A 115,343-nucleotide genomic window follows, 5' to 3' on the forward strand; every position below is an offset into this window, starting at 1 on the left:
CGGCCTGGCACACGGCGGCCTCTTCGGCGGTCTCGTGGGCTAGCCGATGCGGCATACGGGGCCCGAGCCCGTATGGCCCAGACGGGGCGCTCCACGGTCACAGTAGGCTTCGGCGCGAGAGCCGGAGCCCCGACCATGGGGACACACCTGCCCGAGGAGCGCCCCGCATGAGCCTGACCCTGAGGACCATCAGTCGAGAGCAGCATCTGGCATATATCCAGAGCCTGCCCGCGGCGAGCCACATGCAGGTTCCTGCCTGGGCAGACGTGAAGGCGGAATGGCGCGCGGAGAGCCTCGGCTGGTTCGACCCGAGCGGCGAGATGGTCGGCGCCGGCCTGGTCCTCTACCGCCAGGTGCCCAAGGTCAAGCGCTACCTCGCGTACCTGCCCGAGGGCCCGGTCATCAACTGGTACGCGCCGAATCTGGAGGACTGGCTCCAGCCGATGCTCGCGCATCTCAAGCAGCAGGGCGCCTTCACCGTGAAGATGGGCCCGCCGGTCATCATCCGCCGCTGGGACGCCCCGGCGATCAAGGCCGGCATCCAGAACCCGGACGTCAAGCGGCTGCGGGACGTCGAGGCGACCCATATCGAGCCGCGCGCCTTCGAGGTGGCCGACAAGCTGCGCCGCATGGGCTGGCAGCAGGGCGAGGACGGCGGCGCCGGCTTCGCCGACGTACAGCCCCGCTATGTCTTCCAGGTGCCGCTGGCCGACCGTTCACTGGAAGAGGTCCACAAGAACTTCAACCAGCTGTGGCGCCGCAACATCAAGAAGGCCGAGAAGGCCGGTGTCGAGGTGGTCCAGGGCGGCTACGACGACCTCGCCGAGTGGCAGCGTCTCTACGAGATCACCGCGGTGCGTGACCAGTTCCGGCCGCGTCCGCTGGGCTACTTCCAGCGCATGTGGACGGCGCTCAACACCGAGGACCCCGGCCGCATGCGGCTGTACTTCGCCCGTCATGACGGCGTGAACCTGTCGGCCGCGACGATGCTCGTCGTCGGCGGACACGTCTGGTACTCCTACGGCGCCTCGGACAACATCGGCCGTGAGGTCCGGCCCTCCAACGCGATGCAGTGGAAGATGCTTCAGGACTCCTACGCGCTCGGCGCCTCGGTCTACGACCTCCGCGGCATCAGCGACTCGCTCGACGAGAACGACCACCTCTTCGGCCTGATCCAGTTCAAGGTCGGCACGGGTGGGCAGGCAGCGGAGTACCTCGGTGAGTGGGACTTCCCGCTCAACAAGCTTCTCCACAAGGCGTTCGACCTCTACATGGCGCGCCGCTGACGCTCCACCGCACCGTTCGTCCCCCTGAGACACCCCCCACGAGAAAGGTTCCGGGCCCGGCCATGGCGCTCACTCTCTACGTCGACACCGCGCGCTGGCGGGCGCATCAGCAGAGCGTTCTCCAGCAGTTCCCCGGGTTGGTCCCGGTCTGCAAAGGCAACGGCTACGGCTTCGGCCATGAGCGCCTCGCCGACGAGGCGACCCGCCTCGGTGCCGACATCCTCGCGGTCGGAACGACCTACGAAGCGGCCCGCATCAAGGACTTCTTCAGCGGCGATCTGCTCGTCCTGACCCCGTTCCGCCACGGTGAGGAGCCGGTGCCGCTGCCCGACCGGGCGATCCGCTCGGTGTCGTCGGTCGAGGGTGTGGGCGGCCTGGTCGGGGCCCGGGTCGTCATCGAGGTCATGAGCAGCATGAAGCGCCATGGCGTCAAGCCGGAGGACCTGCCGAAGCTGGCCACGGCCATCGAGGACGTCCGGCTCGAAGGCTTCGCGATCCACCTGCCGCTGGACCGCACCGACGGGTCGGACGCGGTCGAAGAGGTCATCGGCTGGATGGACCAGCTCCGCGCCGCCCGCCTCCCGCTGCACACCATGTTCGTCAGCCACCTCAAGGCCGATGAACTCGCCCGTCTCCAGCAGCAGTTCCCCCAGACGCGCTTTCGCGCGCGGATCGGTACCCGGCTGTGGCTCGGCGACCACGAGGCCACCGAGTACCGCGGTGCGGTGCTCGATGTCACCCGGGTCGCCAAGGGCGAGCGCTTCGGCTACCGCCAGCAGAAGGCGGCCTCCGACGGCTACCTGGTCGTGGTGGCGGGCGGTACCTCGCACGGTGTCGGGCTGGAGTCGCCCAAGGCGCTGCACGGTGTGATGCCGCGTGCCAAGGGCGTGGCCCGGGCCGGGCTGGCGACCGTGAACCGCAATCTCGCGCCCTATGTGTGGGCCGGGAAGCAGCGCTGGTTCGCGGAGCCCCCGCACATGCAGGTGTCGATCCTGTTCGTGCCGGGGGATGCCCCGCAGCCGCAGGTCGGCGAGGAGCTGGTGGCCCATCTGCGGCACACCACCACACAGTTCGACCGCCTCGTGGACCGCTGAGCCGGCCGCGCCACGACGCAGACACACCAAGGGCCCGGTGCCGCAGACCTTTTCTGCGGCACCGGGCCCGGTGCGTGGTCGGCGGGGGCCGCTCAGTCCCGTACGGCGCCCCAGCGCACCTGTGGCGTCGCCTGGAACTGCACCGCGTGCCGGGGCGGGTGGTAGGCCCGTCCGAGCACGAATACATCGGGGCTGCGGTCCAGGACACCGCCCGAGGGATCGTCGTCCCCGTCCCTGCGGACCACATCGCGCTCCGGCATCAGGATGTCCCGTACGACCAGTGCGCACAGGTAGAGAGTGCCCAAGAGGTGCAGGGCGATGGCCAGTTGGTAGCCCTCCGTCGGCAGCCCCTGGTGCTTGTCGCCGCTTCCGGTGTAGGCGAGGTAGGACCAGATCCCGAGGAAGTACGTGACCTCGCAGGCCTGCCAGATCAGGAAGTCCCGCCAGCGCGGCCGGGCCAGCGCGGCGAGCGGGGTCAGCCACAGGACGTACTGCGGCGAGTAGACCTTGTTGGTGAGGATGAACAGCGCGACGACGAGGAACGCGAGCTGCGCGAAGCGCGGCCGGCGCGGTGCGTAGAGAGCCAGCAGGCCGATGGCGGCACACCCCACGATCATCAGCAGCGTGGCGTAGGTATTGGCGTTCTCCAGGGGGTTCCCGGTGCGCTGCGAGATCAGCAGCCAGATCGAACCGAAGTCGATGGGCCGTTCCTGGCTGAAGGTGTAGAACTTCGCCCAGCCCTCCCGGATGTGGAAGCCCCCGGCATCATGCGTGATCATCACCGGCAGGTTCACCACCAGCCAGGACACGACGGCACCGACCAGCGCCTTCCGGAACGCACGCCAGGCGCCCGCGCGCCAGCACAGCACCAGCAGCGGGCCCAGCAGCAGCACCGGGTACAGCTTCGCCGCGGTGGCCAGCCCGATGAGGATGCCGGCCGCCAGCGGGCGGCTGCGTGACCACATCAGCATCCCGGCGGCCGTCAGGGCGATCGCCAGGAGATCCCAGTTGATGGTGGCGGTGAGGGCGGCGGCGGGCGCCAGGGCGACCAGGAGGCCGTCCCAGGGGCGCCGGCGGTGGGTGCGGGCCACGCACACCGCGACGACCGCGGCGCAGATCATCAGCATGCCGGCGTTGACCAGCCAGTAGATCTGTTCGCGGTGCTGGATTCCGCCACCGTGCGGCGTCATCCAGGAGGCGACCTCCATGAAGACACCGGTGAGCACCGGGTACTCGAGATACTCCATATCGCCGGGCAGCCGGTCGAAATACGGGATCAGGCCATCGGCGAAGCCCCGCCCCGCATAGAGATGGGGGATGTCGGAGTAGCAGGCGTGCGTGTACTGGCTCGTGGCGCCGAAGAACCAGCCGCCGTTGTAACAGGGCAGCTTCTGCACCATGCCGAGCGCGAACATGCCGATGGCGACGAGCGCGATGATCCGCACCGGCGTCAGCCAGTGCCTCCCGAGCAGTGCGTGTCGGCCGATCGGCCCCCCGATCAGCTCGCTGCCGGCCGCCGCCACCTCATCCTGCTTCGTCGGCCGTACCGGATCATCCCGTCGCACGCTCGTCATGGCCCCATCCTGCCGTACGGCCGTGGCCAGAAAACGGCGAAGCCCCCGCCCGGTCCATCCGGGCGAGGGCTTCGTTGCTTCACGTTTCACGTGAAACCTTCAGCGTGTTTCACGTGAAACGGTCAGCCGGTCGGGCCTCCGAGCCAGCCTCCGCTGTCCGTCGGCTCCGTCGGATCAGGCGTCGGGCTCGTGCCACCGGGGCCGCCACCGGAGCCACCCGAGCCATTTCCGTTACTGCCGCCGTTGCCGGCCCCACCGTTGTTCCGGCAGTTCAGATCCCAGGGGGAACAGCTGTCGGTCGGGGTCGGGCTCGGAGACTTCGTCGGGGGAGCGGACTCGCTGGGAGACTCCGACGGCGAGCTCGACGGCGTGTCCGACGGCGTGGGAGTCGGCGTCGGCGTCGGCACGCCTTCCTGGTCCAGCCGCTGCCCGATGGGCGTGGCCGGCGGGAAGGACTCCGGGGTGACGCCCTTCATCGCCTGGAGCATGTACTCGGTCCAGACCTCGGTGGGCAGCGCACCACCGTGGATCGAGTCAAAGCCGCCGACACCGTTCATGGACAGCTGGCGCGGATTCCCGGCGTCCTCACGGAACATCGTGATGGCCGTCGACAGCTGCTTGGTGTAGCCCACGAACCAGGCCGACTTGTTCTCGTCGGTGGTACCGGTCTTGCCGGCGGCCGGCATGCCCAGCCGCTTGGCTTCCGTCGCCGTGCCGTTGTCGATGACGTTTTCCAGCACCTTGGTCACGTTGTTGGCGATATTGGCGTCCATCGCCGTTTCGCTCCGGGGCTTGTCGAAGCCGTCGAGGTCCTCGCCCTTGTACGTCACCTTCGTCACCGAATAGGGCTCCACCTTCGTCCCGGACTGGGCGAACGTGGCATACGCATCGGCCATACGGATCGCGCTCGGTGTGGAGGTGCCCAGCGCGAAGGAGGGGTTCAGGTTCTTGTCGAAGCTGGCCTCCGAGATACCGGCGGCCTCCGCCATGTCCCGGACCTTGCTCATCCCGACATCCATACCGAGCTGCACGAACGGAGTGTTGACGGACTGCTCCATCGCCTTGGTCAGCGGGATATAGCCCCAGGGATGGTTGCTCTCGTTCTCCTGGAAGAAGAACGAGCCGTCCCTCCTCTTGACGTACCCCCCCTCGGCGTCCTTCACCTTGAGGTGGTCGTCGCCGTTGTACCGGCTGTCCTGCCTGACCGGCACCCCGTTGCTCTTGACCGTCCCGTACTTCATCGCCGCCGCGAGCACGAACGGCTTCCAGGTCGAGCCCACGGGCACACCGAAGGTGTCCGCGTTGTTGCTGAAGTGCCCCTTGTCGTAGCCCTCACCGCCGTACAGGGCGACGATCTTGCCGTCTCCGGGCACCACCGAGGCACCGCCGAACTGCACGAATTTGTCCTTGGCGCGCTTATCGGGGTTGATGTACCGCTTGTTGACCTTCCTGACCGCAGCCTCGAGATCGTTGGTCTTCTTCGAGCTGAAGGTCGTGCGGATCGTGTAACCACCCTTGTCGAACTGGGCTTCACTGAGACCCGAGTGCTTCAGGACGTACTTCTTCGCGGTGTCCATCATGTAGCCGATCTGACCGCTCTTGCCGGCGACCGGCCTCGGCAGCTTCGGCTTGGGGAAGTGCCCCCGGTACTTCTCCCGCTCCGCCTTGGACATGAGGTGGTTCTCGACCTCCCGGTCGAGAATCCAGGACCACCGCGCCTTGGCGCGCTTGGTGTTCGCCGCCTTCGTGGCCCCAGGGCTGGTACCACCCGCCGGGTCGTACAAATCCGCGCCCTTGAGCACGGTGGCCAGGAAGGCGCTCTGGTTCGCGTTCAGCTTGCCGGCGTCCACTCCGTAGTACGCCTGAGCCGCTGCCTGGATCCCGTACGCCCCGCGGCCGTAGTAGCTGGTGTTCAGATACCCCTGAAGGATCTGGTCCTTGCTCTTCGACCAGCCGACCTTGATCGCGATGAACAGCTCCTTGAACTTACGGTCAAGGGTCTGCTCCTGGCTCAGCATCGCGTTCTTCACGTACTGCTGAGTAATGGTCGATCCGCCCTGGGTCTCGCCGCCCTTGGCCATGTTGACCACCGCACGCGCGATGCCCATCGGGTCCACACCCGAGTCCGTCCGGAACGACGCGTTCTCCGCGGCGATCGCCGCCTTCTGCATCTCGAGCGGAATCTCGTTGATCGTGACGTTCTGCCGGTTCGTCTCACCGTCACGCGCCATGACCTTGCCGTCAGACCAGAGGTAGACGTTGTTCTGCGACTTGGCGGCGTCGCTCTCGCTGGGCACGTTCACCAAGGCCAGTGCGACGCCGGAGGCACCCACGATCAACCCTATGAATCCCACGCACAGGGTCGTGACCTGCTTCCACGACGGCACGAAGCGCCGCCAGCCCACGCGGTTGGCACGCGGGTAATCGATGAAACGCTTCTTGGCAGGCTTCCCGCCGCCGCGGCCGCGGCCGCGGCCGCCCTCGGGGCCACCACCGCCACCGCCTCGACGGCCACCGCCACCATGGCCCCCGGCGCCATCACCGGAGGCCATCGCGGCATCGGACGACCGCCGGCGGCCGCCGCGCTGGGCGGCTCTCCGGGCGTCGGCGCGCCCACCCTGCCGCGGCTCATAGCCGGACGACTCGGAGTGAGAGGCAGGGCCGGCAGCGGAGCCACGGGACGGGGCGGCACGGCGCCCTGGTGGCTGCTGTGCGGCGCGTCGGGCCGCGGCACGACCGCCACTCTGCGGCTGTGGCGGTTTGCGACGGTGCTCGCTCATGGAACGAATACTCCTCGGGCAGGCGCGCTTTCTCGTCGCCTGAAGGCGGCAGTTGTCTTCAGGTCCCCCCGATGCACGACCCGCTCCTGAGGCGCGAGCCGCACTACACCGAGGACGAGGACGCCAGATATCGGCCCACGGTTCCCGGCAGTCTGCATGCCGCACAGACTACGCACGGCCAAAACCTGCCCAGTGTTGAAATTCACTCCAAATCAGTCACGTTGATGAGAACGATTCGGTGATGTGATGCCGTTCACCGTGCCCCCTCTTGTTCCGCCCAGGTGGCCGTTCTATCGTCTGGATGTATCGAGTCGATACATCAGCACGACATAAAGAACGCACCGGACCAAGGAGGCGGAGGATGAGCAGACGTTCCGGCATCCTCGAGTTCGCCGTCCTCGGCCTGCTCCGCGAGTCCCCGATGCACGGCTATGAGCTGCGAAAACGGCTCAACACCTCGCTCGGGGTCTTCCGTGCGTTCAGCTATGGCACCCTCTACCCCTGCCTCAAGGCGCTGGTCGCGAGCGGCTGGCTGATCGAGGAGACGGACGGCGCCCCGGAGGGCGTACCCACCGCGGCTCTGACCGGGCGGCGGGCCAAAATCGTCTACCGATTGACCGCAGCGGGCAAAGAACACTTCGAGGAACTGCTCGCCCACTCCGGCCCGGATGCGTGGGAGGACGAGCACTTCGGTGTCCGCTTCGCGTTTTTCGGCCAGACCTCGCGGGACGTACGGATGCGCGTGCTGGAAGGCCGCCGCAGCCGGCTGGAGGAGCGTCTTGAGAGGATGCGTACCTCCCTGGCCCGGTCCCGCGAGCGCATGGACGACTACACCCTCGAACTTCAGCGCCACGGTATGGAATCCGTGGAGCGCGAAGTCCGTTGGCTGAACGAGCTCATCGAGAGTGAGCGCGCCGGGCGTGATCAGCGCCCCACGGGTTCCGCAGCGCAGGACAAGAAGAACCAGTCAGGAGATACGGGCGGCCTGCCCCGGCACCGGGGTGGATCCCGGCCGGATCCGTCCGATGACACCACCACATGAGGCTCTGCTGTGCAGGTCCTCATCGAGAACACAGGGAGCAACCGGAATGGGTTCGGTTCGCGTAGCCATCGTCGGCGTGGGCAACTGCGCCGCCTCGCTGGTACAGGGCGTCGAGTACTACAAGGACGCCGACCCGAAGAGCCGCGTGCCCGGCCTCATGCACGTGCAGTTCGGCGACTACCACGTGCGTGACATCGAGTTCGTGGCTGCCTTCGACGTCGACGCCAAGAAGGTCGGGCTCGACCTCGCGGATGCCATCGGCGCCAGCGAGAACAACACCATCAAGATCTGCGACGTGCCGAACGCCGGCGTGCAGGTCCAGCGCGGTCACACCCTCGACGGCCTGGGCAAGTACTACCGCCAGACGATCGAGGAGTCCCCCGAGGCCCCGGTCGACATCGTCCAGGTCCTCAAGGACACGCAGGCCGATGTGCTGGTCTGCTACCTCCCGGTGGGCTCCGAGGACGCCGCGAAGTACTACGCCCAGTGCGCCATCGACGCCAAGGTCGGCTTCGTCAACGCCCTCCCGGTCTTCATCGCCGGCACCAAGGAGTGGGCGGACAAGTTCACCGAGGCCGGTGTCCCGATCGTCGGTGACGACATCAAGTCGCAGGTCGGCGCCACGATCACGCACCGCGTGATGGCCAAGCTCTTCGAGGACCGGGGCGTCATCCTGGACCGCACGATGCAGCTGAACGTCGGCGGCAACATGGACTTCAAGAACATGCTCGAGCGCGAGCGCCTGGAGTCCAAGAAGATCTCCAAGACCCAGGCCGTCACCTCCCAGATCCGGGACCGGGAGATGGGCGAGGACAACGTCCACATCGGCCCCTCGGACTTCGTGGCCTGGCTGGACGACCGCAAGTGGGCCTACGTCCGCCTCGAGGGCCGCGCCTTCGGTGACGTCCCGCTGAACCTGGAGTACAAGCTCGAGGTCTGGGACTCCCCGAACTCCGCGGGTGTCATCATCGACGCCCTGCGCGCCGCGAAGATCGCCAAGGACCGCGGCGTCGGTGGCCCGGTGCTCTCCGCGTCCTCGTACTTCATGAAGTCGCCGCCGGTGCAGTACTTCGATGACGAGGCACGGGAGAACGTCGAGAAGTTCATCAACGGCGACGTCGAGCGCTGAGCCGCCCGACGCACGCTCCCTCCGCAGGCCCCCGGGCATTCCGCCCGGGGGCCTGCGGGCTGTGTGAGGCTGTGCCTCATGCATGCTGTGCGCGTCCTTCGCGTATTACTCCGGCTACGCGACTTCCGTTCGCTCCTTGCCGCACGGCTCCTGTCCCAGGCGGCCGACGGAGTGTTCCAGGTCGCGCTCGCCACCTACGTCGTCTTCTCGCCCGAGAAGCAGACGTCGCCCTCGGCCATCGCCTCCGCCATGGCGATCCTGCTGCTCCCCTACTCCCTCCTCGGGCCGTTCACCGGCGTGCTGCTCGACCGCTGGCGGCGCCGGCAGGTCCTGCTGTACGGCAATCTGCTGCGCACCCTGCTGGCGATGGCCACCGCGACACTGATCGCGTCCCAGGCCCCCGACTGGCTCTTCTATGCCTCGGCCCTCTCCGTGACCGCCGTGAACCGCTTCGTCCTGGCCGGGCTCTCGGCCGCGCTCCCGCGGGTGGTCGACGGCGAACAGCAGCTGGTCATGGCCAACTCCCTGACGCCCACGGCCGGCACGCTCGCCGCGACGGCGGGCGGGGGGCTCGCCTTCGCCGTCCGGCTGGCCGGCTCGGATGTGGACGCCTTCGTCGTGCTGCTCGCCGCGGCCCTCTACTTCTGTTCGGCCCTGACCGCGCTGCGGATGGGCCCACAGCTGCTCGGCCCCGACGCCGCACGCCTCCAACCCCACCTGCGGGAAGCCCTGTTGAGCACCGCGCGCGGGCTGTGGGAAGGGCTGCGCCATCTCGCCGAGCGGCGCACCCCGGCCCGCGCACTGATCGCGATGGCCCTGATGCGTTTCTGCTACGGGGCGCTGACGGTGATGGTGCTGATGCTGTGCCGGTACTCCTGGGCCGAGACCGAGTCCGAGGGCCTGGCGCTGCTCGGAATCACCCTCGGCGTCTCGGGGGCGGGCTTCTTCTCAGCCGCGATCGTCACGCCCTGGGCCGTCGAGCGGCTCACCGCGTTCGGCTGGATCGCCGGCTGTGCGGCACTGGGCGCGGTACTGCTGCCGGCTCTCGGGCTGTTCTTCACGCCGGGTCCGATGCTGGCCGCCGCGTTCGTCCTCGGTCTGAGCACCCAGGGAACCAAGATCTCCACGGACACGATCGTCCAGTCGACGGTCGATGACGCCTTCCGCGGGCGGTCCTTCGCCATTTACGACGTGCTCTTCAACGTCGCGTTCGTCGGTGCCGCCGCGGTCGCGGCCCTCATGCTGCCGCCGGACGGCCGGTCCGCCGCCCTGCTCGGCATGGTGACGGTGCTCTACGCGCTGATCGCCGTGGCCACGGTCCGCTCGGGGCGCGGTTAGGCGGCCGTCCCTCGCCGCTCATCCCCTGGGCCCTGCAACGGGGCGCGGCACGGACCCGGTACCTTACGGGCTTCCAGCACGAGTCTGTACACATCAATAACGGGGGAATCCCATGACCACGCCGCCTCAGGGCCCGAATCCGTACGGCCAGGCGCCGTACGGGCAACAGCCATACGGACAGCAGCCGTACGGCCAGAGCCCCTATCCGCAGGCACCGCAAGCACCGCAGGCCCCCTATGGCCAGCCCCAGGGCTACGCCTACCCCCCGCAGCCGCAGGCTCCGTACGGACAGCAGCCGCCGCCGGGCTACCCCATGGCGCCCCAGCCGCAGCAGCCCCACATGCAGGGCGGAGCTCCGGTGCCGCCGCCGCAGCCTGCCAAACGCCGGTCCCCCAAGGCGATCCTGCGGGCCATCGGCCTCGTCATCGCGGTGATCGCCTTCGCGTTCTTCTGGATCAACAGCATGGACGACGCGGAGAGCGCTGAGGCCGGCGACTGCGTGCAGAAGTCCAGCAGTTCACTCGACGACGGCCTCAAGGTGGTGGACTGCGGCAGCTCGGAAGCTCAGTACAAGGTGAGCACCGTGCACAACGACACCACGGACCCGTCGGTGTGCTCCGAGGGAGAGTCGGCCTACGTCAAGAGCGTGCACCGTCGCAGGAGCGGCGACACCCGCATGGTGCTCTGCCTGACCTCGGTGAAGTAGCGCACGCCGGACGCACCGGAAGACGAAGGAGCGGTGTTTCACGTGAAACACCGCTCCTCGTTTCACGTGAAACACCGCCCGTTTCACGCTCAGCTCTGAGCGGCCCACCACTCCTTCAGCGCAGCGACCGCCGCTTCCCGCTCCATGGGCCCGTGCTCCAGCCGCAGCTCCAGCATCTGCTTGTACGCCTTGCCGACCTCGGGACCCGGGCCGATGCCCAGAATCTGCATGATCTCGTTGCCGTCCAGGTCCGGGCGGATCGCTTCCAGCTCTTCCTGCTCCTGTAGCAGCGCGATGCGCTCCTCAAGCCCGTCATAGGCACGCGACAGGGCACCGGCCTTGCGCTTGTTGCGGGTCGTGCAGTCCGAGCGCGTCAGCTTGTGCAGCCGCTCCAGCTGCGGACCGGCGTCCCGCACATAGCGACGGACCGCGGAGTCCGTCCACTCTCCGGTCCCGTAGCCGTGGAAGCGCAGATGCAGCTCCACCAGCTGTGAGACGTCCTTCACCAGGTCGTTGGAGTACTTCAGAGCGGTCATCCGCTTCTTGGTCATCTTCGCGCCCACCACTTCGTGGTGATGGAAGGAGACCCGGCCGTCCTTCTCGAAGCGCCGCGTCCGGGGCTTGCCGATGTCGTGGAGGAGTGCCGCCAGCCGCAGCACGAGATCGGGCCCGTTCTCTTCCAGGTCGATCGCCTGCTCCAGCACCGTCAGCGAGTGCTCGTAGACGTCCTTGTGGCGGTGATGCTCGTCACTTTCCAGCCGCAGCGCGGGCAGCTCGGGCAGGACATGGCCGGCCAGGCCCGAATCGACGAGCAGCCGCAGCCCCTCGCGCGGACGCGGCGCCAGGAGCAGCTTGTTCAGCTCGTCCCGCACGCGCTCCGCGGAGACGATCTCGATACGGTCCGACATCGCCTTCATCGCGGCGAAGACCGCAGGGTCCACCTCGAAGTCCAGCTGAGCGGCGAAGCGCGCTGCGCGCATCATCCGCAGCGGATCATCGGAGAACGACTCCTCCGGCGTCCCCGGCGTCCGCAGCACCTGCGCCGCCAGGTCCTCGAGACCGTCGTGCGGGTCGACGAACTCCTTCTGCGGCAGCAGCACCGCCATGGCGTTCACCGTGAAGTCCCGGCGCACCAGATCCTGCTCGATGGAGTCGCCGTACGACACCTCGGGCTTGCGGGAGGTGCGGTCATACGCCTCGGACCGGTAGGTCGTGACCTCGATGTCGAAGGAGTCTTTCTTGCAGCCGACCGTGCCGAAGGCGATGCCGACCTCCCAGACCGCGTCCGCCCACGGCCGGACGATCTTCAGAACGTCCTCGGGGCGGGCATCGGTGGTGAAGTCCAGGTCGTTGCCGAGCCGCCCCAGCAGCGCATCCCGGACCGAGCCGCCGACCAGGGCAAGTGTGAACCCGGCCTCCTGGAATCGACGGGCCAGGTCATCCGCGACGGGGGACACCCGCAGCAGCTCGCTCACGGCGCGGCGCTGGACATGGTTCAGCGCGTTCGTCGACTGCGCGGTCCGCTCGGCGATCGGGGCGGGGAGGTCATTGTTGGCGTTCGGCACAACAAAACAGGGTACGTGGCCGCGCAGCACGAGGCGCCACGTAATAAAGGGGTCAGGCCGGACACCCGGGTCTCCGCGCCCCGATCATGTGGAGCAGTCCCTGGCACTCCGGCGCGGCGGGCCTCGTTACCATTCGTGGACGCACATTCCGACGACCACTGACGACGACGAGGGACGGACGAGCGCGTGGCCGAGGCGGCAGGGTTCCAGGGGACTGAACGGCCGCGTGGTCGATGGCTGCGAAGGACCGTGACACTGCTCACTGGGGTGCTCCTGCTCGTGGGACTGCTCCAGGTTCCGCACAGCCCCACCGCCCAGGCGGCCCCGACGGGCTCCCGCACGGTCGACGTCACCATCGACTCGATGTCCCCGTCAGCTCCCTCCAAGAGCGACTCGGTCACCGTCTCCGGGACGCTGACCAACGACGGCCGGAGCACGATCACCGACGCGCGCATCGGCATGCACCGCGGGGACGCGCTCGGCGGCCGCAGCTCCATCGACGATGTGTCCCGTCGCACCGGCTATCTGCCCGGCGCGGACGGCGCGGAGATCAAGAACAGCGCGAAGAAGATCGGCAAGCTGGAGCCCGGGGTCAGCCGGCCCTTCACGCTCAGCGTGCCGGTCAAGGATCTCCATCTCGATGAGAACGGTGTGTACCAGCTCGGTGTCTCCGTGTCAGGACACACGCAGGCCTCGGCCTACAGCCAGGTCCTCGGTTTCGACCGGACGCTGCTGCCCTGGCAGGAAGCCGATGCCGAGAAGAAGACGCAGCTCACGTACATGTGGCCGCTGATCTCCTCCACCCACCTCACCGCCGAGACCGACGCCGACGCCCAGCAGACGCCGGTCTTCCGCAACGACGACCTCGCCGCCGAGCTCGCACCGGGCGGCCGGCTACAGCAGATGGTCGCGCTCAGCAAGAACCTGCCGGTGACCTTCGTCATCGATCCCGATCTGCTCGCGACCGTCGACGCGATGACCAAGTCCTACCGGGTCAACGGCCCGGACGGGCCCATGGGCAAGAACCAGGCGGTCGCCAAGCAGTGGCTGCACGAGCTCGAAGAAGCGGCCAAGAGCCATGAGGTCGTCGCGCTGCCCTTCGCCGACCCCGACCTCGCCTCGCTCGCCCACCACGGCAAGCACGTGCCCAGTGCGCTCAGCCACCTCGGCCCGGCCACCGACCTCGCCGAGAAGACCGTGGACACCATCCTCGATGTGAAGCCGCGGACGGACTTCGCCTGGCCCGTCGACGGTGCGATCGACTCCTCCGTCGTGGACGTCGCGACCTCGGCCGGTGCGCACAATGTGATCACCCGCAGCGACAGCCTGCGGGAGGCCGGGGGGCTGTCCTACACCCCGACGGCGGCCCGCCCCATCGGCGGCGGCAACACCGCGGTCGTCGCGGACGCGCAGCTCTCGCGGGCCTTCGAAGGCGATATGTCGAAGGCCGGAAACTCCGCCCACGCGGTCCAGGACTTCCTCGCCCAGACCCAGATGATCAGCCTGGAGGACCCCGGCCGGCAGCGCAGCGTCGTCGTCGCACCGCAGCGCATGCCCTCGGTCAGCCAGGCCCACGCCATGGCCACCGCGCTGCGGACGCTGGACGACTCCGGGAGCTGGAGCCAGCCGCTGAGCCTCGGCAGGGCGGCCAAGGCCAAGCCCGACCGCTCAGCCACCCGCCGGGTGCCGAGCGGCGCCGCCTACCCGTCCTCGCTGCGCCGGCAGGAGCTCCCCACCTCTGCCTTCCGTCAGATCCGGGGCACTCAGTCCGCACTGGACGACTACCAGGTGATCCTGGCCCAGCCGCAGCGCGTGGTGACCCCGTTCGGCAGCGCCATAATGCGGGAGATGTCGACGGAGTGGCGCGGCGATGCCGCCGGTGCCGCGGGGTTCCGGCGCTCCGTACGCAGCTACCTCGACGGGCTGACCAAGAAGGTGCACCTGATCCAGAAGTCGGGGGCGACGCTCTCCGGGCGCAGCGCCACGATTCCGGTGACGGTCCAGAACAACCTGGTCCAGGGCGTCAAGGACATGACGCTGAAGCTGAGCTCGTCCCAGCCAAACCGGCTGGACGTGGGCAAGGCGCAGCAGATCACGGTGGACGGCGGCCACAGCCAGTCGTTCAAGTTCGCCACCACGGCGAACGCCAACGGCCGGGCCTGGGTGACCGCCCAGCTCTACACCGCGGACGGAAAGCCCTACGGTGACCGCATGACGTTCCAGGTGAACGTCACGGAGATCACCGCCACGGTGATGCTCGTCATCGCCGGCGGTGTGCTGCTGCTCGTCCTCGCCGGTGTGCGGATCTACCTCCAGCGCAAGCGGGCGGCCGCCCAGCGCGCCGAGGGCGGGTCCGACGGCGAGGGTCCCGATGGCGACACAGGTACGGACGGCGACAACGGCGGCACGGACGGCGACGAGCCCGAGCAGCCGAGTGACCCCAGCCCGGACACCGGATCGGAAAGCTCCGACCCGTCCGGCTCAGGTGAGAAAGTGGACCGTTGATAGTTGGCGGGGCCGGATGGCCGGCGACGGATGAGGTGGGGCAGCGATGAATGCGCCGTATGACGGTGACCGGGGCCGGGGCGCCAGTGGCGACCCCACGGGCCCGGTCCCTCCGACGCCCCCGTTGCCCGCGGACCAGGACCCCTACGTCCAGGACGCCTACCGCAACGATCCGTACCGCGCCCAGGACCCGACCGCTCAGGATCCGGTGGCCGAGGCGCGCTACGACCGCGCGGCGCACCCACCACCGTCTCCGGGGCAGCCCACGCCCCCGCTCTACCAGCAGCCTCCCGCGGGCCGTCACACGCCCGACCCGCAGCTGTGGGCCCCGTCCCCGCCGCCCGGGCAGCAGGGGCCGGCCGCCGACCTCCCGTACGGCGAGGCCGACAAGACGACACAGCCCCTGGGCCTTGAGGGCCTCAGGACCCAGGCCGCCGGCGAGCGTCCGGAGCCCGATGCCTTCGCGCATCTCTACCGGGACCAGCAGCACTACGAGCCCCAGCAGCCCGCTCCGGTGCCTCCGGGCCCCGCGACGGCCGGTGCGGCGCCCGGCCCGGAGGCCGTCCCCCAGCAGCCCGCGCCGACGCCGGAGCCCGCCCCCGTGGCCGCGGCCGGCAAGCCCTCCGGTGGCCGGACCGGCGGTCTGTTGAAGTCCAGCGCGGTGATGGCCGCCGGCACGATGGTGTCGCGTCTCACGGGCTTCGTCCGCTCGGCGCTGATCGTCGCGGCGCTCGGCGGTGCGGTGCTCGGTGACTCCTGGCAGGTCGCCTACCAACTTCCGACGATGATCTTCATCCTGACCATCGGCGGCGGTCTGAACTCCGTCTTCGTCCCGCAGCTGGTGCGCGCGATGAAGGAGGACGACGACGGCGGCGAGGCCTATGCCAACCGGCTGCTGACGCTGGTCATGGTGATCCTCGGCGTGCTCACGGTGCTGGCGGTCTTCGCCGCGCCCCTGCTGGTGAAGCTGGTCTCCTTCGACATCTCGCGCGACCCGGCGGCCAACGAGGTCGCGGTCGCCTTCACCCGTTACTGCGTGCCCACGATCTTCTTCATGGGTCTGCACGTCGTGATGGGCCAGATCCTCAACGCCCGCGGCCGCTTCGGCGCGATGATGTGGACCCCGGTCCTCAACAACATCGTCATGATCGCCACCTTCGGCCTGTTCATCTGGGTCTACGGCTCGGCGGAGACCTCGCACATCGGCGTCACCACGATCCCCGACGAGGGCATCCGGCTCCTGGGCATCGGCACCCTCCTCGGGCTCGTCGTCCAGTCGCTGGCGATGATCCCGTACCTGCGCGACGCCGACTTCAAGCTCCGGCTCCGCTTCGACTGGCGCGGCCACGGCCTGGGCAAGGCCGCCAAGCTCGCCAAGTGGACAGTGCTGTTCGTGCTCGCCAACCAGGCGGGCGTCCTCGTCGTCACCCAGCTCTCCACCTGGGCCGGCAACACCGCCAACGACCAGGGCCATCCGGGCACCGGCTTCATCTCGTACGCCAGCGCCCAGCTGATCTGGAACATGCCGCAGGCGATCATCACCGTCTCCGTGATGGCGGCGCTGCTGCCGCGGCTTGCCCGGTCCGCACACGACGGTGACACCGGAGCTGTCCGCGACGACATCTCGCAGGGCCTGCGCACCTCCGCCGTCGCCATCGTCCCGATCTCCTTCGGCTTCCTCTCCCTCGGCATCCCGCTGTGCACGCTGGTCTACGGCTCGTCCGGCGCCGGCGTCCCTATGGGCTACATGCTGATGGCCTTCGGTGTAGGCCTGATCCCGTTCTCGGTGCAGTACGTCGTCCTGCGCGCCTTCTACGCGTACGAGGACACCCGCACCCCCTTCTACAACACGGTGATCGTGGCCGCCGTCAACGCCGCCGCCTCCGGCCTCTGCTTCCTGGTCCTGCCCGCCCGCTGGGCCGTGGTCGGCATGGCGGCCTCCTACGGCTTGGCGTACATCATCGGCGTCGGTGTGGCCTGGCGCCGCCTGAGCAAGCGGATGGACGGCGACCTCGACACCGCCCATGTCGTGCGGACCTATGCACGGCTGGCCGGCGCCAGCATCCCGGCCACGATCATCTCGGGGGCCGTGGTGTACGGGATCATGCAGACACTCGGCAGCGGATTCCTCGGGTCGATCACCGCTCTGATCGCCGGTATCGGCGCACTTCTGGGTGTGTTCTACGTCGCTGCACGCAAAATGCGCATCCAGGAACTGAACGCCCTGGTCGGCATGGTCCGGTCGAAGCTTGGACGTTAGTTGAGCACAACCATCGACTGCCACCGTGTGTCGTGCATAGTGGCGGACTGTGGGCACAATTGTCTTGGCTCATTGAGCCTGCAACGGATGGGGAGGCAGGAACGACGGTGGCGGAACGGAGCACGGCTGCCGTCGACGTGGCTGACACGAGCGGTGAGGAACCGCTGACCGCCAAGGCGGGTAAGGCCACGGACGACGGTGCTAAGGCCGAGAAGGTATCCGGCAGGGAACAGGACGCCGCAGGCACCGACGAGGAGCGTGCCGAGGCGATCGAACCCCAGCCACCGGAGCTGCACAGCGGCCACAAGCTTGCCAGACGCTACCGCCTCGAAGAGTGCGTCACCCGTCTGGACGGATTCAGCAGCTGGCGTGCGGTCGACGAGAAGCTGCGCCGCGCCGTCGGCGTGCATATCCTGCCCGCCGACCATCCCAGAGCCCGGCCGGTGCTGTCCGCGGCCCGCTCATCGGCGCTGCTCGGCGACCCCCGGTTCGTCCAGGTCCTGGACGCCGTCGAGGAGAACGACGTCGTCTACGTCGTCCACGAGTGGCTGCCGGACGCCACCGAGCTCACCACGGTGCTCGCCAACGGCCCGCTGGAGCCGCACGACGCCTACCAGCTCGTCAGCCAGGTCTCCCAGGCCATGGCCGCCGCGCACCGCGAGGGCCTCGCCCATCTGCGGATCACCCCGGGCTCGGTGCTGCGTACGGAGTCCGGGCAGTACCGCATCCGTGGCCTGGCCGTCATGGCGGCGCTGCGCGGCATCACCTGTGAGTCCCCGCAGCGCGCGGACACCGAGGCGATCGGTGCGCTGCTGTACGCCGCGCTGACCCAGCGCTGGCCGTACGAGAACGACGCCCATGGCCTCACCGGCCTTCCCAAGGGCGTCGGACTGATCGCGCCCGACCAGGTGCGAGCCGGCGTTCATCGCGGGCTGTCCGAGCTGGCCATGCGCGCACTGATCAACGATGGCTCGACGGCCTCCCGCCAGGAGCCGCCGTGCACCACCCCGGAGGAGCTGGCCAAGGCCGTCGCGGCCATGCCCCGTATCCGGCCCCCGGAGACCGCGTTCTCCACACCTCCGCCGTACCAGCGCACGGGCTACCAGCAGGGCAGCTACCGGCAGTCGGCGGCACACACCGCACAGGCGAGCCGGGTGACGCAGCCGGTCGCCACTCCGCCGCCCCCGCTACAGAGCCGCACCGGGCGAGCCCTGAAGTGGTCCGTCTCCGCGCTGCTCATCGCGGCACTGGGGCTGGGCAGCTGGCAGCTGGCGGACACCCTGCTGAAGCGGGAGAAGGAGCAGGACTCCCCGGGGAACTCACAGTCGTCCGGCGGCCCGAAGAAGCACACCGGAAAGCCTCTCTCGATCAAGGGCGCCACAGAGTTCTCACCTCTGGCCGAGCCTTTCTCGGAGGATGACGCTCACAACGTCACGGACGGCGATCCGGGTACTGCCTGGGTGACCGGACGGTTCAAGGGCTGGCCCAACTTCGGGAACCTGCCGCCGCGTGCAGATGGCAGCGGAATCATCGTTGACCTCGGGAGCGCCAAGGACATCTCCGGGATACAGGTCACCATGTATCGGCCAGGCCAGACCGTAGAAGTCCGCGCAGCAGCACCCTCCGCAGCGGATCCGGCGGCGCTCGGTGATTTCTCGCAGAGCCTCTCCAAGCCGGAAATGGCCGGCGACAAGCTGGATGTGAAGCTCGACCGGTCGGTGAAGTCTCGCTATGTCCTGGTCCACATCACGAAACTTTCCTCTGATGGAGAGTCGGACTGGTTCCGCGGCGGCATTTCAGAAATCAAAGTCTTCAGCTGACTCGCCGGCATGAACTAAGGCACCGGAAACCCGTAGAAATACGAGATTGCGAACGCCCCGCCAACCTTCAGGTCGGCGGGGCGACATCGTGTGGCAGACGGGCCTGATCCTGTCCCCACCATGACGTCATCCCCCAAAAAAGCCTGGCGCGTGGCTAAAATGATCATGCTCACTCGCTCAACCGACGCACCGACCGACGTTCGCCCGACAGGGCATCAGGGGGAGATTTTGTTGAAGCACACCGGGTGGCGCCGGGCCGCAACGGCATCTGTGGCCACTTTGTTCCTCGTCGGCGGTATCGCCACCGCCACCCCTGCGTCCGCTGCGGGCGGCAATTACAGCTGCCGCAACTGGAAGCAGACGGTCGCCACGTGGAGCGCGAGCTGCACCGTCAAGAGCGGTCAGGCTCGGGCCGTTACCGACTGTAGCAATGGAAAGACGATTTACGGGGCATGGACCGGCCGCGGAACGTGGAGGTTCGGCGGCAACTGCGGCAAGTACTTCATCGTCGCCCAGGACACCCAGGGGCGCAGCTAGCCCCGAAGTCACGATGGCCTGCTGACGAATCAGCAGGCCATCGTGCCTCTTTCGGGCAACTCCCCTGAGAAGCAAAAGCAGCCACGCATCTTTTGGCGTTCTCGGGCAAGAAGGTCACTCGTCGACGAGTCGAAGCTCCCTAGTGGTTCTCCACACACCTGCCTACGATGAACAGTGTCGCTTGTTGCTGCACGTCAGGAGTCGGTTACGTCAGGTAGCAGCAGGTTGGCGATCTTTACGCCGAAGTCTTACAGGGGGCAAGATTTCCAGGAGTCGGCGCTAGGTGAGGGGGTATGGGTGGGTCAGCTAGAGGACTCTAGTGATCAAGACCTCATCGCTCGCCATGTCGCTGGTGATCCCGAGGCCTTCGGGGAGATAGTCCGGCGCCATCGCGACCGGCTCTGGGCAGTCGCACTGCGCACCCTCGGTGATCGCGAAGAGGCCGCCGACGCCGTGCAGGACGCCTTGGTCTCCGCCTATCGCGCGGCCCATGCCTTCCGCGGTCAGTCCGCCGTGACGACGTGGCTGCACCGCATCACGGTCAATGCCTGTCTGGACCGAGCCCGCAAGGCCGCCTCCCGGCGCACCTCGCCCGTCGCCGAGACCGAGCGGCTGGAGCAGATGCTGGAGCCCGAGGAATCCGCCGCGGCACCCGCCGAACGTCAGGATCTGTACCGGGAGCTGCTCAGCGCCCTGCGCACCCTTCCCGAGGAACAGCGGGCCGCGCTCGTCCTCGTCGATATGCAGGGCTACCCCGTCGCGGAGGCCGCGTCGATCCTCGATATCCCGACCGGAACGGTGAAAAGCCGCTGTGCACGAGGCCGGGCTCGGCTCCTGCCCTTGGTCACCCATCTGCGCGCTGACAACGGGGATAGCAAACCCGTGAGCGGGGGAAGGAACCGGGCGCAGGGGACATCCGTCCCACCGACGGCAGGGCCGAAGGACACAGGTGCCGTGAAGGGCGGAGGTGGGCGAGCGTGACGTCGACGACCGGCACGGGTGAGCACCCCACAGGTGAGCACCCGGAAGTCTCCGAGATCTCCGAGCTCACGGACGGGCTGCTTTCTCCCTCGCGCACCGCGGAGCTGCGCGACCATCTCGCTACGTGTCCCCTGTGCGACGACGTCTATGCGTCCCTGGAAGAAATCCGGTCACTGCTCGGCACGCTCCCCGGCCCGCTGCGGATGCCGGCCGATGTCGCCGGTCGCATCGATGCCGCCCTCGCCGCCGAGGCACTGCTGGACGCCACTACCCCGGTCGCCACGGCTCAAGTTTCACGTGAAACCGCCACCGTCCCTGTCGTGGTTTCACGTGAAACCGACGAAGAGGCGCCCCGCCGAGGGACACCGGCCGCCCGGCCCTCCGGGCGCCCTCGGGGCTCCTCGGGACCGGGGCGGCAGACGCCTGGCGGCCGCGCGTCCCGAGCGCGACGCTGGCCACGGATTCTGCTCGGTACTGCGGCGGCCGCGGCGGTGTTCAGCTTCGGCGGCCTCCTCATTCAGAACGCCGCCCTCGACGGCACTCAGGCGAGCCAACAGGACCGAGCCACCGCCACCCCCGAGAAGAAGAGTGGCGATGCGGGCACCCTCACCGCGGCGAGTCTCGAATCACATGTGGACGAACTGCTGACGTCGAAGGGCTCGCCCAAGTCCCCCGGCATCGGGACCCGGAGCTCCCCCGACACCCCGATGCGCGGCAGCACCGACACCATCCCGTCCTGCGTCCGCCATGGCATCGCCCGTCCGGAGACTCCGCTGGCGACCAGCCACACGCGCTACCAGGGCAAGGACGCCTACCTCGTGGTGCTGCCGGATCCGACCGATCCCCAGCGCGTCTCCGCGTATGTCATCGCTTCCTCTTGCGTCTCTGCCACGCCACCGGCTCCCGGAAAGGTTCTGCTGTCGCACTCGTTCCAGCGAGACTGAGCGACGAGAAGTGCGCTGTGACACTCCGGGAATGCTCGCCCCGTAGGATCCGTTGGGTGGGGTGAGAGAACCGAGAGCCCCAGCAAGCAGTCGGCAGAGACAAGGAAGACACCCGTGAGCGACGTCCGCAACGTGATCATCATCGGCTCCGGGCCCGCGGGCTACACCGCAGCGCTCTACACCGCCCGCGCGTCCCTGAAGCCGCTGGTCTTCGAAGGTGCCGTCACCGCCGGAGGCGCCCTGATGAACACCACCGACGTGGAGAACTTCCCCGGTTTCCGCGACGGCATCATGGGGCCGGACCTCATGGACAACATGCGTGCCCAGGCGGAGCGCTTCGGCGCCGAGCTGGTGCCGGACGACATTGTCGCGGTCGATCTCTCCGACGAGATCAAGACCGTCACCGACACTGCCGGCAATGTGCACCGGGCGAAGACCGTGATCGTCAGCACCGGCTCCCAGCACCGTAAGCTCGGCCTGCCCCGTGAGGACGAGCTGTCCGGTCGCGGCGTCTCGTGGTGCGCCACCTGCGACGGGTTCTTCTTCAAGGACCAGGACATCGCCGTCATCGGCGGCGGCGACACCGCGATGGAGGAAGCCACCTTCCTCTCCCGCTTCGCCAAGTCGGTCACCGTCGTCCACCGCCGTGACACCCTGCGGGCCAGCAAGGCGATGCAGGAGCGTGCGTTCGCCGACCCGAAGATCAAGTTCGTGTGGGACAGCGAGGTCGCCGAGATCCACGGTGAGAGCAAGCTCTCGGCTCTGACCCTGCGCAACCTCAAGACCGGCGAGACCTCCGAGCTCCCCGTCACCGGCCTCTTCATCGCGATTGGCCACGACCCGCGGACCGAGCTGTTCAAGGGCCAGCTGAACCTCGACGACGACGGCTACCTCAAGGTCGACGCCCCCAGCACGCGCACCAACCTGAGCGGCGTCTTCGCCGCGGGCGATGTTGTCGACCACACCTACCGTCAGGCGATCACCGCGGCCGGCACGGGCTGTTCCGCCGCCCTCGACGCCGAGCGGTTCCTGGCTGCGCTGTCGGACGGCGAGTCCGCGCCCGAGCCGGACAAGACCCCCGCCGCCTGACCCGCGCACCCAGCTTTCCCACCACCCACCCAGTAAGGAGAATCCCATGGCCGGCGCCACGGTGACCGTCACGGATGCCAACTTCGAAGAGGTCGTCCTCAAGAGCGACAAGCCCGTTCTCGTGGACTTCTGGGCCACCTGGTGCGGCCCGTGCCGCCAGATCGCCCCGTCCCTGGAGGCCATTGCCGCCGAGCACGACGGGATCGTCATCGCCAAGCTGAACACCGACGAGAACCCGGCCACCACCGCCAAGTACGGCGTCATGTCGATCCCGACCATGAACGTGTACCAGGGCGGCGAGGTCGTGAAGACCATCGTCGGTGCCAAGCCGAAGGCCGCGATCGAGCGCGACCTGGCGGACTTCCTCGGCTGAGTCGCGCCGCCACGTTTCACGGGAAACGGGCCCGTCCCCCGCGAGGGGGCGGGCCCGTTCTCTGTTTCACGGGAAACGTCGGCTCGGCTCTACAGCGGTCGCAGCGCGGGTTCCTTCTGGACGGCTCCCAGCAAGCGGTCGAGTGCCAGCTCCACATCTTCCTTCCACGAGATCGTGGTACGCAGCTCAAGCCGCAGTCGGGGAAAGCGGGGGTGCGGACGCACGGTCTTGAAGCCCACCGCGAGCAGATGGTCGGCGGGCAGCACACAGGCCGGCTCACTCCAGCGGGCATCTCCGAAAGCCTCGATGGCTTTGAAGCCGCGCTGGAGGAGGTCCTTGGCGACCGTCTGGACCATCACCCGCCCCAGCCCCTGGCCTTGGTAGCCGGGAGTCAGCCAGGCCGTCAGCAGCTGCACCGCATCCGGTGAGACCGGGCTGGTGGGGAAGGCCGTGGAGCGCGGCACATAAGCCGGCGGGGCGTACATCACGAACCCGACCGGCACCTCATCGACATAGACCACCCGCCCACAGGACCCCCACTCGAGCAGTACTGCCGAGATCCAGGCTTCCTTCTCGAGCTCAGGACGACCCGCTTTTACCGCGGCCTCGCCGCTGACGGGGTCGAGCTCCCAGAAGACACAGGAGCGGCAGCGCTTGGGGAGGTCCGGAAGGTTGTCCAGCGTGAGCGGTACGAGCCGACGGCCCATGAACCCAGGTCCTCGCTTTCCTCGCCTGCCACACCTCGCAGCGCCGTCAGCGCCACCTGCTCTCTGAGCAGACCACCAACGAACCCTCCGACGGCTGCGAGACCGAAGCCCGCTGCCAGCAGTCCGGTGCGGCTCACCGATCGCATGGCCCTCTCCTCGGTGTGAGTCTCCACATGGATGCGTGCCATACCCGAACGCATCGTATCCACCCTTTACGGGCGCGGGTACCGCAAGAGTGCAAAGGGCGGGCACGTGTTCCGGTATGGGCTCCGGAACACGGCCCGCCCGGGAGCCGAGAGCGTCAGCTCACTCCTCTTCGTCGCTCTCCTCGGCCAGCGACTGGCCCAGGACGCGCCCCTCACCCGGGGCGAGGGTGCCAAGGATGCGCTCCAGATCGTCTATCGAGGCAAACTCAACGACGATCTTTCCCTTCTTCTGTCCCAGGTCGACCTTCACCCGGGTCTCGAAGCGGTCGGACAGCCGGGAAGCGAGACCCGTGAGCGCGGGGGACACCCGGGTACCGGCACGCGGCCCCTTGGCCTTGCTCCCGCTCTGGGGGGGCGACCCCATGAGCGTCACGATCTCCTCGACGGAACGGACCGAGAGTCCCTCCGCGACGATGCGGCGTGCCAGGTGGTCCTGCTCCTCCGAGTCCTCCACGGAGAGCAGGGCACGGGCATGCCCTGCCGAGAGCACACCCGCGGCAAGCCGCTTCTGCACGGACGGCGAGAGCTTCAGCAGCCGCAGCGTGTTGGAGACCTGCGGGCGCGAACGCCCGATCCGGTCGGCCAGCTCGTCATGCGTGCACTGGAAGTCCTTCAGCAACTGGTCATAGGCGGCTGCCTCTTCCAGCGGGTTGAGCTGAGCCCGGTGGAGGTTCTCCAGAAGCGCATCGAGCAGCAGCTTCTCATCGTCCGTGGCCCGGACGATCGCGGGAATCTTCTCCAGTCCGGCCTCACGGCATGCCCGCCAGCGGCGCTCACCCATGATGAGCTCGTACCGCCCCGGCCCCGTCTGACGGACCACCACCGGCTGAAGCAGGCCCACCTCCTTGATGGAGGTGACCAGCTCGGCCAGAGCATCCTCGTCGAAGACCTCACGCGGCTGCCGCGGATTCGGCTTGATCGCATCCAGTGGCACCTCAGCGAAATGCGCGCCGGCCACTTCCGAGATACCCCCCGCGTCCGCCGCGGCCGGTGCTTCCGTTTCACGTGAAACACCGTGCGCCGGCAGCGACGCCACCTTGGCGGCCGCCACCCCGCGCTCCGGGGTCAGGACCGGTACGGACGACGGTGACGTCGCTCCCTGTCCTGCGGGTCCGGCATGATCCGTGCTCTGCGGTGCCGCGGGGATCAGCGCACCGAGCCCACGGCCCAGGCCTCTACGTCGTTCACTCACTGAGTCCCCTCCGAGATGCTGTGCTGTGATTCATAGTTGACGCTGAGGCCCTGGCCCCCGGTCTGCGGGGCCCCACGCAAGGCGATCTCCCGGGCCGCTTCGAGGTAGGACAGCGAGCCGCTGGATCCCGGGTCATAGGTGAGCACCGTCTGCCCATAGCTGGGTGCCTCGGAGATGCGCACCGAGCGGGGGATGCTCGTACGGAGCACCTCATGGCCGAAGTGGCTGCGCACCTCATCGGCAACCTGGGACGCCAGCCGGGTGCGCCCGTCGTACATGGTGAGCAGAATCGTCGAGACATGGAGCTTGGGGTTGAGATGGCCCCGCACCAGATCGACGTTCCGCAGCAGCTGACCCAGCCCCTCCAGTGCGTAGTACTCGCACTGAATCGGGATCAGCACCTCGGCACCGGCGACCAGAGCGTTGACCGTCAGCAGGCCGAGAGAGGGCGGGCAGTCGATGAAGATGTAGTCCAGTGGCTGTTCGTATGCCTTGATGGCGCGGTCCAGCCGGCTCTCCCGCGCCACCAGCGAGACCAGCTCGATCTCCGCACCGGCCAGATCGATCGTGGCGGGCGCACAGAACAGGCCCTCCACATCCGCGACCGGCTGCACCACATCGGAGAGCGGCTTGCTGTCCACCAGCACGTCATAGATGGAGGGCACTTCGGAATGATGGTCGATCCCCAGTGCCGTGGAGGCATTGCCCTGGGGGTCGAGGTCGATCACCAGGACCCGGGCACCGTGCAGGGCCAGTGAGGCCGCCAGGTTCACCGTGGTCGTGGTCTTACCGACCCCGCCCTTCTGGTTGGCAACCACCATGACCCGAGTCTGTTCAGGCCGGGGCAGCCCCTCACCCGCGCGGCCAAGTGCCTCCACCGCAAGCTGAGCTGCACGACCGATCGGGGTGTCGTCCATCGGGGGCGGCGTTTCACGTGAAACGTCGTCCCCGAACGACTCGCTACGGGGACCGGGGACCGGATCGGTCATCGGTCCCGCGATGTTGGCGTCGGACCGCAAGGATTCACTCTCCTCGACATCAGGCTCGCAATGTTCAGAGCCTGCCATGCTTTCGGTGTCGTGAACCAGTGAGGTCCGTTCTCCTGTGGACGAATCCACTTCTGTGGATACTCCACTGACCCTTGTGGATCTACGGTCGCGCGGCGCGGCGGCCGCACGACCACGGTCGATGATCCCTTGCAGCAGAGAACGACGTTTCACGTGAAACACGATGCCAGCGTCGCGCCTGAATGAGCCGCGACACTCCGTCTTGTGTCGTTTTGATGGCATTTACGGCATTCCCCCGCCCTGCTTCCGCGGAACGGAATGCCCTCATGCCACTGCCGGCTTCTCGAACGCCGGCAGCAGAGCATCAGCGCCGGCGTCCCCTCGACGCACGGCTCACGCGCGCCGCCTTCGCGCGCTTGGCCGCAAAGCGCACACCGCCAGGGCTCTCGCCCACCTCTACCCGCACCACGGTCGACGGCGGATCCACCACGCCCTCGCCCACATGCACCACCGAGGTCTCCACCACGCCGAGCTTGCTCAGCGCGGCCCGAGCCGCCTTGAGCTCCTCCTCGGCGGTATCGCCCTTGAGCGCCAGCATCTCGCCGTAGGGACGGAGCAGCGGCACGCCCCAGCCGGCCAGCCGGTCGAGCGGGGCAACGGCACGCGCCGTGACCACATGCACCTGAGGGAGCTTGCCCATCACCTCTTCGGCCCGCCCGCGCACGACCGTGACGTGGTCCAGCCCGAGCAGCTCTACGACCTCCTGGAGGAAGTTCGTACGCCGAAGCAGCGGCTCCAGCAGCGTGATCTTCAGATCCGGGCGCACCAGAGCCAGCGGGATACCGGGCAGCCCGGCACCCGAGCCCACGTCGCAGACCGAGACGCCCTCGGGCACCACCTCGGAGAGCACCGCGCAGTTCAACAGATGCCGCTCCCAAAGTCGCGGCACCTCGCGCGGGCCGATGAGCCCGCGCCTCACCCCGGCGTCGGCGAGCAGTTCGCCGTACCGCACGGCTTCCGCATAGCGCTCACCGAAAACCTCCTCCGCCGCCTTCGGCGCAGGAGGGAGCTCCGCTGCTGCCTCCGTCACGGGAACCGCCCTTCCTCTGGACTGCTACTTCTGCCGGGAACCCGGGTTACGCCCCGGGATAACACAGAACGCTGACAACTTTTGGCCCCGCCTGCGAGCAGACGGGGCCAAAGAAAAACGGGAGCGCTGAGCGGTCAGGCCGGGAGGACGACCACTCGACGCTGCGGCTCCTCGCCCTCGGACTCGCTCCGGAGCCCGGCCGCCGCCACGGCGTCATGGACGACCTTGCGCTCGAAGGGCGTCATCGGGTCGAGCTTCACCGGCTGCCCGGTGCCCTTGGCCTCCTCCGCCGCCTTCGCGCCGAGCTCCGAGAGCTCCTCACGCTTACGCGCCCGGAAGCCGCCGATGTCCAGCATCAGACGGCTGCGGTCACCGGTTTCACGGTGAACGGCCAGCCGGGTCAGCTCCTGAAGAGCCTCCAGCACCTCACCGTCGCGGCCCACCAGCTTCTGGAGATCACGGCTGGTGGAGTCGCTGATGATCGACACCGCGGCGCGGTCGGCCTCGACATCCATGTCGATGTCACCGTCGAGGTCGGCGATGTCCAGCAGACCCTCGAGGTAGTCGGCCGCGATCTCGCCTTCCTGCTCCAGGCGGGTCAGGGTGTCGGTGCCCTTGGTGGCAGGGGTCGTGTCCGTCACGAAAGGACTCCTTCTTACTTCTTGGTCGGGTGCTTGGGGCGCTGCTGGCCCTTGCGCTGTCCGGACTTGGCCGTGCGGGACCCGGAGTCGCCGCCCTTGCCCTTGCCTTCCTGCGCGTCCTTCTTCTCCAGCGACGGCTTCTTCGCCGCACCCTGACCGGAGCCCGAGCCGCCCGACGCCGATCCGGCACGCGTACGGCTCTGCGCACCGCCGGCCGGAGCGCCGCCGGTCTGCCGCTTGCTCTTCGTCTGACGCTTGGGCTGCTGCCGGTTGTGGCGCGCTTCCTCGGCGGCCTGCTTCGCAGCGACCTCGGCCGGGTCCTCGACGATCTTGCCCGCGGCCCGCAGCCGCTCCTGGCGCTCCTCGAAGGCCTTGCTGCCCGGGGTCGGGTTACGACGGATGACGAACATCTGCTGGCCCATGGTCCACACGTTGGTGGTCAGCCAGTAGACGAGAACACCGACGGGGAAGTTGATGCCGAAGACGGCGAACATGATGGGGAAGACGTACATCAGCATCTTCTGCTGCTGCATGAACGGCGTCTTCACCGTGAGGTCGACGTTCTTGGTCATCAGCTGGCGCTGCGTGTAGAACTGCGACGCCGACATCAGGACGATCATGACGATCGTGACCACGCGGACGTCGACCACAGAAGCACCCAGGCTCTGGATCTTCTCCGCGCTGTCCATGAACTTCGCCGCCAGCGGCGCACCGAAGATGTGGGCCTTCTGCGCGCTCTCCAGAAGCGGCTGGTCGATGACACCGACCACCTTGTTCTGGGCGATGTGGTTCAGGACCTGGTACAGCGAGATGAAGAACGGCGACTGGGCCAGAATCGGGAGACAGCTCGAGAGCGGGTTGGTGCCCGTCTCCTTGTAGAGCTTCATCATCTCTTCGGACTGGCGCTGCTTGTCGCTCTTGTAGCGCTCCTGGATCGCCTTCATCTTCGGCTGAAGCGCCTGCATGTTCCGCGTCGACTTGATCTGCTTCACAAAGAGCGGGATCAGGCAGATACGGATCAGCACCACCAGCGAGACGATGGACAGACCCCACGCCGCGCCACTGTCCTTGTCAAAGATGAGGCTGTAGAACGAGTGGAACTGGACGATGATCCAGGAAACAGCGATATAGAGGGGACTGAGGATCGTGTCCACGAATCAGGCTCCTTGGACGTTGGGCTGAGTCTCGGGCTGGGCGACAGGCTCAGGGACGGTGGGCCCGCCCAGGCGGCTCCTCAGCCGCTGATGCCAAACCGGACGCTTCCGGGGAGGGACGTGGTCGACGCCCCCGAGCGACCACGGATTGCACCGCAGGATGCGCCAGGCTGTCAGCGCAGTCCCTTTCACCGCGCCGTGCCGGTCGATGGCCGTATAGCCATAGTGCGAGCACGACGGGTAGTACTTGCAGACCGGTCCCAGCAGGGGGCTGATGGTCCACTGATAGATCTTGATCAAAAGCAGCAGCGGGTACTTCACTGTGCACTCCCTCCCGGGTCCCGTCCGGAGCTCCGGGGGCCCGCGGGGCAGCTGCTGTCGGTCGCAGCCCCCGGGGGATTGCAGCCTCTCGGCGCCCCTCCCAGCAGCCGCTCGAAGGCGGCGTCCAGGTCTCGGGCCAGCTGATCGTGATCCGCGTCACCCGCACCGGGCAGGGCCCGTACGACAACCAGGCTACCGGCGGGCAGCCGGTCCAGCCGATCGCGCACGAGATGACGGAGTCTGCGCTTGACCTTGCTGCGCACGACAGCGATGCCCACTGCCTTGCTCACGACGAAACCCGCACGTGCCGGGGGAACACTTTCCCCCGACCCGTGCGGGTCCGTTGCACCGCTGCGAAGATGAACGACAAGGAGCGGGCGCCCGGCCCTGCGTCCCCGGCGTACCGCGGTCGCAAAGTCCTCGCGCCGCCTCAGCCGATACTCGGTAGGCAGCACGTCATGGACCTAGGTTGCTGCTCAGGCCGACAGGCGGGCGCGACCCTTGCCACGGCGGGACGCGAGGATCGCGCGGCCGGCACGGGTCCGCATGCGCAGACGGAAACCGTGGGTCTTCGCGCGACGGCGGTTGTTCGGCTGGAAGGTGCGCTTGCTCACTCGGGGGCTCCAGGAATGCTTGTTGTCTCAGGAGAGACAGATGTGGGGCGTCGACTGGCTGTCACCGTGCGCCCACGAGTAGCTCGCAACGCCTAAGTGCACCGCTACACGATCACTTCGAGCGTGATCTTTGCCCATCGGAGGCAGGCGGCAGCAGCCATCGACAACTCGACCTGGTCACGGTACGCGCGGCTACGCCATCCGGTCAAACCGGCTCCTCGGCATCGCCTGCCGACCCCTTGTCAGGACACACTATGCACAGGCTGTGGACAACAACTTGAATCCCCAGGCCCGCCCTGACTACCGTGGCTGAACTTCGATTCCTTCCCGCCCGTCCTGAGAATCACACATTCGTGGGACTGTGAGAGAGCGTGCCCTGTGGCTGATGTACCTGCCGATCTTGCCGCAGTGTGGCCCCGCGTGCTCGACCATCTCCTTCGTGCGGAGGTCGACGGCCTCAAGCCCAAGGACGAGACCTGGCTCAAGCGCACCCAGCCGCTGGCACTGGTCGCCGATACGGCATTGCTCGCCGTCCCCAATGAATTCGCCAAGGGTGTGCTCGAAGGCCGGCTCGCGCCGCTGATCGGGGAGGCCCTCAGCCATGAGTGCGGCCGCCCGATCCGGATCGCGATCACCGTGGACGACTCCTCCGAGGAGCCCCCGGCGCAATCCACGCCGCCGGCGCCCCAGCACCAGCCGTCCCAGCAGCACCCCCCGCACCACCAGCAGACGCATCAGTCACAGCAGCAACACGATGCGTACGACGGCTACGAGACCCGGCACGAGTCCCGGCACGACAGCCGGCAGGGTTACGGACACCAGGGCGACGACCTGCCCGGCGTCCGGCCCGCCTACCCCGACTACCAGCAGCCCCGGCACGAGCCCGGCGGCTGGCCGCAGATGGGCGGCGGCCACGGTCCGCGCGACGACTACGGCTGGCAGCAGCAGCTCGGCGGCTTCCCCGAGCGTGACCCGTACGCCTCCCCGTCGTCCCATGTCGCGCAGCATCAGCAGCGGCAGAACGACTACCGTCCGCAGGCGCCCGACCGCAACGGGCCGCCGCAGCACTCCGACGGTCCGCGCTCCCCTTACGACCAGCCGCGCCGTGACCTCTCCGAGCACCAGCCCGGCGGGCACACCGGCCGCGCGGGCGCCCCCGGCTCCGGCCCCGGCGCCATGCTTCCCGCGCCCAGCGGTGCGCCCAGCCCGCTCGCCGCGCAGCCCGCGCCGGCGACCGGCCCCGGTGAGCCGACCGCGCGGCTGAACCCGAAGTACCTCTTCGACACCTTCGTCATCGGTGCCTCGAACCGCTTCGCGCACGCCGCCGCGGTGGCCGTCGCCGAGGCGCCGGCCAAGGCGTACAACCCGCTGTTCATCTACGGGGAATCGGGGCTGGGCAAGACCCACCTGCTGCATGCGATCGGGCACTACGCGCGGAGCCTGTATCCGGGCACCCGGGTGCGGTATGTGAGCTCGGAGGAGTTCACCAACGAGTTCATCAACTCCATCCGCGACGGCAAGGCGGACGCGTTCCGCAAGCGCTACCGCGACATGGACATCCTGCTGGTCGACGACATCCAGTTCCTGGCGAGCAAGGAGTCGACGCAGGAGGAGTTCTTCCACACCTTCAATACGTTGCACAACGCGAACAAGCAGATCGTGCTCTCCAGTGACCGGCCGCCCAAGCAGCTGGTCACCCTGGAGGACCGGCTGCGCAACCGCTTCGAGTGGGGTCTGATCACCGACGTCCAGCCGCCCGAGCTGGAGACCCGGATCGCGATTCTGCGGAAGAAGGCGGTGCAGGAGCAGCTGAACGCGCCGCCGGAGGTGCTGGAGTTCATCGCGTCCCGGATCTCGCGGAACATCCGTGAGCTGGAAGGCGCGCTGATCCGGGTCACGGCGTTCGCCTCGCTCAACCGGCAGCCGGTGGACCTGGGGCTGACCGAGATCGTGTTGAAGGACCTGATCCCCGGCGGCGAGGACGCCGCGCCGGAGATCACCGCGACCGCGATCATGGCCTCGACCGCGGACTACTTCGGGCTGACCATCGACGACCTGTGCGGCTCCTCGCGCAGCCGGGTCCTGGTGACCGCCCGCCAGATCGCCATGTATCTGTGCCGCGAGCTGACCGACCTCTCGCTGCCGAAGATCGGGGCGCAGTTCGGCGGCCGGGACCATACGACCGTGATGCACGCCGACCGCAAGATCCGCGCGCTGATGGCCGAGCGACGGTCGATCTACAACCAGGTCACCGAGCTGACCAACCGCATCAAGAACGGCTGAGGCCGGCCCACAGGACGCCCAGGGCGCTCCGGGATCCGCTCCCGGAGCGCCCTTCGCCGTACGGGGACCGCGGCCCGGCGAGCGGCCGGCCGCACCGTTCTTTCGACTGCTCCCCGCTCCCTTCCGCTTCTCTCAGCGGCGTCCTACGCGCTCCTGCCGCGCGCGTCCGACCGCGTAACGCACGTCTCCCGGACCCGCTTTGAGCCCGCCAACCCCCCACTCCGATACGCCCAGCCCTCGTCCCAAACCTGTGGAGCACGCCGACTGTGTTCGATTCCGCGGCGGGACACGGCTTCTCTCCACAGATTGGGCAAGAATCTTCCGTCCACATCCTGGGGAGGGGAAAGTTATCCCTGTGGGATCCACAGGCCGGTGTACTGACGGGGCATCGGGGGAGGTCAGCCGCATGTGGATTTGTGGCCAACCTTCCTCCACAGGTTGTGGACAGCGGATTCGTCCACAGGGCAGCCGGCGTCTTGTCCACCGCCCGCCCACAGGCAAGCCGCTGTTGTCCCCAGCAATCCCCAGCTTCTCCACACCGCTGTCCACTGTTCGGCAACACGACACCCGCTCTCACCGGGCCGAGTGAAAGCCGTCACACCAAGGTGGTCGGTTGGGCTGTGGGGAACGTGGGTAAAGCTGGGGACGGCACTGGGGAGAAGTACCTGTCTCCTGTGCATCGGGTGTGCAGAACTTCCGACGGTCCACAGAACCGCCCGCTTATCCACGGCCGCCACCCACAGGGGCGGTGGACAAAAAATCCGCGTTGACCTGCGCAAAAGCGGTTGTCCACGGTTTCCACAGCCCCTACTACTACGACCACGGATATCTACCGGGGAACTCGTTCGGAAACGGGGCCTGTGCACAAGTTGGCCGCCGGGTGTCCGCCCTCGGCCGAGTCGACTTGACCCCGAGCCGCACCGACTGTCGGTGGCGTGCGTCAGACTGGTCTCCGGCAACCCAGCCGACGACGAAGGCCAGCAGGGCGAAAAGCCAGCAACAGCAGGAGGCGGTTTCCGGTGAAGATCCGGGTGGAGCGCGATGTACTCGCGGAGGCAGTGGCCTGGGCGGCCAAGAGCCTCCCGGCCCGTCCGCCGGTGCCCGTCCTCGCGGGCCTGCTGCTGAAGACGGAGGACGGCACGCTGAGCCTCTCCGGCTTCGACTACGAGGTCTCCGCACGGGTCTCGGTGGACGCGGAGGTGGAAGAGGAGGGCACGGTCCTCGTCTCCGGCCGGCTGCTCGCCGACATCTGCCGTGCGCTCCCCAACCGCCCGGTGGAGATTTCCACCGACGGTGTACGGGTCACCGTCGTCTGCGGCTCCTCGCGGTTCACCCTCCACACCCTTCCTGTGGAGGAGTACCCGTCCCTGCCGACCATGCCCACCGCCACCGGCACCGTCCCCGGTGAGGTCTTCGCCGCGGCCGCCGCCCAGGTCGCCATCGCCGCCGGCCGTGACGACACCCTCCCGGTGCTCACCGGCGTACGCATCGAGATCGAGGGCGACACGGTCACCCTGGCCTCCACCGACCGCTACCGCTTCGCCGTGCGCGAGTTCCTGTGGAAGCCGGAGAGCCCCGACGCCTCCGCGGTCGCGCTGGTCCCCGCGAAGACGCTGCTGGACACCGCCAAGTCGCTGAGCAGCGGCGACACCGTCACGATCGCGCTGTCCGGCTCTGGCCAGGGCGAGGGCCTGATCGGTTTCGAGGGTGCCGGGCGCCGGACGACGACCCGTCTGCTGGAAGGCGACCTGCCGAAGTACCGCACGCTCTTCCCGACCGAGTTCAATTCGGTCGCCGTGATCGAGACCGCCCCGTTCGTCGAGGCCGTCAAGCGTGTGGCCCTGGTGGCCGAGCGGAACACCCCGGTTCGGCTGAGCTTCGAGCAGGGCGTGCTGATCCTGGAGGCCGGCTCCAGCGACGATGCACAGGCTGTGGAGAGGGTCGACGCCGATCTGGACGGTGACGACATCTCGATCGCCTTCAACCCCGGCTTCCTCCTGGAGGGCCTGTCGGCCATCGACTCCCCCGTGGCGCAGCTGTCCTTCACGACCTCGACCAAGCCCGCGCTGCTGAGCGGCCGGCCGGCCAAGGACGCCGAGGCGGACGACGCGTACAAGTACCTGATCATGCCGGTGCGGCTGTCGGGCTGACGGCCGGAGCGCGGGTCACGCGGGTGGCGGCATGCCGTCGCCCGCTGTCCCGTGGCCGCCGGATAGCGGCCCAGGCCACGGGCCTGCGGCGACCGGCTGACGGGCCCCTGATGAGCGGCTGAGCCCACAGGTGTGCGCGGACCTGCGGGCGTAGGCTCGGTCCCGGGTACACCAGCAACGTCTACGTGCAAAGAGGGTCTCTGATGGAGCTCGGTCTCGTCGGTCTCGGCAAGATGGGCGGCAATATGCGTGAGCGCATTCGCCGCGCCGGCCACACCGTCATCGGATACGACCGCAACCCGGACCTGGCGGATGTCAACAGCCTCCAGGGGCTTGTGGAGAAGCTCAAGGGTCCGCGGGTGGTCTGGGTCATGGTGCCGGCCGGTGCCGCCACCCAGTCCACGATCGACGAGCTGGCCGAGCTGCTCTCGCCGGGCGACATCGTCGTGGACGGCGGCAACTCCCGCTGGACCGACGACGAGAAGCACGCCGAGGAGCTGAAGGCCAAGGGCATCGGCTTCGTCGACTGCGGTGTCTCCGGCGGCGTCTGGGGCCTGGAGAACGGCTATGCGCTGATGTACGGCGGCGACAAGGACGATGTCGCCAAGGTGCAGCCGGTCTTCGACGCGCTCAAGCCCGAGGGCGACTTCGGTGCGGTGCACGCCGGCAAGGTCGGCGCCGGCCACTTCGCGAAGATGGTCCACAACGGCATCGAGTACGCGATGATGCAGGCCTTCGCCGAGGGCTGGGAGCTGCTGGAGAAGGTCGACTCCGTCACGGACGTCCGCGAGATCTTCCGCTCCTGGCAGGAGGGCACGGTCATCCGTTCCTGGCTGCTCGATCTGGCCGTCAACGCGCTCGACGACGACGAGCATCTGGAGAAGCTGCGCGGCTTCGCCGCCGACTCCGGTGAGGGCCGCTGGACGGTCGAGGCCGCCATCGACAACGCCGTGCCGCTGCCCGCGATCACGGCCTCGCTCTTCGCGCGGTTCGCGTCCCGTCAGGACGACTCCCCGCAGATGAAGATGATCGCCGCGCTGCGCAACCAGTTCGGTGGGCACGCGGTCGAGAGCAAGAAGTAGCGGACACCGCTCATACCGCAGCAACCAGAAGCAGCAGGCAGCAACCGTAGTAAGCAGCCGGGGGAGGTCGGCGCCCAGCCATGCACGTATCGCATCTGTCCCTCGCCGACTTCCGCTCGTACGCCCGGGTAGAGGTGCCGCTCGATCCGGGCGTCACGGCTTTCGTGGGCCCCAACGGGCAGGGCAAGACCAATCTGGTCGAGGCGGTCGGCTATCTCGCCACGCTCGGCAGTCACCGGGTCTCCTCGGATGCCCCGCTGGTGCGGATGGGCGCCGAACGGGCCATCGTCCGGGCCGCGGTCGTCCAGGGCGAGCGGCAGCAGCTGATCGAGCTGGAGCTCAACCCGGGCAAGGCGAACCGCGCCAGGATCAACAGGTCCTCGCAGGTCAGGCCGCGGGACGTACTGGGCATCGTCCGGACGGTGCTGTTCGCGCCGGAGGACCTGGCGCTGGTCAAGGGCGATCCGGGGGAGCGCCGGCGGTTCCTGGACGAGCTGATCACCGCGCGCTCGCCGCGGATGGCCGGGGTGCGCTCGGACTACGACCGGGTCCTCAAGCAGCGCAACACCCTGTTGAAAACGGCCGCGTTGGCGCGGCGGCACGGCGGCCGGCAGATGGATCTGTCCACCCTCGACGTGTGGGACCAGCATCTGGCCCGCGCGGGTGCCGAGCTGCTGGCGCAACGGCTCGACCTGATCGCCGCGCTGCGGCCGCTCGCGGACAAGGCCTATGACCAGCTGGCGCCGGGCGGCGGCCCGCTGGCGCTGGAGTACCGCGGTTCGGCGGGCGAGGCGATGGCCGACGCCACCACCCGCGAGGACCTGTACGGCGTGCTGCTGGCGGCGCTGGGCGAGGCCCGTAAGGGAGAGATCGAGCGCGGGGTGACGCTGGTCGGCCCGCACCGCGACGATCTGGTGCTCAAGCTGGGGCAGCTCCCGGCGAAGGGCTACGCCAGCCACGGCGAGTCCTGGTCGTACGCGCTGGCGCTGCGGCTGGCCTCGTACGACCTGCTGCGGGCGGAGGGCAATGAGCCGGTGCTCGTCCTGGACGATGTCTTCGCCGAGCTGGACGCGCGCCGTCGTGAGCGGCTGGCGGAGCTGGTGGCCCCGGGCGAGCAGGTGCTGGTGACGGCGGCGGTGGACGACGATGTGCCGGGCGTCCTGGCCGGTGCGCGCTACGCGGTGTCCGGCGGCGCCGTGGAGAAGGTGACCCCGTGAGCGAGGAGCAGCCCGAGCGGCCCAAGGCCCCGGAGCTGTCCGGGGTGGATCTGGCCCGTCAGGCACTGGTGGCCGCGAAGGAGCAGGCGCGGGCGCGGGGCGCGGCCGCGCAGCAGAAGAAGCAGGCCAGGCGCGGCGGCCTGCGCTCCGGGGCGCGCGCGGACGGCCGCGATCCGCTGCCGCTCGGTGCGGCGATCAACCGGCTGATCACGGAGCGCGGCTGGGAGACCCCGGCCGCGGTCGGCGGGGTGATGGGGCGCTGGCCGCAGCTGGTCGGGCCCGAGGTGGCGCAGCACTGCGAGCCGCAGAAGTACGACGAGGACGCCCGGGTGCTGACGGTGCAGTGCGATTCGACGGCCTGGGCGACGCAGCTGCGGCTGCTGGCCCCGACGCTGGTGGCCCGCCTCAACGAGGACCTGGGCCACGGCACCGTAAAGGTGATCAAGGTGCTGGGCCCCGGTGGTCCGGCGCGGCGCTACGGATCGTTGCGCGCACCGGGCAGCAAGGGCCCCGGCGACACCTACGGCTGAGCCCCCGGCCCCCTGGATGACCTGCGCAGGACGCCTGTATACGGGTGAGGCGGATGAGACTCCGCTCACGGTAGCCGCCGGTTGACAGTCCGAAGCGCTGAGTGCCCGTGTGAGCGTCCTGAGGCCCCGTCTCGGATATGGGGAGTCGGCGGACGCCAGTTCAGGGCGGCACATGACGACTCAGGTGCCTGCAAACCCCCATGAGTGTCGGCGCCACCGGTACACTGGTAGCAATCCCGCCCACTCGCGGAACATGTCGAACGACGCAGCCGCTCCCGCCTGTCCTTCTGGGGTGACCCGCACAGGCGCGGAAGGGCTTGTGCTGTGCCAGAAAGGGCGCTTCGTGGCCGACTCCGGCGACCTCAACGAGAACAACACGGCTTCTACTGAAGAGGGGGTTCCTGTCGGCCCGACGGGCGACTCCGCGGTGGAGAAGTCGTACGACGCCAGCGCGATCACCGTCCTCGAAGGCCTGGACGCGGTCCGTAAGCGTCCCGGCATGTACATCGGCTCCACCGGTGAGCGCGGTCTGCACCACCTCGTACAAGAGGTCGTCGACAACTCCGTCGACGAGGCGCTGGCCGGCCACGCCGACACCATCGACGTGACGATCCTGGCCGACGGCGGCGTGCGCGTCGTCGACAACGGCCGCGGTATCCCCGTCGGCATCGTGCCGTCCGAGAACAAGCCGGCCGTCGAGGTCGTGCTGACCGTGCTGCACGCCGGCGGCAAGTTCGGCGGCGGCGGGTACGCGGTCTCCGGTGGTCTGCACGGCGTGGGTGTGTCCGTCGTGAACGCCCTGTCGCAGCGGGTCGAGGTCGAGATCCGCACGGACGGCTTCCGCTGGACCCAGGAGTACAAGCAGGGCGTGCCGACCGCCCCGCTGGCCAAGCACGAGGCCACCGAGGAGTCCGGCACCTCGGTCACCTTCTGGGCCGACGGCGAGATCTTCGAGACCACCACGTACAGCTTCGAGACGCTGTCGCGGCGCTTCCAGGAGATGGCGTTCCTCAACAAGGGACTGACCATCTCGCTCAAGGACGAGCGCGCCGACCACGTGGACGAGGACGGCAAGCCGCTCTCGGTGCGGTACCACTACGAGGGCGGCATCGTCGACTTCGTGAAGTACCTCAACTCCCGCAAGGGCGAGCTGGTGCACCCGACGGTGGTCTCGGTGGAGGCCGAGGACAAGGAGCGCAGCCTCTCCGTCGACCTCGCGATGCAGTGGAACACCCAGTACAGCGAGGGTGTCTACAGCTTCGCGAACATCATCCACACCCATGAGGGCGGTACCCACGAAGAGGGCTTCCGCGCCGCGCTGACCGGCCTGATCAACCGCTATGCGCGCGACAAGAAGCTGCTGCGCGAGAAGGATGACAACCTCACGGGTGAGGACATCCGCGAGGGTCTGACGGCGATCATCTCGGTCAAGCTCGCCGAGCCGCAGTTCGAGGGCCAGACCAAGACCAAGCTGGGCAACACCGAGGTCAAGACCTTCGTCCAGAAGGTGGTCCACGAGCACCTCAACGACTGGCTGGACCGCAACCCCAACGAGGCCGCGGACATCATCCGCAAGGGCATCCAGGCGGCCACCGCGCGGGTGGCGGCCCGTAAGGCACGCGATCTGACCCGTCGCAAGGGTCTGCTGGAGACCGCGTCGCTGCCCGGCAAGCTGAGCGACTGCCAGTCCAACGACCCCACCAAGTGCGAGATCTTCATCGTCGAGGGTGACTCCGCCGGCGGCTCGGCCAAGTCCGGCCGCAACCCGGAGTACCAGGCGATCCTCCCGATCCGGGGCAAGATCCTCAACGTCGAGAAGGCCCGGGTCGACAAGATCCTCCAGAACAACGAGGTCCAGGCACTGATCTCGGCGTTCGGCACGGGTGTGCACGAGGACTTCGACATCGAGAAGCTCCGGTACCACAAGATCATCTTGATGGCGGACGCCGACGTCGACGGTCAGCACATCAACACCCTGCTGCTCACCTTCCTCTTCCGCTTCATGCGGCCGCTGGTCGAGGCCGGGCACGTCTACCTCTCCCGCCCGCCGCTGTACAAGATCAAGTGGGGTCGGGACGACTTCGAGTACGCCTACTCCGACCCGGAGCGGGACGCGCTGATCGAGCTCGGCAAGCAGAACGGCAAGCGGATCCGCGAGGACTCGATCCAGCGGTTCAAGGGTCTCGGTGAGATGAACGCCGAGGAGCTGCGCATCACGACCATGGACACCGACCACCGGGTCCTCGGTCAGGTCTCGCTGGACGACGCGGCCCGCGCGGACGACCTGTTCTCCGTGCTGATGGGCGAGGACGTCGAGGCACGCCGCTCGTTCATCCAGCGCAACGCCAAGGACGTCCGCTTCCTCGACATCTGAGCCCTGTCGGCCCGTACAACAGCCGCAGCTCGAAAGGACTTTGAACCACCATGGCCGACGAGAACCCCCCTGTGACCCCGGACGGCGTGACCGCCGAGGGCGCGCCCGCCGCCATCGAAGGCGTCGGGATGCGCGTCGAGCCCGTCGGGCTCGAAACGGAGATGCAGCGCTCCTACCTCGACTACGCGATGTCCGTCATCGTCTCGCGCGCGCTGCCGGACGTCCGGGACGGCCTCAAGCCCGTCCACCGCCGCGTCCTGTACGCGATGTACGACGGCGGCTACCGCCCGGAGAAGGGCTTCTACAAGTGCGCCCGCGTCGTCGGCGACGTCATGGGTACGTACCACCCGCACGGCGACTCCTCGATCTACGACGCCCTGGTGCGTCTGGCGCAGCCCTGGTCGATGCGGATGCCGCTGGTCGACTCCAACGGCAACTTCGGCTCTCCGGGCAACGACCCGGCCGCGGCCATGCGGTACACCGAGTGCAAGATGAAGTCGCTGTCCATGGAGATGCTCCGGGACATCGACGAGGAGACCGTCGACTTCCAGGACAACTACGACGGCCGTAACCAGGAGCCGACGGTCCTCCCGGCGCGCTTCCCGAACCTGCTGATCAACGGCTCGGCCGGTATCGCGGTCGGTATGGCGACGAATATCCCGCCGCACAACCTGCGCGAGGTCGCGGCCGGTGCCCAGTGGGCGCTGGAGCACCCCGAGGCCTCCAGCGAGGAGCTGCTGGACGCGCTGATCGAGCGCATCAAGGGCCCCGACTTCCCCACCGGCGCACTGGTCGTGGGCCGTAAGGGCATCGAGGAGGCCTACCGCACGGGCCGTGGTTCGATCACGATGCGCGCGGTGGTGGCGGTCGAGGAGATCCAGAACCGCCAGTGCCTGGTGGTCACCGAGCTGCCCTACCAGGTCAACCCGGACAACCTCGCGCAGAAGATCGCCGACCTGGTCAAGGACGGCAAGGTCGGCGGGATCGCGGACGTCCGCGACGAGACCTCCTCCCGTACGGGCCAGCGTCTGGTCATCGTCCTCAAGCGGGACGCGGTCGCCAAGGTCGTCCTCAACAACCTCTACAAGCACACCGATCTCCAGACCAACTTCGGCGCGAACATGCTCGCGCTGGTCGACGGGGTGCCGCGCACGCTCTCGCTGGACGCCTTCATCCGTAACTGGGTGACGCACCAGGTCGAGGTCATCGTCCGCCGGACGAAGTTCCGCCTGCGCAAGGCCGAGGAGCGGGCGCACATCCTGCGCGGTCTGCTCAAGGCGCTGGACGCCATCGACGAGGTCATCGCGCTGATCCGGCGCAGTGAGACGGTCGACGTCGCGCGCGAGGGCCTGATGGGCCTGCTGGAGATCGACGAGATCCAGGCGAACGCGATCCTGGAGATGCAGCTGCGCCGGCTGGCCGCCCTGGAGCGCCAGAAGATCACCGCCGAGCACGACGAGCTCCAGCGCAAGATCAACGAGTACAACGCGATCCTGGCCTCCCCGGAGCGGCAGCGCCAGATCATCAGCGAGGAACTCGCCGCGATCGTCGAGAAGTTCGGCGACGACCGGCGCTCCAAGCTGGTGCCCTTCGAGGGCGACATGTCCATCGAGGACCTGATCGCCGAGGAGGACATCGTCGTCACGATCACCCGTGGCGGCTATGTGAAGCGGACGAAGACCGACGACTACCGCTCGCAGAAGCGCGGCGGCAAGGGCGTCCGGGGCACCAAGCTCAAGGAAGACGACATCGTCGACCACTTCTTCGTCTCGACCACCCACCACTGGCTGCTGTTCTTCACGAACAAGGGCCGGGTCTACCGCGCCAAGGCCTACGAACTCCCCGACGCGGGACGGGACGCGCGGGGTCAGCATGTGGCCAACCTCCTCGCCTTCCAGCCGGACGAGCAGATCGCGCAGATCCTGGCGATCCGCGACTACGAGGCCATGCCGTATCTGGTGCTCGCCACCAAGGCCGGCCTGGTGAAGAAGACGCCGCTCAAGGACTACGACTCCCCGCGGTCCGGCGGTGTCATCGCGATCAACCTGCGCGAGCAGGAGGACGGCACGGACGACGAGCTGATCGGCGCCGAGCTGGTGTCGGAGACCGACGATCTGCTGCTGATCAGCAAGAAGGCCCAGTCGATCCGCTTCACGGCGACCGACGAGGCGCTGCGCCCGATGGGCCGGGCCACCTCCGGTGTGAAGGGCATGAGCTTCCGCGAGGGCGATGAGCTGCTCTCCATGAACGTGGTCCGCGCCAACACCTTCGTGTTCACCGCCACGGACGGCGGCTACGCCAAGCGCACCGCGGTCGACGAGTACCGCGTCCAGGGCCGCGGCGGTCTGGGCATCAAGGCCGCCAAGATCGTGGAGGACCGGGGTTCGCTGGTCGGCGCGCTGGTCGTCGAGGAGACGGATGAGATCCTCGCGGTGACGCTCGGGGGTGGCGTGATCCGTACGCGGGTCAACGAGGTGCGCGAAACGGGCCGTGACACCATGGGCGTCCAACTGATCAACCTGGGCAAGCGTGATGCCGTCGTAGGTATCGCATGGAACGCCGAGGCCAGCCGGGAAGCCGAAGAGGTCGACGGGGGCGACGAGCCCGACGAGACCGCGGCGGACGGGGCCGTGCCCGCGGAGACCGAGGGCGAGCAGCCCGCGGAGTAACACGAGGAGTAGATCGTGAGTGGAGCCACGGGCGCTGCGGCGGGTGGATCGGGAGCCGGAAAGGGCTCCTCGTCCGGACCCGCGACCGTGACGGAGGACAGCGCCCGTGGCTCCGCTGATTCCGACACCGGCCCCCGGGACGAGGGCTCACATCAAGGGGAAGCCGTGACCGATACCCGCCAGCCGCAGCCACAGCCCCAGGGAGAGTCCGGGAGCGGCGCACAACAGCCGTATCAGCCGCCTCAGGCGTATCCCACCGAGGGTGGCCAGAGTGACGGGCAGGCGGTGCGCCGGCCCCGTACGGGCGCCACCACGGCCCCGCGGACCCGCAAGGCCCGGCTGCGGGTGGCCCGCGCCGACCCGTGGTCGGTGATGAAGGTCAGCTTCCTGCTCTCGATCGCCCTGGGCATCTGCACGGTCGTGGCCGTCGCGGTGCTGTGGATGGTCATGAACGCGATGGGCGTCTTCTCCACGGTCGGCGCGACGATCAGCGAGGCCACCGGCTCCAGTGACGGCGGCGGCTTCGATCTCCAGTCGTTCCTGTCGCTGCCGCGGGCGCTGCTGTTCACGTCGATCATCGCGGTGATCGACGTGGTGCTGGCGACGGCCCTGGCCACGCTCGGTGCCTTCATCTACAACCTGTCGGCCGGGTTCGTCGGAGGCGTGGAACTCACCCTCGCCGAGGACGAGTGAGTCCCTCGTGGGAGGGCGTTCGGGAGGCTCCCTGAACCGATTTTGGGAACGCCTCTGAAGTGCGCTAATCTTCTGGTGCAGCGAGCGCGCGGCTATAGCTCAGACGGTTAGAGCGCTTCCCTGATAAGGAAGAGGCCCCAGGTTCAAGTCCTGGTAGCCGCACTGCACAATCGGCCCGGCCGGGGAACTCCCCGGCCGGGCCGATTCGTTGTATGGAGGCGGAAGTTGGCTCGCGGTGCGTGCCTCGGAAGAGGTGTTGCCGACCACGGGCTAGGTAACCGATCGGTATCGGTCGGTGTGTATCATCGGCCGACATAGGTCCCCTACGTCAACGAAAGACGAGGTCGCGCGGTGAAGAAGCTTCTCCTGGTCGCACTGGCCGCCATCGGCGGGCTCCTCGTGTACCGCCAGATCCAGGCGGATCGCGCCGAGCAGGATCTGTGGACGGAGGCGACCGACTCCGTGCCCGCAGGTTCGGGTGTCTGAGACCCCTCCCACGCACAGCAGGTTCGTACGGACCCCGATTGCCTCCGGGCGGTCGGGGTTTCGTGCGCCCGGGGGCGGGCGGGAGCGCTGGGGCCGGGGTGGCGGCGGTTCCGGAGTGGCTGATTGTCGTTGCGGTGCCGTGACGGCGATCCTCTCGTGTTTGCTTTAGCACACCATTTGCTTGCAATGGCAAAGATTCCGACTGTGGCGTGAGATGGAGCTGACGTTTCACGTGGAACATCCGCTGGGGCGATTCCGGCTCCTCGGCGGACGAAAAACCGGGTGGCGGTGGAGGATGGTCCACAGGGCGTGTGGCGGCGGTCGCCGTCGGCGGTGTGGGCGTACTGCTGCCGGCCGGTCTCGCGGTCGCCTACGGGTGGGCGCGCCGGCGGCCGCGTGCCGACGGCGGGAATTCGGATCCGATGAGGGGTGGCTCGTGGTGACGGGGCGCACGACGTACAGGGGCATAGCCGTGCTGGCGGCGCTCGCCGCGGTGCCGATCCTGCCGGGGGCGGTGGGCGTGGCCTCCGCCGAGAACGTGCCCCGCTATCGCACGGGGGAGGGCGCCACGAAGGTCGCGGGCAGCCCCAAGTCCTCGGACGCACCGTCGCTCAAGCCCGGTCTGCACACCGACGCCATCAAGCGCGGCGAGCAGAAGTGGTACGCCGTCAATCTGGACGCCAGGACCAATGCGTACTTCTCGGCCGTCGCGGCGCCCACACCCGGCACCAAGGTCGCGGACTACGGCGACAAGCTGACCCTCAGCGTCCAGGACAGCAACGGCACGAGCTGCGGCTCGGAGGCGCGGCCGTCCTTCAACGGCGGCGGTATGGCGTACCCGATCGCCGACTACGTCACCCGTCGCGTCGGCGCCGACCGTACGGAGTGCCAGAAGGCCGGCCCGTACTACCTCGTGATCACCCGCGAGGGATCGGAGAACTCCGGCCCCGACACCTGGCCGCTGGAAATCAACTTCCTCAACGAGCCCCGGCTGGAGGGCAGTACCCCCGCCAAGCCCGGCCACGGCACCTGGAGCACCGAGACCCCGGCACCGCGTACGGACGCCACCAAGCGCAATGCCAGGGGCGGTACCGGCTTCAATGACGCGGGCTCGGTCGCCTCGGGGGTCTGGAAGGACCGGATCAGGCCGGGCGAGACGCGCTTCTACCGCGTCCCGGTGGACTGGGGACAGCGGCTCAACCTCAGCGCCGAGCTGCCGAATTCGACGTCGTCCCGGGCCTCCGCTTTCCTCGCCAGGGTGCTCGGGCTGGCCGTCTACAACCCGGCGCGCGGTGCGGTCGGCGACCCCAGCTTTGTCTCGTACACCGGGAAGCCGGCCGCCGCCAAGGAGTTCACCGCGCCGGTCGACTACGGCAACCGCTTCGACTCCACCGGGTCGGTCAACGCGATGCGGTTCGCGGGCTGGTACTACCTCGCGGTGAGCCTGCACCCCGATGCCGCGCAGTACTTCCCCAAGGGCGCGGAGCTCACCCTCCGGGTGGATGTCCGGGGCACCGCCAAGGACGGGCCCGGCTATGCCGGGCCGGCCGGCGTCTTCTCCGTCACGCCCGAGGACCGGGAGTCGGCGCAGAAGGGCCGGACCGCACAGGAGGCGGCGAAGAGCGGCACCTTGATGACGGTGGCCTACACCGGGATCGGCACGGGCGTGGTGCTGCTGCTGGGACTGGGCGCCTGGACGCTGGTGGCGCGGCGGTCCGCGGCCGGTGCAGCGGGTCCACGGCCCGGGCCCGGCACGGCGGGTGGGCCGGGTGGACCGGCTGCCGCGGGCGGAGCGGCTGCCGCGGGTGGGCCGGGCGGCCGCCCCTCGCTGTCGGGACAGTCCACGGACCCGACCCAACAGGCGCCCCAGGACCCCCGGTTCGGGCCGCCACAGGGCTGGTAGCGGGTTCCCGAGGGGCCGGGTGTACCTCGGCCCCACCGGCCGCGTGGCGGCCCGTCAGGCGGCGAGCAGCGCCCAGACGCCGACCGCGATGCACAGCAGCGCCACGATCAGCACCGGCACCGCGACCTTCGTGGGCGGGCCCGGCTTTCTGTACGGGGCGTGGTGTGCCGGGGACGGCACGGTGACGGCGGTGCCCGCCGGGGGCTGCCCGGGGACCGGCAGCGGGCCCGCCGTGTAGGGGCGGGTCGCGGACCGTTCCGGGTGTCCGGGGGCCGTCGGCTCGTACGCGGGCGCCGGGGGCGGGGGCGACGCCGGTGTCGGGAGCGGCTGCATGCCGGACGCGGCGGACGGCCCGGCCGGCGTGCCGTAGCCGGTGGGGGCACCGCCGTGGCCGGTGGACGTACTGCCGTGGCCGGTGACGGCGTCGCCGTGGCCCGTGTAGGTGCCGCTATGACCCGTAGGGGGGTTGCCGTGACCCGTGGGGGTGTTGCCGTGACCCGTCGGGGTGTTGCCGTGACCGGTGGGCGGGCTGCCGTGGCCCGTGTACGTGCTGCCCGGCATCGCCCTCGGCATCGGCGTGTGCGTGGGTGTCGGCGGGGTGCTCGGCTCCGGCGGGGCGAGCTGGAAGCTGCCGGTGTCCGACATGGAGACCTGCCCGGTGGCCCCGGTGCCCGTGGTGGCGCCGGCCGTCGCGGGTCCCGCCGGGCCGCGGGGACGCAACGGCCCGTCCGGCCCGAAGCCGGCCGGCAGCGGCCCTATGTGGTCGAAGACCTCGACGATCTCGTCCTCGATCGTCGCGTCCGGCAGCAGCTCGACGGCCGACAGAATCGCCTTCCGCGCCCCGGTGGCCGTCTTGAACCGGGCATCCGGATCCGGGTGCACCAGGGAGGCCAGCACCTGCCACAGCGGCTCCGGGACGCCCTCGGGCGCGTTCGGGATGCCGTGCTGGGTGAAGTACTGGCTCATCGCCTCGGCGTCCGGCTTGGTGCCGGTGATCAGATAGAGCGCGACCAGGCCGACCGCGAACAGGTCCGCGGGGAAGTCCGGTTCGGCGCCCAGCAGTTGCTCGGGAGCGAAGTAGCCGGGCGTGCCCACCACGTAGTTGGCCTCGGTGAGCCGTGGCTCGCCCTTGCGCATCGCGATGCCGAAGTCGGACAGCCGCAGATGCGGCCGCCCGGTGCCGGTGGCCTCCAGCAGCACGTTCGCAGGCTTGATGTCCCGGTGCACCACTCCCTCCGCGTGCACCGCGGTCAGCCCGGCCAGCAGCTGATCCAGGAGCGTGCACACGAACCGTGGCGGCAACGGGCCGTAATCCCCGATCAGATGGGCCAGCGAGCCGCCGTTCACCAGGTCCATGGTGAACAGCACCTTGTCGTCGTCCGCGGCCCAGCTCGCCGGGGCCAGCACATGCGGATGGTCGATCCGCAGTGCCTGTTCGCGGACGAAGCGCAGCAGGGTGTGGGCGTCGCTCTGTTGCAGCACCTTGGCGGCAACGTAGCGGCGGCGCCGGGCGTCCCAGGCGCGCCAGACCGCGCCCACCCCACCCCGCCCGATCGGGTCGATCAGCTCATACCGACCGGCGAAGACCTCACCCATTGCGCCCCGTCCGCTTTCCGAATTCGCGACGTCCCCTGTGGCTAGCTCTGGTGCGCCTCGTAGTGGGCGACCGCGTCCGCGGTGCGACCGGCACCGTAGACCCGGAGGAACTCTGCCAGTTCGGGGTGAGCCGGGGCGAGAGTGTTCGCCGCATCGATGATGTCCCCGGCGTCGGCGACCGACCGCAGCAGCGACTGGATCTCCCGCACCACGCGCCGCACGGTGGTCGCCCCCGTCGACGAGGTCTGCTGCGCCGTGTTGTTCAGCACCGAACCGCCCGCCGTCTTCTTGATCTCGTCCATACGGTCGGTGGCCTCGGCGGCGCTGACGCTGCCGTCGGCGACCTGTCCGGCCAGGTCTTGCAGCGCCTGCACCCGCTGCACCACGGCCGGGTTGCCTATCTTGGCGCGCTGTCCGCTCATCAGCTGGGACAGCATCGGGGCGGACAGGCCGAGCACAGCGGCCAGCCGGGCCTGGTTCAGACCGAGATCGTCGATGAGACGGCGGAACAGCGCACCCAGAGGCTCCCCGTACCAACTGCGCTGGAGCTCCCGGGCCCGCGCGGTGGCTTCCTGCTGTGCTGCGTCCATACCGTCTCCCCTGTCTCCCCGATCGCTTCGCTGCCGCGAATCTCGCGAAGCATCCTACGGAGAGCAACGGTGTGCGGCGATACCCGGTCGGGAAAGCGGTCGGACACCGGGTACCCTGGTCCGCGAAGGGGCCTTAGCTCAGTTGGTAGAGCGCTGTCTTTGCATGGCAGATGTCAGGGGTTCGACTCCCCTAGGCTCCACTCCTCAAAGCCTTCCCGATCGGCGAAATTGCTGGTCAGGAGGGCTTTTCTGTTTCTGACGGGGAGTTGGCCGCGCTCGGTGCCGGTGCCGTCCGCCGTACGCGACGGGGCCGGGCCGCCGCCCTCGCTGGGGTGACGGGCCCGGCCCGGTGAGGTGTTCCGGTGCTCCGGTGTCAGGCCGTGCCGCCGCGGCGTTCATCGGCCTCGGCCTGCTTGGCCTGGACGTCGGGGTCCAGCGCGGCGCCCTCGCTGCCGTCGACCGCGCTCAGCCGGCCGCGGTCGCTGACCTCCGTGGGAGCCGGCGGCTCGACCAGCCAGTCCGGGTTGGCCTGCTTGTCCCACCACTTCCAGGCGGCGATCGCGGCGCCGGCCAGGATGCCCAGCACCGTGAGGCGCTTGGCGGCCTTGCCGCACTTGGCCCGCCGGCTGTGCTTCTTCTGGAGCTTGGCGATCTCGGCAGCCGTCACCTGGCCGCGGAGCGCGGCGAGCGCGGCGGCACCGCGGGCGACCGCCTCCTCGCGAACCGGCTCGGCCGCGGCACGGGCGTGGGTCACCGCGTGCTCCAGCCGCGGTGCCGTGTAGTCGGCAGCCTGGCGGGCCGCCTTACGGGTGCGGCAGGCGGCCCGGGTCGCCGCGGCGTCCACCTTGGGCGGCAGCGTGCCTCGGGCGTGCTCGATACGCGGGTGCAGATGCGCGTCGTACTGCGCCCGTGCCTGATGAGCGGCCTCGGCCACCTTGGGAGCCGCTCGTGTGCGGGCCTCGTGAGCGAAGTGCACGGCGGCTTCCTTGGCCGTACCGGCATACGGAGCCACCACCTCCGCGGCGTGCCGCACGCTGTCCTTGGCCGTATCGGTCGCGGCGCGCACGCTTTTCTTGCGGGTCACGGGATCCTCCTCCTCGGTGGCGTGTCCGGGGCTTGGGGGTTGGTCCCCCGTGTCTTCTCTGTCGCCTGTCCACCCGTTTGAAGATCATGCCCGCTCACGCGTCGTACGGCATGTGCGAGCGGGCATCCGGGTCATTGCGGACCTACCGGAGTCTTGTTGACGACAATGCCACGATTTGCCGCTCCGGGCGCTGGAAATCCGCACGAAAACCGGCAAGAGGTGCGGGCCGGACGGCGCGCACAGGCGGCGCGGAGGCCTTCCGCGGGCCGGTTCGTGCGAGGATCGGGAACCGTCAGCGAAGACTTATGGAAGGTAGAACGTGGCTGAGCAGCTCTACGCCACCCTGAAGACGAACCAGGGCGACATCGAGATTCGGCTCCTGCCGAACCATGCACCGAAGACGGTCAAGAACTTCGTCGAGCTCGCCAAGGGTGAGCGCGAGTGGACCCACCCGGCGACCGGCAAGAAGTCCACGGACCGGCTCTACGACGGCACCGTCTTCCACCGGGTGATCAGCGGCTTCATGATCCAGGGCGGCGACCCGCTGGGCAACGGCACCGGCGGCCCCGGCTACGAGTTCGGGGACGAGTTCCACCCCGACCTGGCCTTCAACAAGCCCTACCTGCTGGCCATGGCCAACGCCGGCCCGGGCACCAACGGCTCGCAGTTCTTCATCACCGTCGGGGCCACCGCGTGGCTGACCGGCAAGCACACCATCTTCGGTGAGGTCAGCAACGAGGCGAGCAAGAAGGTCGTCGACGCCATCGCCGCCACCCAGACCAACCCGCGCACCGACCGTCCGCTCCAGGACGTCGTGATCGAGTCGGTGGCCGTCGAGACCCGCTGACCCGCGTCGCCCGCCCCGGACGGATCCGGGGAACCATTGCGCCCCGCCCGGTCGTACATCAGGCGGGGCGCGACGCTCGTCCACGGGGCGGAGGCCGGGCGGAGAGGCGAAGCGCTGACGCGCCCGGACGAGAAGAGGACGAGGGGACGGATGGACCAGGTGCCAGGCAGCCCGAAGGAGCCGCAGGACGCGCGGGATGACGATGGCCTGCCGGGCTGCCACCGTCACCCGGATCGCCCCACCGGCATCCGCTGCACCCGCTGTGACCGGCCCATATGCCCCGAGTGCATGGTCAGTGCCTCGGTCGGCTTCCAGTGCCCGGAGTGTGTGCGCAGCGGTGGCGGCACCGGTCACGCACCACAGGCCGCCGCGCCGCGCACGATCGCGGGCGGCACGGTCGCGGCCGATCCGCGGCTGATCACCAAGATCCTGCTGGGCCTCAACGCCGCCGTGTTCGTCGCCGTGCTGGCGACGGGCGGTGACCTGAGCCAGCTGGTCAGCCGGCTCGATCTGCTCGGGCTCGCCGCCGACCCGAGCCGGTATCAGCTCATCGGTGTCGCCGAGGGCGAGTGGTACCGCCTGCTGACCGCGATGTTCCTGCACCAGCAGATCGCGCACTTCGCGTTCAACATGCTCTCGCTGTGGTGGCTGGGGCCGCCGCTGGAGGCGGCGCTCGGCCGGCTGCGGTACATCGCGCTCTATCTGCTCGCCGGCCTGGGCGGCAGCGCCCTATCCTATCTCCTCGCCGCGCCGGGCCAGCCCTCGCTGGGCGCCTCCGGCGCGATCTTCGGGCTGCTCGGTGCGACGGCCGTGCTCCTGCGGCGGCTGAATTACGACATGAAGCCGGTGCTGATCCTGCTCGGCATCAACCTGGCCTTCACGTTCCTGTGGCCGAACATCGCCTGGCAGGCTCATGTCGGCGGCCTGGTGGTGGGCGCCGCGGTGGCGTTCGGGATGGTGCATGCGTCGCGCGAGCGCCGGACGCTGGTGCACGCCGCGACCTGCGCGGTGGCGTTCCTGGCGATCATCGCCGTGGTGTGGGTACGGACTCTCCAGCTGGTGGGCTGAGAGTCCGTACCGGCACGTTGTCCACAGTGCGTGGCCGATCTTGTGCAAGCTGTGCGGAACTTTCGTTCCGGTCCGCTCCGGGCTGCGTTTCCCCAGGAAGGAACGGGGGAGCCGGTGCCCTCCGGAGGGTGCCGCCGATCACACCGGCGTCAACCTCCGGAGGGTTATCCACAGATCTTCTGAAGTTTTCCCCGGCTGTGGATAACCGTGTGGATGGCCTTGGGCAGGGCTTGCGCTACTTCCACTGCGTGGATACGCCGAAGCCCACCGCGATGAAGCCGAAGCCACACACGATGTTCCAGTTACCCATGGCCGCGATCGGTAGATCGCCCTCGGAGACGTAGAACATCACGATCCACACCAGCCCGATGAGGAACATCGCCAGCATCAGCGGCGCCACCCAGCCACGGCCTGAGCTCATCTTCAGGTTGGTGGTCTTCGCCGGCGGCGGCGTGAAGTCGTCCTTCTTGCGGATCCGTGACTTCGGCACGAGGAACTCTCCTGTCGATGCGCTGCTCCCCCGCTCTCGTGGTCGCTCGAGCGGGCGGTGCCCCCATCCGCGGGGGAGGTACGAGGTGTACGCCAGGGCGCGGACGCGGTGGGGAGCGGATTCCTTTCCCGGGCGTCCGTTAGCGTAGTGCTTCCGTGGCGTCGTAAGGAGTAAGGGTACGTTGAGCAATTCCGCTGACTCCCCCGACCGCCCCACCCGGTCCCGCCTGCGGCCCGTGCGGCTCCTCACTCTGGTCGTGTTCGCGCTCGCCGGGCTGCTGTTCTGGCTGAGCTTCGACACCGCGCGGGGCACCAATCTGCGCTCGGACGACTCGATGCTGCGGCTGTCCGACCTCATCCAGGAACGCAGCCACAAAAACGGCGCCCAGGACGACCGTAACGCCACCCTGCGGGACGAGGTCGACGCGCTCGCGCAGCGCGACAACGGCAGCTCCCGGGCCGAGGAGGCCAAGCTCAAGGCGCTGGAGAAGAACGCCGGCACCAAGCCGGTGAAGGGGCAGGGTGTGACGGTCACGCTCACCGACGCCCCGCCCAACGCCACCGCCAAGATCCCCGGGGTGCCCGAGCCGCAGCCCAACGACCTGGTCATCCATCAGCAGGATCTCCAGGCCGTGGTGAACGCCCTGTGGCAGGGCGGCGCCAAGGGCATCAAGGTCATGGACCAGCGGCTGATCTCCACCAGCGCGGTGCGCTGCGTCGGCAACACCCTGATCCTCCAGGGCCGGGTCTACTCCCCGCCGTACAAGGTCACCGCCGTCGGCGACCGCGAGGCCCTCACCAACGCGCTGACCGCCGCCCCCGCCATCCAGAACTACCTCCAGTACGTGAACGCCTACGGGCTCGGCTGGAAAGTCGACCAGCACGAGGCGGTGACTCTTCCCGGCTACTCCGGCACAGTGGATCTCCACTACGCACAGCCTGTGAAGCCGTAGCCCGCACGCCGCGGGCGCCGGGGAGGGGCGGGGCCGGATGACGCTGCGGGGCCGGACAACGGTGCGGTGGATCGTGCGGACCCTCAGCGAGATCTGTGTCACCGCCGGCGCACTGATCGTGCTCTTCGTGGCCTACCTCCTCTTCTGGACCGGCGTACAGGCCGACAGCGCCATGGACGGCGAGATCGGCAGACTCCGGCAGCAGTGGTCCACGGGCCGGGCCACCGCCCCCGACCGCACACCGGCCCTCGACGGCGACTCCACTCCGCCCGAACGGCCCCGCCGCTACACCTCGGGCGCCTCCTTCGCCGTCATGTACATCCCGCGCCTGGGCGCCGACTGGACCAAGCCCGTCCTGGAAGGCACCGCGACCGACGTCCTCAAGCGCGGCCTCGGCCATTACGCCCGCACCGCCCGTCTCGGCGAGATCGGCAACTTCTCCGTCGCCGGTCATCGCCGCACCTATGGCGACCCCTTCAAGGACTTCCCACGGCTCCGCCCCGGCGACGCGGTGGTGCTGACCGACGGCACGACCTGGTTCACCTACCGCATCGACAACCGGCCCTACACAACGCTGCCCGGCGACATCGGGGTGATCGACCCCGTACCGCGGAAGTCCGGCTTCAACGGCCCCGGGCGCTATCTCACGCTGACCACCTGCGAGCCGGAATGGGGCCACAGCCACCGGCTGATCGCCTGGGCACACCTGGATTCCACCCAACCCGTGGCACAGGGAAGGCCATCAGCTTTGACCGGCTGACCCACCTGGGCCCGCCCTCGCCCCTTACTCTGGTGTCGCAATCGACATCGTCATCGGCATCGGCAAGGGGACAGCGACAGCATGTACGGCTGGATCTGGCGGCATCTGCCGGGCAACACATGGGTGAAAGCGCTGATTTCCCTGGTGCTCGTGCTGGCGGTCGTCTTCGTGCTTTTCCAGTACGTCTTTCCGTGGGCGGAGCCGCTGCTGCCCTTCAATGACGTCACTGTCGATGAAGGGATGGCCGCCCGATGACCACACGGATTCTCGTCGTCGACAACTACGACAGCTTCGTCTTCAACCTCGTCCAGTACCTCTACCAACTCGGCGCCGAATGCGAGGTGCTGCGCAACGACGAGGTCGCGACGCGGCACGCCCAGGACGGCTTTGACGGGGTGCTGCTGTCGCCCGGACCCGGCACGCCCGAGCAGGCCGGCGTCTGCGTCGACATGGTCCGGCACTGCGCGGACACCGGCGTCCCGGTCTTCGGCGTCTGCCTGGGCATGCAGTCGATGGCGGTCGCGTACGGCGGCGTGGTCGACCGCGCCCCCGAGTTGCTGCACGGCAAGACCTCGCTAGTTCACCACGAGGACGTCGGCGTCTTCTCCGGGCTGCCGTCCCCCTTCACCGCCACCCGCTACCACTCCCTCGCGGTCGAGCCGGACACCGTCCCCGACGAACTGATCGTCACGTCCTGGACGGAAGCCGAGGACGTCCCCGGCGGACGGATCGTCATGGGCCTGCGGCACCGCGAACTCCCGGTCGAGGGCGTCCAGTTCCACCCCGAGTCGGTACTGACGGAGTGGGGGCACCGGATGCTGGCCAACTGGCTCGTCGAATGCGGTGACAAGGGGGCGGTGGAGCGCTCGACGGGGCTGGCCCCGGTGGTCGGCAAGGCAGGCGGGTGACCGCCCTGCGCCCGGAACGTGAAGGGAGACCCTACGAGCCGAACGAGCCGGACCGGCAGCCCGATCCGTTCGAGGCGGCGGTGGAGCGGCTGGACGACCCGCTGACCGATCCGCTGCCGGGCCAGGCGCCCCCGGCACCCGCGCCCGGTCCGTACGGGCAGCCGGGCCGTGGCCGCCGACGGGGCAAACCCGCTCAGGAGGGCGGCAGGCAGGGCTCACCGTGGTTCCGCCCGCATCTGGAGCCCGAAGGGCCGTCCCAGCCCGATCCGCAGGCGTACGGCCCTCAGACGGCCGCCTACGGCCAGGCGTATGGCCCCGGCTACGTCCCCCGCCCCGCCACCGCCGAGTCGATATCCCGGCGCGAAGCCGCCCCGGAGGCACCGGCGTCACCCGCCCCCGCCCCGCGGGTGAGCCCGAATCCGGCCGTGAGCCCCGCTCCGGTTGGGGCCGCTGCCCCCGCGTCGCGGCAGGACGACGAGACCATGGCGCTGCGGCAGGCGGAGAAGCCTGACGGGGACGGCGTTTCACGTGAAACCGGCACGATGGTTTCACGTGAAACCGCGGCAGCGACCCCGGCGCCCGGGGGCCGCGCAGCCCGGCGCAAGGCCGCTCAGGAGGCCGCCAAGCGGGGCGGCAGACGTGGACGCCACACCGGCGCCGCCGCCGCTACAGCGGCCGCTGCCTCCGCTTCCGAACCGGCCTCCGCCCCCATGTCCCGGCTGGAGGCCCGGCAGGCCGCACGAGCCGCCAAGGACAGCCCCAGCCTGATCGCCAGCCGCGCGCTGGGCGAGGTGTTCATCACCCTCGGCGTGCTGATGCTGCTGTTCGTCACCTATCAGCTCTGGTGGACGAATGTGCTGGCCGAGCAGGAGGCGGGCGGCGCCGCCAACAACCTTCAGCACGAATGGGACAAGGGCGGCGGCGAGAAGAAGAACCTCGCGGACGGTGAGCGCTTCGGGATCATGTATATCCCCAAGCTGGATGTGAAGGCGCCGATAGCCGAGGGGATCGACAAGCACAAGGTGCTGGACCACGGCCTGATCGGTCACTACGACAAGAACAGCGGGATCAAGACCGCGATGCCCTGGGACAAGAAGGGCAACTTCGCGGTGGCGGCCCATCGCAACACGCACGGCGAGCCGTTTCGCTATGTCAACCGGCTCACCAAGGGCGACAAGATCATCGTCGAGACGAAGAGCTCGTACTACACCTACGAGATGGAGAGCATCCTCCCGCAGACGTCGCCGAGCAACACCAGCGTGATCGGCCCGGTGCCGCCCGGCTCAGGATTCACCGGGCCCGGCCGCTACATCACCCTGACGACCTGCACCCCGGAGTTCACCAGTACCTATCGGATGATCGTCTGGGGCAAGATGGTCGACGAGCGGCCGCGGAGCAAGGGCAAACCGGATGCGCTCGCCGGCTGAGCAAACATAAGAGGGGTGCTACGCGGTGACTGCCACCGGAAACGACGAGGCATGCGACCGGTCCGCGCCGCCACTCAAGCCGCGCCGGGTGCGCCGGGCCCTCGCCTCCATCGTCAGCGTCATCGGTGAGCTGCTGATCACGGTCGGGCTGATCCTGGGCCTGTTCGTCGCCTACTCGCTGTGGTGGACCAATGTCCTCGCCGACCGCGAAGCGCACAAGCAGGGTGACCAGGTGCGCCGGCACTGGGCGAGCAACGGGCCCAAGGGGCCGGGCGAGCTGGACACCAAGGACGGCATCGGCTTTCTGCACGTACCGGCGATGAACAACGGCGAGGTGCTGGTCGAGAAGGGCACCGACTCCGAGATCCTCAACGAGGGGGTGGCCGGCTATTACACGAAGCCGGTCAAGTCGGGGCTGCCCAAGGACAAGAAGGGCAACTTCACCCTCGCCGCGCACCGCGACGGCCACGGCGCGAAGTTCCACAACATCGACAAGCTCAAGGACGGCGACCCGATCGTCTTCGAGACCAAGGACACCTGGTACGTCTACAAGGTCTTCGCGACCCTGCCGGAGACCTCGAAGTACAACGTGGACGTCCTCGACGACATCCCGAAGGAATCCGGCAAGCGCAAGGCCGGCCGCTACATCACCCTCACGACCTGCACTCCGGTCTACACCTCGACCTACCGCTACGTCGTCTGGGGCGAACTGGAGCGGACCGAGAAGGTCGACGCGGAGCGCACGCCGCCGAAGGAACTCCGCTAGGCCGCGGAGACTGCGGAGACCGCGGAGCTGCAACAGAAAGCCCCGGCGCCCTGTGAAGGGCTGCCGGGGCTTCGTGTGTGCCGGGCCGAAGCGGCCGGGCTGCTAGCCGAACGGTCCGCCGATGAAGCCGCCGCCGTCATCGCCGCCGTTGCCGTTGCCGCCGCCGTTGCCGCCACCGATGGTGGTCAGGGTCACGGTGGTGGTCTTGGGGTCGGACGGTGTCGTCGGCTGCGGGTCCTGGGCGGCCACGCGGGCGTTGTCGTCCTGCGGGCTGTCTCCGGCGAACTGGATGTTGGTGAAGCCGGCCTGCTGGAGCGCCTTCTTCGCGTCCTTCACGGTCTGGCCGACGACACCCGGTACCGGCGTCTGGGCCCCCGCCTTGCCGACCGTGAGGGTCACGGTGGAGCCGAGCTTGGCCGGGGTGTTTCCCTCGGGGCTCTGGCTCTGCACCTTGCCGACCTGGGCCGGGTCGGTGACGTCCTGTTCGACCTTGGCGACCTTGAAACCCAGGGTTTCAAGCTGCTTCTTGGCCGCCTCGAAGTCTTGGCCCGTGACGGGCGGGACGTTCGCCTTCGGGGACTCCTGAGCAACGGTGAGGACGATCTCCGTGCTCTTGGCCGCCTCGCTTTGGGCCTTGGGATTCTGGCCGATCACGGTGCCCGGGGCCCGGTCGGATTCCTTCTTGACCGGCCGGACGTTCTTGAAGCCCTTGCGCTCGAGGCGGTCGACCGCCTTCTCGTACGAGTAGTCCTCCACGTCCGGAACGGTGACCTTGACGGCCCCGGTGCACAGCGTGACCTGGACCGCCTCGTCCTTCTTGACCTCGCCGCCGGGCTTCGGGGTCTGCTCGGTGACCTGGCCCCGCTTGACGTTGTCGCAGGCCTTGCGGCCGGCCTCCTCGACCTGGAAGCCGCCGTTGCGACCGGACGCCTTGGCGTCCTTGAAGGACTTGCCGACGAGGTTGGGCACCGATGACGTGCCGCCCCCATTGGTCTTGGTGAACATCGCCTTGCCGATGAAGATCGCACCGATCAGGACGAGGACGGCCGCGAGCACCAGCAGGATCGTCGAGGTGTTGCTCTTCTTCTGGCCGCCACCGCGGCGGCGGTCGCCGCGGTCGTCATAGCCGTAGCCCCCGTCGTCCGCGTTCATCGGCGGAAGCATGGAGGTCTGGCCGGCCGGGTCCTGCGGACGCAGCATGGTGGTCGGCTGGTCCTGGTCGTAGCCGGCCGCGCCCATCGCGGAGGCCGCCGCGACCGGCTGGCCGTCCAGCGCCGCCTCGATGTCGGCACGCATCTCGTCGGCCGACTGATAGCGGTAGTCCGGGTCCTTGACCAGCGCCTTCAGGACGATGGCGTCCATCTCCGGCGTGATCTCGGGGTCGAAGTTGCTCGGCTTCTGCGGCTCCTCGCGGACATGCTGATAGGCCACCGCGACCGGTGAGTCACCGACGAACGGTGGCCGTACCGTGAGCAGCTCGTACAGCAGACAGCCGGTGGAGTACAGGTCGGAGCGGGCGTCGACCTGCTCGCCCTTGGCCTGCTCCGGCGAGAGGTACTGGGCCGTGCCGATGACCGCCGCGGTCTGCGTCATCGTCATCCCGGCATCACCCATGGCCCGGGCGATACCGAAGTCCATGACCTTGACCTGGCCGGTGCGCGTCAGCATGACGTTGGCCGGCTTGATGTCGCGGTGGACGATGCCGGCCCGGTGGGAGTACTCCAGCGCCTGGAGGACACCGGTGGTCATCTCCAGCGAGCGCTCGGGCAGCAGCTTTCTTCCGGAGTGCAGCAGCTCACGGAGCGTGGAGCCGTCGACGTACTCCATGACGATGTACGGGATCGAGACACCGTCGACATAGTCCTCGCCGGTGTCGTAGACCGCGACGATCGACGGATGGTTCAGCGAGGCGGCCGACTGGGCCTCACGGCGGAACCGGGCCTGGAAGGACGGGTCACGGGCGAGGTCCACCCGCAGCGTCTTCACAGCCACGGTGCGGCCCAGGCGGGTGTCATGCGCGAGGTACACCTCGGCCATGCCACCGCGGCCGAGCACCGAGCCCAGCTCGTACCGGCCGCCGAGGCGACGCGGCTCTTCCATAAGCTTCTCCAGCCCTCTCCGTCAGTCCCGACCGCACCGGTGTGTGGTCCGGCGGTGTGCTGTCCGGGCATACCGTACCCGCCACGCCGGACCGGACCGGGCCGGAGCCGCAACCTGATACGTGACCGGTATTGGCATGATCCGCGTCACTTCTCGCCTTCGAGTACCGCCTGCATGACGCGCTTCGCGACCGGAGCTGCGAGCTTGCCGCCGGCGATGTCATCGCGGAGCGTGTCGGATCCCTCAATGACGACGGCCACCGCGACGGGGGTGCCCTTGTCTGTCTTCGCGTAGGAGATGAACCAGGCGTACGGATTGTCCTTGTTGTTCTCGCCGTGCTGTGCGGTACCGGTCTTACCGCCGACTGTGACGTTCGGGATCTGGGCGTTGGTTCCCGTACCCGACTTGACCACGGTCTCCATGATGCTCTGGACCTTCTGCGCGTTCTCCGGGCTGAGCGGCTGGCTCATCTCCTGCGGAGTGTGCTGCTGGACCACATTGAGGTTCGTCGCGACCAGCTTGTCGACCATGTACGGCTTCATCAGCTTGCCGCCGTTGGCGACCGCCGAGGCGACCATGGCCATCTGGAGCGGCGTGGCGCGGTTGGAGGCCTGGCCGATGCCCGCCATCGCGTTCTGCGGCCGGTTGTCCTTGGGGAAGATGCTCTCCGAGGCGCGGACCGGGGTGTAGATCTCCGGGTTGTTGAAGCCGAACTTCTGCGCCTCGTCCATCATCTTCTTGTTGCCGAGATCGGCGCTGATCTTGCCGAACACGGTGTTGCAGGACACCCGCAGCGCTTCCCGCAGGGTGGCGTTCTTGCAGGGGATGTTGCCCTCGTTCTTCAGCTCGATGCCCGAGGTGTCGGGGAGCGTGTAGGGCAGCGGCGACCGGGTGTTGGTGTCGACGTCGTCGTAGAGACCGTTCTCCAGGGCGGCCGAGGCCGTGACGACCTTGAAGGTGGAGCCGGGCGGGTAGGTCTGGCGCAGCGCCCGGTTGAGCATCGGCTCGTCGGGGTTGCTCTTCTTCTGGAGCCCGCTGTACGCCTCGGCGTCCTTGTTGCTCATCCCGGCGAAGGTGGACGGGTCGTAGGACGGGGTGCTGGCCAGGGCCAGGATCGCACCGGTCTCCGGGTTGATCGCGGCGACCGCGCCCTTCTGGTGGCCGAGGCCGTCGAAGGCGGCCTTCTGGGCCTTGGCGTCAAGGGTGGTCACCACGTTGCCGCCCTTCTGCTTGCCGCCGGTGAACATGTCGACCGTGCGGCTGAAGAAGAGCCTGTCGTCGGTGCCGGAGAGAAACTTGTCGTTGAGCTTCTCGAGCTGGTTGGCGTCGAAGGCCTGCGAGGCGTAGCCGGTGACCGGCGCCCACATCTTGCCGTTCTTGTACGTCCGCTTGTACTTGAAGTCGCCGCTGTCGGTGGTCGTGGAGCCGGTGATGGCCTTGCCGTCCACGATGATGTTGCCGCGCGGGGTGCTGTAGCGCTCGATGGCGACCCGGCGGTTGTGCGGGTCGTTCTTGAGCTCGTCACCCTGGACGAACTGCACCCAGTTGACGCGGACCAGCAGGGCGAGGACGAGCAGGCCGCAGAAGATCGCGACCCGGCGCAGAGGCTTGTTCACGGACGGACCACCTGGGTCATCTCGGCGTCGGTGGAGGGGGCGGGGGCCGGCGCCGGGCGGCGCGCGGTGTCGCTGATCCGCAGCAGGATGGCGACCAGTGCCCAGTTGGCGATCACGGACGAGCCACCCTGGGCGAGGAACGGCATCGTCATACCCGTCAGCGGGATCAGGCCCGTCACGCCGCCGGCGACGACGAAGACCTGAAGGGCGAAGGCACCGGACAGGCCGATCGCGAGCAGCTTGCCGAACGGGTCGCGGGCCGCCAGCGCCGTACGGATTCCGCGCTCGATGAGCAGGCCGTACAGCAGCAGGATGGCCATCAGTCCGGCGAGGCCGACCTCCTCGCCGACCGTGGCGAGGATGTAGTCACTCTTCGGCGCGATACCGAGGATCAGGCGGGAGTAGCCCTGGCCCAGTCCGGAGCCGAGGATGCCGCCGGAGCCGAAGGAGTACATGGCCTGGGCGGTCTCGGTGACACCGCCGTTGAGCAGCTCCAGCGGGTTGAGCCAGTTGTGGACACGCGTCTGGACGTGCGACTCGAAGGTCGCCACCGCGACCGCGCCGCCCGCGCTGAGCAGCAGACCGAACACGATCCAGCTGGTCCGCTCGGTCGCCACGTACAGCATCACGACGAACAGGCCGAAGAACAGCAGCGAGGTACCGAGGTCGGTCTCGAAGACCAGGATCATCAGGCTCAGCGCCCAGATGACGAGGATCGGGCCGAGGTCGCGGCCGCGGGGGAGGTAGAGCCCCATGAAGCGGCGGCTGGCCAGCGCCAGCGCGTCCCGCTTCACCATCAGGTAGCCGGCGAAGAAGATCGCGATGATGATCTTCGCGAACTCGCCGGGCTGGAGTGAGCCGAGACCCGGGATCGTGATCCAGATCTTCGCGCCGTTCACACCGGGGAAGAACATCGGCGCGACCAGCAGCACCAGCGCGACCACCATCGAGATGTAGGTGTAGCGCTGAAGGACGCGGTGGTCCTTGAGGAAGATCAGGATGCCCAGGAAGAGCGCGACGCCGAACGTCGACCACATCAGCTGGTTGGGGGCCATCGCCTTGCCCAGCGACGGCTCCTGGTCCAGCCGCCAGATGAAGATCAGGCCCAGGCCGTTGAGCAGGGTGGAGATGGGCAGCATCAGCGGGTCGGCGTACGGCGCCCACTTGCGGACGACGAGATGCGCGACGCCCGCCAGCAGGCCCAGCCCGAGGCCGTAGCCCAGCACACCGGCCGGCACCGTACCGTCCTTCGCCAGACCGACGTTGACGTATGCGAAGACCGGAATCAGCACCGCGAAGATGAGCATCGCGAGCTCGGTGTTGCGGCGGCTCGGGGCTCCGATGGTGCCGATGGTGGTGGTGTTGGTGGTGCTGCTGCTCATGAGATCTACGGCCCCCTACGCCCTCACTGCTGGGTGCTGCAATTCTTTTCCAGCTTCTGCTGCTCCTGGGAAGGGGCCTGGCTGGGAGTGGCTTCGGGAGACGGAGACGTGGTCGCCGCCAGCGTGCCGGCGGTGCCGGTGCCGCTGTTCTTGCCGGTGCTGCCGGGCTTGGAGCTCGGCGACTGCGACGGGGAACCGGGCTTGCTCGGCGTGCCCGTCTGGCCGTGGCCCGGGTGACGCGCCGCGTCCCGCTCGGCGGCCTCCCGCTGCTCCTTACTACGGCAGGCGTTGGCCTGCTTGCTCAGTTCGGTGACCTTTTCGCCCGCTTGCGTGCGATTGTCGACCGCGATCGTCTCCTTGACCTGATTCCGCTGATACGGCGGCAGGTACTTGAGTTCGATCTCGGGGTGGTCCTCGTCGACATCATTGAGCCTGATCCACGCGAGGTCCTGGCTGATGCCCCGGTAGAGCGCGATGTGGTCGTCCTTGGCACCGACGAAGTACTGGGTCTGCGTCCAGTTGTAGCCCGCGTAGCAGCCGCCGCCCACGACGGCCAGCGCCAGCGCGATGAACAGTGACCGCTTGAGCCACCGCCCGCGCCGCCGCGGCTTGACGAAGTCCTCGTCCATGAACGCGCCGAACGAGCCCTGTGGCGGGCCGCCGACCTCCGTGTCACCGCTGCCGGGCGGCCCGAAGGCACCACCGGGCGCACCCGGGTTGGGGCCGCCGTGCCGGCCGAGTTCGGCGGCCCGGGCGGCGGGAGTCTGCATCGTGCTCGGGTCGCTGAGCTGGTTCTGGTTCTCCGCGACGGCACCGACGATGACCGGGGTGTCGTTGAGCTGGCCGGCCAGCGTCTCGTTGCCGTCCACGTCCAGGACGTCGGCGACGATGCAGGTGATGTTGTCGGGTCCGCCGCCGCGCAGCGCGAGCTGGATCAGCTCCTGCACCGTCTCCTGCGGACCGTGGTAGCTGGCGAGGGTCTCCTCCAGCGTCTGGTGGCTGACCACCCCGGACAGCCCGTCCGAGCAGATCAGATACCGGTCGCCGGCCCGCACCTCACGGATCGACAGATCGGGCTCGACGTGATCGCCGCTGCCCAGCGCCCGCATCAGCAGCGACCGCTGCGGATGGGTGGTGGCTTCCTCTTCGGTGATCCGGCCCTCGTCGACCAGCCGCTGCACCCAGGTGTGGTCCTGGGTGATCTGGGTCAGGACGCCGTCGCGCAGCAGATACGCACGCGAGTCGCCGACATGGACGAGGCCGAGCCGCTGCCCGGTCCACAGCAGGGCGGTCAGGGTCGTGCCCATGCCCTCCAGCTGCGGGTCCTCCTCGACCATCTCCCGCAACTGGTCATTGGCGCGTGTGACGGCCGTGCCCAGGGAGGTGAGGAGGTCGGAGCCGGGGACGTCGTCGTCGAGCTGGACGAGGGTGGAGATCACCTCGGAGGAGGCGACCTCACCGGCGGCCTGGCCGCCCATGCCGTCGGCGATGGCGAGCAGCCGTGGCCCGGCGTAGCCGGAGTCCTCGTTGCCCTCGCGGATCATGCCCTTGTGCGATCCGGCGGCGAAGCGCAGTGACAGACTCATGCGCACCTCTCCCGTCGGCTCGGGGTACAGCCGGTCTCTTCGAGCCACACTGCCCACCCTCCGGTCGGGAGCACGCCCGGGTCCGCCGAGTGGACCGCCGCGGCTCGCTCGCTCCGCTCGCTCATTGTCGTACTACTTCCGCAGCTCGATGACGGTCTTGCCGATGCGGATCGGGGCTCCCAGCGGAATCGGTGTCGGGGTCGTCAATCGGGTCCGGTCCAGGTACGTGCCGTTGGTGGAACCGAGGTCCTCGACGATCCACTGGCCGTCACGGTCCGGGTAGATCCTGGCATGCCTGCTGGACGCGTAGTCGTCGTCCAGCACGATCGTGGAGTCGTGCGCTCGGCCCAGAGAGATGGTCTGGCCTTGGAGGGCGACGGTGGTGCCGGTCAGCGAGCCTTCGGAGACCACGAGCTTCGTGGGCGCTCCGCGGCGCTGCCGGTTGTTGTTGCCGCGGCCGCCTTCCTGGCGGCGCTGCTGCTGCGGCGGTGCGGCAGCCTGACGCTGCGCACGCGCTTCCTGACCGCCGCGACGGGCGGCACCGCGTTGTGTGACGCGCGTGCCGAACAGATCGCTGCGGATGACCTGAACGGCCACGATGACGAACAGCCACAGTACGGCGAGGAAACCCAACCGCATGACCGTGAGGGTCAGCTCTGACATGCTCCCCGCTTCACCCTTCGGCTTGCCGGTAAACGATGGTGGTACTGCCCACGACAATCCGCGAACCGTCGCGGAGATTAGCGCGAGTGGTGTGCTGCCCGTCTACCACGATGCCGTTCGTGGAACCCAGATCCTGGACCATGGGGGGCGTTCCGACCCGGATCTCACAGTGACGCCGGGAGACACCCGGGTCGTCGATCCGTACGTCAGCGTCGGTGCTGCGGCCCAGCACGAGCGTGGGGCGCGAGATCTGATGGCGGGTGCCGTTGATCTCGATCCAGCGCCTGGTTTGCGCGTGGGGCTGCGGTCCTGCACCGGGCGGTGCCGTACGAGGTACGGGCTGTGCGCCGCCGGGAGGCGGGGACGAAGGCATGGGGGGCGGGCTCACATGGCCGCCGCCGGGCTGGCCGCCGCGAGGCGCCGCGGCGGAGCGCCGGTCGGCCGCGGGGCCCGGCTGGTCCTGCGACGAGCTGGAGGCGAGCGTGCGGCTGCGCACGCGGTACAGGCCGGTGTCGAGATCGTCGGCCTTCTCCAGATGGACCTTGATCGAGCCCATGAAGGTGTACCGCTGCTGCTTGGCGTAGTCGCGGACCATGCTGGAGAGCTCGTCGCCGAGCTGCCCGCTGTAGGGGCTCAGCCGCTCGTAGTCGGGGGTGCTCAGCTCGACGATGAAGTCGTTGGGGACGACCGTGCGGTCGCGGTTCCAGATGGTGGCGTTGTTGTCGCACTCGCGCTGTAGCGCGCCGGCGATCTCAACGGGCTGCACCTCGGACTTGAACACCTTGGCGAAGGTGCCGTTGACGAGACCTTCGAGACGCTGCTCGAAACGCTTCAGTACTCCCACGGGGCACCTCCTTCCTCAGTCTTCGTCGGGGTCGTCCTGATCGAGTCGTCCTGATACTGCTTACTGATCGTATCCACGCGTCGGGAAATCGGCTGGTTCCCCTTTCCCGCCTAGAGGACGAGTGTCGCCCCTCACAGGGTTGCCCGGTGCTTGTCTGCTCCTTGCCCACTGCTCGTGCACTGCGATCGTAGATGTGCCCCGAAGACAGTGTCCCGCAACCGCCGACCACTCCGGCCGGGCGGGGGCCGGAGTCGGACATGACGCGGGACCGGCCCGGTCGGCCGGCCCCGAGACGGACCGGACGGCCCGCACCCTGATTGCGGCTACCGCGAGTGTGACCCCTAGGGGCAGCGCGCGGCCAATGCCCGGGGGGTGAGGCGGGGTGCCGCCCTGGTTGCCGCAGGGCGGGGACCGGGGGAAAGGCGTGTGAAGACACCCCTGACAGCGTGCTAATGTTCTGGATGTCGGCAGGCGCTCGCACAAGACCCGGACGGAACCGCCCGGATCACGTGAGAGAATCAACCGGCAGCACCCATGCGCGGGTGGCGGAATAGGCAGACGCGCTGGATTCAGGTTCCAGTGCCCGAAAGGGCGTGGGGGTTCAACTCCCCCCTCGCGCACAGATGAGACCCCTGGTCTCCGGAGAAATCCGGCGACCGGGGGTCTTTCGTTGTGTTCGTCACTTGTTGCCTATGTCACGGGTCTGGGCCGCCGGCGGCAGCCCTCGGCCGGTCCGTTGAGGGCTACGTCACATCCGCACCCTCCGCCGCCCTCACCGGGCCCGTTTCCGCCCGCGCCGTTGCCTCCGTCACCCGGCGATTTCGGTCACGACCGTACGGAAGGCGCGGACCCGCGCGTTTTCCCGGGCGGTGTGGTGGACCAGGCCCAGGACCGAGCCCGGCAGGCCGGTGACGGGGACGAAGGCGAGGTCGCGGCGGCCGTGGTAGTCGGCGGTGGGGCGGCACAGCAGCATGCCGCCGCGGCCGGCCGCGGCGAGGGTGAGGCCCTCCTGGAGCGTGCTGACGCCGGGCCCGGCGGGGATCGGGCGGCCCTGTGGGGTGGCGGCCGGGGCGTGGGCCGCGCGCCAGTAGGCGGGCGCCGGGCCCGCCGGGGAAATCAGCGGGGTGGTCGCGAGATCCTCGGCGCCGATGGTGGCGCGGGACGCCAGGGGGTGCCGTGCGGAGACGGCGAGGGTCTGCTGCTGGGCCGGGAAGACGGCGCCGAGGGTGAGATCGGGCTCGGCGACGGGCAGCAGCGTGACGGCCGCGTCGACCGCGCCGCTGCGCAGCGCGCCGAAGGGGTCGCTCAGCGGGATCTCGACGATCTCGGTGGCGCAGCCCGGGTGGCGGCGGTGGAAGACGTCGAGAGCCCGCATGATCCGGTCGTCGGCGGTGCCCTGGAAGCCGACCGTCAGCCGACCGTCGATACCGCGGGCGGCGCTGCGGGCGCGCTCCACGGTGGCGCGCAGCGCGTCGTAGGCGGGGCGCAGCGACGTACGGAACTCCTCGCCGAGCGGGGTCAGGCGGACCCGGCGGCTGGTGCGGTCCACGAGGCGGGCGCCGATCCGGGACTCCAGGGCGCGCAGCAGCTGGCTGACGCGGCTCTGCGAGACATACAGCCGCTCACCGGTGCGGCCGAAGTGCAGCTCCTCGGAGAGGACGAGGAAGCACTCCAGCTCGCGCAGTTCGAGGCCGGGGGCGGGCAGGCCGGTGATGGCGGCGGGCGGGCCGCTCATGGGTGCCTCCGGGGATCGGGCGGTGGTCTGCGCGGTGGATCGATGAGTCCTGCTCATAGAAGCGTGAGAGGTGGGCCGTTGTTCCCCTGTGAGGGCGGGCGTTGGCTGGGGTCATGACGAACATCGAGGGCGGGGCGAGGTCCCGTGGCGCCGAAGTGGCCGCGCGGGCAGGGGAGTCGGAGCTTGGGCGGGGCGGTGGGCTGCCGGCCGTCGGGGCGCTGGCGGCGGCGACGTTCACGGTGGTGACGTCGGAGATGCTGCCGGTGGGGCTGCTGACCCCGATCGGCCGGGAGTTGCGGATCTCGGCCGGTACGGCGGGCCTGACGCTGACGGTCACGGGCCTGGTGGCGGCGGTGTCGGCCCCGTTGCTGACGATGCTGGCGGGGCGGCGGGACCGGCGGGCGGTGCTGGTGGCCCTGATGGGCACGCTGGCGGCGGCCAATTTGCTGGCGGCGTATGCGCCGAATGTCGTGGTGCTGCTGGTGGCCCGGGTGCTGGTGGGGCTGGGGATGGGCGGGGTGTGGGCGATCGCGGCGGGGCTCGCGGTGCGGCTGGTGCCCGCGCGGAGCGTGGCGGCGGCGACGTCCCTGATCTTCAGCGGGGTCGCGGCGGCGTCCGTATTGGGGGTGCCGGCCGGCACCTTCCTGGGCGAACTGGGCGGCCGGCGCACCGCGTTCGGGGCGATGGCCGTGGTCTGCGGGGCGGTCGCGGTCGCGCTGGCCGTACTGCTGCCACCACTGCCGGAGGCCGCCGCGGTGCGGCTGAACGGGGTGCTGGCGGTGCTGCGCGGCGCCCCCGTACGGACCGGGCTCGTCCTGGTGGCCCTCCTGGTGACCGGGCACTTCGCCGCGTACACGTATGTGCGGCCGGTGCTCGAGGAGGTGGCCGGCGCGGACGCCGGGCAGATCAGCACGCTGCTGCTGGCCTTCGGCCTCGCGGGACTGGCCGGGAACTTCCTGGCCGGGGCCGGGGCGGCGCGGTCACCGCGGGCGGCGTTGCTGGCGATCTGCGGGGTGCTCGCGGGGGCGGTGTTGCTGATGCCGCTGCTGGGACGCGGTGCAGGGATACCGGGAGCGGCCCTGTTGGTGACCGTATGGGGGCTGGCCTACGGGGGCGTGTCGGTCAGCACGCAGACCTGGCTGATGGCGGCCGCTCCGGGGGCCCGTGAGGCGGCCTCCGCGCTGTTCGTGGCGGTGTTCAACGGGGCCATCGCGCTCGGGGCGCTGGCCGGCGGGCGGGCCGCGGACGGCTGGGGCGCGACCGGTGCGCTGTGGCTGGGCGGGGCGCTCGCTGTGGGGGCGATGGTGGCGGTGGGGGTGGGGAGGGGGCCGGTGCGGGAGGGGTGATCGTGGCTGACGTGAGGACGCGGGGGGCGTGGGGGCCCGGGGCGCGGCGGCCGGGGCGTGGGGCCGAGGGGCCGGGGACCGGTGCTCCGGGGGCGGGCGCAAGGTGGGGGCCGGGGGCCGTGCCCTCCCGGCGGGTGCCCGCCGGGAGGTGGCTGCATCGGGCGCGCGCGGCCGTGCTGTCCGCCCGCTCGCGCCCCGATCTCGCCCCGCTCCGGTGTTGCGGCCGGGCTCAGGCGGCGAGGCGCGCGACGAGGGCCTTGGCCTTGGCCGCCGCGTCCTCGTGGGCCTTCTCGCGGGAGGTCTCGTACAGCGGGACCAGCTCGGCCATCGCCGGGTTGTTCGGAGCCATGGTCAGCTCGGGAACGATGAAGTCGACCTCCAGGCCCAGCCCGCCGTTCAGCACGGCCTCCAGGTAGTTCTGGACGTACTCGAAGGGCTCACGGGGCGTGCCCGGCGCGTAGGAACCGCCACGGCTGGCGACGACGGTGACCGGGGTGCCCTTGGCCGACGGCTGCTCGCCCGCCGTGCGCCCCATGATGATCACCTGGTCGAGCCACGCCTTGAGCGTGGAGGGGATCGTGAAGTTGTACATCGGCGCCCCGATGACGACCGCGTCGGCCCGTTCCAGCTCCTCGACGAGCTCGACGCGCCGTGCGAAGGCCGCCTGCTGCTCGGGGGTGTGGGTGGCCGGGTCGGAGAAGGCGGCGGAGGCGCCGGCGCCGTCGAGGTGCGGCAGCGGATCGGCGGCCAGGTCGCGGTGGATCACGGTGCCGTCGGGGTGCTGGTCCTCCCAGGCCTTGCGGAAGGCCGCGGTGACGGAACGGGAGGCGGAGCCGCCCTCGGGAAAGACGGACGAGTCGATGAGCAGAAGCGTGGCCATGGGATCGGTCCTTCGACAGGCGGCCGGGCGGCGCTCGACCACTGGTTAAATTCCGTACGTCACTATTGATAGCACAGGAACTTACTTTTCCGCAGTAGCCAACGGGAAGGCGGTACTCTGGGTGTATGGCGGACCACGGCGAGGCGATGTGCAGGCAGGTCGACGGCAAGATGACGCGCGTCTTCGAGCTGTTCGGGAAGCGCTGGACGGGGCTGATCGTCGCCACCCTGATGCCGGGCCCGGTGCACTTCGCCGATCTGCGGCGGGCCATCCCGGGGATCAGTGAGCGGATGCTCTCCGACCGGCTCATGGAGCTGGCGTCGACCGGCCTGGTCGTCCGCGAGGTGGACGCGGGACCGCCGTTGCGCGTCTCCTACCGGCTGACGGAGGCCGGTCTGGCGATGGATCCCGCGCTCAAGGAGCTGGGGCGCTGGGCGGAGACCTATCTCGCCGACGGCGGGCAGTGTCCGGAGCGGTTCCGGAAGTAGGGGCGGTTCTGGAAGTTGGACCGGTTCCGGAAGTGGGTGTCGCGGGCCGAGGGGGCCGGCGGGCGGCGCGGCGGTCTCCGTCGGTGAGTGCGCGCCCGGGCGGGTGCCCCCAGTAGGCGGGCGCCTTACCCCAGCCGTTCCTGGGCGGCGTTGTAGCGGCGCAGATAGGTCGCGAAGCGGTCGAGATCTTCTTCGTCCCAGTCGGCCAGCCGCTCGTGGAACGCCCGGCGGCGGCTGGCGGTGACGTTGGCGAGTACCCGGTCGCCCTTCTCGGTGGGGTGCAGCACCTGGACGCGGTGGTCCTCCGGGTCGACGCGGCGTTCGACGAATCCGAGCTTCTCCAGCGCGGCGATCTGCCGGCTGACCGTGGACTTGTCCAGGAAGTAGTGCGCCGCGAGGTCCGTGGCGCGGCATCCCTGCTGGTCATCGAGGTGTACCAGCAAGGTGTAGGAGACCAGCGACAGCTCGGGATGCATCCGGGCCGCGGTCGCGCGGGCCCGGCGGGCGAACGCGGTCATCTCCTGCTGGATGGTCTCGACGGAGTCCTCGCGGTGAGCCACGGATTGCCTTTCGTAGAGTTAGTTGCACAGTACAACGCCGTTAGGGAGTTGTTATTGCCAACTACTGGCTCGCGGCGCCCCCTTCCAGGCGTCGCGGGTCCGGGCCGAGGTGAAAACCGGCCCCCGTGGCGACAGCTGAGCCGACGAGCGGAAAAGGTGGCGGCGACGGTGCCGGAACCGGCGCGGACCGGCAGGGTGGCCCGGGGCGCGGAGCCGGGGGCGGGCCACGGGTCCGCGAACGCCGCCGCGGCGCTGGAGGAGGAACTGGAGGTGGAGCTGGGAGAGGCGGTGGGTGTGGAGCGGTCCGAAGAGTTATCCACAGGTCTCTGCGGGCTGCGCGGGGCGTCGGTAACGTCATGGGCGTCGGCAGGCCGGAACCGCCCGGCGCGCGGACGAACGCAGAACGCAGAACACAGCGACACTGAAGCGCAGGACATCAAGAACACAGGTCGTGAAGGGGGAGGTGGCCCGCTATGCCGCGTGTGCCGTACGTACCGGGGTTTGCCCGTCAGGATGCCCAGGGACCGTCGCCCAAGGCGGTGGGGCGGGCGCTGCGGGATCGGCTCCCGCGTGCCGAGCAGGCCGAGCTGTCGATCGTGGACGGGCGGCCGGACGCGGTCGCGGCGGTCGAGGAGTCCAACGCCGGCCGGCTGCCCGAGCTGACGCCGATACGGGTCGGGCGGATGGCCGCGAGCCCCTTCGCCTTCCTCCGCGGCTCCGCGGGCCTGATGGCGTACGACCTGGCCGCCGACCCGGTGACCGGCATCGGCACACAGATCTGCGGAGACGCGCACGCCGCCAACTTCGGCCTCTACGGCGACGCCCGCGGCGGCCTCGTCATCGACCTCAACGACTTCGACGAGACCCTGCACGGGCCGTGGGAGTGGGACGTGAAGCGGCTCGCGGCGTCGGTGGTGCTGGCCGGCCGGGAGGCGGGCGCCGACGAGGACGACTGCCGCAGGGCGGCGCAGGACGTGGCGGGCTCCTATCGGCGCACGATGCGGCTGCTGGCCAAGCTCCCGGCCGTCGAGGCGTGGAACGCGATCGCCGACGAGGAACTGGTCTCGCACACCGACGCCCGGGATCTGTTGGGAACGCTGGAGCAGGTCGCGGAGAAGGCCCGTAAGAACACCAGCGCGCGGTTCGCGGCCAAGGCGACGGAGCCGACCGAGGACGGCGGCCGCCGCTTCGTGGATGCGCAGCCGGTACTGCGGCGGGTGCCGGACGCGGAGGCGGCAGCCGTGGCCGCGTCCCTCACCGGCTATCTGGACACGATCGCCGAGCACCGGCTGCCCCTGCTGGCCCGGTACGCGGTGCACGATGTCGCCTTCCGTGTGGTCGGCACGGGCAGCGTGGGCCTGCGGTCGTATGTGGTGCTGCTGCTGGACCACCGGGGCGAACCGCTGGTCCTTCAGATGAAGGAGGCGCGCGGTTCGGTGCTGGCGCCCTTCGCGGAGAAGGCCGGCTTCCCGGTGCCGTCGGTGGCGCACGAGGGCCGCCGGGTGGTCCTCGGCCAGCGCCGGATGCAGGTGGTCAGCGACATCCTGCTGGGCTGGACGACGGTGCCGGGCATGGCGTCGTCGGGTGTGGGTGGTGCTGGTGGCTTGGGTAGCACGGGTGGCACAGGTGGCGCGTACGTGGACAACGTCTCGCGGGACGGACTGCCCTTCCAGGTCCGCCAGTTCAGAAACCGCAAGGGCAGCGTGGACCCGACGCAGCTCTCCGGCGACCAGATGGACGACTACGCCCGGATGACCGGCGCACTCCTGGCCCGAGCACACTCACACAGCGCCGACCCGCGCCTGCTGGCCGGCTACTGCGGCAAGAACGAAGAACTGGACGAGGCCATAGCGACCTTCGCGGTCTCCTACGCGAACCGCGCGGAAGCAGACCACGCGACCCTGACCACAGCGGTGAAGAACGGACGGATCGCGGCAGAGATGGGGGTGTGAGGGGAGAGCGGGGGCAGAGCGAGGCTTGGGGCGGCTTGGGGCTGGGCTGGGGTTATTTGGGGCGCGCGGCTGGCGGTGGGCCTGTCGTTCGGTGGGTGCTGGGTGCTGGGTGCTGGGTGCTGGGTGCTGGGTGCCGGTTGCCGGGTGCGGGGTACCGGGTGCTTGGTGGGCGGGCGTCGGGGGGCGGGCTCAGGGGTGGTGTGAGCTCGGTAGGTGGGGCGTGGGGTCTGTAAGCGCTGGGCGTTCTGTGGGGGTGTGGGCTCCACGTGCAGGGCGTTCGGTGGGGGTGTACGGGCTCGGGGGGACGCGTCGGACGTTCTGTGGGGCGCGGGCTCCGTGGGACGGATGCCCTGTGGGGTTTGGGCTGGTTGCATCCGGGGGCTCCGTTGCGCCGGGGCGGTCTGGGGTGTGGGCGCCGTTTTTTGGGGGTGGCGGGAGGAGGGGGTGGGTGGGCTGGGGGGAGGGGAGGCCCCCAGGCCCAGCAGGAAGCGATTGAATGGCCGTAGGGGGCCGCGCTCGTCAGGGGCCGTACGCTGGCCGGGTGACGAACTCGCACGCGGAGAACGCGCAGGACGGCCAGCACCGACCGGACGTACCGGGCACCTCGGACGCCCAGGCCGACCCGCAGGCACCGGACGCCCGCGACGGCGGGCAGGGTGCCCAGCTCGGGCACGTCGGCGGTCCGGAGGATCAGGTCGCGGGCTCGGGGAGACTTGATGCCGGACATGGGGGCCAGACCGATCCACCCGCAGGCCAGGCCGCGGACGGGGCTGGGTCGGGTCTTGGTCAGGCCGCGCAAGGACACGAGTCGGGCGTCGGCCAGCCCGGGGCAGGCTCCGAGTCGGCCGTCGGTGACGCCGGGGCAGGGTCCGAGTCGGGCGTTGGTGACGCCAGGGCGGGAGCCGAGTCGGGCGTCGGTGACGTCGGGGCGGGGTCCGAGTCGGGCGGAGTGGCGGACGAGCAAGGGGCCGCGGCTCAGGACGAGGCGACCCGGCGGCTGGCGAAGGCGGTGCTGGCCGCGGAGCAGGCGCTGATCGAGTTCGAGATCGCGGTGGAGACCTTCCGGGTGGAGGTGGACAACTTCTCCCGTCTGCACCACCAGCGGCTCGGCCCCATGTACGCGCGGCTGGACGAGCTGGACGCGCAGATCGCCGAGGCGGTGGCGGCGCGTACGGGCGACCCCGCGGATATCCGTAAGGCGCGGGAGGCGCGGGCGTCGGTGCTGCCGATGCCGGAGGTCGAGGAGCTGTTCCACGGCTGGATGGGGTCGGACGGGCTGTTTCCGGAGGCCCAGGCGATGCTCACCGAGCAGTCGGTGCGGCCCCCGCAGAAGGTGCGGCCCAGCGAAGAGGCCCGCAAGGTCTACCGCGACCTGGTGCGCAAGGCCCACCCGGACCTGGCGCGGGACGACGCGGAGCGTGCCCGGCGGGACGCGTTCATCGCACGGGTCAACGCGGCGTACGCCCAGGGTGACGAGGCGGTGCTGCGCGAGCTGGCGCGGGAGTGGGAGGCCGGCCCCGCGCCGGTCGAGGAGCGGCTCAGCGAGAGCGAGGAGCTCTACGCGCGGCTGGAGTGGCTGGCCGAGCGCAAGGAGCTGCTGGCCGCGATGGCCGCCGAGCTGGAGGAGAGCGCGATCGGCGCGATGATCAAGATGGCGCCGGAGGACCCGGACGCGCTGCTGGACGAGATCGCCGAGAAGCTGATCGCCGATGTCGCGGAACGCGAGACGTACCTCGCGCAGCTGGTCCGGTAGCGTCGGGACCATGCAATTTGGTTCTGTGCCCACGGTCGGTGTCGACGCCCTCACGTCGGAGGATTTCCTCCTGGACGTGCGCGAGCACGACGAGTGGGAGGCGGGGCACGCCGAGGGTGCGCTGCACATCCCGATGAGTGAATTCGTCGCTCGCTACGGGGAGTTGACGGAGGCCGCTCCCGACGCCGGCAAGGTGTATGTGCTGTGCCGGGTCGGCGGGCGCTCGGCGCAGGTGGCGCAGTATCTGATCCAGCAGGGCGTCGACGCGGTGAACGTCGCGGGCGGCATGCAGGCATGGGAGGCCGCCGGCCGCCCCGTCTCGGACGGCAAGGGCGGCTCGGGGTCGGTCGTCTAGGCGCGGAGACGGAGAGCCGGCCTGCTGGGCAGCTTGGCTGGCTGGAGGGCTGTCCGGTCGGGCGGCGGTGAACCGTCCCCGGGCTGACGGCAGCCCCGGACTGGTCAGCCCCGGACGGCCGTCAGCCTTGAACGGCTGTCAGTCCCCTCCTCCTGGATGGTCGGCGAAGGCCGCACCAGATGATCCGCACCAGACGATCTCCCGTGGCGCTGAAGGCGCATGCGGCGCCGACGGTCGATTCCTGGACGAACGGGGCCGTGGCCACATTCCTGAGACCGCCGCCCGCGTACGGCTCCTCGCCCGGCCCCGCCCCGGCATCCGGTCGCTCCCGGTTCAGCCCAGCGGATGTGCAGCGAGTAGCTCGCCGAGGGATTCCTCGTGGGCGGCGGCCGGGCCGAGGGCGAGTTCGAGCTGTTTGGCCCAGGCGTGGTAGCGGTGCAGCGGGTAGTCGGTGTCGGCGCCGAAGCCGCCGTGCAGATGCTGGGCGGTCTGGACGACCCGGCGTACGCCCTCCGAGGCCCAGATCTTGGCCACCGCGACATCTCCCGCGAGTGGTAGCGGGCCGGCTGCTTCGGTGGTGAGGCGCCAGGCGGCCTGCCAGAGGGTGGCTTCCATGGCGCGCAGATCGATGAAGCGATCTGCGGCCTGGCAGGCGACGGCCTGGAAGGTGGCCACCGGGTACCCGAACTGTTCGCGCTTGCTGGTGTAGTCGCTGGTCATGTCCAGTACACGCGCGCCCAGCCCCAGAGCGAGTGCGCAGGTGCCGGTGGTCAGCACGTTGCGCAGCCATTCCCAGGCGGCGGGGTCGCTGATCGTTTCCCGGTCGCTGATACGTACGGAATCCAGTCGGACCTCGGCGTACGGCTCTCCGCTGGTGGAGATCTGGTCGTCGAGCGTGACGCCTGGGTGGGCGCAGGGGACGAGGGCCAGTACGGCGTGGCCGTCGGGGGTGTGGGCGGGGAGCAGGATCCGGTCCGTGGTCCGGGCCCAGGGGACAGCGGTCTGGACGCCGTCGAGGACCCGGTCGGCACCCTCCTGGTGGGCTGTCACGGCGAGATCGGCCGGCTCGTGCCCGGTGCGGCCATGGGCTGCGACGGTCACGACGAGGTCCCCGGCGCCGATCCCGGGGAGCACCTCCGCACAGAGTTCTTCGGTCCCATAACGCTGGATGGTGAGCGCGGCGGCGCCGGATTCCAGCAGTGGTACCCGGGCCAGCACCTTGGCCGACTCGCGGAGCACGAGGCAGAGTGCGATGGGGTCCAAGCCCGCGCCGCCGTGCTCGGGCGCGATCGGCAGGCTCAGCAGATCGGCGTCGGCGAGCTTGTGCCACAGCGCGCGGTCGAAGTCGTCGGCGACCGCACCGGGGGTGAGCGCCGGGCTGGGCACACTGTCCGGAGCGACCCCCGAGAAGACGGCCCTCGCCGCTTCGACGGCGGCCTGCTGCTCCTCGGTGAAGGTGAAGTCCACTGCTCTGTCCTCCCACGCGGCGCCTCGATCTGACGAAGCGTCAAGGTAGAACAGGTTGCAGGAATTGGGAATGGCGGAAGCGGTGGAGGGGCGAGGGAGTTGAGAGCGGCGGGGAGTGACTAGGGGCGGGGGGACGTGCTTGTGGGCGTCGGCCGGCGCCGGCTCCGGAGCCCGCCTCGCGCCCCGGATCGTCCGGCCGGTGTGCTCGCATCGGCCCTATCGATCGAAGTCCAGCTCCACCTTCTCCGTGACCGGGTGGGACTGGCAGGCCAGGACGTAACCCGCGTCGACCTCGTCGGATTCCAGGGCGAAGTTGCGGTCCATGCGGACCTCGCCCGAGACCAGAAAGGCGCGGCAGGTGCCGCAGACGCCGCCCTTGCAGGCGTACGGGGCGTCCGCGCGGTTGCGCAGGACCGCTTCGAGCAGTGATTCGCCGTCGTGGACGGGCCAGTTGCCGGAGCGGCCGTCAAGGGTGGCGGTCACGGTGCTGTGTGCGGGAGTGGCGGTTATGGGGGCGGTCGGGGCGCCGTTGTCGACGTGGAAGATCTCTTCGTGGATGCGCGTGCGGGGCACCTCGAGGGCGCGCAGGGCCCGTTCGGCGCCCTGGACCAGGCCGTAGGGGCCGCAGAGGTACCAGCCGTCGACGGAGTCGATCTTCAGGAGGGCGGGAAGGAGGGAACAGAGACGGGTCTCGTCCAGACGGCCGGAAGGCAGGCCGGCCTGTTGTTCCTCGCGGGAGAGGGCGTGGATGAGCTGGAAGCGCTGGGGGTAGCGGTCCTTGAGGTCGGCCACCTCCTCCAGAAACATCGTCGACGCCGCCGTACGGTCGCTGCGGATCAGGCAGAAGCGGGCGTCCGGCTGCTGGGCGAGCAGGGTGGCGGCGATGGACAGCACCGGGGTGATGCCGCTGCCGCCGACGATTCCGACGAAGTGGCCGGGGCGCGGTTCGAGGGTGAAGCGGCCTGCCGGGGCCATGACGTCCACCGTGTCGCCGACCGCGAGTTCCTTGAGCGCGTATGTCGAGAACGCTCCCTCCTCGACCAGCCGGATGCCCACACGTAGTACGGGCTCGTCGGTGGCCGGGGTGCAGATGGAGTACGTACGGCGGATCTCCTGGCCGTCGACCGATCTGCGCAGCGCGATGTGCTGCCCGGGGGTGTGCCGGAAGGTCGTGCGCAGCTCGGGCGGGACCGCGAAGGTGACGGCCACCGCGTCGTCCGTGAGCCGCTCGATCTCCCGGACCTGGAGCGGGTGGAACATCACAACTCCTTGAAGTGGTCGAAGGGTTCGCGGCAGGACTCACAGCGGCGCAGGGCCTTGCACGCCGTGGAGGAGAATCGGCTCAGCAGGGTGGTGTCGGTCGATCCGCAGTGGGGACAGCGGATGGTGAGGTCGAGGGCGACCGGTCCGCCGGCCGGGCCCGTCGGGCGTGGCGGTGCGATACCGAATTCGGCGAGCTTGCGGAGGCCCTCGGCGGTGATCGCGTCCGTGGTCCACGGCGGGCTGAGGACCGTACGCACCTCGACCTCGGGTATGCCGTGGTCGTGCAGCACCCGCTCGATGTCGGCCGACATCGCCTCGATGGCGGGGCAGCCGGTGTACGTCGGGGTGAGCTGCACCTCGACCCGGCCGGGGGCGGTGAGCTGCACACCGCGCAGCACGCCCAGCTCGGCGAGGGTGAGCACGGGCAGCTCGGGGTCGGGAACGGAGCCGGCCAGCGCGAGCAGTTCCTCTTCGAGGGCGGTGGTGGTCACCATGTCGCCCCCGGGTGGCTGCGGTGGAGGTGCTGCATCTCTGCGAGCAGCCGTCCGAACGATTCGGTGTGCAGGCCCTGACGGCCCGCGCCGGCCCGCCAGGCGCCGTGCGTGGGGCCTTCGGGAACGGTGAGGGTGGCCTGCTCCAGGGTGGCGGTGATGCGGGTGGTCCAGTCGTCGTGCAGAGCGGACCAGGGCACCGTTTCCAGTCCTTCCACCGGCTCGAAGAGTTCACCGGTGAACTGCCACAGGGCCTCCAGGGCGCGCTGCATCCGGGTGTGGCTCTCGTCCGTGCCGTCGCCGAGGCGCAGCGTCCACTGGTGGGCGTGGTCGCGGTGGTAGGCGACCTCCTTGACGGCCTTCCCGGCCAGGGGTGCCACCTCGCTCTCGGTCGCGGCGAGGTGGTCGAACAGCAGCTCCTGGTAGGTGGAGAAGTAGAGCTGGCGCGCGATGGTGTGGGCGAAGTCGCCGTTGGGCTGTTCCACGAGCTGGAGGTTGCGGAACTGCCGTTCCTCGCGCAGATAGGCCAGCTCGTCCTCGTCACCGGCCAGTGAGAGCAGCACTCGGGCCTGGCCGAGCAGGTCCAGCGCGATGTTGGCCAGTGCGACCTCCTCCTCCAGGACCGGGGCGTGGCCGGCCCACTCGCCCAGGCGGTGGGAGAGGATCAGGGCGTCGTCCCCGAGGGGCAGGGCCGGGGTGGCGGTGATGTTCATCAAAGGTGATGCACCCCGTCCGGGATCTCGTAGAAGGTCGGGTGGCGGTAGGGCTTGTCGCCGGCCGGTTCGAAGAAGGCGTCCTTCTCGTCCGGCGAGGAGGCGGTGACCTGCGCCGAGGGCACCACCCAGATGGAGACGCCTTCCGAGCGACGGGTGTAGAGGTCGCGGGCGTTGCGCAGTGCCATTTCGGCGTCCGGGGCGTGCAGGCTGCCGGCATGGGTGTGCGAGAGACCGCGGCGGCTGCGGACGAAGACCTCCCACAGCGGCCAGTCCGTGGGCGCTGCGGCGGTTTCGGCGGGGCGTGGTGTCGTCATCGGGTGGCCTTCCCGTGCTTGGCCGCGTGGGCGGCGGCTGCCTCACGGACCCAGGCGCCATCCTCATGGGCCTGTCGCCGGCGGCTGATCCGTTGTGCGTTGCAGGGGCCGTTGCCATTGAGGACCTCGCGGAACTCGGCCCAGTCGATCGGGCCGAAGTCCCAGTGACCGCGCTCGTCGTTCCACGTCAGATCCGGGTCGGGGAGCGTCAGCCCGAGGGCCTCGGCCTGGGGGACGCAGATGTCCACGAAGCGCTGGCGCAGCTCGTCGTTGGAGTGCCGCTTGATCTTCCAGGCCATGGACTGCGCGGAGTGCGCCGACTCGTCGTCCGGCGGGCCGAACATCATCAGGGACGGCCACCACCAGCGGTCCACCGCGTCCTGCGCCATGGCGTGCTGCGCCTCGGTGCCGCGGCTGAGGGTCAGCAGGAGCTCGTAGCCCTGGCGCTGGTGGAAGGACTCCTCCTTGCAGACGCGGACCATGGCGCGGGCATAGGGACCGTACGAACACCGGCACAGCGGGACTTGGTTGGTGATCGCCGCGCCATCCACCAGCCAGCCGATGGCGCCGACGTCGGCCCAGGTCAGGGTCGGGTAGTTGAAGATCGAGGAGTACTTCTGGCGGCCGGAGTGCAGCTTGTCCAGCAGCTCGTCGCGGCTGGTGCCCAGGGTCTCGGCGGCGCTGTAGAGATACAGGCCGTGGCCGGCCTCGTCCTGCACCTTCGCCATCAGGATCGCCTTGCGGCGCAGGGACGGCGCCCGGGTGATCCAGTTGGCCTCCGGCTGCATGCCGATGATCTCGGAGTGGGCGTGCTGCGCTATCTGCCGCACGAGCGTCGAGCGGTAGGCGTCCGGCATCCAGTCCCGCGGTTCGATGCGCTCTTCCGCGGCCACGGTGGCGTCGAATACGGCCTCTCGGGCCGTCTCTTCCGGCGCGATCGTCGTCATGTGGTGCCCCCTCGCTGCTCCCGACCGACCGATCGTTCGGTTCAATGGTGAGTGGGCGGACCTCGGGTGTCAAGCCTGTGGATAACTCAGGAGAGGTGTGCCCGCCCGGGCCGCCTAGGTACGGTTCCGAAGCGGAGTTGGCCGCATGGATTCTTGGAACGGGGCGGGAATGCAGTCATACGGGGACGAATCGCGGCCACTGGCCGCGCTCTCGCTGCCCTCGCGGATCGTCATAGGAGTGGCGGCCTGTGCCATCGCGGTCGCCGTCGCGATTCATCTCGCGATGATGTTCCTGCATGTCGCACCGTCGAACACGCTCAGCAAACAGCAGGGCGCACTGATCAGCGACTACGTCTATCCCGAGTACGAGCAGAACTGGAAGCTGTTCGCACCCAATCCCCTCCAGCAGAACAACGCGGTCCAGGTCCGCGCACAGCTGCGCACCGCGGACGGCACTGCGCGGACCACCGGCTGGACCGACCTGACCGCCCGCGACGGCCAGGCCATCCGGCACAACCCGATGCCCAGCCACACCCAGCAAAACCAGCTGCGCCGCGGCTGGGAGCTCTTCGTCAACACCCACAACGCGCAGAACCGCCCGGTCGGCCTGCGCGGTGAGCTGTCCGAGCGCTACATCCGGCGGCTCGTGCTGTTCCGGATGGACGACGAGTGGACCAGGGGCGGCGGCCGGGTCGAGCGGATGCAGGTCCGCTCGCAGACGACGGCGGTCCGCCCGCCGCCGTGGAGTACCGAGAAGATCAGCGATAAGCCCGTGTTCCGCGTGCTGCCCTGGTGGCAGGTCACCGCAGCCGACCTGCCCGAGGGAGCGACCCACCAGTGACGTCACCGACGCCCCAGCAGCCTCAGCAGACGCCCGGCGCACAGCAGCCCGCGCACCCCACCGAGCCGACCGACGTGCCTCAGCAAGCGCCGGCATCCCAGGCGCCCCAGGAGCCCGAGCCCTACGAGGAGACCCGGATCGAGCGCGCCATCGGCCGCGGCTTCCGGTACGCCACCGGCCGTGCGCTGGCCCCGTACCAGACCGCCGTGATCCGGATCGGCTTCTCGGCGACCTGGCTGCTGTTCCTGCTGCGGGAGTGGCCGCACCGCGCGGTCCTCTACGGGCCGGACAGTCCCTGGAACCTGGACATGGCGCGCCGGCTGCTGGACGGCAACCATGCCTTCTCCGTACTGCCCTGGTCCGACGGCCGCGGCTGGTTCGAGGGCGTCTACCTGCTGGCCATCGTGGCCGCCGCGCTGCTGATGCTCGGCTGGCGCACCCGCACCATGTCGGTGCTCTTCATGGTCGGCGTGATCTCGCTCCAGAACCGCAGCATCTTCATAGGGGACGGCGGCGACAACGTCATCCACCTGATGTCGATGTATCTCGTGCTGACCCGGTGCGGGCAGGTCTGGTCGCTGGACGCGCGCCGTGCGAAGCGGGCCGCGGCCGCCGCGGACGGAGCCGAAGGCGCGGCCTCCCGCGATCTGCCCGGCGTCATCCTGTGGGCCGTGCTCGGCCTCGCCCTGGCCGTCGCCCAGCTGGGCGGCAACTACGGCCTCAGCTGGTTCGACAACGGCCCGTTCCCGCACATCGGCTGGAGCCTGGTGCTGTGGGGGCTGTGGGTGACGCACGGGCTGTGGTGGGCGGTGCAGCGGTACGCGCCCGGCGAGCCCCGCGTCGTACTGGACACCCTCGCCAAGCTCGCCCACAACGGCGCGCTGCTGGTGATCATGGTCGAGGTCTGCCTGATCTACGCCACCGCCGGCTGGTACAAGATCCAGGGCAGCCGCTGGCAGGACGGCACCGCCGTCTACTTCCCGATGCACTTGGACTACTTCTCCCCCTGGCCGGCGCTGTCCGAGCTGCTGGGCAGCAACGGCGTGATGATCATGCTGATCACCTACGGCACGGTGATGGTGCAGGTCGCCTTCCCGTTCACGCTCTTCAACCGCCGGCTGAAGAATGTGCTGCTGGTCGTGATGATCTGTGAGCACCTCTCGATCGCGATCCTGCTGGGGCTGCCGTTCTTCTCGCTCGCGATGATCACTGCGGACGCGGTCTTCCTGCCCACGAACTTCCTGACCTGGCTCTCCGCGCGCCTCTCCGGCCTGCGGGAACGCCTGTTCTCGCGCGGCGGTCCGGCCCAGCCGGCCGGCGGTGAGCCGGACACCCGTACGGAGCACAGCGGCGGTGGCCATACGCTCGTGGGGTGAGCAGCGAGAAAACCGCCCCCGCCGAGCCCCTCCAGTACGACGAGGGGTACGGGCCGCAGATCGGCGTCGGGCCGCACCCGGAGCCCTGGCCGCAGGACGAGCGGTTCGACCCCGAGCTGCTCGCCCACGGTGACCGCCGCAATGTCATCGACCGCTACCGCTACTGGACGCGCGAGGCGATCGTCGCCGACCTCGACACCCGCCGCCATGACTTCCATGTGGCCGTCGAGAACTGGGGCCACGACTTCAACATCGGCTCGGTCGTCCGGACCGCGAACGCGTTCCTGGCCAAGGAGATCCATATCGTCGGGCAGCGGCGCTGGAACCGCCGGGGCGCGATGGTGACCGACCGCTACCAGCACGTCCGCCACCACCCGGACACCGCTGACCTGACCGCCTGGGCGGCGGCCGAGGAGCTGCCGATCATCGGGATCGACAACCTGCCCGGCGCCGTCCCCCTGGAGACGACCGAGCTGCCGCGCCGCTGTGTGCTGCTCTTCGGCCAGGAGGGGCCGGGGCTGACCGAGGAAGCGCGCCGGCACGCCTCGCTGGTCTGCTCGATCGCGCAGTTCGGCTCGACCCGCTCGATCAACGCGGGGGCCGCGGCGGCCATCGCGATGCATGCCTGGATCGGCCGCCATGCGCGGATCGAGGGCCCGGGCTCCCTCTGACAGGCCCTGGGCCCACCGACGGCCCGGCCGGGGCCCAGGAACCGGTCCCGGGCCCCACCCGCACCGCTCACGCCGGGCGGCGCACCTCCACCGTCCGGAAGCGGTTCGCCACGAAGGCGCCGTCGCACAGCACCGCATTGGCCGCCGGGTTACCGCCCGAGCCATGGAAGTCCGAGAACGCCGCGGTCTGGTTCACATAGACCCCACCGGTCAGATTCAGCGACAGCTGGGCGCACTCCTCCAGGCAGGCCTCCTCCACCAGCTTCTCGACATCCGGCGAGGTGGTGTACGCGCCGACCGTCATGGCGCCCTGGTCGCGGACCGTGCGCCGCAGCAGGTCCACCGCGTCGGCCGCGGAGTCGACGGCCACCGCGAAGGACACCGGGCCGAAGCACTCCGACAGATAGGCCGCCTCGTCGTCCGGCTTGGCGCCGTCCAGCTTGACGATCACCGGCGTACGGACCGTGGCCCCGGGGAACTCGGGGTTGGCCACTTCACGCGAGGCCAGCGCCACCTCGCCGAGCCCGGCAGCCGCGTCGATCCGCTCCTTGACCTGCGGATTGACGATGGCGCCCAGCAGGGCGTTGGCCCGCGCGTCATCGCCCAGCAGGCTGCTCACCGCGCCCGCGAGATCGCTGACCACCTCGTCGTACGACTTCGGCCCGGCGTCCGTGCCGATGCCGTCCCGCGGGATCAGCAGATTCTGCGGGGTGGTGCACATCTGGCCGCTGTAGAGCGACAGCGAGAACGCGAGGTTGCTGAGCATGCCCTTGTAGTCGTCGGTGGAGTCGATGACGACGGTGTTGACGCCGGCCTTCTCCGTGAAGACCTGCGCCTGCCGGGCGTGCGTCTCCAGCCACTCGCCGAAGGCGGTCGAGCCGGTGTAGTCGATGACGCGGACCTCGGGGCGGACGGCCAGCGTCTTGGCCAGGCCCTCGCCCGGCTTGTCCACGGCCAGGCACACCAGATCGGCGGGGAAACCGGCCTCGGCGAGCACCTCGCGGGCCACCTTGACGGTCATCGCCAGCGGCAGCACGGCGCGCGGATGCGGCTTGACCAGCACCGGGTTACCGGTCGCCAGAGAGGCGAACAGGCCCGGATAGCCGTTCCACGTCGGGAAGGTGTTGCAGCCGATCACTAGGGCGACACCGCGCGGCACGGACGTGAAGCTCTTGGTCAGTTCGAGCGGGTCACGCTTGCCCTGCGGCTTGGACCACGGCGCCCGCTCCGGCGTGCGGACCTGCTCGGCGTACGCGTACGCCACCGCCTCCATGCCGCGGTCCTGGGCATGCGGCCCGCCCGCCTGGAACGCCATCATGAAGGCCTGTCCGCTGGTGTGCATCACGGCCTGTGCGAACTCATGGGTGCGCGCACTGATCCGGGCCAGGATCTCCAGGCACACCGCCGCCCGCGCCTCGGGACCGGCATCCCGCCAGACGGGGAGCGCGGCGCGCATGGCCGGCAGCAGCTCGTCCACATCCGGATGCGGATAACTGATGCCCAACTCCGGGCCGTACGGCGAGACTTCCTCGCCCGCCCAGCCGTCCGTGCCGGGCTGGTCGAGCTCGAACCGCTTGCCGCGCAGCGCCTCGAAGGCGGCCAGCCCGTCGGGTGCGGCGGTCTCGCCGTACGCCTTCGGGTGCTCGGGGTGCGGAGACCAGTAGGCGCGGGTGCGGATCGCCTCCAGCGCCTGGTCGAGGGTCGGGCGGTGCTTCTCGATCAACTGCGCTGCGGTCATTTCGGCGGCCATCGATGACCAACTCCTCGTCGAGCTGGGCGGAAGTGGATAAGGGCTGGGAGCGGACAAGGCAACGGAGTTAGAGTAACCGAACGATCGGTCGGGGCAAGAGGGCCCGGCCAGCCTGTGGAAAAGTCGGTCGGGGAGGATCAGCTGGCATGACGGCACTCGGGACCAGCAGCACCGTGGCAGTGGTGGGCACCGGCACCATGGGACAGGGCATTGCGCAGGTGGCGCTGGTCGCCGGCCATCGCGTACTCCTCTATGACACCGCCCCCGGACGCGCCGCACAGGCCGCCGAGGCGATCGGGAGCCGGCTGGACCGGCTCGTCGAAAAAGGCCGGATCCCGGCGGACGCGCGGGACGCCGCCCGCGCGCGCCTCTCCCCCGCCACCGCGCTCGCGGAGCTGGCCGACGCCGCCCTGGTCATCGAGGCGATCCTGGAGCAACTTCCGGCCAAACAGGAGCTGTTCACCGCCCTGGAGGACATCGTCGCGGCGGACTGTCTGCTGGCCACCAACACCTCCTCGCTGTCCGTGACCGCGGTCGCGGGCCGGCTGCGCCACCCCGGCCGCTGCGTGGGCCTGCATTTCTTCAACCCCGCGCCGCTGCTCCCCCTGGTCGAGGTGATCAGCGGCTTCGCCACCGACGAGGCGGCCGCCACCACGGCGTACGACACCGCCGCGGCCTGGGGGAAACGGCCGGTGCGCTGCGCCGACACCCCCGGTTTCATCGTCAACCGCGTCGCCCGCCCCTTCTACGCCGAGGCCCTGCGGGTGTACGAGGAGCGGGTCGCCGACCCCGCCACCATCGATGCGGTGCTGCGCGAGGGCGCCGGATTCAAGATGGGGCCCTTCGAGCTGACCGACCTCATCGGACAGGACGTGAACGAGGCGGTCACCCACTCCGTGTGGCAGGCGTTCTTCCAGGACCCGAAGTTCACCCCGTCCCTGGCGCAGCGCCGGCTGGTCGAGTCCGGGCTGCACGGCCGTAAGGCGGGGCGCGGATGGTTCGACTACTCCGAGGGCGCCCGCCGGCCGGAACCGCGGACCGCGGAGCCCTGCCCCGCGCCCGAGGCCGTCGGCCTGCACGCGAAGCTGCCCGGCCCCGCTGCGGTGCTGCGCGAGCTCATCGAGGAGGCGGGCATCAAGGTCACCCGCGACCGCACGCCGGGGGTGTCGGAAGGCTTCCTCCGTCTTCCCGGCGGGGCCTGTCTGGCGCTGACCAACGGCTATCCGGCCACGACCCGCGTCTACGAGAACCACATCCGTTTCGACCTGTCCCTGGACTACCGTGCCGCGACCCGGATCGCCCTGGCGCCGTCGGCGACGGTCTCCGAGGAGGACCTCGCGGAGGCCGTCGGGCTGTTCCAGGCGCTGGGCAAGCAGGTCAGCGTCATCGAGGACGTCCCGGGAATGATCGTCGCCCGGACGGTCGCGATGATCATCGACTTCGCCGTGGACGCCGCGGCCCGCGGTGTCGCCACCCCTGAGGACATCGACACGGCCATGCGGCTGGGCGTGAACTACCCCGGCGGCCCCATGGAATGGGTCGAACGGCTGGGCGCCCATTGGGTGTGGGATCTGCTGGATTCGATGCACCACCAAGATGCAGGCGGACGCTACGTACCGTCCTGGGCGCTGCGGCGCCGTGCAGACCTCGAGGAATTGGTGCTCTAATCATGACCATGGCCAAGCGCGACACCTATACGCCCGATTCGCTGCTCGCGGTCGCCGTCGAGGTGTTCATCGAGCGCGGCTACGACGGCACGTCCATGGAGCACCTCTCCAAAGCGGCCGGTATCTCGAAGTCCTCGATCTACCACCATGTGCGCAGCAAGGAAGAGCTGCTGCGCCGTGCCATAAGCCGGGCGCTGGACGGGCTGTTCGGCGTGCTGGAGGAGCCGGGCGCCCTCCAGGGGCGGGCGATCGAGCGGCTGGAGCATGTCACCCGGCGCGTGGCCGAGGTGCTGATGGATGAACTCCCCTATGTAACGCTGCTGTTGCGGGTGCGCGGAAACACGGACACCGAGCGCTGGGCCATGGAGCGCCGCCGGGAGTTCGACCACGAGGTGTCCGACCTGCTCAAGCAGGCCGCCGCCGACGGCGACCTACGGGACGACGTGGACATCCGGCTGGCCACCCGGCTGCTCTTCGGCATGATCAACTCGATTGTGGAGTGGTACCGGCCGGGGCGGGGCGGCTCGGCGAGCCGTGACGAGGTCGCCGAGGCCGTGGTGCGTACGGCGTTCGCGGGGCTGCGCAAGCCCTGATCCGCGCGATCGGACGGCCCCTGGGCCCCGTGATCCAGGGGCCCCGGCCCCCTGAGGCGGCGCCCGGTGAGCCCCGGCGGCGGCCCGGCCGGTCATTCCTCCTCGGGGCCGAGGTCGGTCTCCTCGAAGACCAGCAGGGTGCGGGTGCTCAGGACTTCCGGTATCGACTGGATACGGGTCAGGACCAGCTCGCGCAGCTCGCGGTTGTCCTTGGTGTGGACCAGCAGCAGCACATCGAAATCGCCGCTGACCAGCGCGATATGCGTGGCCCCCGGCAGCGCCGTGAGCTGCTTGCGCACGGTCCGCCAGGAGTTCTGCACGATCTTCAGCGTGATGTAGGCGGAGGCGCCCTGACCTGCCCGTTCCTGGTCGATGAGGGCGCTGAAGCCGCGGATCACCCCGTCGTCGATCAGCCGGTTGATCCGGGCGTAGGCATTGGCGCGCGAGACATGCACCCGCTCGGCCACGGAGCGTATCGAGGCCCGGCCGTCGGTCTGGAGCATGCGCAGGATCGAGCGGTCGATGGTGTCCAGCGGGCGTGCGGCCGGCGAGGGCGGGGCGGAGGGCGTCGGTGGCGGGCCGGCTGCCGTCGCCGGTTGCCCGCCGGAATTGGCCATCTGTTCGTCCGGCATATGGTCCCGCCTCCCCTTGGTGGACGCCCTGGCTTCATCTCAAGCTGTGGAGAACCGTTTGTCCACAGGCTGAGCCCGCCTGTAGCCAAAATGCATCAGCGACCGAACAATCGGTAGGGCAGGGCGTACCCGCCCTGGCCGATTCCATCCTGCCCGCCCGCCGCCCGCACACCACCCCTATGAGGCGCCTGGCGCCACCCCCTTCGATCCGAGGAGGTGCTCGACATGACGGTCCTTGAGCAGCCCGGCAGCAGCAGGAACAAGAGCAGCCTGGCCGGTCCGCCGCCCGCCTGGCGGCCGCGCGTCGACCCCACGCCCCTCCTGCCCGACGCGGAGCCCTACCGCCTCCTGGGCACGGACGCCGCCGCCCGGCTCGACTCCGGACTCCTGACCCGGCTGTACACCCAGCTGGTCCGCGGCCGCCGGTACAACGCCCAGGCCACGGCCCTCACCCGGCAGGGACGCCTCGCGGTCTACCCGTCCTCCACCGGCCAGGAGGCCTGCGAGGTCGCCGCGGCGCTGGCCCTCGAAGACCGGGACTGGCTCTTCCCCAGCTACCGCGACACCCTCGCCGCCGTGGCCCGCGGGCTCGACCCCGTACAGGCCCTGACCCTGCTGCGCGGCGACTGGCACAACGGCTACGACCCGCACGAACACCGCATCGCCCCCCTGTGCACCCCGCTCGCCACCCAGCTCCCGCATGCCGTGGGCCTGGCGCACGCCGCCCGCCTCAAGGGCGACGAGGTGGTCGCGCTGGCAATGGTCGGCGACGGCGGCACGAGCGAGGGCGACTTCCACGAGGCGCTGAATTTCGCGGCGGTCTGGCAGGCGCCGGTCGTCTTCCTCGTCCAGAACAACGGCTTCGCGATCTCCGTGCCGCTCGCCAAGCAGACCGCCGCTCCGTCCCTCGCCCACAAGGCGGTCGGCTACGGCATGCCGGGCCGCCTGGTCGACGGCAATGACGCCCCCGCGATGCACGAGGTGCTCAGCGAGGCCGTGGCGCGGGCCCGCAGGGGCGGTGGCCCCACCCTCATCGAGGCCGTCACCTACCGCATCGAGGCGCACACCAACGCCGATGACGCCACCCGCTACCGCAGCGATGCCGAGGTCGAGACCTGGAAGGCACACGACCCGATAGCCCTGCTGGAGCGCGAGCTGGCCGCCCGCGATCTGCTGACGGATGATTTCGTCGGCGCCACCCGGGACGGTGCCGAGCAGCTGGCCGCCGACCTCCGGGAGCGGATGAACGCCGACCCGGAGGTGGACCCGATGGACCTGTTCACCCACGTATTCGCCGAGCAGACCAGCCAACTGCGTGCCCAGGCCGCACAGCTGCGTGCCGAGCTGGACGCCGAGGCCGCCGGACACACCGAGGACGCAGCGGGCACCGAGGGGTCCGCCGAGGAGGCCAGGCCATGACGACCACCGCTCCGGCGACCGCGCGCAAGCCCGCCACCATGGCGCAGGCGCTGACCCGCGCGCTGCGCGACGCCATGGCCGACGACCCGTCCGTGCATGTCATGGGCGAGGACGTCGGCACCCTGGGCGGCGTCTTCCGGGTCACCGACGGCCTCGCCAAGGAATTCGGCGAGGACCGCTGCACGGACACCGCGCTCGCTGAGGCCGGCATCCTGGGCACCGCCGTCGGTATGGCGATGTACGGGCTGCGGCCGGTCGTCGAGATGCAGTTCGACGCGTTCGCCTACCCGGCCTTCGAGCAGCTGATCAGCCATGTCGCCCGGATGCGCAACCGCACCCACGGCGCGCTCACGATGCCGCTGACCATCCGTGTCCCCTATGGCGGCGGAATCGGCGGCGTCGAGCACCACAGCGACTCCTCCGAGGCGTATTACCTCGCCACCCCGGGGCTCCAGGTGGTCACCCCGGCGACCGTCGAGGACGCCTACGGACTGCTGCGCGCCGCGATCGCCTCCGACGACCCGGTCGTCTTCCTCGAGCCCAAGCGGCTGTACTGGTCCAAGGCCGACTGGTCGCCCGACGCGCCCACCGAGGTCGCGCCCCTGGGGCGGGCCGAGATCCGGCGCCGCGGCAGCAGCGCCACGCTGATCACCTATGGCCCGTCGCTCCCGGTCTGCATGGAGGCCGCCGAGGCCGCCCGCGCCGAGGGCTGGGACCTGGAAGTGGTCGATCTGCGGTCCCTGATGCCGTTCGACGACGAGACGGTCTGTGCCTCGGTGCGGCGGACCGGGCGGGCCGTGGTCGTCCATGAGTCCAACGGCTTCGGCGGCCCCGGCGGCGAGATCGCCGCCCGTATTACCGAACGCTGCTTCCACCACCTGGAAGCGCCGGTGCTGCGGGTCGCCGGCTTCGACATCCCGTATCCGCCGCCGATGCTGGAGCGGCACCACCTGCCGGGCGTGGACCGGATTCTGGACACCGTCGCCCGCCTCCAGTGGGAGTCGGACTGGACCGAGGGACGTGGTGAGTGATGGCCGTGGTCCGCGAATTCACCCTGCCCGACCTGGGGGAGGGCCTCACCGAGGCGACGATCGTGCAATGGATGGTCGAGGTCGGCGAGGTGGTGGCCATCGACCAGCCGGTGGTGGAGGTCGAGACCGCCAAGGCGATGGTGGAGGTGCCGTGCCCGTATGGGGGCGTGGTGACCGCCCGCTTCGGCGAGGAGGGGGCCGAGGTCCCGGTGGGGGCACCGCTGGTGACCGTCGCCGTGGGGGCCGTGCCGGATGACCTCGCGGCGGCCGGCCCGGGGACGGGACCGGACTCCGGGGCGGGTGCGGAAGGCGGTGCGCCCGATGCGGGTGCGTCGACCGCGCCGGCTGCCGGTGGGGCCTCGGGGGCGCCCGCGGACGGTGCGGCGGATGCCGGGTCCGGGAATGTGCTCGTCGGGTACGGCACGAGTGCGGCGGCGGCGCGTCGGCGCCGTATCCGGCCGGGGCCCGGAGCGGGCCTCATGGCGGGAGTGCCACGGCCGCCCGGCGGGGTGGCGGACGGCTCGGCCGGGACCGGAGCGGCCGAAGGGACGCCCGGTGGTTCAGGGGTGGTTGCCGCTGGGGCAACGGCCTTGGGGGCGGTCGGCGTCACCGGGGTCTCCGGGCCGGCCGGGGCCGGTGCGCTGGAGGACGACAGCCGTACGGTGGCCGTCATCTCCCCGCTGGTGCGCCGGATGGCGCGGGAAAACGGCCTGGATCTGCGGGAGTTGACGGGGTCCGGACGGGACGGGCTGATCCTCCGTACGGATGTCGAGTGCGCGATCCGGGCGCGGCAGGAGCGGGAGACGGCCGCCGCCGGAGCAGCCACCACCACTGTCGGTGCCGACGCGACGACCGGTGCCGGTGTGACGGGCGGGGCGCGGGCCGGGGCTGCGACGGCCGTCGGGGCCGCGACCGGGACCGGTGCCGTGGCGGGTGAGGAGCGGATCCCGCTGAAGGGGATGCTCGGTGCGGCCGCCGAGAAGTTCAGCCGCAGCCGCCGGGAGATCCCGGAGGCGACCTGCTGGGTGGAGGCCGATGCCACCGAGCTGCTCGCCGCCCGTAGGGCGATGAATGTGCCGGGCGCCCCCAAGGTGTCGCTGCTGGCCGTGCTGGCCCGGATCTGTACGGCCGCGCTCGCCCGGTTCCCGGCGCTCAACTCCACCGTCGACACCAAGGCCCAGGAGATCGTCCGGCTGCCCGCCGTCCATCTGGGCTTCGCGGCGCAGACCGACCGTGGCCTGGTGGTGCCGGTCGTCCGGGACGCCCATGCCCGTACGGTCGAGGAGCTGTCCGCCGAGATCGCCCGGCTCACCGAGACCGCCAGGGCCGGCGGGCTCACCCTGGCCGAGCTGACGCACGGCACCTTCACCCTCAACAACTACGGCGTGTTCGGCGTCGACGGCTCCACGCCGATCATCAACCACCCCGAGGCGGCGATGCTCGGCATCGGCCGGATAGCCGACAAACCCTGGGTACACGAAGGCGAGTTGGCCGTCCGGCAGGTCGTCCAGCTCTCGCTCACCTTCGATCACCGGGTGTGCGACGGCGGCACCGCCGGCGGCTTCCTCCGGTTCGTGGCCGACTGCGTGGAGCAGCCCGCGCTGTTGCTCCGGACGCTGTGACAGGAGCGCGGCCGGAGGCAGCAGCGAGGCCACCGGCCGCCCCGGCCGCGCCCGCTGTGGCGGAGCCGACATCCGCTGTCGATCCGGCAGCGGTGTGAACCGGGTGGCCCCGGCGATACTCAAGGGGTGAACGAGCACACCGATCACGACCTCGTCGTGCTGGCCGGCGGCGCCGCCCGGCGGCTCGGCGGGGCGGACAAACCCGCCCTGTCCGTCGGCGGCCGGCCGCTGCTGGACCGGGTGCTCGCCGCCTGCCCCGACGCGGCGACGACCGTCGTGGTCGGCCCCGCCCGCCCCACGACCCGCGCCGTCGTCCACGCCCTGGAGGACCCGCCCGGCGGCGGCCCGCTCGCCGCACTGGACGCCGGTCTGCGACACACCACCGCCCCCACGGTGCTCGTTCTCTCCGCCGATCTCCCGTTTCTGACGGCCGGGACGGCACGGGACCTCCTGGCGGCGACGCACCCGCCAGGCGCTGCCGGACCCGGCGGGAGTCCCGCGCCGCGCGACGGGGCGATGCTCCGGGACGCCTCGGGACGGGACCAGCCGCTGGTCGCCGCCTACCGGGCCGAGCCGCTGCGCCGCGCGCTGGCGCGCATACGGGCGGTACACGGCAGCCTGGCCGGGCTCCCGCTGCGCGCGCTGCTGGCCGAGTTGGAGCTCGAACGGGTCCCGGACCCCACCGCCACGGCCTCCTTCGACTGCGACACCTGGGAGGACATCAGCGCGGCACGCGCCCGTATCAGGGAGCATGGGAACGTGCTGGACGAATGGATCACCGCAGTCAAGGCCGAACTGGGCATCGAGCTCGATGTCGACACGGCGGCGCTTCTCGATCTCGCGCGGGACGCGGCCCACGGCGTGGCCCGCCCCGCCGCGCCGCTGACGACCTTTCTGATCGGTTATGCGGCGGGCCGCCAGGACCGCGATGTGCAGGAACTGGCCGACCGGGCCGCCGCGCTGGCCCACCGCTGGGCGGCCGAGGCCGAGGACGCGTCCGACGCCGGTGGCGCCACGGGTGCCGAAGCGAAGCCCGCGGAATGACCGACGGGGAGTGGGGCGGGGAGGCCGGCGGCATGGTGGGCCGACTGTGGGACAAACCCTCGGCCGAGGGCGACGGCGACCCCTTCGACGATGCGCTCGCGCTGGCCAACGGCACGGCACCGCTGCGCGTACGGCCCGGTGACGGGCCCGGGATCACGACCGTCACCGCGCCGTACGCCGCCGGCGGGGCCGTGGCGGCCGCCTCCTCCGCGACCGGCGGCGGCGACGCCCCGTACACGCCGGACGACCCCTTCTCGCCGGACGACCCCGCCGCCGCCCGCAGCGGCCCCTCCGGCCCCGTGGACCCCGCGCCTCCCATCGGCCCCGGCCCGCGCCCCACCCCGGCCGCCGTCCCCTGGCACACCGCCCGCCGCCTCGCCGAGCGCGCCGCCCCCGGGCCGCTCGCACCCGAGACCTCGGCACTCGGCGCGACGCTCGGCCGTACGCTCGCCGCACCCCTCACCGCGCTCACCGATCTGCCGTCGTTCGACACCTCCGCGATGGACGGCTGGGCCGTCGCCGGCCCCGGCCCCTGGCGCCTGGACCGGCCCGCCGACGCATCCGAGGCGGGCCCCCCGTCCGGCATCCTCGCCGGTCACGCCCCCGCCGAGGCGCTCCTCGACGGCCATGCGATCCCCATCGCCACCGGCGCGCGGGTGCCGTCCGGCGCCACCGCCGTACTGCGCAGCGAGCACGGTGAGGTCCGTGAGCTGAGCGACGGCGGGCGACGGCTGTACGCACCACGGCCCGCGCCGCCCGGCCAGGACATCCGCCCGCGCGGCCAGGAGTGCCGCCGCGGCGACCAACTGCTGCCCGCGGGCGCCCTGGTGACCCCCGCCGTCCTCGGCCTGGCCGCGGCGGCCGGCTACGACGAGCTGACCGCCTACCGCCGACCACGTGCCGAAGTCTTCGTCCTGGGTGACGAGTTGCTGGACGAGGGACTGCCGCGGGATGGCCGGATCCGTGATGCCCTCGGCCCGATGCTCGCTCCCTGGCTGCATGCGCTGGGCGTCGAGGCGGCGCCGCCGCGCCATCTCGCGGACGACGCCGACGCGTTGTACGCCGCCCTCGCCGACTCCACCGCCGACGTGGTGATCACGACGGGCGGTACCGCATCGGGCCCGGTCGACCATGTGCACCCCACACTGCGCGGGCTTGAGGCGGAGGTGCTGGTGGACGGGGTGGCGGTACGCCCCGGGCACCCCATGCTGCTGGCCCGTCTGGCCCCGCGCCGGTACCTCGTCGGCCTGCCGGGCAACCCCCTCGCCGCCGTCTCCGGCCTGCTCACCCTCGCCGAACCGTTGCTCCGTACGCTCGCCGCCCGCCGTCCCGCCGCGCCGTACCGCACGCCGCTGGCCGCCGCGGTCACCGGGCATCCGCAGGACACCCGGCTCGTCCCGGTGGCCTACCGCGACGACGAGCGGCACGGGCTGACGGCGGTACCCCTGCGCTTCCACGGCCCGGCCATGCTGCGCGGGATCGCCGCCGCCGATGCGCTGGCCGTCGTCCCGCCCGGGGGCGCGGAGCGCGGGACCGCACTCGAAATCCTGGAACTGCCCTGGTCAGCAGGCTGGTCGGCGGGCTGGACGCCCGGCTGGGCCGCCCCCGGGGACCCGTACGACCCCCCTCAGGCCACCGGAGGCCGCGCGTGAAACTCCCGTCCCAGGATGCCGCGGCGCGGGAGGTGCCCGAGGACCGTTCGCACCGGGTGCTGCTGCCGCGCCGTGCCCCCAAGCCGCCGCTGCGGCAGGTCGCCCGCCGGTTGCTGATGGCGCTGCTCGTACTGCTCGCGACGGTCCTCATCGTCTGGATCGACCGCGATCAGTATCACGACAACGCCGACGGCCGGGTCGACCTGCTCGACTGCTTCTACTACGCGACCGTCACGCTCTCGACCACGGGATACGGCGACATCGTCCCGTACGGCGACAACGCGCGGCTGCTGAACATCCTGCTCATCACGCCGCTCCGGGTGCTCTTCCTGATCATCCTGGTCGGCACCACACTGGAAGTGCTCACCGAGCGCACCCGCGAGCAGTGGCAACTGAAACGCTGGAGAAACGCCTTGCGCGACCACACCGTCATCGTCGGCTTCGGGACGAAGGGCCGGTCCGCCGCCCAGACCCTGTGTGTGACGGGGCTGCACCGCGACCGCATCGTCATCGTCGACCCCAGCAGCAAAGTGATCGACGCGGCGGTGGCCGACGGGTTCGCGGGGGTGGTCGGCGATGCGACCCGCAGCGATGTGCTCCTCCGGGCCGAGGTCCAGCGCGCCCACCAGGTCGTGATCGCCACCCAGCGCGATGACACCGCCGTGCTGGTCTCGTTGACCGCCCGTCAGCTCAACAAGCGGGCGAACATCGTCGCAGCGGTGCGGGAGGAGGAGAACGCCCCGCTGCTGCGGCAGTCCGGCGCCAACTCCGTGATCACATCGGCCAGTGCGGCCGGCCGGCTGCTGGGGCTCTCCGTGCACAGCCCCAGCGCGGGCACCGTCATGGAGGACCTCATCCAGCAGGGCAGCGGCCTCGACCTGGTGGAACGCACGGTGGTGAAGGCGGAAGTCGGCAAGTCCGTACGGGAGACCGACGACTTGGTCGTGTCCGTGCTGCGTGGCCACCGGCTCCTCGGCTACGACGATCCGGAGGCCAGTCCGCTCCAGAGCACGGACCGTCTGATCACCATCGTGCGGGCCGCCCCGGCGGAGGCGGCGGACCACTCCGGCAAGCAGTCCGCCAAGCCGACCCTCCCCGGTACCGGCGTCGCCCCGATGCGCCGCGCGGATGAATAACCGCACGTCGTGCGGGGGCGGATGGCCGACCCGGTGGTAGTCGTCGGCCCCCGCACCTTCGCTCCGTGCGCGGACGGCGAGTAGCCTCGCGCCCATGCGAGCGATCACAATCCCGGAGCCCGGTGGCCCCGAAGCACTTGTCTGGGCGGACGTGCCCGATCCGCAGCCCGCCGAGGGCGAGGTCCTGATCGAGGTCGCGGCCAGCGCCGTGAACCGCGCGGACCTGCTCCAGCGCCAGGGCTTCTATGACCCGCCGCCCGGCTCCTCCCCCTACCCAGGTCTGGAGTGCTCGGGGCGGATCAGCGCGCTCGGCCCCGGGGTGCACGGCTGGGCCGTCGGCGACGAGGTGTGTGCGCTGCTGGCGGGCGGCGGATACGCGGAGAAGGTCGCCGTCCCGGCCGGTCAGGTGCTGCCGGTGCCGTCCGGCGTGGACCTGGTCACGGCCGCCGCGCTGCCCGAGGTGACCTGCACGGTCTGGTCGAACGTCTTCATGATCGCGCACCTGCGGCCCGGCGAGACGCTGCTGGTCCACGGCGGTGCCAGCGGCATCGGCACGATGGCGATCCAGCTCGCGAAGGCCGTCGGCGCACGGGTCGCGGTGACCGCGGGCGGCCCCGAGAAGCTGGCCCGCTGCGCCGAGCTGGGCGCGGACATCCTCATCGACTACCGCGAACAGGACTTCGTCCAGGAGATCCGCAAGGCCACCGACGGCACGGGCGCGGACGTCATCCTCGACATCATCGGCGCCAAGTACCTCCAGCGGAACGTGAAGGCGCTGGCGGTCAGTGGCCGGCTGGCGATCATCGGGCTTCAGGGTGGGGTGAAGGCGGAGCTGAATCTCGCGGCACTGATGGCCAAGCGCGCCGCGATCACCGGCGCCGGGCTGCGCGCCCGCCCGCTGAACGAGAAGGCGGCCATCGTCGCCGCGGTACGCGAACACGTCTGGCCGCTGATCGCTAACGGTCAGGTCCGGCCGGTCGTGGACCGCGGCCTGCCGATGGCGGACGCCGCCGAGGCACACCGGGTCGTGGACGCGAGTGCCCATGTCGGCAAGGTCGTGCTGACGGTCTGAACCCCCGGCCGCCCCCGGCCCTCCCGCGTAGGCGCCCGGTAACCCGCCCGATATGTCCAAGATGCCGTGAATCTCATCACATGTGACGCTGGGCAGGTCACTCGACGGCTCGGCACGGGAGGGGCACTGTGGTCGCTCCAGGTTTCCGTTCGCGCATCGCCACCGGTCTGTTGGTGGCTGCCGTCGTGCTGCCCGTACCGATAGGAGCCACCTCCGCGGCGGCCGTCGACCGGCGGGCCACTCCGGTCGACCGTCCCCCGCTTCTCGCCCGCCCGGGCGATCAGCCCGATGACGTCCCCGGTGGCGCGGACGGCTTCGGTCTGGACGGGTTCGATGACTTCGCGATCGGCCCGCCGCCGGTCGAGGGGCCCGGGGCCGGAGGGGGCCGGGTGCGTGCCGGGCACCGGGGCCACCCAGGGGCCCCGGCGCTGCCGGACCGCTACCCCGGCCTGCCGGACGCCTTTCCGGGCGTTCCGCACCGGCCGTCGCATCACCACCACTTCGGGGGGCTCCGCGGGCACGGACGGTGGCACCACCACCCGCATCACTCGTTCGGCCCAGGCTTCCCCGTGCCGGGTCCGCCGTACGACATCTCAGGGTCCGACGGCGGCAGTGCCGACTTCCCCAGGCCCGGCAGGCATCGACACCCGGACGCGGCGGGATCGTCCGACGCCGACCGTGCGCACGCCCGGCCCGGTCGGCGCGCCCCGAAGAAGCGCCGCAAGCCCACGGCGTCCGAATCCCACGCGGCAGCGGCCGCCCCGTCCCAGCCCGCTCCTTCGCACCGCTACGACGTCGCGGACCGGTTCAGCCGGCACACCTACGAGGCATTGCCGCCCCTCCCGACGCCCGCCCCGGAGAGGCGTGGCTCCGCGCGGGAGAGCGCGGAGGACGATGCGGCGGCCACGGCGACCCCGTACGCCATGGACACCCCCGTGGCGCCGGTCGAGCGGGTTCTCCCGATGGGGGCCGGCCTCGCTCTCACCGGTCTGGGGCTGGCCTTTTTCGCCCTGCGGCTGCGCCGGGGCTGATGATTTCGGTGGTTTCACGTGAAACGGCGAGAATCCGCTGTTTCACGTGAAACAGCGGCGGCCGGGTCCGCTCGGAAAGGGTGGATCACCTTCTCCCCGGGGCACCACTTGCCTGGAGCCCGCGTACGAGAGAATGGCGGCATGGATATGCCGATGAATGAACGGTCGCAGGAGAATCCGCACGTCCTGGTGGTCGGCCCGGACGGCATGGCGCTCGGCGGCGCGGGCTCCGGCGGCGGGGAAGACGGCGAAGAATCCCGGGAGACCCCCTTGACGGACATGGTCGAACAGCCTGCGAAGGTCATGCGCATCGGCAGCATGATCAAGCAGTTGCTGGAGGAGGTGAAGGCCGCTCCTCTGGACGAGGCGAGCCGGGTCCGGCTCAAGGAGATCCACTCCAGCTCGGTCAAGGAGCTGGAGGACGGCCTGGCACCCGAGCTGGTCGAGGAGCTGGAGCGGCTGTCGCTGCCGTTCACCGATGAATCGGTGCCGACGGATGCGGAGCTGCGGATCGCCCAGGCCCAGCTGGTCGGCTGGCTGGAGGGTCTCTTCCACGGCATTCAGACCGCACTGTTCGCCCAGCAGATGGCGGCCCGCGCCCAGCTGGAGTCGATGCGCCGTGCGCTGCCGCCCGGTGCCGTTCCGATGGACGGCGAGGAGGGCACGCCCGGTCACGGCGGCGCCCGCTCGGGCCCGTACCTCTGAGCCCGGGGCCCATGAGCCTGCCGGAGCACCGGCCGGCCGTAGCACCAGGACAGACGGAAGGGGCCGGCACGCAGTCCGCGTGCCGGCCCCTCCGTCATGTCCGGGAGCCCGTGGGCCGTCGCCGTCAGTCGCTGCGGCCGGTCGAGACGGTCAGCTCGATGGCGTCGTTCTTGTTCGGGTACCACCAGTCGGAGGACGGGCTCTGGTTGGTGACGGTGTTCTTGCCCCAGAGCGAGCTGTCCTCGTGGGCGACGACCTTGTACTTCCAGCCCGCCGCCTCGATGCACTTCTTGACCGAGTCCAGGTTCTTGAAGCGGAACGACGGAACAAGGATCTTGCGCGGGTCGACGGAGCTCTTGGTCGGGTTGGTGCACTCGGACGTCAGGATCGTCGCCGTCTTGTCCTCGGGCCGGACGCTCTCGGTCGGCGAGGCGGTGTCGGAGTACGCCGACGTCGGGCTGAGGTCCCCGCCGTTGTCGTCGCTGGAACCGGCGCTCAGACCGATCCCGATCGCGATCGCGGTGACCACGACGACCCCGATGACCGCCGAGACGACGATCACCGCGCTGTTGTTCTTCCGCGGGGCGGGACCGCCGGCCGACGGCATGGAGGCCGTCACCGGGGGCGGGGTGTAGGCCGCGGGCTGGTAGCCACCGGTATTGAACGGCGCCGGACCCGGAACGGGGCCCGGCGCGGGCGTCGGGTAGGTGTTGTTCGGCGGCAGGGGCGGAGGCGTCGAGGGGCCGAAGGGGGCCGCCTGCGTCGGCTGGTACGGCTGCTGCACGCTCGGCGGGGCCGGGGTGTGCGGGTTGCCGGAGGCGGTGGGGAAGACCGCGGAGGAGACCGACGCACCGCTGGTGCGGGCCCGCGGACCCTCACTGATGATCAGCGGCGTCGAACCGGACTGCCCGGACCCGACGATCCGCAGACACTCGTCCCGCATCGCCTCGGAGGTGGGGAACCGTTCGTTGGGGTTCTTCTTCAGCGCACGGGCCACCAGCGCGTCCACGGCCGGCGGCAGCGAGCTGTTGATGCTCGACGGGACCGGGGGCTCTTCCTGGACGTGGGCGTAGGCGATGGCGAGCGGGGAGTCCGCGTCGAACGGCAGCTGGCCGGTCAGCAGCTCGAAGAGCATGATGCCGACGGAGTAGAGGTCGGAGCGGGCATCCACACCGCGGCCCAGCGCCTGCTCGGGCGACAGATACTGCGGGGTGCCGACGACCATGCCGGTCTGCGTCATGGACGTCACACCGGACTGCATGGCACGGGCGATACCGAAGTCCATGACCTTGACGACGCCGCGTTTGTTCAGCATCACATTGCCGGGCTTGATGTCCCGGTGGACCAGGCCCATTTCATGGCTGACCTCGAGCGCGGCCAGGACATCGGCCGTGATCTTCAAGGCTTTTTCCGTCGGCATCGCGCCATGCTGGGCGACGTCGGTGTCCAGATCGGAGCGCAGCGGCTGCCCCGCGACGTACTCCATGACGATGTACGGCACCATGGCGCCGTCGAGCTCGTCCTCACCGGAGTCGAAGACGGAGACGATATTGGTGTGCGTGAGCTTCGCCACGGACTGGGCCTCGCGGCGGAAGCGCTCGCGGAAGGCCTGCTCGCGTCCGAGCTCGGTGTGCAGCGTCTTGATCGCGACCTCGCGGTCCAGCACGCTGTCGTAGGCGAGGTGTACGGAAGCCATTCCGCCCGCGCCGAGAAGATCACGAAGCTGGTAACGTCCTCCGCCGACCGAACGGCCCTCGAATTGGCCCTGAGCGCCGTCCTGGCTCATCGTTTTGCTTCCCCCTAGGCCGCACTACCCGTACGTATAGCGATCAAAATCTGCAATTTCGCAGCCAAGTCTGCCGCAGGCCTCGGACACGTCAAGCTGTGTGCCCGTTCCGTGACCAGATGTGCAAGATCCCGTCACGGCGGTGCGACCTTTTGGCGCCCGATTACCCCCGGTGAACTTGCGATATTTGGCATCCGGCGGGTGTGATGGCCGGTCCACGACGGACCGGTGGGTGTCGTGGAACCTGTAGCGTGCTCTAGCGAAGACCGATGACCTTACCGCTCTCATGCGGATCGATTCGACGGCGAGGACCGATGGCACCGACGCAGAGCCCCCAGGGCCCGTCCGATCCTCAGGCCACCGGCTCCAATATCCCCGACGCACCGGAGATGTGGGGCAACGGCGGGCTGGTCGGCGATGGCCGCTACCGGCTCACGCGACGGCTCGGCCGTGGCGGCATGGCGGAGGTTTTCGCAGCCGAGGACGTCCGTCTCGGCCGTACCGTCGCCGTGAAGCTGCTGCGTGCAGACCTCGCCGAGGACCCGGTCTCCAAGGCCCGGTTCACGCGGGAGGCACAGTCCGTGGCCGGGCTGAACCACCACGCCGTGGTCGCGGTCTACGACTCCGGTGAGGACCTGGTCGGCGGCAACACCGTGCCGTACATCGTGATGGAGCTGGTCGAGGGCCACACCATCCGCGATCTGCTGCTCAACGCCGACGCCCCGCCGCCGGACCAGGCGCTGATCATCGTCTCCGGTGTGCTGGAGGCGCTGGCCTACAGCCACCAGCACGGCATCGTGCACCGTGACATCAAGCCCGCGAACGTGATCATCACGAACAGCGGCGCCGTCAAGGTCATGGACTTCGGCATCGCCCGTGCACTGCACGGCGCCCAGTCGACCATGACCCAGACCGGCATGGTCATGGGCACCCCCCAGTACCTCTCCCCGGAGCAGGCGCTCGGCAAGACCGTCGACACCCGCTCCGACCTCTACGCCACCGGCTGTCTGCTCTACGAACTCCTCACGCTGCGGCCGCCGTTCACCGGCGAGACCCCGCTCTCGGTCGTCTACCAGCATGTGCAGGACATGCCGGTGGCGCCGTCCCAGACCACCGACGCGGTGCCGCCGGAGCTGGACGGCCTGGTCATGCGGTCGCTCGCGAAGGACCCCGACGACCGTTTCCAGTCCGCCGAGGAGATGCGCGGCCTGGTCCAGTACTCGCTCCAGATGCTGCATGAGCAGGGCGGGCACACCGGCACCTGGAGCACCGGCCCGGTCGCCATGCACGAGGGCGGCCTCGGCCCGGCCATGGGCACCGCGGCCACCACGGCGCTGCCGCACCCCGACGCCGGCCAGACCACGGCGCAGCCGATTCTGTCGCCCGGTATGCGGGACGACGACGGCGGTTTCGACGGCGGACCCCGCGGGACCAAGAGCGGCCGCGGCAAGGTCTGGCTGATCGCGGCGCTGGCGGTGATCGCCATCGCGGTGGGTGTGGCCTTCGCGCTCCAGAACACCGGCGGTGAGGGCAAGAAGCACGAGACGCCCACCTCGCAGTCGCCGACGCCGTCGGAGGACGACAAGACGAGCGAGCCGCCGTCGGAGGAGCCGAGCGCTCCGGAGACCGAGCCCGAGGACACCGGTGACGGCGGCACCTACTCCCAGCCGCCGTCCGAGCAGCCCAGCACGCCGGAGACGTCCGAGCCGCCGACCTCGGAGCCGCCGACGTCGGAGCCGCCGACGTCCGAGCCTCCGACGTCCGAGCCGCCGACCGGCCCCACCGATCCCACCGACCCCACCGGCGGGACCGCTGACGGGGGCACCGCCGACGGCGGCACCGCTGACGGCGGCTCGGACACCGGCGGCTTGACCTCGGGCACGACCGGCTGACGGGCGTCCCCCGCTTCAGCGGGTGAACGCGTTCCGTACGGCCCGGTACTCGCGGGTCCACCAGACGGCCAGGGCGGCCGCCGCCGGGAATTGTGGATCGGTGCGGCGGTCGCCCAGCTGGTAGCGCCAGGTGAGCATCCAGAAGTCGTTCAGCCGCTCCCACCACACCCGGTGGACGGCCGCCGCGAGCTCCTCGGCACCGGCCCCGCACGCCCTGCGGTAGGCGCCCGCGTACGCCGCCACCTTGCCCAGGTCCAGCGTGCCGCAGGGGCGTACGAAGAAGATCGCGGCGGCGCGTACCGCCTCTTCGGCGCGCGGCTGGACGCCCAGCCGGTCCCAGTCGACGATCGCGGTCGGCTCGGTGCCCCGGTAGAGCACATTCAGCGGGTGGAAGTCGCCGTGCACCCAGCCCGCGGGGGGCTCCGCACCCGGGGCCGGCCGGCGGTGCGCCTGCTGCGCCAGCAGGGCCCGGCGCTCCAGCAGACGATGTTCGGCGAGCTCGTCGAAGCTGGTGCGCGGCCGGGCGCCGCGGGCCAGGGCCAGCAGCTCCTCGATCGTCTCGAAGGTCCGCTCGGGGTCGGCGCCGGCGTCCGCGCAGGGTGGCCGGGGCGGGTGCGGCTCGTCCGCCATGACCTCCTCCAGTGCGGTGTGCACCAGCCCGAGCAGCGCGCCGAGCCGCCGGGACTGGTCGCGGGTCAGCGCGGCGCCGCCGAGGTGGCGGCCTTCGACCCAGGGGTGCAGCGCGTAGCAGCGGCCGTCGAGGACCGTGACGGTGCGGCCGTCCGTATGGGCGATGGGCGGGGCGACCGGCAGCCCCAGCGCGGCGAGGCGGTAGGTGGCGCGGTGCTGGCGGGTGAGGGCTGCGTGGTCGCCGTCGAGGTGGTGCTTGAGGAAGTAGCGGCCGCGGGTGGTGGCGAGGAAGTAGCCGTGGTTGAGCAGGCCCTCGGCGACGGGTTCACAGGACAGCGGCGCACCGGCTCCTGCGTAGTGGCGGAGCAAAGATCCGAGGGTGTCTCTGTCGGGCGTCGCCGCCGTCCGGACTACAGATGAGCGCAGCACGCGCCAGATGTTAGATCAACTACGCCCGTCGGAGTGGGTGTGCGGGAAAGCCTTACGCAGAGTGCGCACAGCGGCGGATGGCACCCCGGTTTACGTTTCGGCGGAGCTTGCCGATGGCATTGGCCGCAGCGCCTCCGCGGCATTCTGCGCCGGGGTGCGCGCCGTCATTCCGCGGGCTGTTCAGTGCCGTTCCGCCTGCATTCGGGCGACATAGGCGGCGGCCTGGGAGCGGCGTTCCATTCCGAGCTTGGACAGCAGACTGGAAACGTAATTCTTGATCGTTTTCTCGGCGAGATGGAGCCGTTCGCCGATGGCGCGATTGGTCATTCCCTCGCCGATCAGATCGAGGATCCGGCGCTCCTGGTCGGTGAGGCTCGCCAGCCGGTCGTCGCCCTTGGCGGCCTTGCCGTCGCGCAGCCGCTCCAGCACCCGGGCGGTGGCCACGGGGTCGAGCAGTGACTTCCCGGCCGCCACCTCGCGTACCGCGGAGAGCAGTTCGTTCCCCCGGATGGCCTTGAGGACATAACCGGACGCACCGGCCATGATCGCATCGAAAAGGGCTTCGTCATCCGCGAACGAGGTGAGCATCAGGCATTTGATGTCCTCGTCCTGCGAACGGATCTCGCGACAGACCTCGACTCCGCTCCCGTCGGGCAGCCGGACATCGAGCACCGCCACGTCCGGACGGGTCGCCGGGATCCTGACCAGGGCATCTGCGGCGGTGCCGGCCTCGCCGACCACCACGATGTCCTCCTCGACCGAGAGCATTTCGTGGACGCCGCGCCGGACAACTTCGTGGTCGTCGAGCAGGAATACCGTGATTTTTCCGTCTTCGCGCACCCACCCAGTCTCACACATCAACTCTTCCCGTGCTCCAGGTCACCGATATAACGTGCCGTTGTCCCGGCGGCCTGCAACGCTGTGACCAGGAGTTGTTCCAAACCTTTGCGATTTACTTGGAAATCCAAGCAAAATCGCAGGTCAGCGCCGTTTCCACTTCGGCTTTGACAATGGGTAACGTGCAATGAGCAGGCCACTGTCCGGGAGCTTTGTTCCACCCGGAGCCGGCCGCGATCGCACACACCCCGTGCGCCGTATCGGATACCGGGTGAGCCGCAATACGGCCACCGGCGGACCCCGGGGGCCGGACAGACGGAGGAGCAGCACGTGACCGTGGAAGGCACTGCGCAGCGGAAAAACGCCCGCGGCAGCAGCAAGCGCACCACCGCCAAAAAGGCGACGTCGGCAAAGAAGGCGTCCCCGGCCAAGGCCCGGAACTCCGGCCGGCCCGACGAGGCGGAGCAGGATCAGCTCGTACAACTGCTGACGCCCGAAGGCAAGCGGATCGAGCACCCGGATTACTCGATCGACCTTTCCGCCGAAGAACTGCGCGGCCTCTACCGCGACATGGTGCTGACGCGGAAGTTCGATGCCGAGGCGACCACCCTCCAGCGCCAGGGCGAACTGGGCCTGTGGGCCTCGCTGCTGGGCCAGGAGGCCGCTCAGATCGGCTCCGGCCGCGCGCTGCGCGATGACGACTACGTCTTCCCGACCTACCGCGAGCACGGCGTGGCGTGGTGCCGCGGCGTCGACCCGACGAACCTGCTGGGCATGTTCCGCGGGGTCAATCACGGTGGCTGGGACCCAAACAGCAACAACTTCCACCTGTACACGATCGTCATCGGCTCCCAGACGTTGCACGCGACCGGCTATGCGATGGGTGTGCAGAAGGACGGCGCGGATTCCGCGGTCATCGCCTATTTCGGTGACGGCGCTTCCAGCCAGGGTGATGTCGCGGAATCCTTCACGTTCTCCGCGGTCTACAACGCCCCGGTCGTGTTCTTCTGCCAGAACAACCAATGGGCGATTTCCGAACCCACCGAGAAGCAGACCCGGGTGCCGCTCTACCAGCGCGCCCGCGGATTCGGCTTCCCCGGCGTACGGGTCGACGGCAATGACGTACTGGCCTGTCTGGCGGTGACCAAGGCGGCGCTGGAGCGGGCGCGCACCGGTCAGGGCCCGATGCTGATCGAGGCGTTCACCTATCGCATGGGCGCGCACACCACCTCCGACGACCCGACGAAGTACCGGGCGGACGAGGAGCGGGTGGCCTGGGAGGCCAAGGACCCGATCCTGCGGCTGCGGACGTACCTGGAGGCCGAGGGCCTGGTCGACGAGGCGTATCTCGCGTCGATCGACGAGGAGCGCGAGGCCCTGGGCAAGCGGGTCCGCGATGCCGTACGCGCCATGCCCGACCCGGACACCATGGCGATCTTCGAGAATGTCTATGCCGACGGGCATGCGCTCGTCGATGAGGAGCGCGCGCAGTTCGCCGCGTACCAGGCGTCGTTCGCCGACGCCGATCTTGTCGCGGAGGGGAACTGATCCATGGCCGTCTTCGAGAAGATCACCATCGCCAAGGCGATCAATGAGTCGCTGCGTGCCTCCATGGAGGCCGACCCCAAGGTCCTCGTCATGGGCGAGGACGTCGGCAAGCTCGGCGGCGTCTTCCGGGTCACCGACGGACTTCAGAAGGACTTCGGCGAGGACCGGGTGATCGACACCCCGCTCGCCGAGTCCGGCATCGTCGGCACCGCCATCGGCATGGCGCTGCGCGGCTACCGCCCGGTCGTCGAGATCCAGTTCGACGGCTTCGTCTTCCCCGCCTACGACCAGATCGTCACCCAGCTCGCGAAGATGCACGCCCGCGCGCTGGGCAAGGTCAAGGTGCCGGTCGTCATCCGCATCCCGTACGCGGGCGGCATCGGTGCGGTCGAGCACCACTCCGAGTCCCCCGAGGCGCTCTTCGCGCATGTCGCGGGCCTCAAGATCGTTTCTCCCTCGAACTCCTCCGACGCCTACTGGATGCTTCAGCAGGCCATCGCGGGCGACGACCCGGTCATCTACTTCGAGCCCAAGCGCCGCTACCACGACAAGTCGCGGCTGGACACCGAGTCGATCCCGGACCCGCTGCACAAGGCCCGGATCGCCCGGACCGGCTCCGACCTCACGCTGGCCGCCTACGGTCCGATGGTCAAGGTCTGCCAGGACGTCGCCAATGTCGCGGCCGAGGAGGGCAAGTCGCTCGAGGTCGTCGACCTGCGCTCGCTCTCCCCGATCGACTTCGACACCGTGCAGTCCTCGGTGCAGAAGACCGGCCGGCTCGTCGTCGTCCACGAAGCCCCCGTCTTCTTCGGCGCCGGTGCCGAGATCGCCGCCCGGATCACCGAGCGGTGCTTCTACCACCTGGAGGCCCCGGTCCTGCGGGTCGGCGGTTTCCACTCCCCGTATCCGCCCTCCCGTCTGGAGGACGAGTACCTTCCGGGACTGGACCGGGTGCTCGACGCCGTTGATCGTGCGTTGGCGTACTGAGGGTTTGAGGAGAGTTCGTGACCATGACTGCAAGTACCGCCAACGCTCAGCGCTTCCGCGAGTTCAAGATGCCCGACGTCGGCGAGGGGCTGACCGAGGCCGAGATCCTCAAGTGGTACGTCCAGCCCGGCGACACCGTCACCGACGGCCAGGTCGTCTGTGAGGTCGAGACCGCCAAGGCCGCCGTCGAGCTGCCCATTCCCTACGACGGGGTGGTGCACGAGCTGAACTTCGGCGAGGGCGTCACCGTCGACGTCGGCACCGTCATCATCTCCGTGGACACCGACCCCGGTGCCGGGCCCGCCACGGCACCGGCCGCGGTCCAGGCGCCGCAGGAGGCCGCCCAGGCCGAGGAGGAGGCCGAGCCGCAGGGCCGGCAGGCGGTGCTGGTCGGCTACGGCGCCGCGCCGTCCTCGACCAAGCGCCGGGCCCGCAAGCCCCAGCCGGGCGTTCCGGCCCAGCCGGAGCCCGTGAGCGCCGCGCTCCAGGCGGAGCTGAACGGGCGCACGGCGCCCGCACCGGCCGCCCCGGTGGCTCCGGTCGCGAACGGCACGAGTGCCGGATCCGCGGGCCGGCCGCTGGCCAAGCCGCCGGTGCGCAAGCTGGCCAAGGACCTCGGGATCGATCTGGCGACGATCGTCCCGAGCGGGCCGGACGGCATCATCACCCGCGAGGACGTGCACGCGGCCGCCGCCCCGGCAGCGGCTCCGGCCGCACCGGCCGAGGCTCCGGCCCCCGTCGCCGAGGCGGTCGCCCCGGCGGAGACCGGCGTCGTGCACGCCGCCGCCCGTGAGCGCCGGGTGCCCGTCAAGGGCGTACGCAAGGCCACCGCTCAGGCGATGGTCGCCAGCGCCTTCACCGCGCCGCATGTCACGGAGTTCATCACCGTCGATGTGACCCGCACGATGAAGCTCGTCCAGGAGCTCAAGCAGGACCCGGACATGGCGGGGCTGCGGGTCAACCCGCTGCTGCTGGTCGCCAAGGCGTTCCTGGTGGCCCTCAAGCGCCACCCGGAGGTCAATGCGGCCTGGGACGAGGCGCGGCAGGAGATCGTCTACAAGGACTATGTGAACCTCGGGATCGCGGCGGCCACCCCGCGTGGGCTGATCGTCCCGAACATCAAGGACGCCGGAGTCAAGACACTGCCCCAACTCGCCGCGGAGCTGGGCGATCTGGTCGCCACCGCCCGTGAGGGCAAGACCTCACCGGCGGCGATGACCGGTGGCACGGTCACTGTCACCAACGTCGGCGTCTTCGGCGTCGACACCGGTACGCCGATCCTCAACCCGGGGGAGTCGGCGATCCTCGCCTTCGGCGCGGTCAAGCTCCAGCCGTGGGTCCACAAGGGCAAGGTGAAGGCGCGCCAGGTCACCACCCTCGCGCTGTCCTTCGACCACCGGCTCATCGACGGCGAGCTGGGCTCCAAGCTCCTCGCGGATATCGCGGCGGTGCTGGAGCGGCCCAAGCGGCTCATCACCTGGGGATGAGCCGGAATGCGGGGCCGGGCGGTTCGGAGCGGCGTTTCACGTGAAACGCCGCCTCGGGTCCGCGCCGGCCCTGTGGACGAACAGTCGTGGGTCCGCCCCGCGCCGACGCTCCGGCCGTACGTCAGCGAATACGCCGGATACCGGCAGGCCGGGCTGCTGCCGGCCCGCCACCGTGGGCTTCCCTCACCCCGGCTGACCCTGATCTTCACCCTCGATGAGCCGCTCACGCTGGCCGGCCACCCGGACCCCGGGCAGGCCCCCGGCACCTACGACACCCTCATCGGCGGTCTGCACACCCGCCCCGCGCTGATCGACCACCAGGGCCGCCAGTCCGGCATCCAGATCGGTCTGCATCCGCTGGGCGCCCGCGCCCTGCTGGGGCTGCCGGCCGGTGAGCTGGCGAGCCTCGACCTCCCCGCGGAAGCCGTCCTCGGACGGTTTGGCGCGGACCTCGGCGAGCAACTGCGAACGGCCCGCGGCTGGCCGGAGCGGTTCGCGCTGCTGGACGCCGCTCTGTTGCGCCGCCTGTCACGGGAACCGGGCGGCCCGGGCTCCGGACCGTCGCCCGAAGTCGTCCGCGCCTGGCAGCTGCTGGCGTGGTCACGGGGCGCCGCACCGGTCGCCACGCTCGCCGAGGACGTCGGCTGGAGTGCGCGCCATCTGACCGCCCGCTTCCGGCTGGAAACCGGTCTGACGCCCAAGACCGCCGCCCGGGTCATTCGCTTCGACCGGGCACGTCGGCTGCTCGGCGCCGAGGCCCGTACCGGCCGCCCACCGCTGCTGGCCGATCTGGCCGTGCGCTGCGGCTACTTCGACCAGGCCCATCTCGCCCGGGAGTTCCGCTCGCTGGCCGGCTGTCCGCCCAGCCGGTGGCTCGCCGAGGAGTTCCGAAACGTCCAAGCCGCCGGGGACGCCGTCGGGGAACGCTGAAGTCGGCGGCCCACCGGGGGCCACCCATCGCCCCAGGAGGTCCGGCGCCATGCCCGAGAACCAGTCCGACACCACCCCCGCCCCCCAGGTATGGCCGACGCTGCGGGCCCGTGACGCCCGTGGACTGATCCGTTTCCTGGTCGATGCGTTCGGCTTTGAGGAGACCGTGGTCCACGGGGAGGGCGAGCGCGTCGAGCACGCTCAGCTTCACTGGCCGGAGGGCGGCGGCATCATGCTCGGCTCCGTCAGGGAGACCGAGGACGACCGCTGGCCGCTGCGCCCCGGGACGTTCGGGGGCTATGTCGTCACCGACCGCCCCGACGAGGTGTGTGCCCGCGCCAGAGCTGCCGGAGCGGAGATCATCGAGGAGCTGACCGATACCGACTACGGCTCGCGGGAATTCGGTGCCCGCGATCCCGAGGGCAACCTCTGGTCGTTCGGTACGTATCGCGGTGAGCCGCGCAAGGTGTGACCGGGCCGCGCGCGACCGGCGGGCCGGTCAGCCGCGGATGAGTTCCACCGCGCGGCTGAAGTGGCCCACCGGCCCGGCCGGACCGGAGCCGTCGGCGCGTGCGGCGCCGCGGGTCAGGGCGATGCCCGCCCACAGACCGGCGACGATCAGTGCCAGCACGACGGTGTTCCGCGTACGACGGCCGGCGTTCGTCCTGGGCTGCATGGTCCACTCCCCCTTGGGTGTCGGAGCCTCCCCGGCTCCCTGTCTCTATTCACCCATGAGATTCGCCGCGGTCCGTACGCGGCAGGTAGGGACTCCTGTACGACTTGAGGTGGACCCGACATCCGCCTGGAGTTTCCCTTCCGCCGGTGCCCGGGAAAGGGTTTGCCGCGGTCGGCCGCGCTGTTTACGGTCGGCGCAATGAGCAGCGAAATGATCATCCGGCCCTATCGCCCCTCCGACCAGGACGTGGTCACCGATCTGTGGTCCCGGGCCGCGCGCGAGGCGCACCCGTTCCTCGACGGGGAGGGCGCGGGCGAACGGGCCCGCCTCCTCCGTGAGGTGTACCTCGTCCAGGCGGAGAACTGGGTGGCCGAACGCGAGGGCCGGGTCATCGGACTGCTCGGACTGCTCACCGGCCGGCCTGGGGACGGGGACCGGCCCGGGACCGAGGTCGGCGGGCTGTTCGTGGCGCCGGAGGCCCAAGGCGGCGGAGCCGGGCGGGAGTTGCTGGAGCATGCGGCGGCCCGGCACGGCGCGCTGACCCTGGAGGTCTTCGAGGACAACGGCCGGGCCCGCCGCTTCTACGCACACCTCGGGTTCACGGAGCGCGGGCGGCGGACGGACGAGGAGACCGGCCATCCGCTGATCGCCCTGGAGCGCGGCGCCCCGCTGAAGTCGGTGAGCTGGCTGCATCTGCGCGAGGGACGGCTGCTGAGCGTACGGACGCGCGGGAACGACACCTTCTATCTTCCGGGCGGCAAGTACGAGCCCGGCGAGACCGCTCGGGAGGCGCTGTCGCGCGAGCTCGGTGAGGAGCTCGGCCTGGTGGTGCCCGCCGAGGAGCTGTCGGAGGCGTTTGTCATCCATGCCGTCGCCCACGGGAAAAACGGGCGCCGGCTGCATATGACCTGCTTCACGGGTGGGCCGCAGGACATCGCACCGGCCCCCGGCCGGGAGATCGCCGAATACGCCTGGTTCGACCGGCAGGAGGCGCGGGAGCGCTGTGCCCCCGCCCACGAGCAGGTAGTGAACCGATTGGTCGCACAGGCGCTTATGCCGGGCTGAGCGCACCGCCGGGCGGCGGACGGGCCGGGGCGCACATCGGGCGCTGACCGGCCTACCGCCGCCATGACGACCCCATAACGCCGCCACCAGCGAAAACGTGACCCTCCTGTCCGCATCACGGACTGCGGTGTCGAACGCATACCTGTTGTATCTATCCTGTGCGCATGCCCTCAGCGTCCACGCCCACCGCGCCTGCCAGAGAGTCCGCCACCAAGCAGCCGCCCGCCGCCGAGCGGGTCTACGCCCATATCAAGCACGCCGTCCTGGAGCGCCGCTATGAGGGCGGCATGCTGCTCACCGAGGGCGAGCTGGCCGACGCCGTGGGGGTGTCGCGGACACCGGTGCGCGAGGCGCTGCTGCGCCTGGAGGTCGAGGGGCTGATCAAGCTCTACCCCAAGAAGGGCGCGCTGGTGCTGCCGGTCTCCGCGCAGGAGATCGCCGATGTCGTCGAGACCCGGCTGCTGGTGGAGAAGCATGCCGCGGCCAAGGCGGTGCCCGCGAGTGAGGCGCTGGTCTGCGAGCTGACCGAGCTGCTGGAGACAATGCGGGAGCAGGCCGCGTCCGGCGATCTGGCCGCCGTGTCCGTCACCGACCGCGCCTTCCACGCCGCCATCGTGCGCAGCGCCGGCAACCAGATCCTGGACCGGCTCTATGAGCAGCTGCGCGACCGTCAGCTGCGGATGGGTGTCGCGGTGATGCATGCCCATCCGGACCGGATCGCCAAGAACATCACCGAGCACGCGGAGATCCTTGAGGCGCTGCGCGCCGGTGACGCGGACGCCGCGACCGATGTCGTGCAGCGTCACGTCAGCTGGGTGCGCAACCTCGCGCAGGGGGACGTGCGATGAGCGCCGGCGGCGGAAGCGCCGGTGGCTCGGACGGCACCGGCGGCTCCGGCATAGGCGGCGCCGCCCGCCTGATGCCCGCGGACCCGCCCGGCGGCCGGCGGGCGATGGCGGTCTGGGGCATCGGCGTCGCGGTCTACTTCGTCGCGATCACCTACCGCACCAGCCTCGGCGTGGCCGGGCTGGACGCCGCCGACCGCTTCCACATCAACGCCTCGGCGCTGTCGACGTTCTCCATCCTCCAGCTGCTGGTGTACGCGGGGATGCAGATCCCCGTCGGTCTGCTGGTCGACCGGCTCGGCGCCAAGAAGGTGCTGACGCTCGGCGTGGTGCTTTATACCCTCGGCCAGTTCGGCTTTGCGCTCTCCTCGTCGTACGCCATGGCGCTCGGCTCGCGTGCGCTGCTCGGCTGCGGGGACGCGATGACCTTCATCAGTGTGCTCCGGCTGGGCGCCCGGTGGTTCCCGGCCCGCCGCGGCCCGATGATCGCTCAGATCGCTGCGCTGGTCGGCATGGCGGGCAACCTGGTCTCCACGCTCGTCCTGGCCCGCTTCCTGCACTCCTTCGGCTGGACCCCGACCTTCGCCGCCAGCGCGGCCGGCGGCATCGTCGTGCTGATCGTGCTGCTGCTCTTCCTCAAGGACCACCCCGAGGGCTTCGAGCCGCCGCCCGCGTCGTCCGCCCACACCGGCGCCGGCTTCGTGCGCCGGCAGATCGCGGACGCGTGGCGGGAGCCCGGTACCCGGCTGGGCATGTGGGTGCACTTCACCACCCAGTTCCCCGCGATGGTGTTCCTGCTGCTCTGGGGCCTGCCGTTCCTCGTCGAGGCGCAGGGGCTGTCTCGCGGCACCGCCGGTGAACTGCTCACCCTCGTGGTGCTCTCCAACATGGCGGTCGGGCTGGTCTACGGCCAGGTCATCGCCCGCCATCACGCGGCCCGGACCCCGCTGGCACTGGGCACCGTGGGCGCCACGGCGCTGATGTGGGCGCTCGTGCTGGCCTGGCCGGCCGATCATGCCCCGATGGCGCTGCTGATCGTGCTGTGTACGGTGCTGGGCGCCTGCGGCCCCGCCTCGATGATCGGCTTCGACTTCGCGCGGCCCGCCAACCCGCCCGAGCGCCAGGGCACCGCCTCCGGCATCGTCAACATGGGCGGCTTCACCGCCTCGATGACGACCCTGCTCGCCGTCGGTGTGCTGCTGGACGCGACCGGCGACAACTACCGGATCGCCTTCGCCTCGATGTTCGTCCTGGAGGCGCTGGGCGTCTCGCAGATCCTGCGGCTGCGCCGGCGTGCGGCACGACGCGAGCGCGAACGGCTGGTCGTCAGCCGGGTCGAGGCAGTTCACGTGCCGGCCTGAGGCGGCCGAGCGGTCGGCAGCCGGGTCCGTTTCACGTGGAACGGACAGGGCTGTTTCACGTGAAACGGCTCATACTCCGGGGCCGGCTCTCGTTCTCCGGCCGACTGACGGGCAGCGGCGCGGAGCGGCGGAGACCCGCCGGGACGCCGTCCGCCCACCCCTGGTGCTACGGCGTGACCGCGAAGTGGTCCAGGATCGCCGCGGCCAGTTCGGCATCGCCGTCGATCTTGATCTGCTCGGCGACGGCCGACGGACGCACCCGGCCGCAGGCCAGCTGGTGGAAGGTGTCCCAGTCCAGGGCGAGCGTCACGGTCGGGCCGAGCGAGACACTGCCGTCGATGGTGGCCTTGCCCTGGGCGTCGATACGGACCGTCCGCAGGAATTCCAGCGGTCCGCTGACATCGAAGACCACCGCTGAATCGGCGGGCGCCTGGGCCCGCTTGGCGACGATGCCGGGCAGCACCTTCACCAGCAGATCGCGCGTCACATGCGCGCCGGGGGAGTCGAGATTGCCGGGCTTGCCGAGCGCCCGGCGCAGATCCTGCTCATGCACCCAGACATCGAACGCCCGCTGCTGAAGCACGAATTCCAGCGTACGGTCCTCGCCGAGCGGGCTGCGCACCTCGGCGTCCGGCTGACGGGACTCGTTGCGCAGCTGCCGGGAGCGGCGGATGACGGTGTACTCGAGCTCGCTGAGCATCTCCGGCGCGGTGTGGTGCCGGCGGACGTCGACCTGCACCTCCATACGTCGCGCCGACTCGCTGCGGACGTGGTAGAGATCGCGCGGCAGCGTGTGAATCGGCCGCGGGTCGCCCAGCATTTCGCATTCCAGGCCGATGACATGGGAGACCACATCACGCACGGACCATCCTGGAAGGCCCGTCGCCCTGCTCCACTCGCCTTCGACGAGCGGAGTCACCAGCTCGGTTATCGCTTCTATGGAGTGAGTCCAGGCATCGATGGAGGACTGAAGGCTGGGATGGACGGTCACGGGACCCCTCGGACGGTTCGTACGCGGGCTGCTGTCTGTGCAGTTAAGTTACGCTGCGCACGGGCACCCCGGCAGTGCTTTCGGACGACCATCGTAGGCCGATGTTTCCCGGCCGCAGAGGGGTGCGCCGTACGCCCGGAACGCGTGCTTCTCAGTCCTCCCCGCGCTCCCGCTCCGCCAGCCGGATCACACACACCGCGATGGCGATCAGCAACGCCGGATCCGCGTCCTCCCGGACGACGTTGACCGCGTAGGTGTCGCGCATGGTCAGCCAGCGCCGCGAGATCTCGGCGAGCAGTTCGCCGTCGTACTCGATCGCGAACTCCCGGTCCATGATCTTTCCGCTGACGTCCAGCTCGGTGCCGTCCACCAGCTCGACGCGGTAGTGGTTGCGTAGCAGCGAAAGCCGCTTGCGCCGGATCGTGGCCAGCGGCTCGTCGCCCCGCTCGATGGTCATCGTGTCGCGCAGGCTGAGCATCTTCTTGCGGATGGTGATCAGCACCCGCCGCTCAGGGTCCTTCAGCTCGAAGGTCTCCCGCAGCCGCAGCGCCTTCCCGTCCACCAGGTAGGCATGCCGGCCGTGCTCGTCCTCGATCCAGTAGTCGTCACCGATGCCGAAGATACGGTCACGTACCACGTACTTGCCCGTGCGCGGGGACGCGTCCCCGGGAGATTGCTGCATGGCTGAGGTGTTCCCCCCGGCCCCTGCGGAATGCGCATGCACCGGAGTGACGTTGAATGTCCACATGGCTTCACGTGCACGCGTCCGCGCCCCCGAGCTGACCGGCAAGGGCGGCTGGCTGAACACCGGCAACAAGGATCTGACCCTCTCCGACCTGCGAGGACGCATTGTCGTCCTGGATTTCTGGAAGTCCTGCACACTGTAAGGAACTTCCGGGAGGGGACGTGCACCACCACACGTTTGCTGATCTCTACCTGCGGCTCTCGCTGGACAGGGACGGGAAGACAGCAATCGAGCGCCAGCAGCACGACTGCGAGGAGTGGGCCAAGCGGAACGGGCTCTCCATACGACAGGTGCACATCGACCGTGGACGCTCCGGATACAAGCACGTCACACGCAAGGGGTTCGACGCCGCCAAGGCCGCCTTGGCTGCGGGCGTGATCGGAACGCTGATCGTCTGGAAGCTGGACCGCCTGTCGCGCAAGGGCATGGGGGAGATCGGGCTCCTGCTGGACCAGCTCGACAAGGTGGGTGGCCGGCTGATCTCCGTCGTGGACGGCTTGGACTCCAGCAAGCCGAACGCCCGTCTGATCATGGCCACACTGTCGGAGCTGGCCCGTGCAGAGTCCAAGACACTTGGCGAACGCGTCGGCCATGCGAAGCAGTATCTCCGGGGCCAAGGCCGGTGGATCGGCGGGCAACCCCCGTACGGGCTGATGATCGATCCGACGACCGGACAGCTCACGCCCGATCCTGAGACAGGTGTCTACGCGCGGCTCATCGCAGATGAGGCCCTGGCGGGCGTCCCGCTCGTCAAGATCGCCCGGCTGCTGAACGAACACGAGATCCCTGGGCCCCGTGGCGGACTCTGGCAGGTCAACACACTGTCCCAGTTACTCAGGAGCCCCGCTTTCGCCGGACTGCTGCCCGAGACCGAGAAGGTGTGGGACGACACGCGGGGAGAGTGGAAGTACACGGGCGTGGTCCGGCCGTACCGAGATCCGGAGACACGGGAGACCGTCAGTGTTGGCGACGGAATCATCACGGTCGGCGAGCGAGGCAAGATCCTCCAGCTCATTGAATCGCGCACGCGCTACGGGAAAGGCGGGGAGAAGCTGCCGCGCCGCGACCCGTCCCACCTGCTGACTGGTCTCCTGTTCTGCGGAGTCGAGGGATGCGGGGTACGGATGAGCTTCTCCGGCAATTCCTACGTCTGTCAGGGGGTCCGGCTCGGCCACTCCTGCCCCGGCGCCCGCGTGCTGGCCTCCCGTATCGAGTTCGAGGTCACTCAGGGGTTCCTGACCCGGATCCCTGCTCTTGAACCGGGACACCCGACGCTTGAAGCGATAGCGGACCGGTGGTTGCACAGGGAGGACCCGGAAGCGTTCGCCCAGCGCGACACCGTAGAGACGGAGATTGCGGACACCGAGGGCCAGCTCTCGGACCTCGAAGAAGCCAGGTACGTCCGGGGAGAATTCAGCGACTCGAACGGACCGGAGCGCTACGACCGGATCGCGGGCAAGCTGCGGAGCCGACTCCTCGGGCTTCAACAAAGGCTGACGGAGCTTCCTGTTCCCCGTGCCAACATCGGCATCCTGCTGGACGGCGTTGAACTGAAGGATGCGTGGAAGAGCGCCGATGACGACACACGCCGTGGGTTGCTGAGCCTGGCTATCGACCGTGTGACTGTGACCCGCGCTGATTACCAGGGCCAGCGTTTCGACCCCGAGAAGCGCATGAACATCGAGTGGGCTGAGAAGAAGCGCGCATCTGCCTGACACCAGATCCCAGCGGTCACAAGGGCCCGTTTCTCTGCGGAGAGCGGGCCCTTCGCCTTGTCCAGCCACGGGCCCGTCACGGCTTCTGTCACCGCCCCCAGATAACTCCAGTGAGAGGACCCGCGAAGGCGTCGTGACGCCTTGCGTGAACCCGTTGCGCTCCCTCTATGGGTGAGGACCGCAACGGACCCAGCCTGAGACAGGAAGGCCGACATGAGCGAAACACCCACCCCCGCCGCGCAGGCGCACGCGCGCATCACAGCTCTGATCAAGTGGCTGGAATCCCTGGTGGATGACCTGAGGTACTGCGACGACATCAGCGTCTTTGAACCGATCTTCAAGGACCCGTATCCGCAGAGCGAGGGCACCGTTCGCAAGCCGCGTCGCAGCGCGGGCGGTCGTGATGCCTACCTCGCTGCTGTGACCGGACGGCGGGAGGGCGGCGCATGAGCCTGGCCACGCCGGAGATCGCACCGGAGGTTCTGCCGTCGCTGACGCTCAACGACGGCACGGACGTGGACCGGGCTAAGTTCCTTGCTGAGCAGGTCGCTGGCCGGCTGATCTACGTGGAGGGGCCGGGCTGGTATGCCTGGGACGGTCGGCACTGGGTCAACGACTCCACCCGCGACTCGGTGGCCCGCAGCATGGTCCATGAGGTGTCGGACCGTCTCCTGGCCTACGCCGCCAATGGCGGTGAGAACGCCTACATAGATGCGGCGCGTGCCCTGCGCACCTCGCGCTGCATCACGGCGGCGCTGACCGAGCTCCAGTCGATGCCGGGCATCCGGCATCGCGTGGACGAGTTGGACGCCCACCCGAACGTGATGGTCTTCCGCAACGTGGCGGTGAACCTGGTCACCGGTGAGTGGTACCACCACGACCCGACACT

General features: G+C 69.7%; 102 protein-coding genes, 3 tRNA genes and 3 pseudogenes (2 of these 108 only partly in view). 69 read left to right on the top strand and 39 right to left on the bottom strand.

Annotated elements, in window-relative coordinates:
* From AC3EUV_RS11180 to AC3EUV_RS11190, 3 genes are all read left to right on the top strand, one after another.
* A protein-coding gene (locus AC3EUV_RS11180) for a hypothetical protein (RefSeq protein ID WP_235463812.1) crosses the window boundary here: on the top strand, positions 1-43 show its end. It extends 272 nt beyond the left edge of the window; the window shows 43 of its 315 coding nt (coding positions 273-315); the start codon falls outside the window, past its left edge; the stop codon is at positions 41-43.
* Positions 44-167: 124 nt separating this feature from the next.
* Positions 168-1,286 carry a lipid II:glycine glycyltransferase FemX gene (locus AC3EUV_RS11185; RefSeq protein WP_432141410.1) on the top strand — a complete coding sequence of 373 codons (1,119 nt, stop codon included), beginning with the start codon at positions 168-170 and terminating at the stop codon, positions 1,284-1,286.
* A gap of 62 nt (positions 1,287-1,348) precedes the next feature.
* Positions 1,349-2,380 (top strand): alanine racemase, encoded by a 1,032-nt coding sequence (locus AC3EUV_RS11190; RefSeq protein ID WP_432141409.1) that lies wholly within the window; start codon positions 1,349-1,351, stop codon positions 2,378-2,380.
* A gap of 92 nt (positions 2,381-2,472) precedes the next feature.
* On the opposite strand, the gene AC3EUV_RS11195 is transcribed toward AC3EUV_RS11190, so the two are convergent.
* Together AC3EUV_RS11195 and AC3EUV_RS11200 are read right to left on the bottom strand one after the other, a co-directional pair.
* Positions 2,473-3,954 (bottom strand): glycosyltransferase family 87 protein, encoded by a 1,482-nt coding sequence (locus AC3EUV_RS11195; RefSeq protein WP_432141408.1) that lies wholly within the window; start codon positions 3,952-3,954, stop codon positions 2,473-2,475.
* 122 nt (positions 3,955-4,076) lie between these two features.
* Positions 4,077-6,734 (bottom strand): transglycosylase domain-containing protein, encoded by a 2,658-nt coding sequence (locus AC3EUV_RS11200; protein WP_432141407.1) that lies wholly within the window; start codon positions 6,732-6,734, stop codon positions 4,077-4,079.
* A gap of 361 nt (positions 6,735-7,095) precedes the next feature.
* Here AC3EUV_RS11200 and AC3EUV_RS11205 point away from each other — a divergent pair, with 361 nt between their 5' ends.
* The 4 genes from AC3EUV_RS11205 (at position 7,096) to AC3EUV_RS11220 (ending at position 10,949) form a co-directional block, all read left to right on the top strand.
* Positions 7,096-7,776 carry a PadR family transcriptional regulator gene (locus AC3EUV_RS11205; protein ID WP_432141406.1) on the top strand — a complete coding sequence of 227 codons (681 nt, stop codon included), beginning with the start codon at positions 7,096-7,098 and terminating at the stop codon, positions 7,774-7,776.
* 46 nt (positions 7,777-7,822) lie between these two features.
* Positions 7,823-8,905 carry an inositol-3-phosphate synthase gene (locus AC3EUV_RS11210; protein ID WP_432141405.1) on the top strand — a complete coding sequence of 361 codons (1,083 nt, stop codon included), beginning with the start codon at positions 7,823-7,825 and terminating at the stop codon, positions 8,903-8,905.
* 78 nt (positions 8,906-8,983) lie between these two features.
* The gene (locus AC3EUV_RS11215) at positions 8,984-10,243 is read left to right on the top strand and encodes an MFS transporter (RefSeq protein ID WP_432141404.1); all 1,260 of its coding nucleotides are present in this window, start codon (positions 8,984-8,986) and stop codon (positions 10,241-10,243) included.
* Positions 10,244-10,355: 112 nt separating this feature from the next.
* The gene (locus AC3EUV_RS11220) at positions 10,356-10,949 is read left to right on the top strand and encodes an LppU/SCO3897 family protein (RefSeq protein WP_432141403.1); all 594 of its coding nucleotides are present in this window, start codon (positions 10,356-10,358) and stop codon (positions 10,947-10,949) included.
* 89 nt (positions 10,950-11,038) lie between these two features.
* Here AC3EUV_RS11220 and AC3EUV_RS11225 read toward each other — a convergent pair whose 3' ends face one another.
* Complete coding sequence (locus AC3EUV_RS11225; RefSeq protein ID WP_432141402.1) at positions 11,039-12,514, bottom strand: CCA tRNA nucleotidyltransferase; 1,476 nt, start codon at positions 12,512-12,514, stop codon at positions 11,039-11,041.
* Between the two features lie 249 nt (positions 12,515-12,763).
* Between AC3EUV_RS11225 and AC3EUV_RS11230 the strand changes: the two genes are divergently transcribed.
* The 8 genes from AC3EUV_RS11230 to trxA all read left to right on the top strand — a co-directional run bounded on the left by AC3EUV_RS11230 (position 12,764) and on the right by trxA (position 23,023).
* Positions 12,764-15,019, top strand: a complete 2,256-nt coding sequence (locus AC3EUV_RS11230; RefSeq protein ID WP_432141401.1) for a DUF6049 family protein — start codon at positions 12,764-12,766, stop codon at positions 15,017-15,019.
* A gap of 46 nt (positions 15,020-15,065) precedes the next feature.
* Positions 15,066-17,279, top strand: a complete 2,214-nt coding sequence (gene murJ / locus AC3EUV_RS11235; RefSeq protein WP_432141400.1) for a murein biosynthesis integral membrane protein MurJ — start codon at positions 15,066-15,068, stop codon at positions 17,277-17,279.
* Between the two features lie 107 nt (positions 17,280-17,386).
* Positions 17,387-19,099, top strand: a complete 1,713-nt coding sequence (locus tag AC3EUV_RS11240; protein WP_435602776.1) for a protein kinase family protein — start codon at positions 17,387-17,389, stop codon at positions 19,097-19,099.
* A gap of 270 nt (positions 19,100-19,369) precedes the next feature.
* Entirely contained in the window at positions 19,370-19,636 is a 267-nt protein-coding gene (locus AC3EUV_RS11245) for a hypothetical protein (RefSeq protein ID WP_274737050.1), read from the top strand.
* Positions 19,637-19,933: 297 nt separating this feature from the next.
* Positions 19,934-20,617, top strand: coding sequence for an RNA polymerase sigma factor SigM (sigM, locus tag AC3EUV_RS11250; RefSeq protein ID WP_435602777.1), 684 nt, complete (start codon positions 19,934-19,936; stop codon positions 20,615-20,617).
* Positions 20,614-21,561 (top strand): zf-HC2 domain-containing protein, encoded by a 948-nt coding sequence (locus tag AC3EUV_RS11255; RefSeq protein WP_435602779.1) that lies wholly within the window; start codon positions 20,614-20,616, stop codon positions 21,559-21,561. The genes sigM and AC3EUV_RS11255 overlap by 4 nt, the downstream gene beginning before the upstream one ends.
* A 114-nt stretch (positions 21,562-21,675) precedes the next feature.
* Positions 21,676-22,650 (top strand): thioredoxin-disulfide reductase, encoded by a 975-nt coding sequence (trxB, locus tag AC3EUV_RS11260; RefSeq protein ID WP_432141395.1) that lies wholly within the window; start codon positions 21,676-21,678, stop codon positions 22,648-22,650.
* Between the two features lie 46 nt (positions 22,651-22,696).
* Positions 22,697-23,023: a thioredoxin gene (gene trxA / locus AC3EUV_RS11265; RefSeq protein ID WP_432141394.1), complete on the top strand. Its 327-nt coding sequence runs from the start codon at positions 22,697-22,699 to the stop codon at positions 23,021-23,023.
* A gap of 89 nt (positions 23,024-23,112) precedes the next feature.
* On the opposite strand, the gene AC3EUV_RS11270 is transcribed toward trxA, so the two are convergent.
* From AC3EUV_RS11270 to rpmH, 9 genes and pseudogenes are all read right to left on the bottom strand, one after another.
* Positions 23,113-23,730, bottom strand: coding sequence for a GNAT family N-acetyltransferase (locus AC3EUV_RS11270; protein WP_432141393.1), 618 nt, complete (start codon positions 23,728-23,730; stop codon positions 23,113-23,115).
* Between the two features lie 306 nt (positions 23,731-24,036).
* Entirely contained in the window at positions 24,037-25,128 is a 1,092-nt protein-coding gene (locus AC3EUV_RS11275; protein WP_435602780.1) for a ParB/RepB/Spo0J family partition protein, read from the bottom strand.
* A complete protein-coding gene (locus tag AC3EUV_RS11280; protein WP_432141391.1) occupies positions 25,125-26,195 on the bottom strand; it encodes a ParA family protein in 1,071 nt (356 codons plus the stop codon). The genes AC3EUV_RS11275 and AC3EUV_RS11280 overlap by 4 nt, the downstream gene beginning before the upstream one ends.
* 304 nt (positions 26,196-26,499) lie before the next feature.
* A complete protein-coding gene (gene rsmG / locus AC3EUV_RS11285) occupies positions 26,500-27,225 on the bottom strand; it encodes a 16S rRNA (guanine(527)-N(7))-methyltransferase RsmG (RefSeq protein ID WP_432141390.1) in 726 nt (241 codons plus the stop codon).
* A gap of 134 nt (positions 27,226-27,359) precedes the next feature.
* Positions 27,360-27,866: a Jag family protein gene (locus tag AC3EUV_RS11290; protein WP_432141389.1), complete on the bottom strand. Its 507-nt coding sequence runs from the start codon at positions 27,864-27,866 to the stop codon at positions 27,360-27,362.
* Between the two features lie 14 nt (positions 27,867-27,880).
* Positions 27,881-29,020: a membrane protein insertase YidC gene (gene yidC / locus AC3EUV_RS11295; RefSeq protein ID WP_432141388.1), complete on the bottom strand. Its 1,140-nt coding sequence runs from the start codon at positions 29,018-29,020 to the stop codon at positions 27,881-27,883.
* A 3-nt stretch (positions 29,021-29,023) separates the two neighbouring features.
* On the bottom strand, positions 29,024-29,341 hold the full coding sequence (yidD, locus tag AC3EUV_RS11300; RefSeq protein ID WP_042150996.1) for a membrane protein insertion efficiency factor YidD: 318 nt from the start codon (positions 29,339-29,341) through the stop codon (positions 29,024-29,026).
* A gap of 86 nt (positions 29,342-29,427) precedes the next feature.
* Positions 29,428-29,796: pseudogene (gene rnpA, locus AC3EUV_RS11305) on the bottom strand (ribonuclease P protein component); the annotation flags it as partial.
* 21 nt (positions 29,797-29,817) lie between these two features.
* Positions 29,818-29,955: a 50S ribosomal protein L34 gene (gene rpmH, locus AC3EUV_RS11310; RefSeq protein ID WP_003949374.1), complete on the bottom strand. Its 138-nt coding sequence runs from the start codon at positions 29,953-29,955 to the stop codon at positions 29,818-29,820.
* 378 nt (positions 29,956-30,333) lie between these two features.
* Here rpmH and AC3EUV_RS11315 point away from each other — a divergent pair.
* From AC3EUV_RS11315 to AC3EUV_RS11370, 12 genes and pseudogenes are all read left to right on the top strand, one after another.
* A pseudogene (locus AC3EUV_RS11315) lies at positions 30,334-30,655 on the top strand (DnaA N-terminal domain-containing protein); the annotation flags it as partial.
* 101 nt (positions 30,656-30,756) lie between these two features.
* Positions 30,757-32,238 (top strand): annotated as a pseudogene (gene dnaA / locus AC3EUV_RS11320) (chromosomal replication initiator protein DnaA); the annotation flags it as partial.
* A gap of 1,019 nt (positions 32,239-33,257) precedes the next feature.
* On the top strand, positions 33,258-34,388 hold the full coding sequence (dnaN, locus tag AC3EUV_RS11325; protein ID WP_432141386.1) for a DNA polymerase III subunit beta: 1,131 nt from the start codon (positions 33,258-33,260) through the stop codon (positions 34,386-34,388).
* Between the two features lie 203 nt (positions 34,389-34,591).
* Positions 34,592-35,470, top strand: coding sequence for a phosphogluconate dehydrogenase (NAD(+)-dependent, decarboxylating) (gene gnd, locus AC3EUV_RS11330; protein WP_432141385.1), 879 nt, complete (start codon positions 34,592-34,594; stop codon positions 35,468-35,470).
* 80 nt (positions 35,471-35,550) lie between these two features.
* Positions 35,551-36,687 carry a DNA replication/repair protein RecF gene (recF, locus tag AC3EUV_RS11335; RefSeq protein ID WP_435602782.1) on the top strand — a complete coding sequence of 379 codons (1,137 nt, stop codon included), beginning with the start codon at positions 35,551-35,553 and terminating at the stop codon, positions 36,685-36,687.
* Positions 36,684-37,217 (top strand): DciA family protein, encoded by a 534-nt coding sequence (locus tag AC3EUV_RS11340; protein ID WP_042151016.1) that lies wholly within the window; start codon positions 36,684-36,686, stop codon positions 37,215-37,217. Before recF ends, AC3EUV_RS11340 begins: the two co-directional genes overlap by 4 nt.
* Before the next feature lie 319 nt (positions 37,218-37,536).
* Positions 37,537-39,591: a DNA topoisomerase (ATP-hydrolyzing) subunit B gene (gyrB, locus tag AC3EUV_RS11345; RefSeq protein WP_432141421.1), complete on the top strand. Its 2,055-nt coding sequence runs from the start codon at positions 37,537-37,539 to the stop codon at positions 39,589-39,591.
* Positions 39,592-39,641: 50 nt separating this feature from the next.
* A complete protein-coding gene (gene gyrA / locus AC3EUV_RS11350; RefSeq protein WP_432141383.1) occupies positions 39,642-42,260 on the top strand; it encodes a DNA gyrase subunit A in 2,619 nt (872 codons plus the stop codon).
* Between the two features lie 15 nt (positions 42,261-42,275).
* Positions 42,276-42,953, top strand: a complete 678-nt coding sequence (locus AC3EUV_RS11355; protein WP_432141382.1) for a DUF3566 domain-containing protein — start codon at positions 42,276-42,278, stop codon at positions 42,951-42,953.
* A gap of 88 nt (positions 42,954-43,041) precedes the next feature.
* Positions 43,042-43,115 (top strand) — tRNA-Ile (locus AC3EUV_RS11360).
* 189 nt (positions 43,116-43,304) lie between these two features.
* Complete coding sequence (locus AC3EUV_RS11365) at positions 43,305-43,439, top strand: DLW-39 family protein (RefSeq protein WP_003958712.1); 135 nt, start codon at positions 43,305-43,307, stop codon at positions 43,437-43,439.
* Positions 43,440-43,875: 436 nt separating this feature from the next.
* The gene (locus tag AC3EUV_RS11370) at positions 43,876-45,342 is read left to right on the top strand and encodes a hypothetical protein (RefSeq protein ID WP_435602783.1); all 1,467 of its coding nucleotides are present in this window, start codon (positions 43,876-43,878) and stop codon (positions 45,340-45,342) included.
* Between the two features lie 54 nt (positions 45,343-45,396).
* Here AC3EUV_RS11370 and AC3EUV_RS11375 read toward each other — a convergent pair whose 3' ends face one another.
* Positions 45,397-46,938, bottom strand: a complete 1,542-nt coding sequence (locus tag AC3EUV_RS11375) for a protein kinase domain-containing protein (RefSeq protein WP_435602784.1) — start codon at positions 46,936-46,938, stop codon at positions 45,397-45,399.
* A 41-nt stretch (positions 46,939-46,979) separates the two neighbouring features.
* Complete coding sequence (locus AC3EUV_RS11380; protein ID WP_435602785.1) at positions 46,980-47,528, bottom strand: helix-turn-helix domain-containing protein; 549 nt, start codon at positions 47,526-47,528, stop codon at positions 46,980-46,982.
* Positions 47,529-47,655: 127 nt separating this feature from the next.
* On the opposite strand from AC3EUV_RS11380, the gene AC3EUV_RS11385 reads away from it, so the two are divergent.
* A tRNA-Ala gene (locus AC3EUV_RS11385) sits at positions 47,656-47,728 on the top strand.
* A 173-nt stretch (positions 47,729-47,901) separates the two neighbouring features.
* On the opposite strand, the gene AC3EUV_RS11390 is transcribed toward AC3EUV_RS11385, so the two are convergent.
* Entirely contained in the window at positions 47,902-48,612 is a 711-nt protein-coding gene (locus tag AC3EUV_RS11390; protein ID WP_432141378.1) for a DUF5324 family protein, read from the bottom strand.
* A 319-nt stretch (positions 48,613-48,931) separates the two neighbouring features.
* On the opposite strand from AC3EUV_RS11390, the gene AC3EUV_RS11395 reads away from it, so the two are divergent.
* Together AC3EUV_RS11395 and AC3EUV_RS11400 are read left to right on the top strand one after the other, a co-directional pair.
* Positions 48,932-49,459: a peptidylprolyl isomerase gene (locus AC3EUV_RS11395; RefSeq protein WP_042151035.1), complete on the top strand. Its 528-nt coding sequence runs from the start codon at positions 48,932-48,934 to the stop codon at positions 49,457-49,459.
* A 150-nt stretch (positions 49,460-49,609) separates the two neighbouring features.
* Positions 49,610-50,527 (top strand): rhomboid family intramembrane serine protease, encoded by a 918-nt coding sequence (locus AC3EUV_RS11400; RefSeq protein WP_432141377.1) that lies wholly within the window; start codon positions 49,610-49,612, stop codon positions 50,525-50,527.
* 235 nt (positions 50,528-50,762) lie between these two features.
* Here AC3EUV_RS11400 and crgA read toward each other — a convergent pair whose 3' ends face one another.
* Complete coding sequence (gene crgA, locus AC3EUV_RS11405) at positions 50,763-51,017, bottom strand: cell division protein CrgA (protein WP_018092078.1); 255 nt, start codon at positions 51,015-51,017, stop codon at positions 50,763-50,765.
* Between the two features lie 181 nt (positions 51,018-51,198).
* On the opposite strand from crgA, the gene AC3EUV_RS11410 reads away from it, so the two are divergent.
* The 6 genes from AC3EUV_RS11410 to AC3EUV_RS11435 all read left to right on the top strand — a co-directional run bounded on the left by AC3EUV_RS11410 (position 51,199) and on the right by AC3EUV_RS11435 (position 55,830).
* On the top strand, positions 51,199-51,969 hold the full coding sequence (locus AC3EUV_RS11410; RefSeq protein WP_435602787.1) for a DUF881 domain-containing protein: 771 nt from the start codon (positions 51,199-51,201) through the stop codon (positions 51,967-51,969).
* 37 nt (positions 51,970-52,006) lie between these two features.
* A complete protein-coding gene (locus AC3EUV_RS11415; protein WP_435602789.1) occupies positions 52,007-52,729 on the top strand; it encodes a class E sortase in 723 nt (240 codons plus the stop codon).
* Between the two features lie 81 nt (positions 52,730-52,810).
* Positions 52,811-52,984: a hypothetical protein gene (locus AC3EUV_RS11420; protein ID WP_018092075.1), complete on the top strand. Its 174-nt coding sequence runs from the start codon at positions 52,811-52,813 to the stop codon at positions 52,982-52,984.
* Entirely contained in the window at positions 52,981-53,637 is a 657-nt protein-coding gene (locus AC3EUV_RS11425) for an aminodeoxychorismate/anthranilate synthase component II (protein WP_432141374.1), read from the top strand. Before AC3EUV_RS11420 ends, AC3EUV_RS11425 begins: the two co-directional genes overlap by 4 nt.
* Entirely contained in the window at positions 53,634-55,064 is a 1,431-nt protein-coding gene (locus AC3EUV_RS11430; RefSeq protein ID WP_435602790.1) for a class E sortase, read from the top strand. Before AC3EUV_RS11425 ends, AC3EUV_RS11430 begins: the two co-directional genes overlap by 4 nt.
* Positions 55,065-55,089: 25 nt before the next feature.
* A complete protein-coding gene (locus AC3EUV_RS11435) occupies positions 55,090-55,830 on the top strand; it encodes a class E sortase (RefSeq protein ID WP_432141372.1) in 741 nt (246 codons plus the stop codon).
* A 102-nt stretch (positions 55,831-55,932) separates the two neighbouring features.
* Here the strand turns inward: AC3EUV_RS11435 and pknB are convergent, their stop codons facing one another.
* From pknB to AC3EUV_RS11465, 6 genes are all read right to left on the bottom strand, one after another.
* Positions 55,933-57,930, bottom strand: coding sequence for a Stk1 family PASTA domain-containing Ser/Thr kinase (gene pknB, locus AC3EUV_RS11440; RefSeq protein ID WP_435602791.1), 1,998 nt, complete (start codon positions 57,928-57,930; stop codon positions 55,933-55,935).
* A 146-nt stretch (positions 57,931-58,076) separates the two neighbouring features.
* Complete coding sequence (locus tag AC3EUV_RS11445; protein ID WP_432141370.1) at positions 58,077-59,546, bottom strand: peptidoglycan D,D-transpeptidase FtsI family protein; 1,470 nt, start codon at positions 59,544-59,546, stop codon at positions 58,077-58,079.
* The gene (locus AC3EUV_RS11450; protein WP_432141369.1) at positions 59,543-60,928 is read right to left on the bottom strand and encodes an FtsW/RodA/SpoVE family cell cycle protein; all 1,386 of its coding nucleotides are present in this window, start codon (positions 60,926-60,928) and stop codon (positions 59,543-59,545) included. Before AC3EUV_RS11450 ends, AC3EUV_RS11445 begins: the two co-directional genes overlap by 4 nt.
* Before the next feature lie 23 nt (positions 60,929-60,951).
* The gene (locus AC3EUV_RS11455) at positions 60,952-62,514 is read right to left on the bottom strand and encodes a Stp1/IreP family PP2C-type Ser/Thr phosphatase (protein WP_432141368.1); all 1,563 of its coding nucleotides are present in this window, start codon (positions 62,512-62,514) and stop codon (positions 60,952-60,954) included.
* 132 nt (positions 62,515-62,646) lie between these two features.
* Positions 62,647-63,177: an FHA domain-containing protein FhaB/FipA gene (locus tag AC3EUV_RS11460; protein ID WP_042151061.1), complete on the bottom strand. Its 531-nt coding sequence runs from the start codon at positions 63,175-63,177 to the stop codon at positions 62,647-62,649.
* Positions 63,178-63,187: 10 nt separating this feature from the next.
* Positions 63,188-64,021, bottom strand: coding sequence for an FHA domain-containing protein (locus AC3EUV_RS11465; protein WP_432141367.1), 834 nt, complete (start codon positions 64,019-64,021; stop codon positions 63,188-63,190).
* 536 nt (positions 64,022-64,557) lie between these two features.
* On the opposite strand from AC3EUV_RS11465, the gene AC3EUV_RS11470 reads away from it, so the two are divergent.
* Positions 64,558-64,641, top strand: a tRNA-Leu gene (locus AC3EUV_RS11470).
* A gap of 188 nt (positions 64,642-64,829) precedes the next feature.
* On the opposite strand, the gene AC3EUV_RS11475 is transcribed toward AC3EUV_RS11470, so the two are convergent.
* Entirely contained in the window at positions 64,830-65,756 is a 927-nt protein-coding gene (locus AC3EUV_RS11475) for a LysR family transcriptional regulator (protein ID WP_435602792.1), read from the bottom strand.
* A 113-nt stretch (positions 65,757-65,869) separates the two neighbouring features.
* On the opposite strand from AC3EUV_RS11475, the gene AC3EUV_RS11480 reads away from it, so the two are divergent.
* On the top strand, positions 65,870-67,102 hold the full coding sequence (locus AC3EUV_RS11480) for an MFS transporter (RefSeq protein WP_432141365.1): 1,233 nt from the start codon (positions 65,870-65,872) through the stop codon (positions 67,100-67,102).
* Between the two features lie 229 nt (positions 67,103-67,331).
* Here the strand turns inward: AC3EUV_RS11480 and AC3EUV_RS11485 are convergent, their stop codons facing one another.
* Entirely contained in the window at positions 67,332-67,982 is a 651-nt protein-coding gene (locus AC3EUV_RS11485) for an FMN-dependent NADH-azoreductase (protein WP_432141364.1), read from the bottom strand.
* A gap of 125 nt (positions 67,983-68,107) precedes the next feature.
* Between AC3EUV_RS11485 and AC3EUV_RS11490 the strand changes: the two genes are divergently transcribed.
* Complete coding sequence (locus AC3EUV_RS11490; protein WP_387244685.1) at positions 68,108-68,470, top strand: winged helix-turn-helix transcriptional regulator; 363 nt, start codon at positions 68,108-68,110, stop codon at positions 68,468-68,470.
* 125 nt (positions 68,471-68,595) lie between these two features.
* On the opposite strand, the gene AC3EUV_RS11495 is transcribed toward AC3EUV_RS11490, so the two are convergent.
* Positions 68,596-69,030 (bottom strand): MarR family winged helix-turn-helix transcriptional regulator, encoded by a 435-nt coding sequence (locus tag AC3EUV_RS11495; RefSeq protein WP_432141363.1) that lies wholly within the window; start codon positions 69,028-69,030, stop codon positions 68,596-68,598.
* 473 nt (positions 69,031-69,503) lie between these two features.
* Between AC3EUV_RS11495 and AC3EUV_RS11500 the strand changes: the two genes are divergently transcribed.
* The 3 genes from AC3EUV_RS11500 to AC3EUV_RS11510 all read left to right on the top strand — a co-directional run bounded on the left by AC3EUV_RS11500 (position 69,504) and on the right by AC3EUV_RS11510 (position 73,090).
* Positions 69,504-70,982 carry a DUF2252 domain-containing protein gene (locus AC3EUV_RS11500; protein ID WP_435602794.1) on the top strand — a complete coding sequence of 493 codons (1,479 nt, stop codon included), beginning with the start codon at positions 69,504-69,506 and terminating at the stop codon, positions 70,980-70,982.
* A 949-nt stretch (positions 70,983-71,931) separates the two neighbouring features.
* Positions 71,932-72,735, top strand: a complete 804-nt coding sequence (locus AC3EUV_RS11505; RefSeq protein ID WP_432141420.1) for a J domain-containing protein — start codon at positions 71,932-71,934, stop codon at positions 72,733-72,735.
* 10 nt (positions 72,736-72,745) lie between these two features.
* Positions 72,746-73,090, top strand: coding sequence for a rhodanese-like domain-containing protein (locus AC3EUV_RS11510; RefSeq protein ID WP_435602795.1), 345 nt, complete (start codon positions 72,746-72,748; stop codon positions 73,088-73,090).
* Positions 73,091-73,423: 333 nt separating this feature from the next.
* Here AC3EUV_RS11510 and AC3EUV_RS11515 read toward each other — a convergent pair whose 3' ends face one another.
* The 6 genes from AC3EUV_RS11515 to paaA form a co-directional block, all read right to left on the bottom strand.
* Positions 73,424-74,557 (bottom strand): acyl-CoA dehydrogenase family protein, encoded by a 1,134-nt coding sequence (locus AC3EUV_RS11515; RefSeq protein WP_432141360.1) that lies wholly within the window; start codon positions 74,555-74,557, stop codon positions 73,424-73,426.
* A gap of 216 nt (positions 74,558-74,773) precedes the next feature.
* Positions 74,774-75,817: a 2Fe-2S iron-sulfur cluster-binding protein gene (locus tag AC3EUV_RS11520; RefSeq protein ID WP_435602796.1), complete on the bottom strand. Its 1,044-nt coding sequence runs from the start codon at positions 75,815-75,817 to the stop codon at positions 74,774-74,776.
* Positions 75,817-76,314, bottom strand: a complete 498-nt coding sequence (gene paaD / locus AC3EUV_RS11525; protein WP_432141358.1) for a 1,2-phenylacetyl-CoA epoxidase subunit PaaD — start codon at positions 76,312-76,314, stop codon at positions 75,817-75,819. The genes AC3EUV_RS11520 and paaD overlap by 1 nt, the downstream gene beginning before the upstream one ends.
* The gene (paaC, locus tag AC3EUV_RS11530; protein WP_432141357.1) at positions 76,308-77,024 is read right to left on the bottom strand and encodes a 1,2-phenylacetyl-CoA epoxidase subunit PaaC; all 717 of its coding nucleotides are present in this window, start codon (positions 77,022-77,024) and stop codon (positions 76,308-76,310) included. The genes paaD and paaC overlap by 7 nt, the downstream gene beginning before the upstream one ends.
* Positions 77,024-77,341 (bottom strand): 1,2-phenylacetyl-CoA epoxidase subunit PaaB, encoded by a 318-nt coding sequence (gene paaB, locus AC3EUV_RS11535; protein WP_432141356.1) that lies wholly within the window; start codon positions 77,339-77,341, stop codon positions 77,024-77,026. The genes paaC and paaB overlap by 1 nt, the downstream gene beginning before the upstream one ends.
* Positions 77,338-78,288, bottom strand: coding sequence for a 1,2-phenylacetyl-CoA epoxidase subunit PaaA (gene paaA, locus AC3EUV_RS11540; protein WP_432141355.1), 951 nt, complete (start codon positions 78,286-78,288; stop codon positions 77,338-77,340). Before paaA ends, paaB begins: the two co-directional genes overlap by 4 nt.
* Before the next feature lie 169 nt (positions 78,289-78,457).
* On the opposite strand from paaA, the gene AC3EUV_RS11545 reads away from it, so the two are divergent.
* Genes AC3EUV_RS11545 through AC3EUV_RS11555 form a run of 3 tightly spaced genes read left to right on the top strand, consistent with a single transcriptional unit; the run spans position 78,458 to position 81,176 of the window.
* Positions 78,458-79,129, top strand: coding sequence for a DUF5819 family protein (locus AC3EUV_RS11545; protein ID WP_432141419.1), 672 nt, complete (start codon positions 78,458-78,460; stop codon positions 79,127-79,129).
* Positions 79,126-80,505 carry an HTTM domain-containing protein gene (locus tag AC3EUV_RS11550; RefSeq protein ID WP_435602797.1) on the top strand — a complete coding sequence of 460 codons (1,380 nt, stop codon included), beginning with the start codon at positions 79,126-79,128 and terminating at the stop codon, positions 80,503-80,505. The genes AC3EUV_RS11545 and AC3EUV_RS11550 overlap by 4 nt, the downstream gene beginning before the upstream one ends.
* Positions 80,502-81,176: a TrmH family RNA methyltransferase gene (locus tag AC3EUV_RS11555; protein ID WP_432141353.1), complete on the top strand. Its 675-nt coding sequence runs from the start codon at positions 80,502-80,504 to the stop codon at positions 81,174-81,176. The genes AC3EUV_RS11550 and AC3EUV_RS11555 overlap by 4 nt, the downstream gene beginning before the upstream one ends.
* A gap of 67 nt (positions 81,177-81,243) precedes the next feature.
* On the opposite strand, the gene paaN is transcribed toward AC3EUV_RS11555, so the two are convergent.
* Entirely contained in the window at positions 81,244-82,926 is a 1,683-nt protein-coding gene (gene paaN / locus AC3EUV_RS11560; protein WP_435602798.1) for a phenylacetic acid degradation protein PaaN, read from the bottom strand.
* A gap of 146 nt (positions 82,927-83,072) precedes the next feature.
* Here paaN and AC3EUV_RS11565 point away from each other — a divergent pair, with 146 nt between their 5' ends.
* Together AC3EUV_RS11565 and AC3EUV_RS11570 are read left to right on the top strand one after the other, a co-directional pair.
* Positions 83,073-84,593, top strand: a complete 1,521-nt coding sequence (locus AC3EUV_RS11565; RefSeq protein WP_432141351.1) for a 3-hydroxyacyl-CoA dehydrogenase — start codon at positions 83,073-83,075, stop codon at positions 84,591-84,593.
* Between the two features lie 2 nt (positions 84,594-84,595).
* Entirely contained in the window at positions 84,596-85,186 is a 591-nt protein-coding gene (locus tag AC3EUV_RS11570) for a TetR/AcrR family transcriptional regulator (RefSeq protein ID WP_432141350.1), read from the top strand.
* A gap of 92 nt (positions 85,187-85,278) precedes the next feature.
* Here the strand turns inward: AC3EUV_RS11570 and AC3EUV_RS11575 are convergent, their stop codons facing one another.
* The gene (locus AC3EUV_RS11575; protein WP_085923728.1) at positions 85,279-85,818 is read right to left on the bottom strand and encodes an Lrp/AsnC family transcriptional regulator; all 540 of its coding nucleotides are present in this window, start codon (positions 85,816-85,818) and stop codon (positions 85,279-85,281) included.
* A 225-nt stretch (positions 85,819-86,043) separates the two neighbouring features.
* Between AC3EUV_RS11575 and pdhA (AC3EUV_RS11580) the strand changes: the two genes are divergently transcribed.
* The 9 genes from pdhA (AC3EUV_RS11580) to AC3EUV_RS11620 all read left to right on the top strand — a co-directional run bounded on the left by pdhA (AC3EUV_RS11580) (position 86,044) and on the right by AC3EUV_RS11620 (position 96,530).
* On the top strand, positions 86,044-87,237 hold the full coding sequence (pdhA, locus tag AC3EUV_RS11580; protein WP_432141349.1) for a pyruvate dehydrogenase (acetyl-transferring) E1 component subunit alpha: 1,194 nt from the start codon (positions 86,044-86,046) through the stop codon (positions 87,235-87,237).
* On the top strand, positions 87,234-88,268 hold the full coding sequence (locus tag AC3EUV_RS11585; protein WP_085923730.1) for an alpha-ketoacid dehydrogenase subunit beta: 1,035 nt from the start codon (positions 87,234-87,236) through the stop codon (positions 88,266-88,268). The genes pdhA (AC3EUV_RS11580) and AC3EUV_RS11585 overlap by 4 nt, the downstream gene beginning before the upstream one ends.
* On the top strand, positions 88,268-89,890 hold the full coding sequence (locus tag AC3EUV_RS11590; RefSeq protein ID WP_435602799.1) for a dihydrolipoamide acetyltransferase family protein: 1,623 nt from the start codon (positions 88,268-88,270) through the stop codon (positions 89,888-89,890). The genes AC3EUV_RS11585 and AC3EUV_RS11590 overlap by 1 nt, the downstream gene beginning before the upstream one ends.
* Positions 89,891-90,016: 126 nt before the next feature.
* Positions 90,017-90,934 (top strand): DUF6457 domain-containing protein, encoded by a 918-nt coding sequence (locus AC3EUV_RS11595; RefSeq protein ID WP_432141346.1) that lies wholly within the window; start codon positions 90,017-90,019, stop codon positions 90,932-90,934.
* Entirely contained in the window at positions 90,931-92,586 is a 1,656-nt protein-coding gene (locus AC3EUV_RS11600; protein WP_435602800.1) for a molybdopterin molybdotransferase MoeA, read from the top strand. The genes AC3EUV_RS11595 and AC3EUV_RS11600 overlap by 4 nt, the downstream gene beginning before the upstream one ends.
* On the top strand, positions 92,583-93,722 hold the full coding sequence (locus tag AC3EUV_RS11605; RefSeq protein WP_435602801.1) for a potassium channel family protein: 1,140 nt from the start codon (positions 92,583-92,585) through the stop codon (positions 93,720-93,722). Before AC3EUV_RS11600 ends, AC3EUV_RS11605 begins: the two co-directional genes overlap by 4 nt.
* Before the next feature lie 94 nt (positions 93,723-93,816).
* Entirely contained in the window at positions 93,817-94,794 is a 978-nt protein-coding gene (locus tag AC3EUV_RS11610) for an NAD(P)H-quinone oxidoreductase (protein WP_432141329.1), read from the top strand.
* A gap of 128 nt (positions 94,795-94,922) precedes the next feature.
* Positions 94,923-95,825: a hypothetical protein gene (locus AC3EUV_RS11615; RefSeq protein WP_432141328.1), complete on the top strand. Its 903-nt coding sequence runs from the start codon at positions 94,923-94,925 to the stop codon at positions 95,823-95,825.
* A gap of 141 nt (positions 95,826-95,966) precedes the next feature.
* Positions 95,967-96,530 carry a bacterial proteasome activator family protein gene (locus AC3EUV_RS11620; protein ID WP_211117383.1) on the top strand — a complete coding sequence of 188 codons (564 nt, stop codon included), beginning with the start codon at positions 95,967-95,969 and terminating at the stop codon, positions 96,528-96,530.
* A gap of 124 nt (positions 96,531-96,654) precedes the next feature.
* Here the strand turns inward: AC3EUV_RS11620 and AC3EUV_RS11625 are convergent, their stop codons facing one another.
* Positions 96,655-98,316: a protein kinase domain-containing protein gene (locus AC3EUV_RS11625; RefSeq protein ID WP_432141327.1), complete on the bottom strand. Its 1,662-nt coding sequence runs from the start codon at positions 98,314-98,316 to the stop codon at positions 96,655-96,657.
* A 314-nt stretch (positions 98,317-98,630) separates the two neighbouring features.
* Here AC3EUV_RS11625 and AC3EUV_RS11630 point away from each other — a divergent pair, with 314 nt between their 5' ends.
* On the top strand, positions 98,631-100,208 hold the full coding sequence (locus tag AC3EUV_RS11630) for a protein kinase domain-containing protein (RefSeq protein ID WP_432141326.1): 1,578 nt from the start codon (positions 98,631-98,633) through the stop codon (positions 100,206-100,208).
* Positions 100,209-100,223: 15 nt separating this feature from the next.
* Here the strand turns inward: AC3EUV_RS11630 and AC3EUV_RS11635 are convergent, their stop codons facing one another.
* Positions 100,224-101,267, bottom strand: a complete 1,044-nt coding sequence (locus AC3EUV_RS11635) for a phosphotransferase (protein WP_432141325.1) — start codon at positions 101,265-101,267, stop codon at positions 100,224-100,226.
* 180 nt (positions 101,268-101,447) lie between these two features.
* Entirely contained in the window at positions 101,448-102,107 is a 660-nt protein-coding gene (locus AC3EUV_RS11640) for a response regulator (RefSeq protein WP_432141324.1), read from the bottom strand.
* 327 nt (positions 102,108-102,434) lie between these two features.
* On the opposite strand from AC3EUV_RS11640, the gene pdhA (AC3EUV_RS11645) reads away from it, so the two are divergent.
* The 5 genes from pdhA (AC3EUV_RS11645) to AC3EUV_RS11665 all read left to right on the top strand — a co-directional run bounded on the left by pdhA (AC3EUV_RS11645) (position 102,435) and on the right by AC3EUV_RS11665 (position 107,528).
* A complete protein-coding gene (pdhA, locus tag AC3EUV_RS11645; protein ID WP_327225698.1) occupies positions 102,435-103,652 on the top strand; it encodes a pyruvate dehydrogenase (acetyl-transferring) E1 component subunit alpha in 1,218 nt (405 codons plus the stop codon).
* 3 nt (positions 103,653-103,655) lie between these two features.
* On the top strand, positions 103,656-104,639 hold the full coding sequence (locus AC3EUV_RS11650; RefSeq protein ID WP_085923742.1) for an alpha-ketoacid dehydrogenase subunit beta: 984 nt from the start codon (positions 103,656-103,658) through the stop codon (positions 104,637-104,639).
* Positions 104,640-104,662: 23 nt separating this feature from the next.
* Positions 104,663-106,126 (top strand): dihydrolipoamide acetyltransferase family protein, encoded by a 1,464-nt coding sequence (locus AC3EUV_RS11655; RefSeq protein ID WP_432141323.1) that lies wholly within the window; start codon positions 104,663-104,665, stop codon positions 106,124-106,126.
* 72 nt (positions 106,127-106,198) lie between these two features.
* Positions 106,199-107,056 (top strand): AraC family transcriptional regulator, encoded by an 858-nt coding sequence (locus AC3EUV_RS11660; protein WP_432141322.1) that lies wholly within the window; start codon positions 106,199-106,201, stop codon positions 107,054-107,056.
* Between the two features lie 49 nt (positions 107,057-107,105).
* Entirely contained in the window at positions 107,106-107,528 is a 423-nt protein-coding gene (locus AC3EUV_RS11665) for a VOC family protein (RefSeq protein WP_435602802.1), read from the top strand.
* Positions 107,529-107,555: 27 nt separating this feature from the next.
* On the opposite strand, the gene AC3EUV_RS11670 is transcribed toward AC3EUV_RS11665, so the two are convergent.
* Positions 107,556-107,732: a hypothetical protein gene (locus AC3EUV_RS11670; RefSeq protein WP_167536116.1), complete on the bottom strand. Its 177-nt coding sequence runs from the start codon at positions 107,730-107,732 to the stop codon at positions 107,556-107,558.
* A gap of 198 nt (positions 107,733-107,930) precedes the next feature.
* Here AC3EUV_RS11670 and AC3EUV_RS11675 point away from each other — a divergent pair, with 198 nt between their 5' ends.
* The 3 genes from AC3EUV_RS11675 to AC3EUV_RS11685 all read left to right on the top strand — a co-directional run bounded on the left by AC3EUV_RS11675 (position 107,931) and on the right by AC3EUV_RS11685 (position 111,003).
* Entirely contained in the window at positions 107,931-108,797 is an 867-nt protein-coding gene (locus tag AC3EUV_RS11675) for a GNAT family N-acetyltransferase (RefSeq protein ID WP_435602803.1), read from the top strand.
* Positions 108,798-108,961: 164 nt separating this feature from the next.
* Entirely contained in the window at positions 108,962-109,645 is a 684-nt protein-coding gene (locus AC3EUV_RS11680) for a GntR family transcriptional regulator (RefSeq protein WP_432141318.1), read from the top strand.
* Positions 109,646-109,749: 104 nt separating this feature from the next.
* The gene (locus tag AC3EUV_RS11685; RefSeq protein WP_432141418.1) at positions 109,750-111,003 is read left to right on the top strand and encodes an MFS transporter; all 1,254 of its coding nucleotides are present in this window, start codon (positions 109,750-109,752) and stop codon (positions 111,001-111,003) included.
* Positions 111,004-111,169: 166 nt separating this feature from the next.
* Here AC3EUV_RS11685 and AC3EUV_RS11690 read toward each other — a convergent pair whose 3' ends face one another.
* Together AC3EUV_RS11690 and AC3EUV_RS11695 are read right to left on the bottom strand one after the other, a co-directional pair.
* The gene (locus AC3EUV_RS11690) at positions 111,170-111,994 is read right to left on the bottom strand and encodes a maleylpyruvate isomerase family mycothiol-dependent enzyme (protein WP_432141317.1); all 825 of its coding nucleotides are present in this window, start codon (positions 111,992-111,994) and stop codon (positions 111,170-111,172) included.
* Between the two features lie 151 nt (positions 111,995-112,145).
* Positions 112,146-112,676 (bottom strand): LURP-one-related/scramblase family protein, encoded by a 531-nt coding sequence (locus AC3EUV_RS11695; protein WP_432141316.1) that lies wholly within the window; start codon positions 112,674-112,676, stop codon positions 112,146-112,148.
* Positions 112,677-112,740: 64 nt separating this feature from the next.
* Here AC3EUV_RS11695 and AC3EUV_RS11700 point away from each other — a divergent pair, with 64 nt between their 5' ends.
* From AC3EUV_RS11700 to AC3EUV_RS11715, 4 genes are all read left to right on the top strand, one after another.
* Positions 112,741-112,881 (top strand): thioredoxin domain-containing protein, encoded by a 141-nt coding sequence (locus AC3EUV_RS11700; protein WP_435602828.1) that lies wholly within the window; start codon positions 112,741-112,743, stop codon positions 112,879-112,881.
* Between the two features lie 19 nt (positions 112,882-112,900).
* Positions 112,901-114,454, top strand: a complete 1,554-nt coding sequence (locus tag AC3EUV_RS11705; RefSeq protein ID WP_435602804.1) for a recombinase family protein — start codon at positions 112,901-112,903, stop codon at positions 114,452-114,454.
* Between the two features lie 213 nt (positions 114,455-114,667).
* The gene (locus AC3EUV_RS11710; protein WP_435602805.1) at positions 114,668-114,904 is read left to right on the top strand and encodes a hypothetical protein; all 237 of its coding nucleotides are present in this window, start codon (positions 114,668-114,670) and stop codon (positions 114,902-114,904) included.
* A protein-coding gene (locus AC3EUV_RS11715; RefSeq protein WP_435602806.1) for a DNA primase family protein crosses the window boundary here: on the top strand, positions 114,901-115,343 show its start. The gene runs 937 nt beyond the window's last position; the window shows 443 of its 1,380 coding nt (coding positions 1-443); its start codon is at positions 114,901-114,903; its stop codon lies off the right edge, out of view. The genes AC3EUV_RS11710 and AC3EUV_RS11715 overlap by 4 nt, the downstream gene beginning before the upstream one ends.

The sequence above is a fragment of the Streptomyces sp. bgisy130 genome (assembly GCF_057708345.1).

Bases quoted from the DNA above. Each gene is read 5' to 3' on its own strand.
- AC3EUV_RS11675 (WP_435602803.1), top strand. From the start codon at position 107,931: ATGAGCAGCGAAATGATCATCCGGCCCTATCGCCCCTCCGACCAGGAC.
- AC3EUV_RS11630 (WP_432141326.1), top strand. From the start codon at position 98,631: ATGGCACCGACGCAGAGCCCCCAGGGCCCGTCCGATCCTCAGGCCACC.
- AC3EUV_RS11200 (WP_432141407.1), bottom strand. From the start codon at position 6,734: ATGAGCGAGCACCGTCGCAAACCGCCACAGCCGCAGAGTGGCGGTCGT.
- AC3EUV_RS11425 (WP_432141374.1), top strand. From the start codon at position 52,981: ATGACCACACGGATTCTCGTCGTCGACAACTACGACAGCTTCGTCTTC.
- AC3EUV_RS11195 (WP_432141408.1), bottom strand. From the start codon at position 3,954: ATGACGAGCGTGCGACGGGATGATCCGGTACGGCCGACGAAGCAGGAT.
- AC3EUV_RS11190 (WP_432141409.1), top strand. From the start codon at position 1,349: ATGGCGCTCACTCTCTACGTCGACACCGCGCGCTGGCGGGCGCATCAG.
- AC3EUV_RS11490 (WP_387244685.1), top strand. From the start codon at position 68,108: ATGGCGGACCACGGCGAGGCGATGTGCAGGCAGGTCGACGGCAAGATG.
- gyrA (WP_432141383.1), top strand. From the start codon at position 39,642: ATGGCCGACGAGAACCCCCCTGTGACCCCGGACGGCGTGACCGCCGAG.
- paaB (WP_432141356.1), bottom strand. From the start codon at position 77,341: ATGACGACACCACGCCCCGCCGAAACCGCCGCAGCGCCCACGGACTGG.
- AC3EUV_RS11380 (WP_435602785.1), bottom strand. From the start codon at position 47,528: ATGGACGCAGCACAGCAGGAAGCCACCGCGCGGGCCCGGGAGCTCCAG.
- trxA (WP_432141394.1), top strand. From the start codon at position 22,697: ATGGCCGGCGCCACGGTGACCGTCACGGATGCCAACTTCGAAGAGGTC.
- AC3EUV_RS11590 (WP_435602799.1), top strand. From the start codon at position 88,268: ATGGCCGTGGTCCGCGAATTCACCCTGCCCGACCTGGGGGAGGGCCTC.
- murJ (WP_432141400.1), top strand. From the start codon at position 15,066: ATGAATGCGCCGTATGACGGTGACCGGGGCCGGGGCGCCAGTGGCGAC.
- paaN (WP_435602798.1), bottom strand. From the start codon at position 82,926: ATGGCCGCCGAAATGACCGCAGCGCAGTTGATCGAGAAGCACCGCCCG.
- AC3EUV_RS11650 (WP_085923742.1), top strand. From the start codon at position 103,656: ATGGCCGTCTTCGAGAAGATCACCATCGCCAAGGCGATCAATGAGTCG.
- AC3EUV_RS11700 (WP_435602828.1), top strand. From the start codon at position 112,741: ATGGCTTCACGTGCACGCGTCCGCGCCCCCGAGCTGACCGGCAAGGGC.
- AC3EUV_RS11610 (WP_432141329.1), top strand. From the start codon at position 93,817: ATGCGAGCGATCACAATCCCGGAGCCCGGTGGCCCCGAAGCACTTGTC.
- AC3EUV_RS11400 (WP_432141377.1), top strand. From the start codon at position 49,610: ATGGACCAGGTGCCAGGCAGCCCGAAGGAGCCGCAGGACGCGCGGGAT.
- AC3EUV_RS11500 (WP_435602794.1), top strand. From the start codon at position 69,504: ATGCCGCGTGTGCCGTACGTACCGGGGTTTGCCCGTCAGGATGCCCAG.
- AC3EUV_RS11485 (WP_432141364.1), bottom strand. From the start codon at position 67,982: ATGGCCACGCTTCTGCTCATCGACTCGTCCGTCTTTCCCGAGGGCGGC.
- AC3EUV_RS11520 (WP_435602796.1), bottom strand. From the start codon at position 75,817: ATGTTCCACCCGCTCCAGGTCCGGGAGATCGAGCGGCTCACGGACGAC.
- AC3EUV_RS11680 (WP_432141318.1), top strand. From the start codon at position 108,962: ATGCCCTCAGCGTCCACGCCCACCGCGCCTGCCAGAGAGTCCGCCACC.
- AC3EUV_RS11220 (WP_432141403.1), top strand. From the start codon at position 10,356: ATGACCACGCCGCCTCAGGGCCCGAATCCGTACGGCCAGGCGCCGTAC.
- AC3EUV_RS11510 (WP_435602795.1), top strand. From the start codon at position 72,746: ATGCAATTTGGTTCTGTGCCCACGGTCGGTGTCGACGCCCTCACGTCG.
- AC3EUV_RS11710 (WP_435602805.1), top strand. From the start codon at position 114,668: ATGAGCGAAACACCCACCCCCGCCGCGCAGGCGCACGCGCGCATCACA.
- AC3EUV_RS11450 (WP_432141369.1), bottom strand. From the start codon at position 60,928: ATGAGCAGCAGCACCACCAACACCACCACCATCGGCACCATCGGAGCC.
- AC3EUV_RS11215 (WP_432141404.1), top strand. From the start codon at position 8,984: ATGCATGCTGTGCGCGTCCTTCGCGTATTACTCCGGCTACGCGACTTC.
- AC3EUV_RS11480 (WP_432141365.1), top strand. From the start codon at position 65,870: ATGACGAACATCGAGGGCGGGGCGAGGTCCCGTGGCGCCGAAGTGGCC.
- AC3EUV_RS11570 (WP_432141350.1), top strand. From the start codon at position 84,596: ATGACCATGGCCAAGCGCGACACCTATACGCCCGATTCGCTGCTCGCG.
- AC3EUV_RS11475 (WP_435602792.1), bottom strand. From the start codon at position 65,756: ATGAGCGGCCCGCCCGCCGCCATCACCGGCCTGCCCGCCCCCGGCCTC.
- AC3EUV_RS11280 (WP_432141391.1), bottom strand. From the start codon at position 26,195: ATGGCAGGCTCTGAACATTGCGAGCCTGATGTCGAGGAGAGTGAATCC.
- AC3EUV_RS11585 (WP_085923730.1), top strand. From the start codon at position 87,234: ATGACGACCACCGCTCCGGCGACCGCGCGCAAGCCCGCCACCATGGCG.
- AC3EUV_RS11415 (WP_435602789.1), top strand. From the start codon at position 52,007: ATGACGCTGCGGGGCCGGACAACGGTGCGGTGGATCGTGCGGACCCTC.
- AC3EUV_RS11565 (WP_432141351.1), top strand. From the start codon at position 83,073: ATGACGGCACTCGGGACCAGCAGCACCGTGGCAGTGGTGGGCACCGGC.
- AC3EUV_RS11375 (WP_435602784.1), bottom strand. From the start codon at position 46,938: ATGGGTGAGGTCTTCGCCGGTCGGTATGAGCTGATCGACCCGATCGGG.
- AC3EUV_RS11210 (WP_432141405.1), top strand. From the start codon at position 7,823: ATGGGTTCGGTTCGCGTAGCCATCGTCGGCGTGGGCAACTGCGCCGCC.
- AC3EUV_RS11270 (WP_432141393.1), bottom strand. From the start codon at position 23,730: ATGGGCCGTCGGCTCGTACCGCTCACGCTGGACAACCTTCCGGACCTC.
- pdhA (WP_432141349.1), top strand. From the start codon at position 86,044: ATGACGGTCCTTGAGCAGCCCGGCAGCAGCAGGAACAAGAGCAGCCTG.
- AC3EUV_RS11455 (WP_432141368.1), bottom strand. From the start codon at position 62,514: ATGAGTCTGTCACTGCGCTTCGCCGCCGGATCGCACAAGGGCATGATC.
- paaC (WP_432141357.1), bottom strand. From the start codon at position 77,024: ATGAACATCACCGCCACCCCGGCCCTGCCCCTCGGGGACGACGCCCTG.
- recF (WP_435602782.1), top strand. From the start codon at position 35,551: ATGCACGTATCGCATCTGTCCCTCGCCGACTTCCGCTCGTACGCCCGG.
- AC3EUV_RS11205 (WP_432141406.1), top strand. From the start codon at position 7,096: ATGAGCAGACGTTCCGGCATCCTCGAGTTCGCCGTCCTCGGCCTGCTC.
- AC3EUV_RS11600 (WP_435602800.1), top strand. From the start codon at position 90,931: ATGACCGACGGGGAGTGGGGCGGGGAGGCCGGCGGCATGGTGGGCCGA.
- AC3EUV_RS11575 (WP_085923728.1), bottom strand. From the start codon at position 85,818: ATGCCGGACGAACAGATGGCCAATTCCGGCGGGCAACCGGCGACGGCA.
- AC3EUV_RS11695 (WP_432141316.1), bottom strand. From the start codon at position 112,676: ATGCAGCAATCTCCCGGGGACGCGTCCCCGCGCACGGGCAAGTACGTG.
- AC3EUV_RS11460 (WP_042151061.1), bottom strand. From the start codon at position 63,177: ATGTCAGAGCTGACCCTCACGGTCATGCGGTTGGGTTTCCTCGCCGTA.
- paaA (WP_432141355.1), bottom strand. From the start codon at position 78,288: ATGACGACGATCGCGCCGGAAGAGACGGCCCGAGAGGCCGTATTCGAC.
- AC3EUV_RS11185 (WP_432141410.1), top strand. From the start codon at position 168: ATGAGCCTGACCCTGAGGACCATCAGTCGAGAGCAGCATCTGGCATAT.
- gnd (WP_432141385.1), top strand. From the start codon at position 34,592: ATGGAGCTCGGTCTCGTCGGTCTCGGCAAGATGGGCGGCAATATGCGT.
- AC3EUV_RS11655 (WP_432141323.1), top strand. From the start codon at position 104,663: ATGACTGCAAGTACCGCCAACGCTCAGCGCTTCCGCGAGTTCAAGATG.
- AC3EUV_RS11620 (WP_211117383.1), top strand. From the start codon at position 95,967: ATGGATATGCCGATGAATGAACGGTCGCAGGAGAATCCGCACGTCCTG.
- AC3EUV_RS11685 (WP_432141418.1), top strand. From the start codon at position 109,750: ATGGCGGTCTGGGGCATCGGCGTCGCGGTCTACTTCGTCGCGATCACC.
- paaD (WP_432141358.1), bottom strand. From the start codon at position 76,314: ATGGTGACCACCACCGCCCTCGAAGAGGAACTGCTCGCGCTGGCCGGC.
- AC3EUV_RS11420 (WP_018092075.1), top strand. From the start codon at position 52,811: ATGTACGGCTGGATCTGGCGGCATCTGCCGGGCAACACATGGGTGAAA.
- AC3EUV_RS11670 (WP_167536116.1), bottom strand. From the start codon at position 107,732: ATGCAGCCCAGGACGAACGCCGGCCGTCGTACGCGGAACACCGTCGTG.
- AC3EUV_RS11625 (WP_432141327.1), bottom strand. From the start codon at position 98,316: ATGAGCCAGGACGGCGCTCAGGGCCAATTCGAGGGCCGTTCGGTCGGC.
- pknB (WP_435602791.1), bottom strand. From the start codon at position 57,930: ATGGAAGAGCCGCGTCGCCTCGGCGGCCGGTACGAGCTGGGCTCGGTG.
- AC3EUV_RS11545 (WP_432141419.1), top strand. From the start codon at position 78,458: ATGCAGTCATACGGGGACGAATCGCGGCCACTGGCCGCGCTCTCGCTG.
- AC3EUV_RS11665 (WP_435602802.1), top strand. From the start codon at position 107,106: ATGCCCGAGAACCAGTCCGACACCACCCCCGCCCCCCAGGTATGGCCG.